Source organism: Tissierella pigra (assembly GCF_018917845.1).
Lineage (GTDB): Bacteria > Bacillota > Clostridia > Tissierellales > Tissierellaceae > Tissierella > Tissierella pigra.
Map to the genome: position 1 here is coordinate 2,361,847 of NZ_JAHLPJ010000001.1, position 115,343 is coordinate 2,477,189.

Consider the following 115,343-nt stretch of genomic DNA (forward strand, 5'->3'; position numbering starts at 1 on the left):
CAGGTACCGATTCTCCAGTTAAAGATGCTTCATCGATTTTCAAATTAGAGCTTTCCATTAATCTTATATCTGCTGGAACTATGTCCCCTGCTTCAATGACAATCAAATCACCAGGTACTAAATTCGATGCAGGAACTATATCTAAGTATCCATTTCTAATGACTTTTGCCGTTGGAGATGTGATTTTTTGGAGAGCTTCAAGAGCCCTTTCAGCCTTTCCTTCCTGATAAATCCCTAAAACAGCATTGACTATTACAATAGATAATATTACTATGGAGTCTTTAATCTCTCCAATAAAAATAGATACTATAGCAGCAGCAATTAAAATTAAAATTAAAAAATCGGAAAATTGAGCAAGAATTTTAGACATAAGCCCTGCCTTTGCCTTTTCTTTCAATTCATTTGTTCCATACTTTTCTAACCTTTTTTGAATTTCTAAATCTGTTAAGCCTTTCTCTATACTTGTTCCAAGATTTTTTACTACTTCATCTTTTCCTTGTTTATACCAATTCATCTTTCTCCTCCATTCTATTTATTTAATCTTTTCATTTGGTAATCTACTATATATTTATATAGTTTGTCCTTATGTTTTATGACATCTTTTTAAAATAAAATACTTATTAGAATTATATATAATTCTAATAAGTATTTTATAGTTTCCTAATTCTATCCTTCTAAATAAGCCTTTTTTAGTCTTTCATCTACTAGAATTTTCTTTGAGTTACCTTCCATTTCTATTTCACCATTTCTAATTATATATGCTCTATCTGCTACATTAAGAGCCATATTGGCATTTTGCTCTACTAAAAGAACCGTAGTTCCAGATTTATTTATATCTTTTATAATGGAAAATATCTCTTTAACTATAATTGGAGCAAGTCCCATAGAAGGTTCATCTAACAATATCAACTTAGGTCTTGACATTAAAGCTCTACCTATGGCAAGCATTTGTTGTTCTCCACCTGATAATGTACCTGCCATTTGACTTTTTCTTTCAAACAGCCTTGGAAACAAAGAAAATATATTTTCAAAATCCTTTTTAATATCTTCCTTATGATCTCTTATATATGCTCCCATTTCTAAGTTTTCCATTACACTCATTTTAGAAAATATTCTTCTTCCTTCTGGAACATGAGATATTCCCAATTTAACTATACTTGGAACATTTAGAGAATTTATATCCTCTCCGTTAAATTTTATTTCTCCACTTCTAAGCTTTTCCATTCCTGATATGGCTTTTAGAGTTGTACTTTTTCCTGCTCCATTTGCTCCTATTAAAGTAACTATTTCCCCTTCCTTTATTTTAAGGCTTATATTTTTAAGTGCATGAACTCCTCCATAATATACATTTATATTTGAAAGCTCTAACATTGTAAAGCCTCCTCACCTAAATATGCCTTGATTACCCTTTCATTTCTCTGTATTTCTAAAGGAGTTCCACTGGCAACTAAATGTCCATAGTCAAATACAAATATTCTTTCACAGATATTCATAACTAAAGACATATCATGCTCTATAAGGATTATAGTAAGGTCAAAGGTTTCTCTTATCCATTGAATTAGAAAGTTTAATTCCTTGGTTTCCTTAGGATTCATTCCTGCAGCAGGTTCATCTAGTAATAGTATCTTAGGTTTTGCAGCTAAAGCTCTTGCTATTTCTAGCCTTCTTTGATCTCCATAGGAAAGATTTTTAGCCAGCTCATTTTTCTTATCTAATAAATTAAACTTAATTAGAAGCTCTAAAGCTTCATCATAAGTACTTTTTTCAGTCTTATAATATGAAGGCAACCTAAAAAATGTAGAGACTATACTATATTTTAGTCCACTATGAAATCCCATAAGTACATTATCTAATACCGTCATATTTTGGAAAAGTCGTATATTTTGAAATGTCCTAGCAATCCCATAATGAGTTATTTTATGAGGCTTTAAATCTTTAGTATATGCTTTTTTATCTAAATCATAAATTATTTCCCCTGATGTGGGAGTATATATTCCAGTCAATAAGTTAAAAAGTGTAGTTTTTCCAGCACCATTAGGCCCTATCAAACCTATGATTTCACCTTTCTCTATATTTAAACTAACTTCAGTAACTGCCTTAATACCACCAAAGTTTTTTGATAGATTATTTACTTTCAATACTGACATTTCTCTCAGCTCCTTTTTTCCATAATTTAAATTCACCTTTACCTAAAAGTCCTGTTGGTCTATAAACCATTATTGCAAAAAGAACTACTGAATAAACAACCATTCTCAATTCAGGAATACCTTGAAGGAATAATGAAATTATGGATAATAAAATTGCTCCCAAAATTGAACCTTCTATACTTCCCATCCCACCAAATACAACGATTACTAATATATCAATGGATTTCATAAATCCAAAAGAGTCTGGCTTTATAAAGTAAAAATAGTTAGCATAAAGTGAACCTGCAATGCCTGCAAAGAATGCACCAATGGCAAAGGCTAAGACCTTATAAAACGTAGTGTTTATTCCCATGGCCTCAGCTGCAATTTCATCTTCTCTTATGGCTATACAGGCTCTTCCATGGTATGAATTAATAAAATGTTTAATTAAAAATACTGTAGCTACTGTCATCATAAATATCCAAGTCCAATTTGTATATTGAGGAATATCATTGAATCCAATAGCTCCACCTATATAATCTATATTTAAAGCTATAATCCTTACAATCTCACCAAATCCAAGAGTTGCTATAGCAAGATAATCTCCCTTTAATCTTAATGTTGGTATGCCAATAAAAATACCTGCAAAGGCGGCAATAACTCCTGATACCAATATGGCTACTATAAAAGATTGCCCAAGTTTTGCCGTAAATACTGCTGATGTATAAGCACCTATTGACATAAACGCTGCATGACCTAAGGAAAATTGACCAGTGAACCCTGTAATTAAATTTAATCCAACAGCTAATATAATATTGATTCCAATAAGAAATATATTTAATTGTAAATAAGAATCTATTATTCCTATATCTAGTAATATCTTTACTAGAAAATAAATTATAGTTAATATACTAAAACTTATAATATTCTTTTTCATGTCTCTACCCTCCTATACCTTTTCTTTTATAGTCTTTCCCAAAAGTCCATTAGGCTTAATTAGTAAAACTATAATTAATATTGAAAAGGCAACGGCATCTTTAAATACTGAACCACCATAAGCAGATACAAGAGTTTCTGTCATTCCTAAGAAAAATCCTCCAAATACTGCTCCAGGAATAATTCCAATTCCTCCTAATACTGCTGCAACAAAGGCCTTTAATCCTGGGACTACTCCCATTAGAGGATTTATAGTATTATAGTATACTCCTACAAGAACTCCAGCTGCCCCTGCTAAAGAAGAACCAATGGCAAAAGTATAAGATATAGTCTTGTTCACATCTACTCCCATAAGTTCTGCTGCATTTTTGTCTAATGATACTGCTCTCATGGCTTTTCCTACCTTAGTTTTATGAACTACATATTGAAGTCCTGCCATCAATAAAATAGTAATTAAAATAATATAAATATTCTTCAAATCTATTATAATTTTTCCATTAAATAATGTAAGTATTTTACTCTGCAATACCTCTGGAAATGTTCTTGTATCAGGCTTTACAAAGTATACCATAGTATATTCTAAAAATAATGATACTGATATAGCAGTAATAAGAGCTGCAATTCTTGTGGAATTTCTTATGGGCTTATATGCCACTTTTTCTATTATCATACCTAGAATACTGCAAACTAACATTGATATTAGCAATGATGGAAAAAATCCTAGTCCTAGAAAGGTAGTTAAAGCAAATCCCACATAGGCTCCTATCATATAAATATCTCCATGGGCAAAGTTAATTAAATTTATGATTCCATATACCATGGTGTACCCTAAAGCTATTAAAGCATATATGCTTCCAAGGGATATTCCATTTATTAATTGCTGTAATAATTGTTCCATTTTTTAACTTCCTTTCTATAAATTTTTATGAACAATGTCTTTAAAATAATGTTCTTAAAGACATTGTTCAATTTATATTATTTTGGATCCAATTTCTTTAAGAATGTTGGAACTCCATCTTTCATCTCTATTATGGTTACAGATTTTACTGGGTTATGGTTTTCATCTATTGAGACTGTTCCTGTTACACCTTTAAAATCTTTAGTTGAAGCAAAGGCATCTTTTAGTTTCTCAGAATTTACTTCTCCTGCTCTTTCTAAAGCATCTTTGAAGAAATAGCCTAAGTCATATCCTAAAGCGTTGAAAGCATCAGCTTCTTTACCATATCTTGCCTTAAAATCTTCTTTAAATTTAACTACTTCTTCTGCATCATCCATTGGAGAGTAGTGGCTTGAATAATATACATCATTTAAAACACCTTTTCCTGCAATTTCAGTTAATTTTGGAGACTCATATCCATCAGCACCAAGGATTGGTACATCTAATCCTAATTCTCTTGCCTGCCTAACAATTAGACCAACTTCTTCATAGTATCCAGGAACAAATAGCACTTCTGGATTCAGCCCTTTAAGGCTTGTTAATACTGCTTTAAAATCTGTATCTTTGGCTTGGTAGGCTTCTTCCGATAAAATTTTTCCTCCTTGACTTGTAAAAGTTTCTTTAAAAGCCTTTGAAAGTCCTTTGGCATAATCAGATGTACTGTCAGCTAATATTGCTGCATTTTTAAAGTTTAAATCATTTAAAGCAAATTCTGCCATCATAACTCCTTGGAAGGAATCACTAAAACAAGTTTTAAATATATATTCTCTCACATTTCCATTGCTATCAACAGTGACATCATCTGCTGTAGCTGAAGCAGATACTAGAGGGATTTTATTTTGTGTAGCCGCTGGTATGGCAGCTTTTGTATTTCCTGATGTGGCAGGTCCAAGTAATGCAACAACCTTATCTCTAGTTGCTAATCTTGTGGAAACATTAGCTGATTCTGTGTCTTCTGATTTATTGTCAACTTTTATAGGTTGTATTTGTTTTCCAAATACTCCTCCATTTTTATTTATTTCTTCAATGGCTAATAATACTCCATCACTTAAACTTTGACCATAGGTAGCAACATCTCCTGATAGTTCATAGTTTACTCCAACTTTTATTGTATCTCCATTATCTTGATTTCCTGTAGTTTTTGCTGTGCATCCTGATATAAGACTTAATATAAGCACTAATGATAATGCTCCTAATAATTTTTTATTCATTTAAGACACCTCTCCAATATTATTTTTTATAAAAATGATCCTAAAAAAGCCTCTACATGTATATCAAATACACGTAGAGGCCATTAAGCGTTACCACTCCACTTTATAATTATCTCACGATAATTAACTTATTAGGTTCTATCAAACCCTGATTTTATAACGGAATCTCCCGATAAGACCTACTTTATTTTCAGTCTTATAACTCTAAAGTGATTGTTCCCTATTTTACCAATACTGGTTCTCAGCTAGTCCAGTTCTCTGTAATCAGTTTCTTAAATAGTTCACTCTTTATCTTAGTCTTTATATTTAATTAAATTACTCGATTGCAATCGAAATTATATTTAAAAACTACTATAGCACCATAAAGCAACAGTGTCAATAGTTTTTTTGAAAATGTTTTTTAACAAGGCTTCAATTAACTAAATTTTCAGCCTTATTTTCAAACCTTGATATTTTATTTTTTATTTGATATTATTAAATAAAAGAATACCCTTAGGAGGTTTGTTTATGAAGGAAAAAGTTCTTAGTGTATTATCGATTTTCACGGCTTTTGGTGCAGCCTTTTGCTGAAGTGGTGGATTAATATTAGCCTCCTTAGGTCTAGGGACAATAAGTACAGCATATTTATCCAACCTTACGAAATATAAACCTGCTTTAGTAATAACAACTGCAACTTTAATATATTGGTCCTATAGCATAATTGAAAAAAGAAATTCTAGCAAAGGAACCAAAATATTATTTTGGATTTCTGCTATAATTTCAATTTTAATTTTATATTATCCTGTAATTTTAAGATTTTTTTAAATTATTAAAAACTTAAAATCTCTTTATAATACCTATAACTATACTATACTCAAATACAGTTACTATAATACAAAGCATAATAAAAAATCCTAATTTAATCTCTCCGCCTCTATCTTTCCAATATTCTCCCCTAAATAAAGATATAATATCTGGAGTAAGTGAGTATCCCACAGATTTATTAAAATCATCTTTATCTATAAAAATAAGATTAAATAAGAACTTGTAAATTGTAAAAATATTTATTATTATTAAAGCTATTATAACAATGGTCTCCATGCTCTCCCTCCTTTTATTTATATTCCAATCTCTTTATAAGAATATATCTTTTTCTATATAGTTAATATATTCCATATAAAAGTTCTAAATCCTTTTTTAATATAAAAAAGAAAACACTCTTAATTGTACCTCATTCATACAATTAAGAGTGCTTTGTACATGACCAATTACTCTTCCTCTACCATTTTCCAGTTATGGTATACTTCTTGAACATCGTCGTTATCTTCAAGCATATCTATTAATTTTTCCATATTTTTTATATCATCTGTACTAGTTAATTCTATTGTATTTTGTGGAATGTAAGTAAGTTCTGCCATGGCGAAAGTATATCCTTTTTCAGATAAACCGTCCCTTACACCATTAAAATCTTCTGGAGCTGTTATTATTTCAAATCCTTCATCTTCTGCTGCAAAATCTTCAGCACCTAAATCTATTGCAAGCATAGTTAGCTCATCTTCATCTATGGAGTCAGTTCTTTCTATGGCAATCATTCCTTTTCTGTCGAACATAAATGTAACGCACCCTGATTGACCCATATTTCCACCACATTTGTCAAAAGCATGGCGTACATCTGGTGCAGTTCTATTTCTATTGTCTGTTAAGCAAGTTGCAAATACTGCTATCCCTCCTGGACCATATCCTTCATAGATAATTTCTTCAAAGTTATCTGCTCCTAGTTCACCTGAACCTTTTTTAATAGCTCTTTCTATATTATCATTTGGCATATTTTCTGCCTTTGCTTTTTCTATAGCCGCTTTTAATGCTGGGTTATAGTCTGGGTCAGCTCCACCTTCTTTTGCTGCAACCATAATATATCTACCTAATTTTGTAAAGACTTTAGCTCTTTTAGCATCTTCTTTACCTTTTTTATTTTTAATATTATTCCACTTTGAATGTCCTGCCATTCATTTTCACTCCCTTTATAGTATTGCCTTATTTATTTTAGCATAATATTATATTTATTGCATTACATTTGTTTAAATTTAAATATTGGTGGATAAATCCTTTTATGTTCACTAATAGCATTCATTCTTTCTATCTTTTCTACTATTTCTTTAGGTCCTTCACCAGTCTTTATATAATTATCTAGTACATCATAGGAAAATCCCATTTCCTTCTCATCTGTCTGATCTTCCCATAGTCCTGCTGTAGGTGGTTTTTCTATTATTATATCAGGGATGTCTAGACTTCTAGCCAACTCTCTGATTTCTGATTTTACAAAGGAAGCTAATGGAAGTAAGTCTACTCCACTATCCCCATGTTTAGTAAAGTATCCTACTGTATACTCAGATTTATTACTTGAACCTATTACTAAATAATTATTATTTTGGGCAAAGTAATATAGAGTAGTCATTCTAAGTCTTGGTTTTAAATTAGATATGGCCATTTTGTTCTTATTTTCTACCTTTATAGAATCTGTTAATACATCAAAAGAATTAGATAAATCTACTTTTTCAGTGTGTAAATTTAATTTTTCTGCTACTAATATACCATGTTCTTCATCTATTGGGTCACTATGGCATGGCATAATAACTCCTAGAGAATTATTGGGAAATGCCTTTTTAGCAAGACCTGCCATTACTGCTGAATCTATTCCACCACTTAAACCAAAAACTAATCCCTCTGCCTTTGCTTCTTGAACCTTTTCTTGTAACCATCTTACTATTTCATCTACAACTAAGTTTACATTTTCCATATTTCCCCTCCAACTTTTTTCACTTTTGTTTATATGTATATCTTCTCTATAATTGGTAAGATTAATCATAATGATTATAACATAAAGGAGTATTTTATGGAAAAAAATAAAGTTAAATTATTATCCATAGGTTTAATTACTGGATTAGTTAATGGTTTATTTGGCTCAGGAGGCGGAACTTTAGTTGTACCTTTTTTAGTATTTTTGCTACATATAGATGACCATAAAGCCCATGCTACAGCAATATCTATAATTTTGCCTTTATCCATTATAAGTACCATTATATATTTTGTGAAAGGTTCTATAAATTTTAAAGTTGCTCTTCCTGTAGTTTTGGGAGGAGTAATAGGTTCTTATATTGGAGCAAAAGTTTTAAATAAAATCCCCGTTAATATACTTAGAAAAATATTCGGTAGTGTTATTATATATACTGCCATAAGGATGATTTGGAAATGATTCTAACTTTAATTGGCTTTTTATCTGGAATAATCAGTGGAATGGGTATAGGTGGAGGTACTATTCTTATTCCTTCTTTAGTAATATTTTATGGCATTAAGCAACAAGAAGCTCAAGGCGTAAATTTAATGGTTTTTATTCCTGTGGCTACAGTGGCTTTAATAACTCATTATAAAAAAGGAAATCTAGATTTTTCTATTGCAAAATTGATTATAGTTGGAGGAATAGTTGGTGCTATTATAGGCTCTTTCATAGCTGTTAAAATTGACCCTCTTAAGTTAAGAAAATATTTTGGTATATTCTTACTCCTTATAGGTTTTTATGAATTAATAAAAAAGAAAGAATAGGCAATATTTACCCATTCTTTCTTAACTCTTTGTACACACAATCATCATATAATATTTTAAATCCTAATTCCTTAGCCTTTTCTATAACTTCATCGTTATACGTTCCAGGCTGAAACCATATATATTCAATATCTGCTTCTTTCGCTTCATCTAGTGTAGAAATAGCAATCTTCGGAGGTACAACCATATCAAGAACTTCTATTTTCTTTGGTAAATCTTTAACTGAATGGTATATCTTATCTCCTTCTATTTCATCATAATTCGGATTTATTCCATAGGTTTCATAATTATTTTCTTTCAATATCTTCCATATTTTATAACCAAATTTATCTTTCTTTGCTGTAACACCTGCTACTGCCCAAGTTTTCTTTTGCAGCATTTCTTCTTTATTTTTTAACATGTTTTCCACATTATCACCTCTGTATAATTATACCCTGATTATCTTTTATTAACTCAGTTTAGTTTAACTTTTTACCATCTTTAATAGGAATATATTCTTTGTCTAATTCTTCGAATATAGCAGTACCATTTGTTAAATCTGTTATTATATTATAAAAGTTTTCTTTATCCGTGTCTTCTATGTAGACAAATATATTGACACCATCATCAAAATCAGAACCATCAACTATATGACCTTCATTCATAAGGTAGTTTTCCATTTTTCCATATAGAGTATAGTCAATTCTTATTTTTATCTTAGTATAAAGAACCATATCAACTATTATCCCAGCATCAAGTCCGATTTTAGCCCCCTTTGTATATGCTCTAATCAGACCTCCTGCTCCCAGTTTAATACCACCAAAATATCTAGTCACTACTACTACTACATTTCTTAAATCTTCCTTCTTTATTACTTCTAAAACTGGTATACCGGCAGTTCCTGATGGCTCCCCATCATCACTAAATCTTTGAATATTACTATCCTTTCCTAGAACATAAGCATATACATTGTGAGTTGCATCTCTGTGTTTTGTTCTTATTTTTTCTATGAAGTCCAGTGCTTCTTCTTCAGTTTCTATAGGCGTAGCATATCCAATAAATCTTGATTTATTAATTATAGTTTCATCTTCACCATAATTATTTATAGTCTTGTAAGTATTATTCATACAACCTCCTTTTATCTAAATGATATACCCCTTATATTTCTCTCTATCAATTTGATTAATAGTTAGTTCTAATTTTGTCCCATCTTCAATATATTCCAAATTATCAATTTCATAATTTTGACAAAAATAATTTACTATCCCTTGCTTATCATATGGTATTTTTAAAGTCACTTTTTTATATTGCTGAGGTAATGAGTCTTCAATATTCTTCAGTAGGTTTTCTATATTCTCTCCAGTTTTGGCTGAGATAAATATTTTTTCATTAACATAGTTTCTATCATAAAATAAATTGTGTATATCTGTTTTATCCATTTTATTAAACACAGTTATCATGGGTTTATCCAATGCTTCTAAATCCTTCAATATATTATAAGTAGTTTGAATTTGTATGTCTAAGTCTTTATTTGAAGCATCTACAACATGAAGCAACAAATCTGCATATTTAACTTCTTCTAAGGTACCTTTAAAAGCTTCTATTAATCTCGTAGGAAGTTTTGATACAAATCCTACTGTATCTGTTAGTAAAAATACCTGCCCATTAGGCAATTTCCCACGTCTTAAGGATGTATCTAATGTAGCAAATAACATATCCTTTACAAATACTTCCTTAGACTCCGTATATTCATCATTGAATTCTATTAATTTATTCAATAAAGTTGACTTACCAGCATTAGTATAACCTACTAATGCAACTATTGGAAGGCTGGAGCCTTCTCTTTTCTTTCTTTTTATATCCCTATTTTTTTCTACTTCCTTTAGTTGTTTCTCTATATTGTCAACTTCTCTTAATATATGTCTTCTATCTGTCTCTAATTTTTGTTCTCCCGGTCCTCTAGTTCCAATACCTCCCCCTTCTCTAGACAAATAGTCCCTAAATCCTATTAATCTAGGGAGTCTATATTTTAATTGAGCTAGTTTTACTTGTAGCTTTCCTTCTTTAGAGTTTGCCCTATTTGCAAATATATCCAATATTAAATTGGTTCTATCTACAATTTTTTTATCTATAATCTTTTCCAAGTTTCTTAATTGTGCTCCTGACAATTCATCATTAAAAACAACAGTTGAAATATCCAATTCCTCACAATAATTTTTAATTTCTTCTGCCTTTCCTTTTCCTATAAAATAGGCAGGATTTATACTTTCCTTTCTTTGTATTACTCTAGTAACTACTACTCCATCTGCGGCCTTCACTAATTCTTCTAATTCATCTAAAGATGTTTCTATGTCTATTTCATCTTTATCTAGCTCTACACCAATTATCAAAACTCTTTCCATATTTGTTGTTTCTTGATTCAATTTATCAACTCCCACCATGAATCTTAAATACTTTTTAATATTATTATACCATTATTTTGAAAACTTATCTAATTATCTCTAAAGAATCTTCCTTTGGAATAGAGATATATTGCTCTGGTACATCTCCTACTATAACTGTTTCTGCAATAGGTATATTTGTAGTTATCCTCAAAGTCTCTGAAGTCAATGGAATAATCATTCTTATATCTGTCATTACAATTAAATATATCCTATGACGAGTTTGATTTATTCCTGCTTCTTCAAATTCTGTAGCGAAATCTACATTAACAGAGCCTTGAGGCTGTATTTCTAATTTTATACTTGGAAGACGTATCATTTGCCTATTGAAGGCATTTCTGATGGGAACATCTACTTTACTTGTAGATAGTTTTCCTAATTGTTCTTGAACCTCCAATGCCACATCTGCAGCTATGGTATTCATCATCATCATATTCGCTTGAACCAATGTTGCTCTCCCATTATTATCGTATTTTATAATTATTAGGTCATCATAGGCAATATTATTCTTTATTCTTGATTTTATTGTATCGTTTATTGTCTTTGTAGTTACTGCTTTTGCCTGTACTTCTGATAATGCTATTAATGTAGGCTTAATATTATTGTCTATATAAAAGTACATATATACTATTAATAGAACAAAAGCAATCAGAAAAATTATAAGTTTCTTTTCTTTCCATCTATGTATGGTTCTCCCCATTATTCTTTTCATTCATATCACCCCTTATAATAATATATGACTTGAATTAATATTGTTGTTACTTTCGTCACCATATTGTAATAATTATTTAAACCATAGAAATATTAACATTATTATATTTCTATGGTATAATTAATTAGTTCAAGCCTTTTCTTAACTAAGGAGGTAATTTAATGGATAATAATGATAAACAAAAGAAAAAATCATCCACTAAAAAAACTATTTTTAAATCTTTAAAGATATTTTTAATTGTACTTATAGCCTTAACAGTTATAGCTGGTGGTGCTGTCATAGGGGTAGTACTTTCTATTTTAAAAGACGCACCAGATATAGACCCAACGAAGATTAATGCTTCGTTAGATCTTACCTCAACTATTTATGATTCTTCCGGCAATCTTATAGAAAAAATTCAAGCACCAGAGTTTAGAACTATAGTAAAAGTAAATCAAATGCCTGAATATCTTAAAGATGCCTTTATCTCAATAGAAGATGAAAGATTTATAAAGCATGTTGGTGTAGACCCTAAGGGTATAATTTCTGCTGTCATGGATAATTTAAAGGCTGGCTCAACTGTAAGAGGCGCTAGTACTATTACTCAGCAGTTAGCTAGAAATGTTTACTTGACTTTAGAAAAATCTTGGGACAGAAAAATTAAAGAGGCTTATCTTGCTCTACAAATTGAAAAGGTTTTAACAAAAGATCAAATACTTGAAGCATATTTAAATAGAGTAAATTTAGGTCAAGGTGCTTATGGAGTTCAAGAAGCTTCACAAACATATTTCTCTAAAAATGTAGAAGACCTTACTCTTGCAGAATCCGCTTTATTTGCAGGTATTGTAAAATCTCCAACTAGGTATGCTCCTTATCACACCATAAGACCTGAAAACTTTGATCCAAATAAACATCACGAAGTTGGAAGAGTTGAAATACTAGGAGAAAAGTATATAACAGTTTATAATGAAGAGGCAGTTAAAAGACAAAAGATTATACTTAAAAAAATGTTGGAATTAGAAAAAATTAGTGAATCTGAATATCAAAGTGCTTTAAATGAGAATATTAAAGAAAACTTGAAACCTGGACAAAAGAAAATAGAAGGTATTTCTTCTTATTTTACAGACTATGTAAAAACACAAACTGTAAATGCACTTATGGAAAGATTCGGATACACTAAGGAACAAGCTCAAGATCAACTATTTACAGGTGGATTAAAAATTTATGCTACTATAGATGTAAAACTTCAAAGAGAGCTTGAAAGCATTTATAATAATTTTACTGAAATTCTAGTAGGAAATCCTAGTAAAATCAAAGGACCTATATTAGTTGACTGGAGATTAAATAAAGCAAAAGATGTTATTGATGATAAAGGAAATATAATCTTTTATCAGCAAAACAACTTGTTTAATGAAGGATTTGAATTAATATTAGAAAAGGGAACATACGAACTAAGAGATAATAATTTATATATTAAAAATAAGAAACTTACTCCTTATCAAAAACATATAGATATATCTGATTACTATACTATAGATGACAGGAAAAACTTAGTAACTCATACAGTCGGTTCTATTATCATACCTGAAGGTCAGTTTAGTATATCTGACAATAAAGAAGTAAAAATAAGTCAAACTTATTTAAATGATACTAAAGATTTTTATAGAATTGATGATAAGGGAAATTTATTGATTAGTGAAAAATACTTTTTCAGATCTAAAGATGGAATTGTACAGCCTCAAGCCGCTACTGTTCTCCTTGACTATAGAACAGGACATATTAAAGCCCTTGTAGGTGGTAGAGATGTTAAAGGTACTAGTATATTAAATAGAGCCACTGCTTCTCAAAGGCAGCCTGGTTCCGCTATGAAGCCTATAGCTGCTTATTTACCAGCATTGGACAATGGCTATACAGCTGCATCCCCTATAGACGACATTCCTTTTTACGCTAATGGAAAATTATGGCCTAGAAACTGGAATCGAGTATATAAAGGCATTAATACCTTGAGATATTCTGTAGAGCAATCAGTAAACGTAAGCTCTGTTAAAACTGTGGAATATATTGGAATTCAAACTTCCATGTCTTATTTGGAAAAGCTGGGTATTATAAGTAAAACTCACCCAGAAAGTGATAGCTTTGTTACAGCTAAAGAGAATAGTGCTACTAATGATGAAAACTTATCTGCCTTAGGATTAGGTGGTATGACTAAGGGTGTAACTCCTCTAGAACTTACTGCAGCCTATGGAGCCATAGCAAATGATGGTGTTTATATAGAACCCATAGCCTTCACTAAAATAGAAGATAAAAACGGAAATATATTAATTGACAATACACCAAAGGAAAATGTAGTTGTTTCTCCTCAAATTGCATATATAATGGGAGATATACTAAGAACAACTGTATCTAATGGTATAGCTGGAAGAGCAAAATTATCTAATATGGCTGTAGCTGGTAAAACAGGTACAACAACAGATCAAGCTGATATTTGGTTTGTTGGATATACTCCCTACTATGTTTCAGCTACATGGATAGGAAACGATTCTCCTAAAATTACTCTTACACAAAGCAGTCGTGCCGCTACACAATTATGGCAGCATATAATGACAAAAATGCACGAAGGTTTAGAAGGTAAAACTTCTTTTAATAAGCCTAATAATATAGTTAGTGTCAATGTATGTACAATATCTGGAAAACTTCCTACAGAGCTTTGTACCCGTGACCCAAGGGGTAGTACTGTTAGAAGTGAAATCTTTGCCAAAGGTACCGAACCTACTGAGTACTGTAATGCACATGTGGAATTAACTATAGATAGTTCTACTGGCAAGATTGCTAATGTATATTGCCCAGAGGAAAATCAAGTTACTAAAGTGTTTGTTGAACGTATGCCACCATATTCTCCAGCACAACATAACGGAATAGTTCCATCTGATTATCAATATACTGCACCAACAGAAGTTTGTGATGAACATGATTTGAATAGTGTAATAGAATCACCTCCCGAGGAAGATGATGCTCTTCCGCCATTCCCAGGATGGGGAGATGAGGATGATCAAGATAATGAAGATGATTATGAAGATGAAGATGATTATAATGACGAAAACTAAGGTTAATCCTTAGTTTTTCGTTTTTGGCTTAAATACTAATGCCATTATATAACCAAACAATATGGCAGCAGCTATTCCACCTGCTGCAGCAGTTATTCCTCCTGTAAAGGCACCTATTATTCCATTTTTCTTTACACCTTCTATTGCTCCTTCTGCTAAAGCATTTCCAAATCCAACTATGGGAACAGTAGCTCCTGCTCCAGCGAATTTAACAATAGGTTTGTATAATCCCAAACCACCTAATATAACTCCTGCCGTTACAAATGATACCAATATATGTGCTGGAGTTAATTTTGTATTATCTAATATAATCTGCCCTACTACACATATTAAACCACCTACTATAAACGCTTTAATATATTCCATTTAATCACTCCTAGTCTTTATTTACATCTATAGTAATTGCATGAGCTATTCCTGGAATAGACTCACCTTGTTGATTCATAGTGGGAGAATGAAGTGCCCCTGTTGCCATAACAAGTACTCGGCTAAACTTACCTTTCATCATTTCCTTATAAATATATCCATTTAATACAACTGCTGCACACCCACATCCAGATCCTCCTGCATGAGTATCTTGTTGAATGTCAAATACTTCTACCCCACAATCTGTATATATATCTGTTAAATCATATCCTTCTTTCTTCATCAATTCCAGAACTATTGCCTTTCCTACTTTACCCAAGTCTCCAGACACTATTAAATCATAATCCTTTGGTGAATATCCCGTATCTTTAAAATGAGTAAGTAAAGTATCTATAGCTGCTGGTGCCATGGCAGCCCCCATGTTATCTGCTTCCTTTACACCCATATCAATGATTTTTCCTGTAGTAGCATAAGTTATATAGGGTCCATTACCATTTGCCGATAATACCGTGGCACCAGAACCTGTTACTGTCCACTGTGCTGAGAATTTTCTCTGATTTCCATACTCTAAAGGAAATCTAAATTGTCTCTCTGCTGAACTAAAATGGCTAGATGTGGCACATACTAAATTGTCAGCAAAACCACCGTCTATTAGCATTGCTCCAAGAGATAAAGATTCAGTCATAGTGGAACAAGCCCCAAATAACCCATAATACGGTATGCTTAAAGACCTAGCAGAATATGTGGATGATACTATTTGATTTAATAAATCTCCAGCTAACAAATAATCCATATCCTGATTTGTCAATTTCCCATTTGAAATAGCAGCCTTTATAGCTTCTTCTTGTATTTTTGCTTCAGATTTTTCAAATGATTCCTGTCCCCACATATCATCTTCTAAAATCATGTCAAAATAATCTTTGAGCGGTCCTTCACCTTCTTTTGGTCCTACTATTGTATAGGTACTTATTATTGAAGGTGGATTTTGAAATTTTACTGTTTGTGAACCAATTCTTTTTATTGCCATAAGTTATCTTCCCCTCGTAAATAATAAATGTAGTATTCCAACTACTATAGAACTTCCTACTCCATAAACTAATACTGGTCCTGCTATTGTAAACAGCTTTGCTGCTACACCAAATATTAAACCCTCTGTTTTAAACTCCATAGCAGGAGATACTATTGCATTGGCAAATCCTGTAATGGGAACTGCCGCTCCCGCTCCTCCAACTTTTCCAATTTTATCATATACTCCAAGCCCTGTTAAAAATGAACCTATGAAAACCATTATAATAGCTGTTCCCGAAGCAACAGATTTTTCATCTAATCCATTTTTAGTTAACCACGCTCGCACCATCTGTCCCACTGTACATATTGCTCCTCCTACTAAAAAAGCTAATATTATATTTTTAAGATAAGTTGGTTTCGGTATCTTTTTTTCTGCATACTTTTGATAATCTTTTTTGTTCATATTTTCCATTTAATTCATCTCCTATTTAAGAAATAACCAAAATATTAAGGCTCCTACTACCTTTCCACCTAATAAGGCCCATACTGTATATTTCAAATTATCTTTTATTTTGATTTTTTTAGACAATACTGGAATTACATTCAGCACTTCTGCTAAAGAAGAGGATAATAGTCCAATGAATATTCCGTATACTAGTCCAATTGGTGCAACTACAAATTTAGGTAAGCTTAAATTGAAATTTGAGAAATAGATTATTATAGATCCAATAAATGAAACTATAATTATATTTTGATATAGATTAATCCGTTTCCACGTTTCTGTAATTTGCACTAATCTAGGTACAATTTTCAGTATAGTAAGAAAAGCTGTTATTGCACCACCAACTGTTATTCCGCCACCAAAGGCAATTAATATCAAGGCTAATAATCTAAAAAACATATTACACCTCTTTTGCTAACTCTTTTTTTTCTTTACATTGTTCAATATATCCTTTTCTAAATCTTCATCATATAATAATAATTCAATTTCCATAGGCCCAGGCTCCTGTTGCCTTCTTTTACTAGAGCTAAAAACTCTAGAAAAAAATGTAATTACTCCAATTCCAATACCAAAACAATAGGGAATTACCATTAGTAAAGGATTATCCTTTTCTTCTCCAGTAAAAGTATAGTATAATTCTTTCATGGATTTTCTAGTATTTACATCTTCATGGAAGTTAATTATGGCTAGACTAGCTCCAAAAAATAAAACAATACATACTGCGACCACTTTAATAAATTCCCAAAAAGGTCTTTCTTTACCCCTAGATTTATATTCTATTAAGGTCTCTACTTCACCTAATAAATCTAGGTCAATATTGGGATATTTACTTAATACCTTTTCTACTACATCTTTAGCAGTTATGTAATCCCAATCTTCTTCCACGTTCTTTTTCTTTAATCTAAGAATTTCAATATCTTTTTTTATACTAGTATTTTCGCTATATACCTCTGCTATATCTTCTAATAATAAATCTTTCTCTGGATCAATAGTTGCTTTTTTACTGATAATTATATATACTTTTTCTTTATCCATTTACTTCACCTAATTCTATTATATTTAGTACAAAATTAGCTCTTTTAGGTGCTTCCTTATTAGCTGTTTGTTCTTTATACCAAATAACTCCTCCTATGATTACTAATACTATCATTAACAAAGTAATGAACTTTTTATAGGTAAATCTATACATTAATATAATCACCTCACTGAAATTATTATTTACCATATTTGTTTTTTCATACAGAAACTTATTTAGTAGGAAAAATTTACAAATTCTTAATTTATATGAACTAATGAATGAAAGGCAAAAACATATAAAAAAGTTGCTCTTATAAGAGCAACTTTTTTATACAAAAAATCATATATCATGCCTTTGCCAAATTTTTTCTCATTTCCTCTATGATTTTTTTCTCTATTCTTGAAACTTGTACTTGAGATATACCTAATTGGTTTGCTACCTCAGTTTGAGTTTGATCTTTAAAATATCTCAAGATAATGACTTGTCTATCTCTAGGTTTTAGTCTTTCTAGCATTTCCTTTAAAACTATATTATCTACTATATCTCTATTTTCCTCTGGTTCATTGCTAATTTTATCAATTAAATATAATGGAGAGCCATCATTTTGATGTACAACATCATAAAGATAGTCCGGATGATATGATGCTTCCAATGCCATTACTATATCTTCCTTAGGTATTTGAATTTCATCGGAAATCTCTTGGATTGTAGGTTCCCTTCCTAACTCCATAAGTAACTTTTCTTCTGCACTTTTTGCCCTTGCTGCTGTTTGCTTTAAAGATCTGCTTACTTTTACCAATCCATCATCTCTTAAAAATCTTTTTATTTCCCCCATTATCATTGGTACTGCATAGGTGGAGAATCTAACATCAAAGGAAATATCAAACTTATCAATAGCTTTTAGGAGTCCAATACTTCCTATTTGAAACAAATCATCTACATCATATCCCCTGTTCATAAAACCCCTTAATACAGACCTAATCAATCCTAAATTATAGGATACTAATGTATCCTTAGCTTCCATACTACCTTCTTGAGCTTTCTTAATGAGCTCCATGGTTTCTTCATGGGATAATAAGGCCTTAGTTTCACCACTAGTATTCATAGTATCTACTCCTTATCTGGAAGGATTTGAAATCTCTTAGTCATCTTTACTTTTGTTCCTTGTCCTTTGATACTTTCTACTTGAAGGCTATCCATAAAAGTTTCCATAACTGTAAATCCCATACCTGATCTTTCCATATTAGGTTTAGATGTATAAAAAGGTTCCCTTGCCTTAACTATATCTGGTATTCCCATTCCTTTATCTTCAACTATTATCTCTATTTCGTTATCTTCAATTTTTGATTCAACTATTACTAATCCTTGTCCATATTCATATCCATGTATAATAGCATTTGTTACAGCCTCAGATACAGCAGTCTTAATGTCTGATAATTCTTCTAATGTAGGATCTAATTGAGATGCAAAAGCTGCCACTACAACCCTTGCAAATGATTCATTATTAGATTTACTTAGAAACTCCAATTTCATATAATTCTTTTCCACTTTCTTCATCTCCTTTATAAGTTTTCAGCAGCTTTTTCAATTGTTGGATAAACATTAATTATTTTAAGGAGTCCAGACATTTTCAACATCTTTTCTACATAGGAATTATCACTTACTATTGCCATACCTCCAGCCTTTTCTATACAGTTTCTATATCTTCCCATAATAAGTCCGATTCCTGAGCTGTCCATAAAAGTCAACCCTCTTAAATCCAATATTATATTTTTAAGCCTTAGATCATTATACTTTTGGTCTATTTTTTCCCTTACACTTTCTGTGGTGTGATGATCCAATTCCCCTTTAAACTGTACCAATAAATTATTGTTATGTTCTTCTACTGATAGATACAAAATACCCCCTCCTGTCTTTTCTTCTGTATTTATATATATTCTATATAGGCATTCAAATCTCCTTCAAAGAATATTGACTATTTTTGTATTAAAATGAAAAAAAGAGTCAATATTGACTCTTTTTTTTCGATTTATATCTACATTTTTTTACAAGCATCAACTACATGGGATAATAATATAGATGTAGTCACCGAACCAACACCACCTGGAACTGGTGTTATCATAGATACCATTTCAGATACCTCTGGATAATTAATATCTCCACTTAGTTTTCCTTCACTATCTAAACTAACTCCAACATCTATACATACTGATTTTTCATTAAAATATTTCTTATCAAAGAATTTTGCCTTTCCTAAAGCAGTTACTACTATATCTGCCTTACTTGTTATTTCATGTAAGTCTTTAGTTCTAGAATGACAAATAGTTACAGTTGCATTTTTTTCAAGTAACATCATTACTAAAGGTTTACCAAGTACCATAGATCTATTAACTACTACCACATTTTTTCCTTCCAATGGAACTTCATTATATAATAACACTTCCAAAGCCGCTTTTGCAGTACAAGGTCCAAACCCTGTCATGTCTCCTTCAAATATCTTTGCTAAATTTATTGGGTGCATACAGTCCACATCTTTAGCAGGTGACAAAGCTTCTCTTATCTTTGTCTCATCAATATGTTTAGGTAGAGGTCTAAATAAAAGAACTCCAGATACGGAATTATCTTTATTTAGCTCTTCCATTAAAGCTACTAATTCTTCAGTTGTCATATCAGTATTTCTTTCAAAAACTTTAGATTGTATACCTATGGTATCACAATTTTTGATTATACTTTTTTCATAGGAAATATCATCTGGATTATTTCCTAATCTTACAATACCTAGTGTAGGCACTTTACCTATCTTAGCCAGTTCTTCAATGTCTTTTTTCATCTTTTCCTTGATTCCAGCTGCAACAACGTTACCTTTTAAAATCTCTGCCACTTCACAACACCTCTTTCATCTATTATCTATAAAAATTGTAGTAATAATTCAAATTATAACATATCAGGTTTTAAATTCAAGAATACCTTCAAAAATGACTTAAGTTTTAAATGCTTTTCATTAATTTATCTTCATTTTTTTATATTTCTTTTTAACTTTACATCTGGTTCGGCTGGAATACCAAACAATGGTATAAATCTATCCCAGCCAGTTAAAGTTAATAATAATATTGAACCTACGGCTACAAATGCCATAAAGTTATATTTAATTAAGTCAAACTCCATAAATTCATGAATCGGATATATGGCTGAAGCAATTCCTGTAAAAAATGCAATATATACGTGCCATGGAATAAGCTGTGAACCAAATACCCCTAAGGCATCAGAGAAAGTAGCATTTCTTAGGCGAAGTTTATACATATCCTCTTCGCTTGCTTCCACATTTTCATCAGTCAATTCTTTTATAATAGGTCCAATAGTTACTATTTGAGCCATTTCATCTGCTAAAGCTGCATTACCTAATATGGATAAAATGCCATTTGCAAACATTAATTGTCTTACATTCCTTACTAGCCTTGAAACTAAATCTGATATAGGTTTAAATGCATTCATCTTGTTCATTATTCCACCAAAAGCTCCTACCCACATCATCATAACTATTACCCATGAACCCGCTTCTGCAAATCCTGATTCCAACATTCCTAAGAATTGGGTAGTATTTTCAACTGTACCTGCAGCCATACCAAATATATAGGAAGAAATCAGTCCCAGTCCTAAGCAAGCCAAAGTAGGAATCCCCTTTATGGCAGCTATTAAAACAAGTACTAGAGGTACAACCATATAAAATGGTACTCCTTCTTTTACTTGATTAAGCAAATCTACTGCCGCTGGGTTTTCTTCAGATAATGCAGTCCATACACTTTCTGGAATTTGATTTATTGCATCGACTGCACTACCAACTTCACCTGGTAATCCTAAACTTGCCACAACAAATAAAATTGCTGCTACAATTAAACATAGACCAGACCAGACACCTTGATGCCTAATTCTATGGATAACTTCTACTTCTTGAATTCCTGAACTAACTACAGTAGTATCTGATATAAGTCCTATATTATCTCCAAAACAAGCTCCACCTGCTATTGCTCCAACAGTGATAATCACATCTCCCTGTACTATATGGCTTAGCCATAAGAAAATAGGTGCGCAAGCTGCAAAAGTTCCCCATGATGTTCCAGTTGCAATTGATAGTATTGCTGAAACAATAAATGCTATTACTGCAACAGTCTTTCCTGTAATTCCTAATCCTAATGCCATATTAATAATTGCTGCTCCAACTCCAGTTGACATAAATGCTTCTGCCATGGCATAGGCAAGCATAAGAATAAAAAAGACCAACTGCATTTCCTTAACATTATCCACTGCTGCATCTACGATTTCATTTAGTTTGTATTTTTCTGTTACGGCAGCAATTATCGCTGCATAAACAGTTGCAATAGGTGCTATAACCAAAATGTCTAAACTAATCCCTAAAAAATCTAACACCTCAATATTGCTCACCATCATAAGTCCAGCTAGTAAAAATATTGGCGAAAACTTTAGCAATGCAATCATTTTTCCATCCCCTTTTAAAATATTTTATTAAAATTTAACTAGAGTATAACATATCAACCTACTGTAAACAAGAATATTCTAACAATTCCCTTCATAAGTTCAGTTAATAAAAAAATACATCAAAAATCACTACAATTTTCAATGTATTTTTTTCAATTAATTATTTATAATTCTTCTAGCCGTTACATACCTTTGCTTATAATAAGCTTCATCTAAAGATGATACCATAACTTCTCTTCTGCCAGAAGATGCGTGTATCATATTGTTATCCCCAATATATACTCCTACATGACCTATTCCTTTTCCAGATGTTCTAAAGAATACTAAATCACCTGGTACAAGCTCTTCTCGCTTTATTTCCACCCCATCAGATACTTGAGAACTAGAAGATCTATTAAGTTTTATTCCTAATGTATTTAAATAAATAGAATATGTAAGCCCAGAACAGTCATATCCTCTTTTCCCAGTGTCTCCTGCTACATAAGGTTTTCCTAATTCTGCATAAGCAGCTTGAACTATTTTAGTGACAGAAGATCCTCTTCTGGATATATTTCCTCTTGTTGCTCTTTCTTTTTGTCTTCTCAAGTCAATATAGCTCTCTTTAGCCTTAAACTCATTTCCTTCTTCATCTACAATAGTATAAATATTATCTTTAAAATCTTTTATAGCAACTGTTTCGCCTTTTATCAAAGTATAAAATAAATCATTATCTGTTAGTACCTTATCTACTTTTGAAACTCCGTAAGAAGTATTTTCCTCTACAATTGCCTCTAAATCTGATAATTTTACATAACCATCAATGCCATCCTCTGTATTAAATAATCCATAGTAGTCATCCTCAAATTTAAGAATTTGCAGAATCTCTTCTTCTCTCAAAACTCTAATAGGCTTTGCTTCTGGCTTGTCCAGAATGTATGTATCAACTTTCACTCTATACTTCTGTGAAGTTTTATTAGTTCTTATTGTTTCATTCCTTGCTATTTCATATATTTCATCTTCTTTTTCTCCAATAATAGTTACTTTTTCTTCATTAAATGCAACTTGAGTAGCGTCATCTATACTAATATATTCCTTAACAAATATCCCAGTATCTTTAAATCCAATTAAACCAATGAGACATATCCCTGCAATTGTTACTGGTAGCTTGTGTTTTCTATTATTCAATATGAACACTCCCTATATTAGATTTCAAATATAAGATTATTATATTATATTATATTAGATGATGCAACTCAATTATTACAAAATTATTACAATTTTTCTTAATTTATTTAAACGGCTCAATATGAACCATACAATGTTTAATATCAGCAATATCTTTTTCTAATTTGTCATGAACTTTTTCAGAAATTTCATGGCCTTTTTCAACAGTAATATTAGAGTCCACAAAAATTTCTATATCAACATAAATTTTATTTCCAAACATTCTAGTTTTTAATTCTTTCACTCCTCTAACACCCTCTGTGGATTCGGTCTTTTTCTTAATAGTTTCTATGATTTCCTCACTGGCAGATTCGTCTACTAACTCTTTAATAGATTTTATATATAAATCAATTCCTACTTTTATTACAAAGCAAGATACTATTATTCCTGCAATAGGGTCTAAAGCTGGAAAACCTAATCTAGCTCCAAGTACACCTGCAAATGTACCAACGGAAGAAAAAGCATCTGATCTATGATGCCAAGCATCAGCCTCCATAGATATACTTTTTATTTTCTTAGCTACTTTAATAGTATACCAATACATACCTTCTTTAACTATAATAGATAAAAAAGCAACTATAAGTGCAATTATCTTTGGAGTCCTAATTTCACCACTAATTAAAATTTTAATAGATTCATAGCCTATAAATACACCTGTTAATAATAGTAATATACTTAAAAGTTTTGCAAATACAGATTCATATTTCTCATGTCCGTAGGGATGACCTTTATCAGCTTCCTTAGAAGATATTTTTAACCCTAACAAAACTACAAAAGTAGTCAAAATATCAGATAAAGTATGTACTCCATCTGCAATCATAGCACTACTAACTCCTGCTATCCCTGCTATAATTTTAAAAACTGCCAAAATAATATTAACTATAATTGTTATCCAAGAAGTTTTGACACCTAGTTTATAATTTTCCATATGCTTCATACCTTTCATATTTTATTATTGATAATGATAATACCATTGTACACATATTCCTTAGGTATTTCAATAGGTTTTCGAAGATAGAACTTATTATCAACTGATAATAAATTCAAATAGAACATATAACTCTTACTATTACTTATTTTATTCATGAACCAGGATTTTATTTCTAAACTGTATAATTTAAAATAATTTATTTTTTACTTGCAATTATTAAAATTATATGCTAATATAATAATTGTAAGAAAACTTAATAAGCGAATGAAGATTATTGGAAATATCTAATTAGATAACCGTAGGAGCAAAGAATAATTATATCACTAAACTTATTCTGAAACTCTCAGGTTCTTAACAATAGTCAGACGCGTTCCCTGGAGAGACTTGTTAAATCAAGCATCGAAGAAGCAATTCATATATGTATATTATGAGGAAACTTTCAGATACAAGGACAGGGAGATAATGTGATATGTTTTATATATGTCATTTTATCTCTCTGTCTTTTTATCTTTTTTGTAAATAGCTTATTTTCTCCTTATTGAGGAGTTGTTAAGTATATATTAATTTTATGACACGCACACACAAATGAAGCCATGATAATATCATGGCTTCATTTGTGTGTTATTTATTATTCTATGGTCTTCTTCATTAAATTCAAAGTATTTTCCTATAATTTTGTCTATATCTTTTTCTAAATCCCATATCTTCTCTTGAGTTTCCATATTATCTTTGCTTTTTAGTTTCATTATTTCTTTGACCTTTATACTTATATCTTCTATTATTTCCTCGGTAATTATTTTTAAATCCATTATGGAGTTAGGATAATAATCATAAATTCCTTTTCCCATTTTTTTTGCAAATAATTTAAAATAAAATTCATATATATTAGAATTAAGTAATCCAACTAAATACTCAAGAGTTATTTTATTTTTATATTCATCTTTAATAATTAAAGAGTATATATCTGCACTATAATATAGATTATTATAGTCTATAGCAAATCTATTGTTTCTAGATTTATATGGAAATATTATCTTAGGCTGTTCAAATAAATTACTATCTCTACCCCATTGTAATTCATACCATTTTCTGTTTCCGGTTTTATATTCCCTTCTATTTTTCAATCTTTCTTTATGGACTTTAATAAATTCTATACTATTAGGATAAGTCTTTTCTTTCTTTATTAAATCAGAGTAAATTAAAAACAGGTCATTATCTAAAATATTATATCTCTCTATATTACTATTTTTTATCCATTTTTTAAGTAAGTCTTTTTCTATATTATTTAATAGTACCTCTTCCCTATTTAACACAAATGCTTTATCACATCCAGTTATGATCCCTTGAAAAGAAGTTGCTATATCTCCCAATCTATATCTAGTCTTTCTTTCTATTTTTTTATATATATTTAAGCTTTCTCTAGATACCAACATCCATCTATTTAATTCCAAATTATCCTGTTCTACTTGAAAGCTATTAAATAAATTTGAATCTATTTCTAATCTCAAATTCTTTAAATCACTAAATTTATATTTATCATCAATTAATTTATGTACTGTTATGTTATTACCTATGGATTTATATTTTTCAAATAAATATATGGCAGTTGCAACTTTAATATCTTTAAAAATTTCAGCTCCATAGAAATCTACTATTTCAACAATATTTGCATTTTCCCTTAAATATAATCTTAGCTCTCTCCCTGTAGGACTTTCCATAAAATATCTAGAAGTTATTATTCCAGATATTCCTGTGGAACTTAAAATTTCTAGTATTCTCTGAAAAAAACAAAAGGAAATATCTGATTTATCTTTAAATACATCCTTATATTCTTCTAATAACCATTTTTTATATCCTACACTTAACTGCTTATGTCCAATATATGGTGGATTACCTATGGAAATATCATATTTTTTACTCCAGAATTCCTTTAGTTTGTTATAATCCTCTGAATCCATAACATTGTTTTCCCACCTTACTAAGCTATCACATTCTACAATATTTAAATCTATTTTATAATTTACCTTTTCTTTAGATAGCAAAGCCAATTTAGTTAAATAAACAGCTACCTTATCTTTATCAGCGCCATAGATACAGTGTTTTAGTATATGATAGTGGATGTTTTCTTTCTTCCAATAGTCTATTCCTCTTATTTTTATCCTTTTCTCATCTTTCTCTATGATATAGTTATGATTTCCATACTTATGCCTTATTTTCTCTAGATTTAATAAAAATTTCTCTTTTAAAATATCATAGGATGCAGTCAAAAAATATCCTGCACCACAAGAAATATCAATTATTCTAGTATATGGGTTGTCTATCACATTTACTTTACCAATTGTATTTTCCAATATATATTTAATAATAAAATTAGGTGTATAATATTGCCCTATTGATTTTCTAATTTCGTTATCTGTATTTTGTTGATAAATTTCACCTAATATGTTATCTTCCATATTCCACCTCGAGATCTAATCAAATATATTTTCATTAATACCATATTACCATATATTTAGATAAGTTTCATATAATAAAAGCATCCATATGGATGCTTTTATTATATGACTAGTTTTCCATCTAATATAACATTTTTAATATTTATATCTCTGCCAAAAATAATTAAATCTGCTTTTTTACCTATTTCTATACTTCCTAATTTATCATCTAATTTTACAGTTTTTGCAGCGTTTAAACTAGCCATTTTTACTACTTCATAAATAGGAATGTTTAAAAAATTTACCATATTGTATACAGCCTTTTGCATATTAAGAGTAGATCCTGCTAAGCTTCCTGATTCTAGCCTTGCTGCTCCTTTTGAAACATTAACCTTTTGCCCGCCTAGTTCGTATTCTCCATCTTCAAGTCCAGCTGCCCTCATGGCATCTGAAACCAATACTATTTTATCATACCCTTTCATTTTTAAAGCAATATTTACAGCTCCATCGTGTAAATGGATTCTGTCATAGATTATCTCACAATATACTCTATCATCTTCAAGGGAAGCTCCTATGACTCCAGGCTCCCTATGATTAAAAGTTCTCATGCCATTGTATAAATGAGTAGCCACAGTTACTCCACAGGCTATGCCCTTTTTAGTCTCTTCAAAGGTTGCATTTGTATGAGCCATGGCTATTGTTATATTTCTTGCTTTTAAATATTTTATTATATCTAATGCACCTTCCAACTCTGGAGCTATAGATACCATTTTCATTTTATCCTTTGCCATATCTACTATGGATTTTATCTTATCTAAATCTGGAGTTTTAATATGTTCCTCTGGTTGAGCACCTTTTTTTCCTAAATCAAAAAATGGCCCTTCTAAGTGCACACCTATAATCCGGGATATATTATGTTTATTTTTATAATTATTTATATTTTCTATTGCATTCATTATATTATCATAGGAGGAAGTAATTACAGTACCTAAATAAGATGTTACGCCATTAGAAATATGATATTTCCCAATTTCATCTAAGGCTTCCTCACTACTATCCATTATATCAAAGCCTTTGTTTCCATGGTTATGAATATCTATAAATCCTGGACTAAGATAATTTCCATCTCCATCAATTGTTTCATATTCTCCCATCCTAAACTTTTCTTCCAAATCTATATCTACTATTTGTCCATTTTCTACTAAAACTCCATATCCCTTTAAAACTTCATAAGGAGTAATAATATCTACGTTTTTTATTAACATAAACTCGCCTCCATATAATCCTAAATAATTACCTCTAATATAACTCTTTACCTCTTTTATCTAAACTTAATCATATATCTATGTAAATTTAGATAAAAAATGCCTATAACCAATTTAGCCATAAGCATTTTAACTTGTATTTTGTATAATTATATTTTTATTTTTTCAATTTTTATCATATTGATTAACTTATCCACATTATCTAAGTCTACTTTACCAGTTTCCAACTCCATGGCATTTGCAGTTCCACAAGCAGAAGATAATCTTAACATACTTTCGAAATCATATCCTCTTAATAAGGATACTGCAAATCCTGCAACCATAGAATCTCCAGAGCCTACAGTATTCATAACCGCCACCTTGGGAATATCTACTCTATACATATATTCATTATTAAATACCAATGCTCCCTTATCTCCTAATGATATACATATTACTTCTATGCCATTTTCAATAAAACCCTTTACACCTCTAATAATATCTTCTTCAGAGTTTATATTTCTGCCTATGAGTTTACTTAGCTCTTCTTTATTAGGTTTTATCAAATATGGTCTTTCGATTATACCTTTTGTTAAAGGCTTACCACTGGTATCTAAAATAAACTTTTTCTCTTTTTTATTGGCTCTTTTTATTAGTTCATTATATATATCTACTGGTAATCCATCAGGCAAACTTCCAGATGCACATATTATATTACATTTATCCAATAGACTATCATATAGCTGGTAGAACTTATTTAATTCTTCTTCATCTATAGTGGGACCAGATTCAAGTATTTCTGTATTACTTCCATCACTTGATGCTATATTAATACAAGACCTAGTCTCTCCATTAATAAATATAAAATCATTTTCTATATTCATTTTAGCCAGTTTATCTATTATATATGTTCCATTTCTGCCACCTAAAAATCCTGTAGCTAAAACTGGATCTCCAAAGGTATTTATTACCTTAGTCACATTGATACCTTTTCCACCAGCTGTATATTGATATTCATTAGTTCTAAATATCTTTCCTTTTTCAAAATCTTTTACATCATATCTTCTATCAATAGAAGGATTTAAAGTAATAGTTAAAATCAACTATATTCCTCCTTATAAGTTTTAATATCTATTTGCACTTCCACAGACTTTTATTTTTTCCATGGCTATTTTCTTTACCATATCCTTAGCCGGAGTTAAATAATATCTTGGATCATTTGCAGATGGATTTTCTTTAAAATATTCCTTAATGGCTTCAGCAAATGGTATTTTTAGTTCTGTCGCTATATTTACTTTACTAATTCCATTTTCTACTGCCTTTATTACACTTTCGTGAGGTACACCAGATGCACCATGTAGTACAAGAGGTATGCTTACCATACTATTAATTTTACTTAATCTTTCAAAATCTAATTTAGGTTCAGATTTATAGACTCCATGAGCAGTTCCTATGGCAACAGCTAAGGAATCTACATTTGTCCTTTGTATAAAATCTAAGGCGATATGTGGATCTGTAAGAGTAGTATCCTTTTCATCTATATCTCTATCATCTTCTTGTCCACCTACTAGTCCTAATTCTGCCTCTACACTAACTTCATATCTATGGGAATACTTAACTACTTCCCTTGTAATACTTATATTTTCTTCATAGGACTTTAGAGAAGCATCTATCATTACTGATTTATATCCTGCTTGAATACATTGTTTTAATAATTCTACATCTGTACAGTGATCTAAATGTAGTGCTATGGGAATATCATATTTTTTCGCTGCCGCTCTAGCCATGGCAACTAAAAATTCTAATCCAGCATATTTTACAGTTCCTGGAGTTGTAGCAATTATCAGAGGAGACTTAAGTTCATAAGCTGCTTCTATTACTCCTTTCATAGTTTCTAGATTGTGAATATTAAAAGCAGGAACAGCATATTTGTTTTTTCTCGCTTCTATTAACATTTCTCTATTTGATACAATATCCATGGATTTACATCTCCCAGTTATTAATTTATTTTATTGCTAATTCCGTATCTTTATCAAAAAAGTGTAGCTTTATTTCGTCAAAGTATATTTTTATATCTTTATGATTTTCTATATTTATATCTGAATCTATTATTGAAATCAATTGATATTTTCCTAATTTAATATATACATATTTCTCAGAGCCTAACATTTCAATTAATTCTACAAAACCATTTAATTCTATTTGAGTTTTTCTTGTTTCGTTATAAATATGTTCAGGTCTTATACCTATGATTATAGCCTTATTTAAATATCCTTTATCAGCTAATCCTTTACCTACTTCTTTGGAAATATTAAGTCTAATATCATCTATTTTAATACTATAGTTATCCCCTTCAGAGATTAATACTCCTTCCATAAAATTCATTTGAGGACTTCCTATAAACCCAGCTACAAAAACATTTGCTGGATTTTGATATACGTTTTGTGGTATATCTACCTGTTGTATTACACCATCTTTCATTATTACAATTCTATCTCCCATGGTCATGGCTTCTATCTGGTCATGAGTTACATATATAAAAGTAGTCTCTAATCTTTCGTGGAGCTTTATTATTTCTGCCCTAGTTTGGACTCTAAGCTTTGCATCTAAATTAGATAAAGGCTCGTCCATAAGAAATACTTGTGGATCTCTTACAATTGCTCTTCCAAGAGCTACCCTTTGTTTTTGTCCTCCAGAAAGTGCCTTAGGCTTTCTATCTAAATATTCTTCAATTCCTAGTATCTTCGCTGCCTCTGTAATTCTAGTATTGATTTCATCTTTAGGATATTTTTTTAATTTAAGGGCGAAGGCCATATTATCATAAACTGTCATATGAGGATAAAGGGCATAGTTTTGAAATACCATAGCAATATCTCTATCTTTCGGGGGAACATCATTAACTAAAGTATCTCCAATATATATTTCTCCCTTTGAAATTTCCTCAAGTCCTGCAAGCATTCTTAAAGTTGTAGATTTACCACATCCTGAAGGTCCTACGAATACTACAAATTCCTTATCTTTAACTTCTAAGTTAAATTCCTTAACAGCTTCTACATCTCCTGGATATATCTTATATACATTTTTAAAAACTAATCCTGCCATTCTTATCCACCCTTCTCAATATCTTAGGTTAAATCTTCCATTTTATTTCTTCTTCTTTTAAGGTAAGTACTACAGATTCTTCATACTTATTTGAATCTATTATCTTTGCATATAATGCTGCACCAGTTATTGGCTGTAAAATAGGTTTCATTAATTTAACCTTTCCATGTTCCTCTAAATATTTTTTTAAAGGTTCTAATACAAAACTATCTGCATTAAATACACCACCTGAATAGGAAATAAGTATTTCCTCATCCTGTAGATTTAACTGATTGATTACAGATTTTATAGTAAGGTAGTGTTCAAAAGCTGCTTCTTCAAAAACCTTAATAGCTTCAGTATCATTTTCTAAGGCAGCTTTATATATTATCTTTGAAAGTTTTGCAATTTCATCTCTTTTCATAGATAGCTTAGTAATGACAATATCTATTAGGTCAAAATCATTTTCTATATCTAATTCTTCTCTTAATATATTGTAAAGGAGAGTCTTACTAATTCTCCCATCAGATTCCTTGCTAAATATTTCTATGGCTTTTTTTCCTATCCAATAAGCCGATCCCTCATCACCACAGAAATGTCCCCATCCACCTGCTCTAGTAAAATGTCCTTCTTTATTCATTCCAAATGCAATAGTACCTGTACCTGCGACCATATTTATTCCAGCCTTGCAAGCCAATGATCCTGCCCAAGCAGCAACTGCATCATTGTCACAAGTAAATGGAACATCATTTAATATCTCTTTTAAAATATTTGATATTAGAGGAATGTCTTTTTTAGTCTCTCCAAAACCAGGAATTCCTAAAAACACATAATTAATTTCCTCTATAGATATTTTAGCTTCATTACAAATATCTTTTATCCCTTGTCTTATTACATTTTCAAAGTTTTTAAGTGATGATTGTTTATAGTGGCAAGTTGGCTTTATATTATAGGCTAATATCTTGCCTTTACCATTTATTAAGACAAATGCAGTTTTAGTTCCTCCCCCATCAACTCCTAAATATAACAAGTCCAAACCCCCAATTAAAATCCATTAGTATAATCTTTTGTATTTATTACTTTCTTAGTTTTTCTAGCTTCTTCTGCTGCAAAGGCCATCATATGACTTTGTACTGAAATGCTGGCAGAAGTTAAACCTGTTTCTGAATTTGCATCAGATTTTACCAGTGATATAAAGTCTTCCATAATACCAGTATCTCCACCACCATGACCACCTGATACTACTTTTGGTGTTATGACTTTCTTTTCATTTGAAGTAAATAATTGTACTTCAATTTCATTTTTAACATCATCGCCTATGATTTCTCCCATAGTACCCATTATCTTAATATTTCTATGAACTTTATTTGTAAATGCAGAAAGATTGAATACAACAGTTACTCCGTTTTCAAAATTTAATACAGTTCCTTGATGATCAACTACATTGTTATCACAGCCTCCAAAAACACATCTGCCATAAGGTCCTTCCTCTAAAGCCTTATCAACATTTTCCTTAGTTTGAATTTCTGTTATTACAGAAGTCGGCCATCTACCAATGTTATCATAATATAGTTTTAACGCTGAATAAGGACATTCATTCTCAACCTTACAAGTTACGCAACGATCAGATGCACCTTCTGGTCTATTTTCCAGTGTAAAATGACTTAATTCTCCAAAGGATGCTATATCTGTACAATCACTATTAACTAGCCATAAAAGTATATCCATATCATGACAGCTCTTTTGTAATATTAAAGGACTTGATTCATCACTATTTCTCCAGTTTCCTCTAACAAAACTGTGTGCAAAATGATAATACCCTATATTTTCATTATGTTGAATAGATATAACTTTACCAATTACTCCACTATTAATCAGTTCCTTAAGTTTAGAATAAAAAGGAGTATATCTTAAAACATGGCATATCATAAATACTTTACTATTTTGTTTAGCAAGTTTTCCAAGTTCTGCAACTGTTTATGATATCCTAAAAGTACCCCAAATAATAATTGAAAATTCCTCTAGAGGAAATATATAATATCCCTATGACAATTCATAGGGGGTTAGGGGATGATAAGTTTAATGGATAAACAAGGAATAATAATAGACGGATTTTTAAAAGGAAATTCTCAATGGGAAATTCATAGAAATACAGGATTTGATAGAAAGACAATTAGAAAATATATTAGGGAATATGAAGAAAGTAGATCTAAATTATTGAGTGGGGAAGGTGATAAATTAATGCTAACTGAGGAAATAGTAGAGTCACCAAAATATGATTCAAGCAACAGAACTAAGATAAAGTTAACTGAAGTAATAATGGATAAGATAGATTTCTATCTAGAGGAAAACCGGGAAAAAAGAAGTACGGGTAAGGGTAAACAACAAAAGAAAAATATAGATATACATAGTTGTTTAATTGATGAAGGACATAATATTAGTTATTCAACGGTTTGTAACTATATCAGAAATAAGTTAAATGAAAAAAAGGAAGCATACATCAGACAAGAATATGAATTAGGTCATGTGGTTGAATTTGACTGGGGTCATGTTAAATTAGAAATAGATGGTGAAGATAAAAACATACAAATGGCTGTAATGGTAACAGCTAAAGGTAATTACAGGTTTGCATACCTTTATCAAAATCAAAAAATGGAAAGTTTTCTAGACTCTCATGTTAGGTTTTTTAACCATATAGGAGGTGTTCACAAGGAAATAGTTTATGACAATATGAAAGTGGCAGTTAAAAGATTTGTAACAAAAACTGAAAAAGAACCAACAGAAGAACTTTTAAAATTATCTATGTACTATGGCTTTAACTATAGATTTTGTAATGCTAGACGTGGAAATGAAAAGGGACATGTTGAAAGATCAGTAGAGTATGTAAGAAGAAAAGCATTTAGTAAAAAAGATAAATTTGAAACATTAGAGGAGGCCAATAAATATCTGGAAGAAGAATTAATTAAATTAAATTCAAAAGAACAAAAATATAATGAAAACAAAACAGCAAAAGATATATTAATAGAGGAAGTCCCCTACTTAATAAAACTTATGCCTACTTATGATATTTCAAGATTAATAGAATTAAGAGTAAATAAATACTCAGTAATAACAATAGATGAAAATAAATACTCAGTACCAGACTATCTAGTGGGAAAGTTTGTAATGACAAAGGTATATCCAAACAAGATAATAATCTACCATGAAAATAATAAGGTAGCAGAACATAAAAGAAGTTTTGGATTAAGTACATGGGATATAGAAATAAAACATTATTTAAATACATTAAAAAAGAAGCCTGGGGCAATTCATAACAGCACAGCCATGCGTCAAATGAATTCCAAGCTTCAAAACATCTATAATAAATATTATACACAAAATCCAAGAGATTTCATAGACCTAATTGAATTAATTTCAAAAGAAGATTTAGAGAAAATAGAAAAGATTATAAAAGAATTAGAAAAAATAAGTCCTTTAAATATAGATACAGAAAAAATAAAACTTTTATGTTATAGAAAAAATGAAGCCATGGAGGAAAATAAATATAAAAATACAGAAATAGAAAAGCAATCAAAGCTAATTCTAAGTGATTATGGAAAACTATTAAACAATTCAAGTATAGAATTTGATAAAGGAGCTTTGATAATATGAAAAAGAATATGGCTAAAGAAAATATTAAAAATCTAGCAAAGGAGCTAAAGCTTCCATATATAAATAGAAGTGTAGAAGAAGAAATTAATGAAGCAAATATAAGAAATTTAACATATGAAGATTTTCTTTTATCAATACTTGAAAATGAGTACGACTTAAGAAAAACTAATGGGATAAAAAGTAGAATTAGACAAGCAAGATTTCCATATAAAAAATATCTAGAAGATTTAAGTCTAGAGGACTTACCACAAGACGCAAGGGATAAAGTAAAGGTATTTTCATCCTTAGACTTTATAAAAACAGGGCAAAATATAATATTAGCTGGTAATCCTGGAACAGGAAAAACACATATGGCTATAGGAATAGGTATTAAAGCCTGTACAAAGGGTTACAAGGTATTATTTACAACAATCCCTTTACTTGTAAATGAATTAAAAGAAAGCAGATCAGAGAAAACACTTAGGGCCTTTGAAAAACGTTTTGAAAAGTATGATTTAATAATAGCAGATGAATTAGGATATATCTCCTTTGATAAAGAGGCTTCAGAATTATTATTTACTTATCTCTCATTAAGAGCAGGAAGGAAGTCAACAATAATTACAACTAATTTATCATTTGAAAGATGGGATGAAATATTTAAAGACCCAGTAATGACAGCTGCTATGATAGATAGGCTTACACATAAATCATATATAGTTAATATGAATGGAAATTCTTATAGATTTAAAGAAACACAGCTTTGGTTAGAAGAGCAATAATTTTTTTATCCAACTAGAGGAATTTTGGAGTAAAATATGGGGGAAATTTCGGTTGACAAATACAGCAACTTCTTCTGGTCTATTTGACATTGGTTTCTCAAGTAATATATGATATTGTTTTTCTAAGGCTAATTTTGCTGGTACAAAATGAGTATTGTCTGGTGTAGCAATTATTACTGCATCACAAAATTTGTCCTTACTAAAAAGTTCCTCATATGATTCAAAAGCCCATTCATCACTTATATTATGTTTTTTACAAAATTCTTCTCTTTTTAATTTATTGGGTTCTGCAACTGCTACAAACTCTATATTTTCTGGATGTAAAAGAGCGTAATTTCCATATATATCCTTTCCACGTTGACCTGCACCTATTAAAGCTACTCTTATCTTTGACATATTTTTTCTTCCTCCTAACATATATTAAACTCTTAACCTTTCGAACCGGTAGATGCCATTCCTTCAACAAAGTGTTTTTGGAAGATAGCGAATAATACTATCATAGGCCATACTGCCAGTACAGTACCTGCCATTGCAACAGGGAAGTTTGTTCCGTGCTGACCACTTAAAGTTGATAATCCTGCTGATAATGTCATTTTATCTATAGATGTATTTACTATTAAAGGCCACATCAATGAGTTCCAACAATATAAACAAGCTGTAATAGCAAGGGCTGCTATTCCTGGCTTCACCAATGGAGTCATTATTTTCCAAAATATTGTAAAATGATTACATCCATCTAAACGAGCTGCCTCTTCCAATTCTTTTGGAATTCCCATATAAAATTGTCTCATAAGAAAAGTTCCATAGGCACTAAATAGACCTGGAAGCACTAGTGCAGTAATAGAGTTTAGTAATCCTAGCTTTTTCATAATCATAAACTGTGGTATTAAAAATATTTGTCCTGGTACCATTAATACAGACAAAATCAATACAAATATAAAGTTCTTACCTTTAAAATCAATTCTTGCAAAGGCATATCCTGCCATGGAACAAAATACAATTTGTCCTATAGTTGTCAGCATTGTATAAACAATAGTATTGAAATAAAACTTTCCATAAGGTAAAGTTCTCATAGCCTCCTTATAGTTTTTGATATGAGACAATACATTTGTGACAAGTAAATATGAAAAAAGGAAAGACCTCTGATATAATGTTGTTTACCATAACAAACAAAAATCGGAGGGATCTTTCCTTATGAAAACAATTATAACAGAAGAGATGAGATTTCGTCAAAGGGTAGTTAAATATGCAATTAAACATGATAATAATGCTAAGGCAGCTAGAAAATACCATACCAGCCGTCAGCAAGTTCAACGCTGGAGAAAAAGATATGATGGTGATGTAAAATCCTTGGCCAATAGAAGTACAAGACCAAAGTCACATCCTAATCAACATACTCAAGAAGAGTTAGATTTAATAAGATATAAGCATCGATACCATCAGCATGAAGGTTATGCACAGATATATCGTAAGTTAAGAGATGCAGGGTATAAAAGAACCTATGATTCTATGTGTAGACAGATAAGAAAAATGAAATTAAATGTAGCAAAGAAAAGAGTGAGCTATCCTAAATCTAACTATCATAAAAACCTTGCTACTTATCCAGGGGAAAGAGTACAAATAGATGTAAAGTATGTTCCAAATGAATGTATTGGCTTTGCAAGTAATCATAGCAGATACTACCAAATAACAGCTATTGATGAATATTCAAGAAAGAGATATTTAGAATTAGTTAATGAACTTAGCACATATAGTACATCTAACTTTTTAACACGATTAGAAGATAAATTAGGATTTAAAGTTGAATTGGTTCAAACTGATAATGGAATCGAATTTGTTAATGATCAAGATATTACAAATAAGAAAACTAGATTTGAAAAGTATTTAGAAAAGCTAGATATAAAACACAAACGTATTCGTCCATATTCACCATGGCAAAATGGTATAGTAGAGCGTAGTCATAGGATAGATAATGAATTATTCTACAGCAGAAGACGGTTTAGTAGCTATAAAGAAATGGAGAAGTCATTTAGAAGATATAGTAACAAATACAATAACATAGCAAGGAAAATTCTTAACTTTAAGACGCCAAATGAAATAGTTGAGGAGTACTTCTCTAAAAATGCTGCTTAAGATGGTATTACTAATAATTATTTAATCAAGGATCGCTATCGCTTTCCTCCTTGACAAAATAATTACTAGCAATTTAAGAAAACCACAGCATTATTCAGAGAAAATTTTTCAGAGGTCTGTGTCACATATGTTTGACTTCTCTAGAGTTCTCATAGCCTCCTTATAGTTTTCCCATTGCATTTGTTTGGGAAATATTGTAGGAGGAATAATTGTTGATTCACCTAAAGTTTTAAATGATGTTAAAATCATCCAAACAAATGGTATTATAGTTATAATCGCACCTAAAATAAGTAACAGATGTATAATTATTTTGTTGATTTGCATTCTTTTTTTATTAGATGAAATTTCCTTCATATTCCTACTCCCTTCACTTCTAGTAGTTTACCCATTTTTTCTGTAGCCTTAATTGAATTGCAGTAATAACCAAGATTATCATAAATAATACAATTGATATGGCAGAAGCATATCCTTTTTCTTGGAATTCAAAGGCATATTTATAAAATAAATATACTATTGACATGGTACTATCTACGGCTAAACTAGTTTTACTAATCATTAAAAATATTAAATCAAACATTTGAAGTGCACCAATTAGTGAAGTTATCATTACAAAGAATATAGTTGGTGTTAAAGAAGGAAGTGTTATGGAAAAAAATTGTTTAATAGGACCTGCTCCATCTATGGTTGCTGCCTCGTAATATGCCTTAGGTATGCCTTGTAATCCAGCTAGGAAATATATAATCTTCATTCCTAATGAACTCCATATTCCTACAACAATTAAAGCTCCCATGGCAAATTTAGGGTCTGCAATCCAAGCCTGTCCTTCAATTCCCACTTTAGCTAGCAACTGATTAAGTAATCCATACTGTCCGTTATATAACCATTTCCACATCATGGCAATGGCTGCTGGCATAGTAACAGCTGGTAAAAAGTATAAAGTTCTATACAATGATAGTCCCTTTATTTTTGAATTTAATAATGTAGCTATAAATAAAGATATGATAATACTAATAGGTACACTAATAACTGTAAACTTAACAGTATTTATTAGAGCCTGTGGTACCTTAGGGTCAGAAAACACATTTATATAGTTTTCCATTCCAACCCACTTATATTTACCAAAGGCCCCTAGGTTTGTAAAACTATAGTATAAGTTTTGAAAAAATGCAGCTATATAAAATACTGCAAGTCCCAGCACTGTTGGTAAAATTAATAAATATCCCCAAAAAAGATCATTAAGCTTTCTTTTTCCAGATGCCTTTAAGGCCTTATTGTTCTGGTTGTTTTTAATATCAGTATTAGCTTTCATGTGATCCTCCTTCTATAATAAGCCCCTCGCAGAATATAGTTCAAGTTGGTAAGGGCTTTTACAATCTAAGAATCAATTAGCCCTGTTTATTACAAGGCTAATCGACAAAATTTAAACTATTATTGTTCTTTAGTTAAAGCCTCATTCATTAACTCAGCTATTTTCTTTAATCCTTCTTCTACAGTTATACCCCTATTCCACATTTGCTTAATATACTCAGTTTCTACATCATTCCATTTTGAAGTATTCATTGAAACTGGATACATAACTGCATAATCTAGTTCATCAACAAAAGCTTTTAAGTTAATATCTGGATACGAAGATTCCCAGATATCTAGTACCTCTTTATGAGCTGGAATTACTGCTCCAGACTTAGCCCATACTTCATTTGCTTCTTTACTTCCTAAGAATTTTACAAAGTCCCATGCCTCATCCTTATGTTTAGAATTAGCTGCTATGGCATTTGATAATCCATGAATAGTGGCAGCACGTTCTTTTATTAAAGGCATTACAGTTAAATCTATATGGTCTTTAATGATTTCATTTTCCATAAATACTGGCACATTCCATGATGCAGCATATACCATAGCTACTTTTTCACCTTTGAATAATTCTATAGCGTTTGTATCAGCTTGTTCTTCAAGAGTTGGTGACAATCCTTCTTCCAAAAGATCTATCCAAATTTTCGTTCCTTCTAAAGCTTCTTTTGTATCATATCCTGAAGTTTTTCTATCTTCAGAAATTATATATCCTCCTGCTTGAGGAATTGTATCATATATACCTTCTTGTGTATCAGGTCTTGAAGCTATACCATAAATTCCTTTTTCCTTATCTGTTAATTTTCTTGCCGCTTCAACCATATCATCCCAAGTCCAATTTTCATTTGGATATTCTACGCCCTTTTCATCGAAAAGTTTCTTATTATACCAAAGTGCTGTAAGATCCCAATCCTTTGGTATACCGTATAGTTTACCCTCTACAGTATAAAGGTCTATTAATCCTTCTGGATATACACTAAGATCAATATTATTAGACTCAACTAATTCATCTAATGGAACTAGCATATCATTTGCAGCATATTTAACTATATTAGGTCCATTAATCCAAAATATATCTGGAAGTACTTCTCCAGTTGCAGCTGTCTCAAGCTTTGTCCAATATTGTCCATATGGAGTTAATTGTATATCAATTTTTATATTTTCGTTTTTAGCTTCATACATATCTGCCAATTCTCTCATAATTGGCTCTTGATATTTATCCCATAGACCAAAAGTCAATGTTACCTTGCCATCTGTTGAATTACCTGCATCATTTTTTGAACATCCTGCTACTACAGTAATAAGCATCATCACTACTAATAAAATTGACAAACTTCTTTTAATTTTCATTTTTCTCCCCCTAACATTTTTTTAATAAGGTTGTTTAAATTTATTAGTATTTATATATTGTAACCCCCTTTACTACTCTATTTACTAATCCACTTGGATTAGGATTATCTGGTTCTACTTCTGATTTCACAGAATAAAATAAAGAAAATACTTGAGCATATATTGCATACAGTAATGATATAAGTCCTATATTTTCTATTTCACTTTTATCCTTAGTTAAATATAAATATTTATCTGTAATATCTTCTATTTCCTCATAATAATTATTTGATATTGCTATTAACTTGTGATTGCCTACGTCATAATAAATTTCTTTTAATATATCTATTTCATATTTACGTGTATAGTCATTATCAGATATATAAACTATAATAACAGACTTATCATTTACTATAGACTTAGGTCCATGCCTGAACCCTAATACAGTTTCACTTTGAGAAACAATTTGACCCCTAGTTAACTCTAAAAGCTTTAATGCACTTTCCTTTGTCAATCCTCTAAAATTACTAGAACTTAAATATATAATCCTATTATAATCATCACTAATAATTGGTTGTATTCCTTTATAGCCTTCATCTAGTATGATTTCACCAATGGATATTAATTTCATAACTTGTTTTTCATTTTTTTTAAAGTTTTCCAAATCGAATATCAATAGTGATGCTAAAGTCATACATGAAAAACTGCTTGTCATAGCAAACCCTTTATCATTTGATTCTTCTGGCATAGTTAATAATAGAATATTTTCCTTACCAGTAGATATTTTCGCAAGTTTTCCTTCATTATTGCAAGTTATGAAAATATGAGATATATCTGATACTAACTCATTAGCAAGATTATATGCTGCAACACTTTCTGGACTATTTCCTGATCTAGCAAATGATACCAATATTGTAGGTATATCCTTCTTTAAATAAAGCTCTGGATTATCTACTATATCAGTTGTAGCTATGGACTCATAAATACTTTTTTTTCCTTCATTTAATTTAGCAGCCACTATTTCACCGACATAGGCTGAAGTACCAGCTCCTGTTAAGATTACTCTAATATCTTTTTTATTTAATCTCTTCTCTAAATAATTTCCTATTTCTTCTATATTTGACTTTACTATTTCTATTACTTCACCCCATAGTCTAGGTTGTTGATATATTTCACTGGCTGTATTCAGTCCATTTATCTGAGTCCAGTTTTCCTTAGTATATCCAAACATTTAATCATTCCTTTCATACATATCCACTCGTAATGACGTTCTGATGTTATGACGTCATTACCAGTTGATTTAAAATTTTTTTATTTATTTAATACTACTTGATACCTAAATTTATCCCCTCTAGCAACCCCCTTTGTATATTCTATTATAAAATCATTTTCATAAGTAACTCTTTCAATCATCATACTAGGAAGTCCAGTTTGATATTCTAAAAGATCGGCTTCTAATTCTCTAGTTAAGACTGCTTGAAATATCTCTTCTGCTTTTGTAAAATTAGCATTATATTTTTTCATAAATATATCATACATTGGAGTGGATTCTAGTTCTTCTTTAGTTAAGTTAGGGAATCTATCACATGGTACAAAACTTGTTTCTAACATCATTGGTTTAAGATCTGCTAACCTTAATCTTGTAAAAACATATACCTTATCTTCTTGATTTAACTTCATTTTTCTAGACAATTTTTCATCACAACTTATTATATCGAAAGACAATACTTTAGAACTAGGTGTTTTTCCTAGTTTTTTCATTTCCTCTGTAAAACTATAAATCTTCAATAGGCTTTGCTTAAAAATTTCTGGAGATATAAACGTTCCTTTTCCATGAACTCTATAAATATACCCTTCATTCTCTAATTCCTGAATTGCCTGTCTTACAGTAGATCTACTAATATTATAAGTGTTACATAATTCCCTTTCCGATGGCAACTGGTCATGGGCTTGTAAATTACCTTTTTCAATCATTTTAATTATTTCATCCATTAATTGATAATATAAAGGTATTATGCCACTTCTATCCATTGTCTGTTCCCTCCATAAGTTTCCCTAGTTATCTTTATTGTTTAAATATCTGGTTGTTACCACTTTAGAATATAATATAATAGTACAGATTAAATGTCAATAATATTCTAAAAATATATAATATATTTCTTATTATATATTTTATGGTTTTCTAAATGTTAAACAATACATCATACCTTTACAAATCTCTTTATAGTTTATATCTAACATCTCCTTTGGAATTAACCCTATAGATGACGATATATCATGTTCTTCATTGTAATATTTTTTAGTTGTTGGAGTTTTTTTAAAGGTTCCATTGACTCATTTTTCAGTTTCAGCTACTATTATAATCTTAGTTTAACGGGTCTCTCTTCATTATTTGCAACAAAATCCGAAGTGTACTTAGTACCTTTTCTTTCTTAGACTTACTTCAATTTTTCTATTTTCTATTATCTAAGATTTCTTTTTTCTTCCAAGTGTTCATATCAATAGTGAATATTTTAAAGACTTCATCAGTATATCGCTTCATGGTATATGCTTTATCTTTATATAGGATAAGCTTACCGTAAGTTCCATATACATCTGAATAGGAGTAATGTACTTGTTGAATTAAAGGAGTTTCACTATCTAATTTCATTCTGTAATAGCCATCATTGGCATAATAAAGCCAAGGATATTGAATATTAACTATACCACTATTTTTAATAACTAATTGAACCTCCTTTGTATTTTTATTGATTTTAATCAAATCCTTACATGAAATATAGAGCCATTCATCTAATTGAATTAAATTAGCAATATAATCATACTTTCCATATTCCATTAATTTTCCGTTAGGCTTTATTCCTATTAATGTTACAGGGTTCGATGTATCATTTATTAAATAATTACCATATACGCTATCATCGTTTCCAACTGTAATAACATTTATTCCATCTTTATTATAGTATACGGATTCCCATTTTGAAGAACCTAATTTTTCAATAGGTATAGAATATAAAGTTCGAAATTCTTTTAATTTATATATATAATTTTTCCCTAAATAATAGACTATTCCCCCTCTGTAATCATTCACTGTTTCCTTAGAATCAACTGATCTATCTTCCATAGTTTTAACATTAACAGATCTTAATTCTAATTTGTGTACCCCTGTATAAATCCCAGAATTATAGATTTCATCAGAACTTTGGACATAGTATATATAATCCTTTCTTTTCCCAAGAATATTATATACACCCTTTTTATCAACTAAAATTCTCGTTTTCCCTGTTTTAGTATTTCTCTCCTTTATTCTTAAATAATCTATATTGTAGTCCGCTGTTACATAATATATGTAGTCGCCCTCTATTATCATTTGTGGTATAGAGTTATCAATTCCATATTCTGCTGTATTTCCTTCTTCATAGGATTTTATCTCTGGATTCATATTAATCTTATCTTTATTATATTTATAGTATTCTCTCTCGGATACTATCTCATATCTAAGTCCCCTTTCTTTTAAATAATAAGAGTTAAGAAGATCTTTTTCAGCTAACTGTTCTGCTAAAATAATATTTTGTTCTCCTTTGGGAACTAGTAGAAAAGCATTATATATTAAATAAAGAGCATCCTTAATCCTAAATTCCTTTAATTCTTTTAAATTTTCAACCTCTTCAAAATCTAAAAGATAGATATCTTGGGCTAAAGTATATATATCTTTACCATTTGTATCATGACCTAACTCCTTAATCAAAAATTCTAAGAAAAGCTCTTTAGAAATGTGATTTGCTGCTCCAAAATTATTCTTATCAATATCCTGAATTAAATCATTTTTTATACAAAAGTCAACATATGGATTCGCCCAAGTTGGAACATCCTTATATGTTTGTCCACTCATATACATTCCCTTAGTATAATAATGAGGTTGGTGAAAACCAGAGATTAGGAAAGCATAATCTACTCTAGTAAGTGGTTTCTCAGCTTCATCTACATATGTGCTTGGTATGTATTCTAAAACAACTAGGTTTTTAATTCTATCATCATATCCCAATGGTGATAATGCAAAGCTTGGAACAACAGATGATAAAAGCATTATAATAATTGTTACTAATAGAACTATTTTTTTCAATGTCTCATCTCCTCTATTATTAATTTAAATGGTTTTCTAATTATAGCATAGATATATGGAAATTAATAGAATATATGAATGATTAAACAGTGAATAGTCCATAAAGTCAATTGATGCGAAAAGTATAGAGATACTCTTTTTCAAAAATCAACCAATAAAAAAACACCAGCTGAAAAGCTGATGTTTTGATTATGTATACGAGTAAGTCTATAAGCCGTGTTCTGTTTAAATGGTCATCTATCTAAGACCTATTGTCACCAATAGGTTCATGCGACCTACCTCTGGAATGGCAGCGGGCAACCGCCTTTTATATTCCTTTTTGGTCTTGCTTCAGATGGGGTTTACATAGCCATTTAGTCACCTAAATGCTGGTGAGCTCTTACCTCGCCTTTCCACCCTTACCAGATAGCCCCATCTTTCAGTTATTTCATCGGCTATTTCACTGCAAACCCAGTAGTAATCGTTATTATGAACTGAGAAAGAGTTCTGGCGGTATATCTCTGTTGCACTATCCTTAGGGTCACCCCCACTGGACGTTATCCAGCATCCTGCCCTACGAAGCACGGACTTTCCTCATGTGTTACCACACGCGACCACTCAACTTACTCATAATGTAGATATATAATATACCATAAATCGTCAAAATTTGCAAAGGATATATTTTCTATAATTTACATAATATATATCTTTCATCTTTATCTTATCCTTTAAATAATTAAATATTCCTTTAATATATCTTATAAAATGGACTTGGATTATTATATATTTCTATATATAAACTTTCCTTAGATTTGCTTTCTAAGTATGTTTTTATAACTGGCAATATAATCTTTTCAGTATGATAGTGTCCTGCATCAATTATTGTTAAACCTAGTTCATCTGCCATTTGAGCTTCGTGATATTTTATATCTCCCGTTATATAAATATCTGCATTTTCCCTATAGGCATCATATATAAACTCAGCTCCACTACCACCACAAACCGCAATCCTTTTTATAAGTTTTTCCTGATTTCCATATACTATTACATTTTCAGTATCTAATTGTTCTTTTATCACCTTTATATAATCATTTAAACTTATTTCTTCTATATCTCCTACTCTACCATATCCAAAAGATTTTTCAAAGTTTAAATGCAGAGGCTTACCTTCTTTTAAACCAAGAAGTTTTCCTAGTTGGTGACTTACTCCTCCTTCTGCCCTGTCTAAATTTGTATGAGCATTATACACTACAATCTCATTTCTAATTAAATTATATACAAGTTTTTCCTTATAGTTAGATGTAGTTATACTATTTATAGGCTTAAATATAAGTGGATGGTGAGTTATTATAATATGAAAGTTTTCTTCAATTGCTTTTTGGCAGATCTTATCATTTAAATCTAAAGCAAGTAATATTCTACTTACATCTTTATTGTCATCACCTATTTGAAAACCAGTATTATCCCAGTCATCAATTAACTCTGGCAATGCCCAACTATTCATTAAATCCATTATCGCTTTAGCCTTCAACCTCCTTTAATACCTCCTCATAATCCTTTAAAGAATTTTTTAATTCTAAATATCTTTCCTGAGATTTTTCTGAACCTATATCTTTTATTTCTTCCATTATCTTTTTAGTTGATGTTATTTTTTCTTCTATAAATTCCTTCAATAAAGGATGTCTTTCTTTAATTAAGAATTGGCTTATTTCATAATATATATCTTTTTTAATAAAAGATAATCCTTTTTTAGCATAAATTATTTCATAATATTTATCTTCCTCTTTCACCAATTCCTCTTTTATAATTTCAAATTTATTTTCTATTAAATATTGTCTTAATTCTTTTGAAGCTACCATGGGCTGAAATATAAAATTGATTATGGAATCTGTAACTTTCTTATGATTCTCAAGTATATCCCGAATCAATAATCCACCCATACCTGCGATAATTACTGTATCTATTTCATAGGGTTTTATTACTTCTAGTCCATCACCTAATCTAGTGTCTACCCTATGTTCGATTCCTAATTCTCTTATATAGTCAATTATTTTCTCCAAAGATCCTTTTGATATATCTGTCCCTATAACTCTTTTAGATATATTGTTTTGAATTAAATAAGCTGGTATATATCCATGATCTGTACCTATATCTGCTACTATAGAATTATTAGGTACAAAGTTTCCTATAGCCTGTAGTCTTTGAGATAGTTTCATTATTTTCTCCCTTTCTAAATTATAGATATAATCTCTATTACACTTATATTAAATGTAATAAAGATTCGCCTTAGGCGAACCTCTATTATTCTAAGAAGTCTTTTAATTTTTTAGATCTGCTTGGGTGACGTAATTTTCTTAAAGCTTTAGCCTCTATTTGTCTGATTCTTTCCCTTGTAACTTCAAATTCTTTTCCTACTTCTTCTAATGTTCTTGCTCTACCATCATCTAATCCAAATCTTAGTCTTAGAACTTTTTGTTCTCTAGGAGTTAAAGTATCTAATACATCTATTAATTGCTCCCTAAGCATAGTAAATGTTGCTGCTTCTGCTGGAGCTAGTACTTCATCATCAGGTATAAAGTCACCTAAATGACTATCTTCTTCTTCACCAATTGGAGTTTCTAAAGAAACTGGCTCTTGAGCTATCTTCATGATTTCTCTAACTCTTTCAACTTCCATACCCATTTCCTTACCTATTTCCTCTGGACTAGGATCTCTTCCTAACTCTTGAACTAATTGTCTTTGAACTCTAACCAATTTATTTATTGTCTCAACCATATGAACTGGAATTCTTATGGTTCTAGCTTGATCAGCTATGGCTCTTGTAATGGCTTGACGTATCCACCATGTAGCATAGGTACTAAACTTAAATCCTTTTTCATAGTCAAACTTTTCTACTGCTTTCATAAGTCCTAAGTTACCTTCTTGAATTAAATCTAAGAAAAGCATACCCCTACCTACATATCTTTTAGCAATGCTTACTACTAATCTAAGGTTAGCCTCTGCAAGTTTCTTCTTTGCTTCTTCATCTCCATCTTGCATTCTCTTAGCTAGTTTAATTTCCTCATCACCAGTTAATAGGGGTATCTTTCCTATTTCTTTTAAGTACATTCTAACAGGGTCATCTACATTAATTCCCTTAGGTACTGATAAATCTTCTTTTATATCCACTTCTTCTAATTCATCTTTATCTATATTATCATCTATATCATCTTTTTCCAATAATAGCTCTTCTTTATCTCCAATTACTTCAATTCCCATAGCTTCTAAGCTTTGATAAATCTCGTCTATTTGGTCTGCATCTATACTAATATCCTCCAGTACTTCTATTACCTCACTATATGTTAACATTCCTTCTTTTTTTCCCTTGTCTATTAGCTTCTTTACAGCCTCCATTTTAGCAGTATTTATTTTTGCTTTGTCTTTATCCTTATTTTGTTGATCCAACTGGCTTACCTCCCATCCTCATGTATCATGAGGTTTAGTTCTTTATTCAAATTAGTTAGTTCTATACATAGTAAAAGAAATTGTTCTTCTTCATTTGAGTCCATCTCAGATTTATTCTCTAACTTTTCTATTTTTTCTTTTACCACATCTCTTTTATTTCTTAGTTTATTTACCTTAATTGTATTAATTAAGTCTTTTATCATCTGCTCCACATCTTCTGGTGAAAAATTTATTCTTTTCTCAAATACTAAATGGAGTAGTTCTTCACTTATATTAGGTATTTCCTTTGCCTTTTTATATAGTAGTTCTTCATCTAAATATTCATCTTCTTTATATAAATCCATTATTATTTTAAGAATTTGCTTACACTCTAAGTTCATATATTCATCCAAAGAAACCTCTTTAATTAGCATATCAAAATAAATTTTATCGAAAATCATTAATTTTATCAAATCGATTTCAGCTGTAAGACTGGCTGAAGGCAATATGGTTTTAACTGGAGCTATATTTTCTTTTTTATATTTATCATCACCTTTAGTTTTATTCCTAAAAGTGCTATTTGCTATATGTTTTATAGTATTCCCAAATACTTCCTTTTCTATTGCTTCTTTTGATATATTCATTTCTTTAGAAATCTTTTCTATATAAACATCCTTTTCTATAGGAGATTTTAATCTTTTTATTATCTTTGCTATTTCAATTGTAAACTTTATTTTTCCCTCTGCTTCATCTATATTATATTTCTTCTTATTAATATGAATTCTATAATCTATATGATTAAAGGATTCATTTATTGTTTTTTCAAATTGATCTACAGAGTTTTCTTTTAAAAAATCATCCGGATCTTTATAGTCCCCAAGATTTATTATTTTGGGTTCAATCTCTTCCTTTAGTAGGACTTCTATGGCTCTGTCAGTAGCATTTATACCAGCTTGATCTGAGTCGTAGCAAATATATACATTCTCTCCATATCTTTTAAGTAGCTTTGCTTGTCTTTCAGTTAAAGCTGTTCCAAGGCTTGCTACTCCACAGTTTATCCCTTTACTAAATAATGCAATTACATCCATATAGCCTTCTACTAATATTATTCTTTTTTTATCAGAGAATTTGTTTACTAAATTTAGTCCATAGAGATGTTCTCCTTTATTAAATACAGGGGTTTCTTGGGAATTTAAATATTTAGGCATGGAATTATCTAAAACTCTTCCACCAAAACCGATAACTCTACCTTTTGTATCGATTATGGGAAACATAATTCTATTTCGGAATTTATCGTAATATCCGTCATTACTTGACTTTTTACCTATTAATCCTAGTTTTTGGGCATCTGCTTCTTTATATCCTCTAAATTTAAGATATTTATATAAATCATCCCATTTGTTCAAAGAATATCCTAGGCCGAATTGTTTTATAGTCTTATTATTTATTTTTCTATTATATAAATAATTTAATCCTGATTCATTTTTAGTTAAATTACTAAAGAAAAACCTTGCTGTTTCCTTATTAATCTCATAAAATTTATTTTTTTCATCTATTAGCTTTTGATTTTTAGGACTTGTTTCCTCTATGGCAATACCTAGTTTATCTCCTAAGAATTTAACTGCCTCTGGAAATTCTAAATTCTCCATTTTCATTATAAAAGCTAAAGCATCTCCACCTTCTCCGCATCCAAAGCAATGAAAAAATTGCTTAGTGTCTGATACTGAAAAAGAAGGAGTTTTCTCGTTATGAAAAGGACATAGCCCTACATAGTTTCCACCTGTTTTTTTCAGTTGAATATAATCTGAAATAATACTAACTATATCAGCAGATTCTCTTACCTTTTCAATTGTTTCATCATTTATATAACTTGTCATAATATCACCTAAATACCTCACCTACCATCAATCTTTTCTAATAATTTTACTTCATAAGATTATATTCGACATAAAATCCAAAAATCCTTCTTTTTTTTCAATATTTTTGCCATGGTTTAGGTAGAAAGATATTATTAAATAAATTTACTATATATCTATCTGTTGTTCCCGCTATATAATCACATATAATATCTTCTATATCACAGTCTATATTCTTATAAATGTTTAAATGTTCTTGTGGTAATGCTTCTATATTGTTTAAATAATATTTGTAAAGTTGTTCTATAACGTATTCCGCTTTATATTCTTCAGATTTTGCGTTGTTGTTAAGATATACATTCTCAAACATATACTCTCTTAATATATTAGTTGCCGCTCCTACACTATCACTCATTTTTATTTTATCATTTTTCATACTATTCTTAATTATATCTAAAATCATGGTATTTATTCTCTCACCATGGCTTTTTCCTAAGATTTCTACAGATTTTTTTGGTAAGCTTTCTTTTTTAATAACACCTGCCCTTATGGCATCATCTATGTCATGATTAATGTAGGCTATTCTATCTGCGTATTTCACTAATTGTCCTTCTAAAGTTTCAGAAATCTTCTCTCCAGAATGGTTCAATATACCTTCTCTTACTTCATAAGTTAAATTTAATCCTATTTTTTCATCTTTATGCTCTAATATATCTACAACTCGTATAGATTGTTCATTATGATGAAATCCATTAGGATGCAGTTTATTCAATACTCTTTCACCAGTATGCCCAAAGGGTGTATGACCCAAATCGTGACCTAGTGCTATGGCTTCTACAAGGTCTTCATTTAATCTTAAAGCCCTTGCTAAAGTTCTTCCTATTTGTGCCACCTCAAGGGTATGAGTTAGTCTTGTCCTAAAATGGTCTCCTTCTGGTGCTATAAATACTTGAGTCTTATGTTTTAGTCTGCGGAAAGATTTGGAATGAATTATTCTATCCCTATCTCTTTGAAAATCAGTTCTCATAGTACATTTTCCTTCAAAGTTTTTTCTTCCCTTTGAATTTTGGCTAAGCATGGCATATTGAGATAAATTGTTTTTTTCTATTTCTTCTATTCTTAATCTTATATTCATTATTTACCCCTCTAACACATAATTTATCCATACTATTATATATACAACATAAGTTTCAATAATCCTTCTTTTTTGAATGAAATAATTTTTATTTTTTAAATAAAATAGAAGTGTTTTTAAAACACTTCTATTGGAAGACCTTTTCTCCAAAATTTCTCTTCATATGCTCTATTATAAGACCTGCTGTTTCTTCAATAGCTTTATAAGACACATCTATTACTATACAACCAAGTTTATCCATTATTTCTCTAGAATATTCTAATTCTAAGTTTATTCTATCTATATTTGCATAATTAGCATTGTTTCCTAAGCCTAAAGCTTTTAGCCTTTCCTGTCTAATTTCATTTAGTTTGGCTGAATTGGCAATAAGGCCAATGATCCTTTTATTATCTTTTTGAAATAATTCATTTGGGGCTGGTACCTCTGGAACTAAAGGTACATTTGCTACCTTAAAGTTTTTATGTGCTAGATACATGCTTAAAGGTGTCTTAGATGTTCTAGATATACCTACTAACACAACATCTGATTTCTTTATTCCTCTCGGGTCTTTTCCATCATCGTATTTTACAGCAAATTCAACTGCTTCAACTTTTCTAAAATAATTTTCATCTAGCCTTCTAATCAATCCTGATTCACGCTTTGGCTGGTAATCAAGAACAGATTCAATTGCATTTAAAGCTGGAGTCATTAGATCTACTGTTGGAATATTAAATTCATGACCTTTAAATGTTATAAAATTTTTTAACTTCTCTATCACTATTGTATAGATTATAACACTAGGTTCATTTTTAGCTTCTTCAAATATTTCCATGATTTGTTCTTCTGCTGTAATAAAGGGGAACCTTCTAACTTCATATCTTCCTGAGTTAAATTGACTTAAAGCTGCACGAGATAATAATTCCCCAGTCTCCCCTATGGAGTCTGATAGTACATAAATTGTTAGGCTTTTGTCCATAAATCTGCCCCCTTAATCATTTTTACCTAATTCTACAAACAGTCCTGTTATAGTTGTCTTCGTTATTCTGCCTAATACTTTATAACCTTTTGCTTCTTTATCTTCTTCTATTACAGGTAAGCTGTCTATTTCATGGTCTATTAATTTTATTGCTGCATCTAAAATACTATCCTCTGGTTCTACATAGACTATATTAGGCATTCTTGTCATTATCATACCTATAGGCATTTTATTTAAATCTATACCACCTATGGCGTTTCTAAGGAAGTCTTTTCTTGATACTACACCTGACAATAGACCTTTGGATGTAACATAAATAGAACCTACATCTTCTATAAACATTAATACTATAGCATCATAAATACTAATAGCTTCATCTACTACTACTGGTACAGACTTTATGTCCGAAACCTTTATCTTTTTTATCTTTTCAGAAATATATGAAAGGCTAGTTTTTCCAGTATAAAAATAACCTACTTTTGGTCTTGCATCTAATATTCCAGACATAGTCAAAATAGCCAAGTCTGGTCTTAAAGTTGATCTAGTAAGTTTAAGCATACTGGCAATTGCTTCAGAAGTAATAGGTTGATTTTCCTTGACTATGTCAATTATCTTTTCTTGTCTTTCACTTAATTGCATAATAGTATCCCCCCATATTTTTATTATCTAAAAATATAAATAAGGGTTATTTATTTACTATCTTTGATAGATCACAGATTTTAACCATTATATCATATATTTTCTTTAATAAGCCTAGTCTGTTATTTCTTAGTCTTTCATCTTCTACCATTACCATAACTTTATCAAAGAAATTATCTATAGGCTCTTTTAGTACTACTAATTGATCTAATGCTTTATCATATTCTTTTTTAAGAAGTAAATTATTCACTTTTTCTTCTATACTATTAAACTTATCATATAACTCTATCTCATCTTCAGTAAGTAAGCTTCTTTGCACTTCATCTGAAACTGCCTTTTCAGCTAAATTAGACACTCTATTAAATGCAGATAAAATTTCTGATAATCCTTCTTTCTTCAACCATTCATTTAATTTATTTGCTCTTATTTTCATATCATAAACATCATCTATATTGGTTCCGATTATTGCATCTACAATATCGTATCTGATACCAATATCTATAAACATATTTCTTATTCTTCCATTTAAGAATTCTATAATCTCTTGTTTTACTTTTTCATAATCAAAAGCCAATCCATTTATATCAACATAAAAATAAAGAGCTGTTTCTACTAATTCATTAATAGATATACTTAGTTTTTTATCTAGTATTATATTTATAATCCCAAGTGCTTGACGTCTCAAACCAAATGGATCTTGAGAGCCTGTTGGGTGAATTCCTATGGCAAATAGTCCAGATATAGTATCTATTTTATCTGCAATACTTAATACAGCACCCGCTGTAGTAGTTGGAAGTTCATCTCCTGCAAATCTAGGTAAGTATTGTTCAAATATGGCTAAACTCACTATTTCATTTTCCCCTGAGGTTTTAGCATATTCCATACCCATTTTTCCTTGGAGTTCTGTAAACTCAGTTACCATCTTTGTAACTAAATCTGCTTTAGATAAATATCCTGCTCTTTCTATATTTTTTTCAGTTTCTTCTCCAACCTCTAGGTACTCTCCTACTTTTACACCTAAGCTTTGAATTCTCTTAGTTTTATCATATAATGTTCCTAATTTATCTTGGAAGGTTATTTTTTTAAGTTCTTCCACATAGGATTCTAATGGATTTTTAATATCATCCATATAGAAAAACTTAGCATCTTCTAACCTAGCTCCTAATACCTTTTCATTTCCTTTTATAACTGTTTCTATATGTTCTTCATTTCCATTTCTTACAGTGATAAAATAAGGTAATAGTCTATTTTTATCATCTAATACAGGAAAAAATCTTAATTGTTCCTTCATAGGAGTTATTATTACATCTTTAGGCAGAGAAAGATATTCTTCCTTTATCCTTCCTATTATCGGAGTAGGATACTCTACTATATTAGTTACTTCATCTAAAAGACTTTCATCTTTCGGTAAATTCCCACCCTTTTCTTTCACCAATTTTTCCGAACCATATTTAATAATATCTTTTCTTTCTTTTTGGTCTAATATTACAAAGTTTTTCTTTAAAATCTCCATATACTCATCTACACTAGGCACTTCTATTTTGCTATTTCCTAGGAATCTATGACCTTTTGTAACATTAGATACTGCAATTCCTTCTAGATCAAAGGAGATTATTTTATCATCTAATAATGAAACTAGCCATCTAATAGGTCTAGCAAATCTAATATTTTTACCTCCCCATCTCATGGATTTAGGGAAATTAATCATCTTTATTAGATTAGGTATATTTAAACTTAAAATTTCTTCTATAGTCTTACCAGTTTTCACTACATCTGCATAGATATACTCTACACCATTATACTCCTCTGTATATATTGCACTTATATCTATATTTTGACCTCTCATAAATCCTAATAACGCCTTACTTGGATTATCATTTTCATCAAAAGCTATTTTCTTTGTAGGTCCTTTGACTTTTTCTTTTAAATCTTCTTGTCTTTCATCTAATCCTTCCACTATTAGGCTTAATCTTCTAGGAGTACTATATACATTGATATTGTTATAATTTATTCGCTCATCTTTAAGCAAATTTTCCGCATTATTTTTTAATTGTTCTAAAGCATCCCCAACTAACCTTGCTGGTAATTCTTCTACACCTATTTCCAGTAAATATTTTTTACTCATTACTATGCCCCTCCTTTTTCAGTAGAGGATATTCCATTTCTTTTCTTTGTTCGATGTATTTCGCTGCAACTTTTCTTGCTAAATTTCTTACTCTTCCGATATAACTTGTTCTTTCAGATACAGATATGGCTCCCCTTGCATCTAATACATTAAAAGTGTGGGAACATTTAAGAACATAATCATAACTTGGCAAAACAAGCCCTTCATCTAGTACTTTCTGCACTTCGATTTCATAGGTATTAAATAGTCCTTTTAATGTGTCAATATCCGCTTTTTCAAAACTATAAACAGAATGCTCATATTCAGCTTTATTGAATATATCTCCATAAGTGTAGTGTTCATTCCATTTTATATCAAATATATTATCTACATCTTGTAAATACATAGCGATTCTTTCTAGTCCATAAGTCAATTCAGCTGACTCTAATTCACAATTAATACTTCCTACTTGTTGGAAATATGTAAACTGTGTAATCTCCATACCGTCTAACCATACTTCCCATCCTAACCCCCATGCTCCTAAAGTTGGGGCTTCCCAGTTATCCTCTACAAATCTAATATCATGTTTGAGAGGATCAATTCCTATGGCTCTTAAACTATCTAAATACATTTCTTGTACTTCTTCAGGAGATGGTTTAAGAATTACCTGAAGCTGATGATGTTGATATACTCTATGTGGATTTTCTCCATACCTGGCATCAGCAGGCCTTCTTGAAGGCTCAACATATACAACCTTCCATGGCTCTGGTCCAAGGGCCCTTAAAAAAGTATGAGGACTCATTGTTCCTGCTCCTTTTTCTACGTCATATGGTTCCAATATTATACATCCTTTATTTCCCCAATAATTTAGTAATTTCAGCATTAAATCCTGAAAATACATACAAAACCCTCCTTAGTTTAACAATTTATGAAAACAAAAAAACCCAACATCCCCATAGGGACGAAAGGTCTACTTCCGCGGTTCCACCCTATTTAATACTCCTAAGGAGTATCCACTTTATAAAAGCATACTCAGAAGTGCCTTATTCAATATTAATTATATCTAGCTTACACCATCCCAGACTCGCTTAAATAATATCTATTGTTCTTTCTTCATCATCGTATATAAATTTTATATGATTAATAATTTAGCAAAATTTGTTTTTTTTGTCAAGTCTCTGTCATTTAAATAAATTCTTTATCTAAAGAATTTATCAAACTTAGAGAGTTAAATTTCTGTCTATCTATATTATACAATATATATTGTACCATAATTTCGTGTAATTTATAAAGAGATTCCTTTGAAATAATAACTTTATTTACATCTTCCAGAGGACTATATAAGAGAGAATTCATACCCTCAAGTATTTCCTTATCTATATTGATACTTGAAGAATTAAATGAAAAGCAACTGTTACAAATTATACCTCCCTCTGATATGCTAAATTTTAGATTATTTATATTAGTTTTTCCACATAATACACATTTGTTTAGATATGGTTTATAGCCTAAAAAAGATATAAATTTAAGTTCATATGCTGTTATAAATTTAAAATATCCTTTATCTAACTCAGATAAAATAGTTAATCCCTTTATTAAAAGATCGAATATCTTATTATTTTCTTGCTCTTCTGGCATGGATTTATCAATTAATTCAAGGAGATAATATCCAAAACTCACTCTTTCTATTTTTTCTCTTATGGAATAAAATGATTCTATTATATCAGCTTGATTTAGGTAAAAAAAACTTTTTCCTCTATGAAGCTGATATTCATTATAAGAAAAAGCTTGAGTATTGGCTATAATTTGAGACTTAGGTCTATAAGCACCTCTAGCCATTACACCTATTTTACCATATTTCCTAGTATATACACTAAGTATTTTAGATGTATCTTTATATCTAATTTCTTTTAAAACTATACCTTCTGTTCTTATCATGTTTTTTCCTAACTATTTATATCCAAAGTATTTTACTTTATTTTCTCTTTCTCTCCAATTCTTTTCTACTTTAACCCAAATTTGAAGATTTACCTTGCTTCCCAAGAGAGACTCTATATCCATTCTTGCATTTTGTCCTATTTCCTTTAATTTGGTCCCTTTTTTACCTATTACTATACCCTTATGGGAATCTTTTTCACAGTATATATTAGCAAAAACATCTATTAAATCTTTACCTTCTCTTTCCTTTACTCCATCTATAGAAACATAAATTCCATGGGGAACTTCTTCCTCTAAACTAAGTAATGCTTTTTCTCTTATGATTTCAGCTATAACAAATCTTTCTGGCTGATCTGTTATCATATCTTCTGGAAAATACTGTGGACCTTCTGGTAATTTACTTTTTAATACTTCTATATATCTTTCTATATTATTATTATTTAATGCAGATATGGGTATTATTTCTTCAAACATATTCATTTTACCATATTTATCTATTAATTGTAATACTTCTTCCTCTGTTAATTTATCTGTTTTATTGATTAGTAAAACTATTGGGGTAGATATTTTCTTTAAATCCTCTATTATTAGATTATCCATAGTACCAATTTCCATACTATTATCAACCATAAAAGTAACTACGTCTACTTCCTCTAAGGTGCTTTTTGAAATCTTTAACATATATTCCCCTAGTTTATTTTTAGGCATCTGAATACCTGGTGTATCAAGAAAAACTATTTGACTGTTTTCCTCTGTATATACTAGTTGTATTTTATTTCTTGTGGTTTGAGGTTTATCCGATATTATGGATATTTTCTCCCCTATTACCTGATTTAACAAAGTTGATTTCCCAACATTTGGTCTTCCTATTACAGTTACAAATCCTGATTTATACATTATTTTCACTCCTGTTTTTTGCTTCCTCTAAATCCTCTGGACCGAAACTATGAGGTAATAGTTCCTCCAATGTATATTCTCTATAGTCATCTTCAGATTTGGCTATGATTATTTTAGCATTATTTCCAAATTCTCTAATTACTTGTCTACAAATTCCACAGGGATAAGTAAAATCTGTATCTCCTACAACAACTATTGCCTTTATGTTTTTATGTCCTTCAGATATTGCCTTAAATATGGCAGTTCTTTCTGCACATAATGTAGCTGAATATGATGCAATTTCTATATTACATCCTGTAAAAATTTCATCATCTTCAGTCAGTAAAGCTGCACCAACATGAAATTTTGAATATGGAACATATGCTTTTTGTTGGGCCTCTAAAGCTTTTCTTATTAATCCTTTTATATCCAATGAAATACCTCCTCTTTTTTTGGATTTATTTTACTCTATTGTAATCTCTGTTTTTGGTTCAACAACTTGAATCCATGTTATTCCTGGATTTAGAGTTATTTCTTCTCCTTCTAAATTTGTATATATGGTTTTATCATTTCTCGATGTCTTTGCCCATTTTATATCTATTATTTTGCCATTGGTTATATATTTTCCTTCTCCTGCTCCCATTAATTGAACATCTAATCTGCCTTCATTGTCAAGTACTTTTGTTTTTGCCTCTTGAATTATTATATTTTTAGCTACAATAGGAGTCTCATCTGATTCATCTATATGTAGTTTATCATCTTTCTTTCTAGTATAAACCTTATTTTCAGTATCATAATTATATTCAGTAGTATTATTCTTCCTATACTTAATAATAATATTATTGGCAATATCCCCTTCAATATCCGTATCATCTTCATAAAATTTAAAAGGTTTATATTCTCCATCTAACCTGTATTTTCTTTCCTCTTGAGTTGCTCTTAAAATTTCCATACTTGAATATAGATTATGAGGCATCTTTTTATGAGACTTCCTCCAAAACACTTTGTTGGAACTACTTAATCCATCTATATCTGCTACTTTTAAGGATTTAATGTCTGACTTCGCCTGTGCGCTTCCACCTACATGAACGTAAACAGCATCATACTCTAAAGCAGATGTTATAAAATAAGGTCTAGCTGATCTAATTGGTCCAATGGAGTCTGGGTCGTTTATTAGATATATACCCATATATCTAGTATAAGGAGCCTCAACTAAAGCTTCATATACTATTTCTGCATCCTTTAAACCAGATTGCCATCTAGCACCATGATGATTATCAAACATAATTGCCACAGGTCTTCTATTTACCTTTGATTCTTCTACATATATTCCACTTAAAGGTGAAGGCACACCCACTTTTTCTGGTTCTTTTGTTTCTTCTAAAGTTTCTTCTCCTTCTTCTGAATTTTCTATTACTGCTGGTTCTTCTACTTTTGACTTCTTACATCCAGTTAGCATTAAAGCTACACAAGCTGCTAATAAAATAATTCTTATTCTTAATTTCATTTTGGTCCCCCTTATCCTATGATTTGAAACACTAAGACTCCTACTAATATTCCTAGTATTCCACCAAATATAACTTCCATAAGGCTATGTATTTTTCCTTCGATTCTACTTTCACCTACTAGAATAGCCAGGGAAAAAGTCAATGTGGTAACTAACATATTTTGTGCTAAAAAAGCTATTATTGTAGCTACACAAAATGATACTGCAGAGTGACCACTTACTGTCCCCCCTTGAAAATGTGTACCCCGCCCTCTATAAAACTTGGCTTTAAGCCCTATGGTTAAAAGTATAACTATTAATAGTGCCACAAAAGTAAGATGAACGGATGATCCTCTTATTTTAAATAATAATAAATTTGTATACTCACTTAATCTATCGAAAAAAAGTAAATATCCTACTATTATAGAGTTAATAGCTGCAATTAAAACTGCACCTGCTGCCACATCCTTTACTAAACGTGCTAATGGGTGATAGTCCTGTGTGATTAAGTCTATTACTCTTTCTAATGCAGTATTTACCATTTCAGCTACAACTACTAATGTTATTGAAAACAATAATAAAAGAAATTCTACCCTGGAGAAATCAAAAAAAAGACTTAAAATTATAACTCCAAGGGCAATTATATAGTGTATTTTCATATTTTTTTCAGTCTTTAATGCTATGATGATTCCAGAAACTGCAAAATTAAAACTATCGATTATGGATTTCCTTTTCATATTTTAATCCCCTTTGTTTTCTTTGAATATCCCTAATCTTTTCATTATCTCTTTTTCTTTTGTTCTCATTATATCCTTCTCATCTTCTTCCATATGATCATAACCCAATAAGTGAAGCATAGAGTGGGCTGTTAAATACGCAATTTCTCTATCTAGAGAATGTCCAAAATCTTCAGATTGTTCCAATGCCTTTTCCAAGGAAATAATTATATCTCCTAATAAGGTAGGTCCTTCTAGGAAAAAGTCATCTTCCATTGGAAAAGACAATACATCTGTTTCCTTATCCATGGATCTATACTCTCTATTTAACTCTCTTATTTCTGTATTATCTACAAATGACACACTGACCTCGCAATCTAGGGATTCTTCTTCTAAGTTTAAAACTTCTTTTACTACATTTTCAATTATCCTTTCAATATCATATTCTAACTTTATTTTATCCTGCCTATTATCTATATATATTTCCATGGCATATGCCTCCGATTTTCTGTATTGATATTAATTTTACTTATTGATTTCATTCTATTAAAAGTTAAAAAAAGAATTGCCGTAAAAAATCACAAGCAATAACCAAGTAAACTCTTCTATTTTCATTGCCTAAAATCTTTATTATCTATATTTTACTTATCTTTAGTATCTTCATATCTTTCATAAGCATCTATTATCCTTTGAACTAAAGGATGTCTAACTATATCATGCTTTGTAAGATATATAAAGTCTATTCCTCTAACATCATTTAATATATTTGTAATACCTTTAAGACCTGATTCCTTTCCTTTAGCCAAATCAATTTGAGTTATATCTCCCGTAATAATAGCCTTTGAACCAAATCCAAGTCTGGTTAAAAACATTTTCATCTGTTCATTTGTAGTGTTTTGTGCCTCATCTAATATAACATATGATGAATCAAGAGTCCTGCCTCTCATATAAGCTAAAGGAGCTACTTCAATTACACCTTTTTCAATATATCTACCGTAGGATTCTGCCCCTAATATGTCAAATAAGGCATCATAGATAGGTCTTAAATATGGGTCAACTTTTTCTTGTAAATCTCCAGGTAAGAATCCTAAGCTTTCCCCTGCTTCAACTGCTGGTCTTGTAAGAATTATTCTATTCACTTCCTTATTTTTAAAAGCTTGAACTGCCATTGCCATAGCTAAATATGTCTTTCCTGTTCCTGCAGGTCCAATTCCAAATACTATATCATTGGATTTAATTGCATTTAAATATTTTTTTTGTCCTAAGGTTTTAGGTTTGATACTTTTTCCTGAAGCTGTAACACAAATTACTTCATTTAATAATTCTTTTACATATTCTCCTTGTCCATCCAGCAAAAGTTTAATGGAGTATCTAAGTTCTTGCTTATCAAGTTTTCCATGTTTTTTAATTATATCAATTAAATTATAAATCAAACTTTCTCCCAAGTCTATAGATACTCTATTTCCATATAATTTTATTTCATTTTCTCTAGTTGCTATGTTGATTCCTAATTCTTCTTTTATTATATTAATATTTTCATCTAAATCTCCAAATAATTCTCTTAAAGTTTCATTGTTTTCTATTACAATACTATTTTCTTCTATATTGTTTGTCAAACTTATTCCTCCTTGTTCCCTATAATTTGCTTTCTTCCTATGTCTTCTAGTACTTCTACTATTACTTGGGTAGTTAATATATTTCCATCTATTTGATGTCTAGTATTCTTTGATTGTATTTCTACATTTTCAGGTAATTGACTATTTATTTCTTTTGTAGCTTTAATTTGAGAATCTCTCTTTAAAAAATCTATATTTTGTTTAATTTCCTTTAGCTCTACTTCTCTATATTCGTAATTCACTGTTTTAATTGGAAAACTTATATTATATTTTTGAAGATTTATTAAATCTTTTTTTGTTTCCATTTCTTTGTAATTAGTAAAAGGAATATTTCCTTTCATAAAAATAATACCTTTATCTCCAAATTTAATTCCTTTTTCCTTGTATACTTTTCCTGTTTCCCTTTCTTCATTTTTTACTATAGGTTCTTTTATAATGCTGCTATATCTAGTTAATGCCATTACTTCTCCCTCTGCATGAACTAATATCTGTTCTTCCCTATTTTCATTAGTTAGTATACCCGCTATAAGGATTTCTCCTTCATTAATTACTTCACCTTTTTCTACAATTGCTCTGCCATTTCTAGGTACAACTTTAACTATAACTCCTTTTTTCTTTGCTACTATATGGCATGGATATGACTTATCTACTTTTTCAGGTGGCAAATCTTGTTCTTTTACTTCTATAGTCATTTTTGTTCCCTTTATATTTACAGAGACAAAGGAGAAATAATCATAATTATCTATTAACATATACTTAATATTATCTTTATCCATATTAAATTTTAATTTGCCTATATTTATATTGTTATCTTTAAGTAAAGAAATTATCTCTTCCTTTGGTGTTTGCTCATTTCCTATTATTTCTATATTCCAGATAGTAGATGTTAGCCATATGGTTATTATACAAAACATCAAAAAACCTACAACTAACATTTTTCTTTCTTTTAGCTTCAGTATACTAAATGGAAGTCCTATTTTGTCTTTTATTTCTACCCGGCATCCTACTTTTTTGACGATTTCTCTTAGTTCCTTAAATCCTCTAGTTGTGGATTTCATCTCTAATACAAGATTGTTTTTTCTTTTTATATCCCAAAGATATATATCATGTGTTGCTGCTAAATTTAATAATCTTTCCAGTGTTAATCCTTCAACCCTAATAATAACATATCCTTTAAAATAATTCCATATTTTTATAGCTAGCATATCAACACTCCCTAGCTTATGATTTCTATATTTTCAATATTTCCCATAATAATAATCTCTTCAGATAGTATAGTTTTTATTTCCAAATCTTCTCCTGTTATTTTAAATATCCCTGATTTTGTATTTATTCTTATGATCTTTTCAGTATATTCTATTATTCCTTTGTGATTTAATAATGAGGCTTCAACATTACCTATTACTGTTAGTCTTGGTAAGTCCATCATAATATCTATAGGCAGTTCTAAAGCTTCTGAAATATTATACTTTATGTTTTCTAATGGTCTTTTCATATTAATCCCTCCGATTAATTCTATGCCTTTTGTGAAAAGACTATTCCACATAAAAAAGAAGCCTATGGCTTTATAGGCTTCTTTTTTGATTTTGTACACTTTTAGGAGGAGCTAAGATTTCAGAAAATATTATTCCTCTTAAAATATCTTTTTGTATTTCTTCTTTTTTGTATTCAATATTTTTTTCACTTAATGATTCCATAGATTTAACAGTTTTCACAGTATCCACATTATTTGTTTCTTTATAGTATTTTTTTCTTTCTAAGTCTACCTTTGTAATCTTGTGTTCTTTCTTGTTGTTAGCTTGAATACTTTTTTTATCTATGGTTTTATCTTCTTTTTTAGATAATTCTTTTTGAAGTTCTTCCTGTAAAATCTTTCTTAATTCTCCCAGTGTTCTAGTTTCTTTAGGTACTTTATTTATTTCTGGAATTCTCTGATTTTTTACTTCTTCTATTTTTTGCTTATCTTTTACAGATTTTAAAATTAAGTCTATTACAATAATGAGTACAAAGAATAGTATAGGACCGGGCATAGTAATCCCTCCTTATTTCTGCTTCTTATCGTCTTCAGCTATTTTAGATATTGATGAACGCATATCTGTATCTGCCAACACATTTCTCATATTATAATAGTCCATAACTCCTAAATTACCTGATTTTAAAGCTGTTGCTAAAGCCAATGGCACTTCTGCTTCCGCTTCTACTACTTTAGCTCTCATGGCCTGTACTTCTGCCCTCATTTCCTGTTCCTTAGCTACTGCCATTGCCCTTCTTTCTTCAGCCTTAGCTTCTGCAATTTTCTTATCTGCTTCTGCTTGATCCATTTGAAGTGTAGCTCCTATATTTCTACCTACATCTACATCTGCTATATCTATGGAAAGTATTTCAAAAGCAGTTCCTGAGTCTAGTCCTTTATCAAGTACAGTCTTAGATATGCTATCTGGATTTTCCAATACATCTTTATGAGAGTTTGAACTACCTACAGTAGTTACAATTCCCTCTCCTACTCTGGCTATAATAGTTTCTTCTCCTGCTCCTCCTACTAACCTTTCAATATTAGCTCTTACAGTTACTCTCGCTTTAACTACTACCTCTATACCATCTTTAGCTACTGCAGCTATTTGTGGAGTTTCTATTACCTTAGGATTAACTGATACTTGAACAGCTTCTAATACATTTCTACCTGCTAAATCTATAGCAGCGGCTCTTTCAAATTCCAATGGAATATTAGCTCTTTGTGCTGCAATCAAGGCATCTACTAAAGTATTTACATTTCCTCCTGCTAAATAATGAGCCTCTAATTCGTTAATTTTAATAACTAATCCTGCTTTTGTAGCTTTAATCATTGGATTTACTAATCGAGATGGTGATACTCTCCTAAGTCTCATACCTATAAGTGTAGACATGGATATTTTAACTCCTGAGAAAAATGCCGTAATCCAAAGTCCAACTGGCACAAATGAAAAGAAAAGCATTACAACAATTATAATAAATAATGCAAAACCTATTGGGAAAAATGCTGAACCCATATTAACCCCTCCTAACAAATATTTTTGAACCTTCTACCCTTGACACTTTTATGGTTACATTTTTAGGAATAAAATTTCCATCTGATAAAGCGTCTAATTTCACTCCATCTATTTCTATAAACCCAGCTGGGCGAAGTTCCGTTATACTAGTTCCTTCCTTGTCAACATATTGATTCATAGAATCCACTGATAAATATCCTTTTTCATCTTTATTTTCTGTATCTAATACAATTTTATTAAGAGCATTACTTTTAAAACCCATTTTAATTAAAATTACAGTTACAATAGAAGTAATTATTATAGCAATGCTCAAAGATACTAAAGCCACAGCAAAAGAATCCATAGCAAGAATTATCCCTAGGCTTACTAATATTATTCCACTAATACCTGGAAGTCCAAATCCTGGTACTGTTACCTCTATCACTAAAAGTATTAGTCCTATGACAAATAAAAGTAATGAAAACCAATTTGAGTTTCCCGCAAGTGAGTTTCCTCCAAAATATAGCCCAAAACCAATTATACTGATTACACCACCAATGCCAAAGCCTGGTGTCAAGATTTCAATTACCAATCCAACGAGTCCTATTGTTAATAATAAACTACTAATGTAAGGATTAGAAATGTACTCAGCCCACTTTACTTGAGTATTGCCATCTGCATATGCAATGTTTGATAAAATTAAGATTATCATTAGTATAGATATAGCCGTCCATCTTTTTTTCATTATAACACCCCCATTATATCTTCTAAATCCGACCTTCTATATACTATTACCCAGAAATTTATAAAATAACTATTAAATTAAATAGTTATTTAAATATTATATCATAAAATAGTTTATATGTTTCATAAAATAGTTTATATGTTAAAACCTGGGTAAAATACCCAGGTCAATTAAGAATTTTCTTTATTATTTTATTTACAATAGTGCCATCAGTTCTACCTTTTACCTTTGGCATTACAGTTTTCATTATTAAACCTATGTCTTTCATAGAAGTAGCATTTACTTCCTTTATGGTTTCAGCTACTATTTCTTCAACTTCCTCTTCTGAAAGCTGTTTAGGTAAGTATTCTAAAAGAATATCCATTTCTTTTTCTGTCAACTCTACTAAATCTTCACGTTGTCCTTTTTTAAATTCTTCAATAGCCATTCTCTTTTCTTTTAATTGCTTAGATATGATTTCTAGTATGGCCTCTTCAGATACATCTATTCTTTCATCTACTTCTTTTTGCTTTATAGCTGCCCTTATCATAGTAATAGTATTCTTTTTAATTGTATCTTTATTTCTCATGGAGTCTTTTAAATCCTCCATTAGTTTTTCTTTAAGGGACATTACTTCACCTTCTCAATTAAAATTTAGAGTGTTTTTTCCTTCTGGCTTCTTCGGATTTCTTTTTACGTTTAACGCTTGGTTTTTCATAGTGCTCTCTTTTTCTAGCTTCACCTAAAATGCCAGCACGTGCACATTGTCTTTTAAATCTTTTTAACGCATTATCAAGAGATTCGTTTTCTCCAACTTTAATTTCTGACATCGACTTCTCCCTCCTCTCTCTACTGCAAGAGTACTTTCATACTATAACTATTGGGCTACACACTAGATTATTATACATTAAAATTTCAAATATTTCAACTAGTATTTAGCCCGGTGGCCATAACATTTTTCTCTCACCTAATACATGGAAATGTATATGTTCTACAGTTTGTCCACCGTTTATACCACAGTTATTTACTATTCTATAGCCTTCTTCTAATCCTCTACTTTTTGCTATTTTAGACACTACAAATAATATATGACCCATAAGATTTTTATTATTTTCATCTATGTAGGCTGCTGATTCTATATGTTCTTTAGGTATTACAAGAAAATGTACTGGTGCTTGAGGATTAATATCTTCAAATGCTATAACCCTTTCATCTTCATATATTAGATTACTTGGTATCTTGCCTTTAATTATATTGCAAAACAAACAATCCGTCAATTAATTCACCTCCCAATCGTAATATAATTTTACTCCCCTATTAGAAAATCATCTTTAGCTTCCTTTATCTTTATATCATTAATACTGCCTATATTGTTAATTTCTTGTTTAGATTTCACTCTAATATAGTTTGTAGTATATCCCTCTATAAAATTCTTTTCTCTTTTACTTTCTTCTTCAAATAATACAGATAATGTTTTTCCTACAAAAGTAGAGTTAAATTCAAACATTAATTTTTCTCCTAAAGCCATTAGCTTTTCTGATCTACTATTTTTAATATTTCCATCTATCTGATTTTTATATTCTGCTGCAGGAGTACCTTTCCTTGGAGAATATTTAAATACATGAATCTTAGAAAATCTAATATCTTTTACAAACTCTAAAGTTTGGTTAAATTCTTCTTCTGTTTCCTCCGGAAATCCTACTATTATATCTGTTGTAATTCCTGCATTTGGCATATGTTTTCTTATTAAATTTACAATATCTTTATACTGAGAAGTAGTATACTTTCTGTTCATTCTTTTAAGAACAGTATCAGAACCTGATTGTAAAGATAAATGAAAATGGTCACAAACCTTTCCTATATTAACTATGGTCTTCATAAATTCTTCATCTATTAAAGTAGGCTCTAGAGAACTAAGCCTAATCCTTTCTATTCCATCTACCTTAGCCACTGCCTTTAGTACATCTGTTAAAGGTGTTTTATCTATATCTTTACCATATGATGCCACATGAATTCCAGCTAAAACTATTTCTTTAAATCCGACTTTAGCTAATTTTTCAGTTTCTCCAATTATTTCTTCTAGCCTTCTGCTTCTTATTGGACCTCTTGCATATGGTATTATGCAATAAGAACAAAATTGATTACACCCATCTTGAATCTTTATATAAGCTCTAGTTTTAGATTTTATTTCATCTATATTTATAGGTTCAAATTGTTTTTGTGTATTTACATTTTTAACTATGTTTATTTTCTCACTTTTTTTCTTTGCTTCTTTACATAGTTCTAATATTCTATGTCTCTCAGTAGTACCAATAATAACATCTACCCCTTCAATCTTTGATACTTCTTCTGGAGACACTTGGGAGTAACATCCTACTACTGCAATTACAGCATCTTGATTTAACTTTTTAGCTCTAGATATGAATTGCCTTGACTTTCTATCAGATAAATTTGTCACTGTACAGGTATTTATTACATATATATCAGCTATATCTTCGCTATTTACAACTATATATCCATCTTTTTCAAATATTTCTTCCATAGCTTCTGTCTCGTATTGATTTACTTTACACCCTAAAGTGAATATACTTACGGTCTTTTTTCTTCCATAGCGATGGAAAAATTCTTCACCACTAAGTGTTATATCTATATTATTCATTTTATCCCTCTCTATTTTTTTGCATGATGTATAAATATATAACTTTTTTTATTATCCCTAATAACGTATTTAATTATATACATAAACAAAAATCTTTTCAAATACTTTTTTCTTTCTTGTATCTTTTAATTATAACATTGATTTTAATATAATGTATATATTTAAACAAGATAAAGCTTATATTCCTACTAAAATAATCATAAACATTCGATATAGTCTTTTAAAGCGTGTATAAGCCCTAAGAAAAGTATTTGTTTACATGGCATGTAATTATATTAATCCCTACGGAAAAATTGATTCTAGACCAAAATGTTAAGTCACTTTTTCTAAGAACAATATTCAAATCCTCCAAAATCAAAAAAGACCCTAGATTACTCTAGAATCTTATCATATCTGTGATAATATAATATTGCAATAAATCTTTCTAGTATAGTCAATTAACACCATATCTCTCAAAACTCTATACTATCATTCTTTCCTGTTCTAATTCTACTAATGATACATCTATAACTTTTTTCAATACACTAGTTATGTAGTTTCTTTCATCTTCTGTAAATTTCATAGTTTCCAAAGAACATAATAAATCCTTAGATATAAGTAGCCAATTCTCTAACATAACTTATCACCCCTCATATAGATTTACTTATATATTTCTACATAAGTTTTAAAACTCCTTCAAAAAATAAAAAAAGACCAGAATTAATTTTCTGGTCTAATAACTCTTAATTCTCTAGGAAGATTTTCTTTTCTCTCAATAAATCCTTTTAATTCTAAATTCTTTAAATATATATGAAAGATGCTACTAAATTTTAATCCCATTAATTTCCTCGAAAAAAGAAACTAAGACACTCAAAATCTTAAAAATATATGATTTAATATCTAAAATTTATTCTTCTTAAACATCATTTTTTATTAGAAATATCTCATCTTTCTCACAATAATAGGTTATTATTCCATTCCTATTTTTTTCTAAATCAATACCTTTTACAAAAGCTTGTAAAAATACTCCTTTATCTTTTTCATCAGGGATCCATTTTAATTTATATCTATCCCCATGAATTATACCTTTTTTCATATCTTTATTACAATATGGACATATCATTTTCTCAATCCTTTTTATAAATTAATAATAAAGTGTTTTTATAAAAACACTTTATTATTAATAAAATTATACCTATCTATAACTTACAGCCACAAGTACCTCTGTAGCATAATTACTATCAATTAAACTTAAATCAATATATCGCCCTCCCCAATACTCAGCTGTATGAAAAGTTCCATAATTAGTTTCTATACATCTCCACATAACATCATATCCTCTATCAGTTTGAGTTCTTATTTTTTTAGCTAAATCGGCATCTCTTGCAGAGGTGAAAAATCCTGTAACTGTAATGACGGGACCCACTGTAGGAATAAATCCACTTAACAACCAAATAAATTGACTTCTTAAATCAAAATCTAATGTTCCTGCTAATTCTTTACCTGTATCGTTTGTTAAATAATGGTCTGTAGTCTTTTGATTAAGATTAGGCGCTCCTAAATGTTTTACTACAACAGCTTCAGTATATCCTGATGGAATATAATCTGAGACAGAAGACTGTACATTTGTTTTTACTTCATCAAGGTTTATGTCTATTTTTTTTAAGCTTTTATTTGAATTTTTAATTTCTATTATTCTACTTTCTTTAATTTCCCCTGTTTTAACAACTATATCTTTTTTTTGAATAGGTTGTCCATCATAATAAGCAACTATCTCATTATCATCAGCCTTATAAAATAAGCTGGTAAGTCTTGGATTATAATTATTATCATTTATATGTGCATAACTAGGTATGCAGGTAACCATAACCATTACAATTGCTAATAAAGATAAAGCTATTTTCTTAGATTTCAAAGATCTCCCTCCTTATTATTATAACACCTCTTATTTTTTTTAAAAACACCTCTTATTTTTCTAAAATCACCTCCTTTTATCTTTCTAAAATCACCTCCTTTTATTCTGTTAATTATAATATACTACAAGGAAGATGATAATCCCTTCATTTCTTCATAAGAAAATTCCTACAAACTATACTATAATCAATTCAGTTTTTACAATATAATATTTTTTTAGATTATAAATATAATTAAATGTCATAAAAAAATATAAAATATAGTATTTTTCCGTCGATTTTTCAAGTTTAAAATCTATTATAAATTCTTTCAAAAAATAAAAAAAGACCAGGATTAATTTTCTGGTCTAATAACTCTTAATGCTCTAGGAAGGTTTTCTCTTCTCTCAATAAATCCTTTTAATCCTAAATTCTTTGAATAGATTGTGAAATAAAACTTCAATTTGCGAGTCCACTTCAAAATTTTTACAAAGTTTATCAAAAATACATTTTATATCATCTTCAAAATTATTATTAAAACTTAAATCAGTAATTTTTAATGAAATAAGACTCTCTTTAATTTCTTCTAATAAATCATATGCACTGTCAGTTTTATTAGATAGATACTTTATAGTTCCCCTATGTAATAACCTTAATACCTTATACCATTCTGGTCTATTAGGTATGTAATTAAATTCTAGTTGTTTTCTTATAATTTCTTTATTATCTATGATAAAGTTTGTATCATCTTTCAAAAGAACTATACTGTTTTGCAAATCTTGTTGTGAAATTGTTTCCCTTATGTCCAAATCGACAGAAATGTTATCCTGATAGACCAAGATTAATATACCTTTAGGGTTTTCAGTAAAATTTATCATTACGGGATTACCATAGAGTGAAATAATTTCATCAACTCTATGACTATCAATGTTGCCTAAAATTATTAAGTCTATGTCAGAAAATTTTGTTGCTGCGCCTCTTGCTAAAGAACCCTTTAAAATCATTGAAAATCCATTATTTTTACAAAATTCATAAACAGATTCAATATAACTTTTATAATTTGATGAAGGATAATCTATTTCAAAATTAAGCATAATAGCCTCCTTTCTAATCAAAGACAATACTAGCTCATTTACATTCTAATATAGTTCTATTAAATTTAATTTTTTTTTGATTCCTTCATCTAGCATTTCATTTACATTCTAATATAGTTCTATTAAATAGGAATTTCTGATAGATCTGTAGGCTATTATGAAAAATTTACATTCTAATATAGTTCTATTAAATTAAATAATGACGGAACTACAGAAGTAGTAGATGTAAATTTACATTCTAATATAGTTCTATTAAATTGTGTCAATATCTTTATTCTTTTTTGCTTCTTCTTTATTTACATTCTAATATAGTTCTATTAAATACGAATCTTTTGGTTGCTTGGTTTTACTGGGCTGTATGGGTAATTTTTGTCGACCTAGCAATTTATTTGTAATATCATCTTATTTTACTACTTGTTATTATATCTAAACATATCATACACATCTATTTATAATGATTTGTCAATCTACTATAATATTTACACTATTATAGATAGACAATATACATTCTAAAAAAATTAGATATTTTATCATGAACTATTCCTAAAAAATCTTTTTCTACTTATCTTTCATTTTCACTTGGAAATATTAGTTAAGAATATCATATACAAGTATTATATATCAAATAAGGTTAAAAATAAATTAATTTGATATTATTTTATATTAAATTAATTTAAACGGTAATTTATAAGAAGTTTATATTTTTCATCATAGTATTATTTCAACTTATCCATATCCTCTAAAGTATATTTGTTTTTATAAAATTTCTAATTTAAGTAAATATTTTATTGTAACACTAAAAGTTATAATAACCCCTAGTGTAAATTCTATTACTTCCACTAAAAGCAGTATAGACACATTTTTCTAGTTAATTCTCTACCGCCTATATAGTTACCCCCTAGAAATATATTCTATATTTATTTAAAAATTTTTTTAAAAATAAAAAAGAACCTAGATTTTGATATGATACTTCTAAAGTAGACAGTTTAATTAATTAAAATTAGATTATCTACTTGGAGGTATTTTTTATGGGAAAAAAATCGAAGTATAGTAAAGAGTTTAAGTTGTCAGCAATAAAGGAATATACTTTAGGCAAATATTCAATGGCAAATTTAGCTACTAAATATATAAAGATGTAGCTGATAAGTATTCAATTACTTACGCACTGGTATACAAATGGACAAGGACATATATAGACAAGAGGTCAGAAGTACTAAAGTATCAAAAGCGTGGACCAAAGGCAAAGTCTGAAATTGATGAAAGCAATTTAACAGAAATAGAGAAGTTAAAGCTAGAGCTTGAAAAAGAAAAATCATTAAGAAAAAGAAGAAAATTTGAACTTGAAGTTCTTAAAAAAGAGAGGAATTCGAAAAGAAACTTCGCTCTCGAAAGTAAGGCAGGAAGCAGAATACGAAACAATAGATTTTTTTAAAGATAAAGCTTATCTAGTAATCAAACTGTGTGAAGTTCTAGGAATTTCAAGAAGTGGATACTACAAATATAAGGATAGGATTACATCCGAAAAAGAAAATCAAGATAAACTATTATGTTTACTAATTACTGAATATCATTCAACCTTTGATGGAATTTTAGGGTATGGAAGAATGACTATGTTCATTAACAAACTAAATCATAAATCATTTTCATAAGGATATATTCATAGACTTATGAATATTTTAGGTATTACAGCCAGAATTAGAAAAAAGAAAGTTAATCGTAAGAAAATAAAAACAGAACATACAAAAGAGAATATTTTATCAAGAGATTTTACCACTAAGACTCCTAATGAGATATGGAAAAAAGTTTAAAACACTTGAAGAATTCAGAGACAAAATAGTTGAATATATTAAATCTTACAATGAAAAAAGATTTCAAAAAAAACTAAGATGCATGGCTCCTTTAGAATATCGAAACCATGCATCCACATGTGTATAATATTTAAATTAAATTATTTGTCTACTTGACATTAGTCAGTTCATTTTACTTTAGAGCCTTATCATATTTATAAAATATTGTTATCACCCTTTCTAATATAGCAGACTTTAGAATTAGTCACTTATGATAAGTCCTCATCTTCTATCCCACTAGGTTTTCGGTAATAAGTTTTCTCATATTCATTGAATACATTAATGACTGTTTTATATAATTCTACTACTGATACAATTGCATTAGCATATAGTTAATGCCCCTTTATATTAAGTATATAGAGAGTATGTTTATGTTGGTTTACAACATCTCAAATTTTATTATTTTTTTATTTTAAGATAATTAAAGCATTCTATAAAAAAGTTAACTAAAGAATAGAACAAAATAAAACTTCCAACAATACTGATTAACGCTAATAACCTAAACATAATTAAATCTAGCCAATAAGGAGGATTACCAAACAAATCAAAAAATGGTGAAATACCTCCATCTAACAATTGAAAACTACGACAAAATATTAATATTAAGGAACAAAGAGACATCTTGAAAAACATATTAATCCTTTCCAAAACATATATACCCCCTTTTCAATTATATCTAATTTTCTATTGACAATCTATTATGACATACTTCAAATTATTCCCTATCTCATATACGCTAGTTTAAAACTTAACCCAATTATACCATAACAAATATATACCAACAAATAAAAAACCTAGATTTTACTCCATGGTCTTAAGGATTATTTATATTCTATTGTTACTTTTCCGTCTTTATATCCTAATTCTTCTAAGAAAGAAAGGAACTTATTAATTATGCTAAGTACGTTTTAGGGATTGATGACTTTGAAGTATTTTCTGACGCAGGTTACTCCGGAAAAAATATGGACAGGCCAGCCTTTCAAGATATGATGAACCGTATTAGGCAAGGCGAATTTACTCATCTTATCGTCTGGAAAATAGATAGAATATCAAGAAATTTATTAGATTTTGCTAAAATGTATGAAGAATTAAAGAAAAATAATGTGGCATTTATATCTAAAAATGAACAATTTGATACATCTTCAGCTATGGGAGAAGCTATGCTTAAAATAATACTTGTTTTTGCTGAACTTGAAAGAAAGCTTACAGGTGAGCGTGTATATTCTATTATGCTATCTAGAGCTGAAAAAGGACTGTGGAATGGTGCAACTGTACCTTTAGGATATAAATGGTCAGACGAGATTAAGTTTCCCGTTATAGATGAAAATGAGGCTTCCACAGTAAAATATATTTATAATCTATACGAAAATAACCAATCAACTCCCAAGACAGCTCGTCAATTAAACCTAGAAGAAGTAAAAACCAAACGTGGAGGCAAATGGACAGCTAAAACCGTTGGCGATATACTTAGAAATCCTTTCTACATAGGAACCTATCGTTATAATGTAAAAACTAGTCCTAACAGAAGATGGAAAGATGAAAAGGAATGGGTAGTAATCGAAAATAATCATCCAGGTATTATTTCTTCTGAACAATTTAAAAAAGTAAACAAAATGTTAACTAATAACTATAGAGGGGTCAGTATCAGAGATCAAATATAAACACTCATATCCTCTCTGGAATGGTTTATTGTGGGAATTGTGATACTGCTTGTCATGCTGGACTTGATAGTCCTAGAAAAGACGGATATAGACCTTCTAGATATACATGTTCAACAAGACAGTTCAATGAGGAACAATGTACTAATTTTATAAGTGATATAACTCTACTACCTTTCATACTAAATTATATTTCTAACTTTATAAAACTCCAAAATTCAATAGTCAAGAAGCACTCATTAAAAGATATTGAAAAAATATTACTCAAAGGAAAATCTTTTATCGACGTTGCTGGAATTGATAGAGAAGGACTTGTACAAACTTACTCTATATTTGTATATGGGTTTGAGAATCAGAAATATGACAAACCAGAAGTTGTCAATGAATCTACTACAAACTTAGAACTGGAAAATCTCAAAAAAGAAAAACAAAAATATGAAAAAGCTATGGAAAGATTAGAAAGCTATTAGATACTGTCTCCATAGATTTAATAAAAGACTTTGTTCAAACTGTAATAGAAAAAGTAGTTGTAAATGACAAGAAGGTCATGTCAATAACCTTTGTAAATGGTATTGTTCATAAATTTGCTTACAAAGAAATTGCTCAACAAAAAATCAGGACCAGAGAAAAGTTTTTATATTTGTCATTTGAACCTATGTTATTAGAATACCTAGAGGAACATCAATCTATTACCCGGAAAGATGTGGAAAAACTAACAGGCTTGAGAGATCTGGTGCCCATTCTATTTTGCAAGAATTTATGGATAGAGGGATCATAGAAAGAAAAGGTGAATCTATATCGATTAGATGTTTTTTAAAGGAATAAATAGGACCACTTTTAATACAAAGTGGTCTTTTGTTTACTAAATTTATTTTTATTGTACTGGTGTCTTTGCAAGGATTACAAAAGAATTAAAAATAGCCATATTTAGGTTTACTTCCTCACACGTAGTGTATAAAAAGCTACTTTGTTCATTAAACCACTCCTAAGTCTCCAAGTTCATAAAGTGTTATTGTTGCTGATACAATTCCAGCTGTTTCTGTTCTAAGTATGCGAGGCCCTAAGGTTACTATTTTTGCTCCTATTTCCTTTAATCTTTGTATTTCATCAGGTTCAAATCCACCTTCAGGACCTATTATTAAATGTATATCATTTCCTTCCATACTTTTTAATGCTTTTCTTATGGTTTCTTGTTTTTCATCTTCATAGGGTACAAGTATATTTTCTTTGTCCTTTAATAAAAGAATCATTTCATCAAATGTAAGAATTTCTTTTACTATTGGAAGAATGTCTCTCTTGCTCTGTTTCGCTGCTTCATCTGCTATGGTATTCCATCGTTCTACTTTAGATTGCTCTTTTTTAATATCTTTTATTTTTACTACTGATCTATGACTTGCCAATGGATAAAATTCCTTTACTCCTATTTCTGTACATTTTTGTATGATTAAATCCATTTTACTCCCTTTGGCCAATCCTTGATATAATGTAATATTTATATTTGATTCGTTAGAACCTTGATTTTTATCTATTATCTTTGAAATTACTTTACTTTTATCCATATACTCTATTTCACAAATATAAGTCATGCCCTCTGAGGCAATCTCAATTTTTTCACTTGCTTTTATTCTTAAAACATCTTTTATATGCTTTATATCGGTCCCTATTATTTCTATAGTATCGTTTTGTATCTGTTCCTTTTCAACGAAAAATCTGTGCATATTCTCACCTAATTATTAGTAGCTATAATACAAGCCCAACTATTTTGTTTCTTAATTTCTAGAATTTTAAATCCATTTTCTATTAATGCCTTTTCTACTAAATCAATTTTTTCTATAATAATACCTGATGTAATAAATATTCCACTATCTTTTAGATATGCTTTTAGATCCTTTGTCATTTTTGCAATTATTTCTGCTATTATATTGGATACTATTATATTAGCCTTACCTTCGACTACATCTAGTAAATTACCATTTTTAATTTCTACAATATCACTTACATTATTTAACTGTATATTTTCATTAGATACTTTTACACATACTTCATCTAAGTCCACCCCTACTACTTTTTTCGCTCCAAGTTTTGCTGCCACTATACTAAGTATGCCACTACCACAGCCAATATCATATACTGTATCGCCTTGTTTTACATACTCTTCTAAAGCTTCAGTACACATAATAGTAGTTTCATGGGTTCCTGTACCAAAAGCCATGCCTGGGTCTAATTCTATTAATATATCATCTTCTTCCAATGTGCATTCTTCCCAAGAAGGTTTAATTAATATTTTCTTTCCTATTCTAAGAGGTTTATAATATTTTTTCCATGAATCTGCAAAGTCCTCATCATTTATAACTGCTATATTGATTTCATTTGACCCTAAGGCTATGGTAGAATTGGCTTTCATTCTAATTTTTATTTCTTCTATTATTTCTTCTACATTTTCTTCTTCTGAAAAATAAGCTTTAATAGATATTTCGTCTGATTCTATATTTATTAAATCAGGGTCTACAAAATCCCAATTTTCCTTATACTTAGATAGTTCAAGAATATCTCTTGGATCTTCTATAGCAAGTCCCGTAGCTCCTGCATCATATAAAATGCTTGATACTAAGTCCTCTAATTCGGCAGTAGTTTTTATTTTAACTTCCGTCCAATTCATAAACACACATCCTTTTTAGTTTAAAATAATTATAACCTAAGCATAATATAAAAGTCACTATGATTTTAAAAACAATCACTGTATAGTGATTGTTAATTAAAGGCATCTTTAACCTTGCCAAAAAATCCTTTTTTATGTTCTTTAATATCTTCTCCAGTTTCTTTCGCAAAATCCCTTAATAATTCTTTTTGCTTCTCTGATAATTTAGTAGGCACTGCTACTTCTACAGTAAAAAATAAATCTCCTCTTCCATGTCCTCTAAGATATGGAACTCCCATACCTTTAAGTCTATATTCAGTTCCTGTCTGTGTTCCTTCTGGAATAGTATAATTTGTTATCCCTTCTAAAGTCGGTACTTGTATTTCTGCTCCCAATGCTGCTTCTGTAAATGTAATAGGTATAGTTAGATATATATTATTTCCAGTACGTTTAAATATTGGGTCTTCAGCTACATTTATATAAATATATAAATCTCCGCTAGGTCCGCCTTTATCTCCAGATTCACCTTCTCCTCTCATGGATATAATAGACTCATTATCCACACCTGCAGGAATTTTAACTTTAATCTTTTTAGTCTTCATTTCTTTGCCTGAACCATTACAACTATTACATTTTTCTTTAATGATTTCACCTGTTCCATTACAAGTATCACAAGTAGAAGTCCTTACAAATTGTCCAAGAGGAGTTTGCTGAGCATATCTTACTTCTCCTCTACCATTACAGGTCCTACAAGTTTCCTTTGATGTTCCTGGTTTGGCTCCCGTCCCGCTACAAGAACTGCAATTTTCTGTTCTTCTAATTTGTATTTCTTTTTCTGTGCCAAATATGGATTCCTTAAACTCTAGATTTAAATCATACCTTAAATCATTACCCCTAGTTGGTCCATTTCGTCTTGAACCCCTACTAAATCCACCACCAAACATATCAAATATATCTTCAAAAATATCACCAAATCCTCCAAAGCCTTCACCATATCCACCTGCTTGAGGATCTACTCCTGCGTGTCCAAATCTATCATATCTAGATTTTTTCTCTGGATCACTTAATATTTCATAAGCCTGATTCGCTTCTTTAAATTTTGCTTCAGCTTCTTCATTATTTGGATTTAAATCAGGATGATATTTCTTTGCTAAAGTTCTATAGGCCCTCTTTATCTCATCTTCTGATGCATCTTTACCTATACCCAAGATTTCATAGTAATCCCTCATCATTTCACCAACCTTTAAATTTCCTCATACAATTATATCAAATATATGAGCTAAATCAAATGATTTAGCTCATATATTTTTCTTTTTTTATTCTTCATCTACTACTTCGTAGTCTGCATCTACTACATCATCATTTGCTTCTTGACTGCCTTCTTGGTTATTAGCATTTTCATACATTTTTTGAGATATAGAATAAAATGCTTCAGTTAATTCTTCAGTTTTTTGCTTAATTTCATCATAGTCGTCTCCCTCTAACGCTTTCTTTAACTCTTCTAGCTTGGATTCAACTTGTGCTTTTTCATCTGCCCCAATTTTGTCTTCTACTTCTTTTAAAGTCTTTTCAGTTTGATAAACTAGATTATCTCCATTATTTCTTATTTCGATAGTTTCTTTTCTCTTTTTATCTTCTTCTGCAAATCTCTCTGCTTCTTTTACTTTTCTTTCTATTTCATCATCTGAAAGCTTAGTAGAAGCAGTTATGGTTATTCTCTGTTCTTTTCCTGTTCCTAAGTCTTTTGCACTTACATTTACAATACCATTGGCATCTATATCAAAAGTTACTTCTATTTGCGGAACTCCTCTTTGTGCTGGAGGTAATCCTGTTAATTGGAATCTTCCCAATGTAGTATTGTCTGCAGACATTTGACGTTCACCTTGTAGAACATGAATATCTACTGATGTTTGGTTATCTGCTGCTGTAGTAAATATTTGACTCTTTTTAGTTGGTATAGTTGTATTTCTTTCAATCAATCTAGTAGTTACTCCACCTAAAGTCTCAATACCTAAAGAAAGTGGTGTAACGTCTAATAAAAGTATATCCTTAACTTCTCCAGCAAGAACCCCACCTTGTATTGCTGCGCCTAATGCAACACATTCATCTGGGTTAATATCTTTTTGAGGTTCTCTTCCGATTAACTTCTTAACTGCATCTTGAACAGCTGGAATTCTAGTTGAACCACCAACTAAAAGCACTTTTTCTATATCAGAAGCTTGTAAACCAGCATCTTTTAATGCTTCTCTAACTGGCTCCAATGTTTTATCAACTAAGCTAGAAGTCAATTCATTGAATTTCGCTCTTGTAATATCCATATTTAAATGTAATGGACCTGATTGAGTAGCAGTAATAAATGGAAGATTGATATTTGTTGACATAGTTGAAGACAATTCTTTTTTAGCCTTTTCCGCAGCTTCTTTCAGTCTTTGTAAACTCATTTTATCTTGTTTTAAATCTATTCCATTTTCTTTTTTAAATTGTTCAGCTATATAGTTTACTACGGCTTCATCAAAGTCGTCTCCCCCTAGATTATTGTTTCCGCGAGTAGCTAATACTTCAAATACTCCATCTCCAAGTTCTAGTATAGATACGTCAAAAGTACCTCCACCTAAGTCGAATACCATAATCTTATGCTGTCCTTCTTCTTTATCCATTCCATAAGCAAGAGCTGCTGCTGTTGGTTCATTTATAATCCTTTTTACTTCTAATCCTGCTATTTTTCCAGCATCTTTTGTTGCTTGTCTTTGACTATCTGTGAAATACGCTGGCACTGTAATTACTGCCTCAGTAACAGTTTCACCTAAATAGCTTTCTACATCTGCCTTGATTTTTTGTAAAATCATAGCTGATATTTCTTCTGGTGAATAGTCTTTACTATCTATATTTACTTTATGGTCTGAACCCATTTTTCTTTTTATTGAAGCTACTGTTCTATCTGGATTTGTTATGGCTTGCCTTTTTGCTGTTTCACCAACAAGTCTTTCTCCATCCTTTGTAAATGCTACTATAGATGGTGTTGTTCTATTTCCTTCTATATTAGCTATTATAGTAGGCTCTCCACCCTCCATTACTGCAACACATGAGTTTGTAGTACCTAAGTCAATTCCAATTATTTTTCCCATATATAACTCCTCCTAAATAAATGTTATTTTGCAACTTTAACCATTGATGGTCTAATAACTTTGTCTTTTAATATATACCCTGTCTGTAACACTTCAGATATTTTTCCTTCATCATATTCTGTATTTTCTTCCATAAGTATTGCATGATGGAAATTAGGATTGAAATCTTCTCCTAAGGATTTTATTTCTTCAATTCCATTGTCATTAAGGGTTTTTATTAACTGTTGGTATATCATTTCTATACCTTTATAAAAACCGCTTTCCTTATCTTCTTCCGATTCCATTGCTCTTTGAAAATTATCTATTATAGGCAATAAATCGCATACAAAAGATTCTAAAGCATAAGCAATTGTACTTTCCTTATCTTTTTCAGCTCTTTTTCTAAAATTAATAAAATCAGCTTGAAGTCTTAATAATTTATTGTTTAGCTCTTCTACTTGTTTTGATTCCTCAGTTTCTTCCAAATCTTCATTAGAACTATCAGAAATAACTTCTTCTGTTAACTCCTCATCTTCTTTAGGGTTTTCATTTTCTTTTTTCATTACATCACCTCTTAAATATTATAGTTATCTTGAGATATGTTTGCCCATGAGCATATCTATAATTTCTGTAATGTTTACAGAAAATAACTGCAATGTATTTATTAAATTCAAGTAATCCATTCTTGTAGGGCCTATAATACCTATTTTTCCTATGGTTTTATCCCCTAGTTTATAGGTTGTTGTAATTAAGCTACAATCTTTTATAGATTCATGAATATTTTCATTTCCAATTATTATTTCCATATCTTGAGATATAGAGTTATTTAATAAAAGATCTACAACTAAATCTTTATCTTCTATAAAGGATATAAAAGATTTAGCTTTTTCTAAGTCCTTATACTCTGGAAAATTTAGTATTTTAGTTATACCATCTGAATATAAATCAACATTATCTATATCTTCCATAGATTGGTTTATAATAGGTATAATTTTATCTATAGTGGTCTTATATTCATATATTTCCTTCATTATACCCTCTGATAATTCCTCACCAATTTCTTCTATTGATAAACCTTTTAGTTTGTGAGTTAAATAATTAGATATTATATTAATCTGTTCTTCTGGTATCTCCTGATTCAATCTAAAAATAGAATTTTTAACTGTTCCAGTATTGCTTATTAAAACCATCAATACCTGTTTTTCATCAATTGGTATTAACTGAATATGTTTTATTTTAGATCCTTTCATGTTTGGAGATAGTGCAAGGGCTGTATAGCTGGTTATAGCAGATAATACTTTTGCAGAGTTTTGTAATAGCTGCTCTATTTCTCTTGATTCACTAATTAAGATTTTTTTAATCTTGCCCTTCTTTTCTAAATCTATTTTATAATTTTGATTTTTTAAGATTTCATTTACATATAATCTATATGCCTTATCTGACGGAACTCTTCCTGACGAAGAATGAGGTTTGTTTAGATATCCTAATTCTTCTAAATCAGACATTTCATTTCTTATGGTAGCAGAGCTTACTCCTAAATCATATTGTTTAGTTATTGTTCGTGAACCTATAGGTTCTGCACTCATTATATAAGAATTTATAATGGCATAAAGAACTTTAAGCTTTCTATTATCTAGCATACTCTATCACCTCAGTATTTTAAATACTAGACTTGTTATTAGCACTCTATGTTATTGAGTGCTAATGCTTACGATTTAAAGTTACCACTACTAATAAATTTTGTCAATAGTTTTTGATAAAAATGTTAAATTATTTTAGAAAATCTACTTCTACTAAGTTGGATAAATCTAACCCTTTCTTTGTTAATTTAACAAAGCCTTTTTCATTTACTATTAATCCATTATTTATATGCTTATTTATTATATCCTCATATCGATTTTCTATTTCTTCGTCAAATCTTCTCTTAAATTCTAGTTTATTTATTCCTTTTATTTTTCTTAGTCCTAATATACAAAATTCCTCTATTTCTGTTTCCAAATTAATTATTTCTTCTCCATCTATTGGCAAATCCTTTTCCTTTAACTTTTTTATATAATTATTTATATTAGATACGTTAAAAAACCTTTTATTTTCCATATAAGAATGACTACTTAATCCTAATCCTAAATACGGTTCTAAGTCCCAATAGACTAAATTATGTTTACATTCATATCCTGCCAAACTATAGTTGGAAATTTCATAGTGATTATATCCATAATTAATAAGATATTCTGTAACCTTATGATACATTTCTCTTTCAATATCCTCATTAGGAAGTGTTATACTTCCTTTCCTATATAAATTATACAGCTTTGTATTTTCTTCTAATATAAGTCCATAATAAGATATGTGTTTTACTCCAATTTGAATTATCTTATCTAGTGAATCTATTACATTTTCAATAGTTTGGTTAGGCAGTCCAAAGATTAAATCTACATTGATATTTTCTATATTTGCTCCCTTTAGCAATTCATAACTTCTATAAAAATCTTCCGAGGTATGAATTCTTCCTATGGATTTTAATAAATTATTATCTAGAGTTTGTACTCCCATACTGACTCTATTGATTCCGGCTTCTTTGTATAACCTTACTTTTTCTTTATCTATGGTTCCTGGATTTGCTTCTATAGTTATTTCTGTTAAACCAGTAGTATTGAAATTTTCATATATAAACTTAAGGAGTTTATATATATATTTTCCATCTATAGATGATGGAGTTCCACCGCCTATAAATATGGTTTTTATAGTATAATCTTTTAGTTTTTCCTTATACAGTTCCATTTCAATTAGGAGACTACCTATATAATCATGAATTCTATGATTTTCATGGGAAAATGACGTAAAATCACAATAATAACATTTGCTTATACAGAATGGTATATGAATATATAAAGAGATTTCTTTCATTTTTTCCTCCTAAAATTAATTTAGGAACGGTAGAAACCGTTCCATAGATTATTTTTCATCATATTTTAGAACAGTTAAAAATGCTTCCTGAGGAACTTCAACTGAACCAATTTGTCTCATACGCTTTTTACCTTCTTTTTGTTTCTCTAGTAATTTCTTCTTCCTCGATATATCTCCACCATAACATTTAGCAAGTACATCTTTTCTAAGGGCCCTTATGGTCTCTCTTGCTATTATTTTTGAACCTATGGTAGCTTGAATAGGTACTGCAAACTGATGCCTTGGTATAACATCTACTAATCTTTCTGCTATATTTCTTCCTCTTTCATATGCCTTTTCCTCATGAACTATTAAGGAGAAGGCATCTACTAATTCTCCATTAATAAGAATATCCATTTTCACAAGTTTCGATTGCTGGTATCCTTTTAAATCATAATCTAAAGAAGCATATCCTCTAGTCTTTGATTTAAGTGCATCAAAGAAATCGTAGATTACCTCGTTTAAAGGTAGTTCATAATGAAGTACAACCCTTTTTTCTTCTAAATACTCCATATTTAAGAAAGTTCCTCTTTTGTTTTGACAAAGCTCCATTATTGCACCTACATAGTCTGTAGGAGTCATTATATTAGCTGTTACAATAGGTTCTTCCATATATTCTATTTCTGTCAATGGAGGAAGATTAGATGGATTTTGTATTTCCACAACTTCTCCTGTAGTTTTTGTTATTTTGTATATAACTGAAGGTGCAGTAGTTATTATGTTTAAGTCGAATTCTCTTTCCAATCTTTCCTGAATTATTTCCATGTGTAAGAGCCCTAAGAAGCCACATCTAAAGCCAAATCCTAAAGCAACAGATGTTTCAGGTTCAAAATCCAATGCTGCATCATTTACCTGTAGTTTTTCAAGAGCTTCTCTAACTGTGTTAAAATCTTCTCCCTCTGCAGGATATATTCCACAATAAACCATTGGTATAACTTTCTTATAACCTGGCAGAGGCTCATTAGTTGGATTGTCTGCACCTGTTATAGTATCTCCTACTGTAGCATCCTTTACATTTTTTATACTTGCCGTTACAAAACCTACATCTCCTGGTTCTAGTTTATCTAAAGTTATATGTCTTGATGTATTTACACCTACTTCTACTACTTCATAGGATTTTCCTGTTGACATCATTTTTATTTCCATACCAGGCTTTATAGTACCTTCATATACTCTTATATAACAAATAACACCCTTATAACTATCATAATAGGAGTCAAATATAAGTGCCTTTAATGGTGCATTGACATCTCCCTTTGGTGCAGGTACATATTTTACTATGCTCTCTAATACATCTTCAATGTTTAGTCCTTCTTTTGCAGATATAAGTGGTGCTTCTTCACAATCTATCCCTATAATATCTTCTACTTCTTTTTTTACTTCCTCTGGTCTTGCACTTGGCAAGTCTATTTTATTTACGACTGGTAAAATTTCCAAGTCTTGATCTAGTGCTAAATATACATTAGCTAAAGTTTGAGCTTCAATTCCTTGAGTAGCGTCCACTACTAGTACAGCACCTTCACAAGCAGCTAAAGACCTTGAGACTTCATAGGTAAAGTCCACATGGCCAGGGGTATCTATTAGATTTAGTATATATTCTTCTCCATCTTTAGCATTATAAACTAGTCTTACTGCTTTTAACTTTATGGTTATACCTCTTTCCCTTTCTAGGTCCATATTGTCTAAAACTTGGCTTTGCATTTCTCTTGAAGTCAGCATTCCAGTTTTTTCTATTAATCTATCTGCCAAAGTAGATTTTCCATGGTCTATATGGGCAATAATCGAAAAATTTCTTATATTTTGTTGTTTCCTTTTTTCCATACTTTTCCTCCTTATGAAGTTTCAAGATAACTCTAAACAATTATAGCAAATATTCTCTATTATGTAAAACTAAAAGACCAGAAACTGGTCTTTTAGTAAATTTATTAAATAATTAAAATCAATTGTATAAGATTTCCCAAAGAAATCTAAAGTTTTTGTTTCTACAGAGAATCTAAAGATATTGGGATTTTCTAGACAATTAAGTTCTACAATATTTTGGTTTACTATTTCTATTCCCAATACTAAAAATATAAGTAAAATCAATATATATATTCTTTTTACTCTTTCTATACGCCTTTGTTTTTTATATCTTTTATTTCTCTCTAATCTCGTTTCCATATTATCACCAAGATTAGATTATCCATTTTTTGTATATATTATACTATTATTTTATCTTGCCAAATCTGCTATCAACAGGAAAATATCTAAATCCTGTTATACCTTTAATACTTTTAATAGATATACATCCAAAATAACGGCTATCTTTAGAAGCTCCTTCGTCTCTGTTATCTCCTAGTACAAATACTGACCCCTCCGGCACTTCCCAAATGCTTTCTTCATATATATGGGTATAGGCTTCACTACTTATATAGTTTTCCTCTAACATAGTTTCATTTACATATACCTTACCATCTTTTATCTCAACTATATCTCCTGCTATACCTATTACTCTTTTTATATAATCTTTATCTGGTGCATCTGGAGCCTTTAACACGATTACATCGCCCCTTGATGGCCCATGAAAATATAATGAAACTTTATTTGCAAATAGTCTGTCCTTTTCGTGTAATGTAGGGTACATGGAGTTACCCAATACATAAGTAGTATTAAAAACAAAAGTTTTAATTAATAAAGCAATAATAACTGCAGTGACAATACTTTTTATCCATTCTATAGTTTCGTTTTTTACTTCTTTATTATTTTCTTCCATATTGTATAACCTCCTGATTTCCAATAAAATATATTATATCAGACTTTGAAAATTTAGGAAAGTCTATTCTTCTACTATACTATTTAAAACTACAGAAAGAATATTTCCTATTAACTTAGCACCTTCAGTAGCTTCCTCCAAAGTATTAATATTATATCCTACTTCTATTAGAGCTGAATAATCTGATAGATATTGGTTATATTTGCCATATTTCTTTATTATTATACCTTTACATAAGCCTGGATATAAATTGTCTGATACTGCCTTAACGTATTTTGCGAAACTAAGAACTTGTTCTTTATTTTCAGAATCTGGTCCTACTACTAAAGAAAATGTTGCTACAGACTTACCATCTATTTCAATTCTAGATTTTTCTCTCACACTTTCTATATTAGCAATCTTATCTACATCAATACCATCTCTGTGTACATCTAATAATATTTTCAAATTATCAGATTCAGCTTTTTTATTCACAATAGTTTTTAAACTTCTAGAATAAGATTGATTATAAGATGGAAGGTCATGGGATGTTTCTACATGATCTACTTTATGACCATTGGCTTCTAAAACAGTAGATATTATACTTCCCACTCCTACTATATTATTCTTTTTATCTGTACTTCTATAATTACCTGCCTTGGCTAAACTATAGCTTTCAGTAGCATGAGTATGATAAATTAAAATATATGGCTTTTCCTTATTAACTTTAACCTTATTTATCATTAAAGGCTCTGGAATATTTTCTACCATATGAATACCTGATGAATCCTTAACTATTATTAAGGATTCGTATTCATCTAAATTTTCTATAATCGTATCATGAGAAGTATCATGTTCTTCATTTACATCTTCTCCTATTTCTTCAGACTCTAAAGGGATAATTCCTGTTTCTAAAGAATCCTTATGTTTATTTAATCTATTTCCCATTGAAAATAAAGAATTCATCGCCTTTTTTACTGATTCAAAGGACATATTGGACATATTAATTATATTAGATAGTTTGAATTTCTCTTGACTTAAATTATTAGGCTCCTTTGATGAATATAATCCAAGGATTATAGCACCAAGATTCAGAACTATCAAGCATGTCAATGCCAAAATAATATAATCTAACTTATTTGTTCTTCTCATATCAACACTCCCTAATATACTTTCAATACAAGCATTATATTCTTAAAGGGAGTCAAATATTCTAAATCTTATTTACCTAATATATCTGTTTACATCTTTTAAGTCTATACCTGGATGCAATGCCATATTTAAACCATTGGCAACTATTATGGACAAATCATCAACTACAGCGTCTATGTCAGTAGGGGTTACTATGACATTTTTCATATAAGGATTTAATACTTCTTGAATTAAAGAATATTTTTCTTCTGATGATATTTGAGACAATAAATCATAAAAGTCGGAACCTACTTCTGCCTCTTTCTTTAAAGACTCTATTATTAAATCTAGAGTATCATTTACAATAGTAGCTGCATCTACCACTGTTGGTATTCCTATGGCAATAACTGGTACTCCCAAGGTCCTTTCATTCAGCTCCATTCTATTATTTCCAACACCCGCTCCTGGATTTATACCTGTATCAGAAAGTTGGATTGTAGTAGAAACCCTATCCATCTTTCTTGATGCTAGTGCATCTATGGCTATTACTAAATCGGGTCTTACTTTTTCAACTACTCCTTTTATTATCTCTCCAGTTTCTATTCCTGTTATGCCCATTACTCCAGGGGACAAAGCTGCCACATTAGCTACAGTTTCATCTATTTCTTTGTTATAATTAACAAAAAATTGTCTAGTGACTAAAACTCTTTCTACTACTTTTGGTCCCAAGGCATCAGGAGTAATATTCCAATTTCCTAATCCTACAATTAAGATCTTTGTATCCTCTTTAGTTTTTGCTATTCCCTTTATCTCCTTTGCTAATGCCTGTGAAATCTCATCTTTTAAATCTTCATCTGTTTTATTTAGCTTTGGTACATCTAATGTTATATAAGTTCCTACGGGTTTTTTTATATTTAAGCTGCCTTCTTTATTTAAAACCTTTATTCTTGTAACTGTATAGGAATCATTTTCCTCTTTTTCTATACTAATTCCTTCTTCTTGACTTTTTTCTTCTTGTTTATATAATTCTCTATTTTCCACTGCTAAATCAGTTCTAATCTGGAACAATTCAATTCTCCTCTCTAATATTCTTTTTTATCCTATTTTATATTTTTGTCCATTATAATGCTAAATATCCTTGCAATTTATACTTCTTCGTGATAAAATATTTTTTGTTAGATATGAGGAGGTGAAACTATTGGCAAATATTAAATCTGCTAAGAAAAGAATTCTTATTACGGAAAAAAGAACAGCTATGAATAAGTCTAAAAAATCTGAAATTAAAACATATATTAAGAAATTTGATACAGCTATTGATAATGGAAATTTTGATGAGGCAAAAACATTACTTAAAGCCATTGATAAAAAATTAAAGAGAGCTGCTCATAAGGACATTATTCATATGAATAGTGCATCTAGAAAAGTTAGTCGCTTAACGAAGAAATTAAATAATGCAATGTAGATAAAACTTCGGTGAGCCGAAGTTTTTTCATTTGTATCTACATTTTATAAGATAAGTTAACAATAAGCATTTCAATGGCTAGTTTTTCATCATGAGAGCTAGTCTTTTGTTTTATGTCCAACTCTAGTATATAACTTAAAGCTTTATTTAACTGTTCTTCAGTAAAATTACTGGATTCCCTTCCTATTTTTTTTAACTCAAAGGCTTTAATCCCTAATTTTTCTCCAATCTCCCCATCCACATATCCTTTTTCTCTATATAGCTTATAACCTAAAGTTAGCCTTACTTGTCTAATAATCATTGACAAGATTTTTTGAACAGGTTCACCTGATATATACATTTCATTAAATATTTTTAAGGATTCTTCGCTGTTTTTCTTACTTATATTTCCTAGCAGATTAAATATATTTGTGTCTAAAGTTTGAGTTAGAACAGTATCAATAGCATCTCTATTTATTTCATCACCAGATGTATAATCAACTACTTTCATTAGTTCATTTTCTAAATCATAAAGTGTCTTTGTGCTATTATAATCACTATAACTGGATTGCTGAATGAAATAACTTACATTTGAAGTAGATATTTTTTTGTTATTCTTTTTAAATCTATCCTCTATCCATGTATTTAATTCTTTACCTTTTAAGCTATTAAATTCAACTACTCCACCTAATTTGTTGATTGTCTTATATAGTTTCGTAGTTCTTTTAAAATTATTAGATCTATCCATTATTATTAGACAAAGGTAGGAATCTAAGTTTTCAACATAGGAGCTTAATACTTTATCCAATCCATTTAAGTCATTTTCCATAATCTCACTAATATCCTTTATGACTACTAATTTCTTTTCTGACATAAATGGTAGTGTTTCACAAGCATTTAATATATCATCAAAGGTTTTTTCTTTTCTGTCTATAATTACATAGTTCAAAGTTTCAAAGGATTTATCAATATATTTATCCTTTAAGGATTCTACTGCTTCTTTCATTAGATATTCTTCACTTCCACTAAAGAAATACACAGGAAGAATATTTTCTTTCTTTATACAATTCATAAATTCATTATAATTCATTGGTTTTTAGCTCTCCTTCTAAATATAAATAAAATTTTATTAAAATATAAGATAATAAATAATATATTATATAAAAAATAATATAAAAGAAATTCGTATTTAAAAAATCTATTGAATCTGGTTTTTCTTTTATAAAGGATTCTATTTTTATATCACCTTTATTTAAAACTACCTTAATTCTTCCCATGGTATCAGTTCTATATATTTCAGTTCCATAACTTATATATCGTTCTAATACTTCATTTCTTGGATGACCATAGAGGTTGTTTCTCCCCACAGAAATAATAGCTGTAGAAGGCTGTATTACTTCTAAAAATTCATCTGTTGAAGAAGTATTGCTTCCATGATGTGGAACTTTTATTATATCTATATTATCTTCTATTTTAGAAAATAATTCCAATTCCACTTCCTTTTCTATATCACCAGTAAAAAGTATGTTTTTATTATAATTAGAAAGTATAAATACCAAGGATTTATTATTTTCAGTAAATCCATTTCTAATTATGCTTTCATTAGGACTTAAAACCTTTATATATGTATTATTGTCTAAATAAATCAAATCATTTTCTTTTAGTATTTTTATTGGAATATTTTTATTTTTTATTTCATCATATGTTTTATTTCCATGATTTTCATAAGATAAAAGAATATTTTTTATTTTGATATTTTCCATTAGTAATGGTAAGGATTTACAATGATCTTCATCAAAATGTGTTATAAAAACTCCCTTAATCTTATTTACCCCTATTTTCTCTAAATATGGTAAAGTAATATTCTTTCCTATATCAAAAGAATCCATTATATTACCACCTGTATCCACTAAATAATTATCCCTATTAGTTTGAATAAGAATTCCATCTCCCTGCCCCACATCTATGAAATGGATGTTTACGGATTTATCATTTAACAGTATTATAAAATTAAATACTAGAAAAAATACTAAATAATATATAATAATCCTCTGTAAATTAAAACTTATTTTATTTACCTTAATCACCTTAAATAAAATAAGTATAAAAATATAATATAAAATAAATTCTCCTATACTTGGTGAATGATACTTTATTATTCCAAAAGGAAATTTATAAAGTATATCTATTAATCTAAATTGTATGGATAAAATTAAGTTCAGTATTTTTCCTAAGAATGGAATAAAAATATCTAGTGAATAAGATAGCCCCACCATAACGGCTCCTATAATTAAAGAAAATGATAATATAGGTGCAATAATTAGGTTTGCCAATATACCCATAATGGATATTTTGTTGAAATAATAAGCTTGTACTGGAAATAATCCTATTTGTACTGCTAATAGTCCTGATAATGTATAGGTCAGCTTATTTTTATATAAATAAAATATATGTTTAATTTTAGGTGTAAAATAGATTATAGAAAAACTTGCTAAGAAAGACAACTGAAATCCAAGGTTAAATATCCACATCGGATTTATAATAAGTAAAATAAGCATAGCAAAAAACAAGCTGTTAATTGAATCATATGGTTCAGCCATTGCTTGGCCAATAAATATTATACTAAACATTATATTTGCTCTAAGTAAAGATGGGGGAAAGCCTATAAGGTATCCATAAAACCAAATAATTATAAGAGTCATGAATATATTTATTTTTCTTTTTATACCTAAGTGAGAAAATATATAGACTAAAAAACTAGATATGATTCCTATATGTAATCCTGACACTGCCAATATATGTGCTAGTCCTAAATCTCTATATTTTGATATATTCTTTTCATCTAAATAATTATATTCTCCAAGGACTATACTTTTCATTAAGGAACTATTTTCCTCACTTAAATTACTGTTAAATAGGTTTTCTATTCTTTCCTTGAATTTAAGTTTCATCTTATACTTTAGTGGTATATCATTTCTTTCTATTTCTAATATAGAATAATCATTAATATTTATTGTTGTGTATAGCTTATTTGATAATAAGCTTCTCTTATAGTTAAATAGCATAGGATTAGTGTTTTCCAAAGGTACATTTATTTTCCCTTTAAATATTAACTTATCTCCCAATGAAACCTGTTTATCTCCTCTTATTTTTAATACTGTTTTTTCTTTTATATTAAAATTTCCTACTCTATTAATTTCGACTATATATTTTCCTTCTCCCTCTTCTTTCCAAACAACATCATCTACTATTCCCCTTAGTAAAAATTCTTCTCCTTCTTTTGATATTAAAAAGCTATTATTTAAATTATATTTAGCCAAAATTATTCCAAATGTAAATAATATTAATAGGAGAAATATGTTGTTGGACTTATCTTTTGAAAAATTTATTATATATAAAATTAAAATAAAGAAAAGGAATATAAGTATTGTTATAAGTCTTATTTCAATGTAATAAGAGAATACTATCCCCAATATAAATGGAATTGTTATAAACACAAAAGGTCTTTTCATAAAAGCCTCCAGCTTATTTTTTTCTATGTATTCTATTTAAACTCCAAATCATAAGCATTACTCCTAAAAGCACTAACATACTACCATCTGGCATAATATCACTCCCATTCTTTTATATGATTATAACATAATTAGCCAATATTTTATTATGATTTTATTTTTTTTATGTTATTATATTATATATAATGTTGAAGGGAATGATTGTTAATTGACTTATAAACTTTATTTAGATAATCCTTATTTAAGAGAAATAGACGCTAGAATAGTTGATAAAATCTATAAAGATGGCAAATATTATATAAAACTTAATAGAACTATTTTTTATCCTCACCTTTCTGGTGGACAGCCAAAGGATAAAGGAACCATAAATGGTGTTGATGTAGTGGATGTATATGAAGATAATTTAGATATAATCCATGTAACTAAGGATAATATTCATAGTGATAAAGTCATACTTACTATAGATTGGGAAAATAGGTTAGATAATATGCAGCAACATACTGGTCAACACCTTTTGTCTGCTGCTTTTTATAAATTATATAATGGTGAAACTGTAGGATTTCATATAGGGCAAGATTATGTATATATAGATGTTACTTTACCAGAATTAACAGATTATGAGACAGAAAAAATTGAGATTTATACCAATAGAGTAATAGCTTCAAATTTTGAAATTAAATCTTACTATATAGAAAAAACTGATATAGAAAAAATTCCAGTAAGAAAGCAACCTGTTGTAAATTCTAATATTCGTATTGTTGAAATCGATAATATAGATTTTTCCCCCTGTGCTGGTACTCATTTAAGGAGTACTGGAGAAATAGGAATTATAAAAATAAGAAAATGGGAAAAATATAAGGGAAATATCAGAATTGAATTTGTATGTGGTAACAGAGCCTTATATGATTATAGATGGAAAAATAAAATGATAAATGATATTGGACTATTTTTATCTTCTAAAGATTTAGATGTATTGGAAAAAGTAAAGATATTATATGCCCAAAAAGAAGACCTTGAAAAAACTAATAAATCCTTACGTGAAGATATTTGTATTTATAAAGGTGAAGATTTGTTGAGACATTCATTTAAAATCAATAATACTTCTTTCATTTCTAAAATATTTGATAATATGGACCTTAAAGAAATAAGCCTTATATCCAATTACTTAAGCAATTCTAATACACTTATTCAACTTTATGGTTCTATTTATGAAGAAAAAGGACAATTCCTAATAAATATACCTAAAGAATTTGACATAAACCTTAAAAATATATTGAAAGATGTATCTGAAGAATTCAACATCAAAGGTGGAGGAAGCCCTCAAACAATTCAAGGTGGTTGTTCTCTTGAAGATTTAGAGAATTTACTTAATAGCTTTTTTGTTAAAATTAAAGAATGTATATAGTAAAAGTATCTATCTATATATTTAAAATTTTAGGGTAGCTTTTGTTGAAACTCATTGATATATAGTTCTAAAGTAAATAAAGATAAAAGTAGCACTTTACTATTGGTTATAATAAAAGGTGGCATTTTGCCACCTTTTATTATATATAGGTCAATATTTCATTATATATTTCTTCTCTAATTCTATTTATACAGCTAAAATCAACAGATGGCTTATAGGCCTTTTCTAGTATAAAATGGTTTTCCTTAGCACCGTTTAAATCTATTGTTCCTTTTTCTACTAGTAAATTAAACATATTCATATCTTCTTTGTTTATATTGTTACTGTCTAGATATTTGTTTAAATCTATTATTGTATTTCCTTTAGTTTTTCCATGTTTATTAGATGTTATTATGGTATCTAACTCTTTAATATATAAGCTTTCGATTTTCTCTGGTATTAAAGCATTATAATATATTTCTACTTCATAATTTCTAATTCTGCTTTCCACCAATAGTCTATCTAATAACATAGACCTGCCTGTTCCTATTTCTCCATTGATATAGTATATATCTGTTATCCATTCTAATATGGTATCTGTATAATCTACAAATCCTTCTGGTGTATAGGCAGTAGAGAACAAACGTCTCTCTTTAAATCCATTTGAATTTATTTCTATAGGCTCCTTACTAAATACTCTATCTATTAAATTTATAGTCTCATTATTTAACCCTTTTATATCTATCATTCTTTTATTATCATCTACTATACCCTCATGAATAATCTTTGCAGCTTTAAAATAATTGAATGCTCTTTTATAGGCTATTTTATTATTTTTCTTAGCCTCCACTATATCATCCTTTTTTTTCAATATTTTACTCTTATCTATGAATTGTGCTAAATCTATTATCTTATCTGTTATTCCGGGATATTTAGGGTCTATGCTGTGTGGATCTGTTCCGTCTAATAAGCATATCTTTAATTCATCTATGACTATGGCATCAATTGAACTTGGGTCTGACGGACAATGATGATATTCAATACTATATCCTTTTTCAATCATTCTTTCTGCCATATCTTTCATTAAAGATGATTTTCCTCCACCTGGCATACCTTTAAATATATATAATTGGTTTCTATCTTCAGATATTATATTATCATGAAAAGAGCAGAATCCGTTAGCCGTATTCCCTCCTGGAAAAATTCTTCTAATTTTAGACATAATATCACTCCCTATTTAGTTTTCCTGTATGTATATAATATATTCTCAAAAATATTTATTGTGATAGGGATAACCATATTTACAAAGCCAGATACTTCTACCTATAAGTGTATATTAGCCTAAAAACTGTTTTTTAGTCTTTCTTTACATAAATTATTTTGCCAAAGCTTCAGCAACAGTTGATTTTCCAGAAGCCATAACACTAGTAATTACATATATTACTTTCTTCATACCAACCCTCCACAATGTTTTTAAATTTAACTTTTAAATACTAATTTAGAATAATCATATATAACTTTCCTGTCTTTTACTACCCTATACTTTTGTTAAATATAGCAGGATAATTAGATCATTTTTCTATCTAAATAACGAAAGACCATAATTAATTTTCTGATTTAATAATTCTCAATGCCCTAGGAAAATTCTCTTTTCTTTCAATGAATCCTTTTAATTCTAAATTCTTTAAATATTTATGTACAGTAGAGCTTGATTTAAGTCCCATCATACTCCCTATTTCTCTAACACTAGGACCATAACCATTTTCCTTAATGTAGTTATCTACTATATTTAATACCTGTGATTCTCTTTCAGTTAACATATAAAATTCCCCCTTTACTAAATTATATCAGAACATCCGTTCCTCGTAAAGTGAGATTTGTCAATTTATGTAGAAAAATATAATAAATCCCTATATAAAAATAAACTTTTTTAATATAATTTATCACCTTTTATATAAGATTTAATTATATATTTCTACATTTATTTTAAACTACTTTAAAAAATAAAAAAACACCTCCAAGTAGATAATCTAATTTTGATTAATTAAACTGTCTACTTTGGAAGTATCATATCATTACTCTAGAGCCTACTATGCCTATATAATATTGTAATAAATCTTTCTAATGAAATAGGTTCTTTTGGATTAGTTCCATCAGTTAGACCTAATTTCATTGCCCACTCCATAGCATCTACAGCCCATGGGCTACAATCCAGTTCTTTAGTTTTTTCAATATATTTAATTCCTGAGTAATTGAAAATTCCTTTTGCTACTGCTAATGCTAATTCTTCTTGCTTATCTTTTAAGATTTTAGCATCATCAGCATTAGTAATAAAAGCTAACTCTACTAAGGCAGACGGCATATTACTTTGTCTTAGCACTGCAAAATTAGCTGTTTTTATTCCTCTGTCTAGTGTATAAACTTTACTTTGTAATATGCTGTCCTGAATACATTTTGCTAAAACAATACCTTTAGAACTATTAGGATAACTAAATGTTTCTACACCTTTACCGTTTATGTTTCCAGCAGCATTACAATGTATAGATATAAACATATCTACATTAGCTTTATTTGCTAAATTAGTACGTTCTGATAGTTCTAAGAATACATCTGTAGTCCTTGAATATAGCACTTCTATATTATGTCTTTTAAGTATTTCTCCTATTTTTAATGTTACTGATAATGCTATATCTTTTTCTTTAAGACTATTACCTAATGCTCCGGGATCTTTACCTCCATGTCCTGCATCTAAAAATACTTTCATTACAAAATCGCTCCTTATCTTTCTAATGTGTTTTTAGTTCCTGAGTATAGTCCTACTGCTGATAATCCCATGAATATACCTTGTACTAATCCAGTTTTCATGTCCCCATTTCCAAATAATCCTATGCCTATTCCTACTCCAAGTACTACTGATACTACAGGTATATATCTTTCATTTAAGCCTACTTTCTTAAACACCTCTAAAATACCTATTAATAAAGGTATTATTGCTATTCCTCCATATTCCATTATTAAATCCCCTTTCTATTTAAATAATATTTGTTGAACTGCATAAAAAAAGAAGCTTACAAAAGCTCCTGCGAATAGCCCTATAAACCACCTCATGGTGGTTGTAAGTCCTTGAATTGTCTCACAAAGATGTTTTATCTGTATTTTAAATTCAGCATTTTCTCTATCATTCTTATCTAATCTTTTATCTAGTTCTAATAATTTTTCATCATGTTCATTGATTTTCATCTCTATAACTTCATAATTCATATCACACCTCCAAAATTCCATAAAAAAAGAAAAAGCCACGAAATAACGTGGCTCTCTCTCATTATAATTCTATATTAGCTATATTCTTTCCGTCTTGAACTGCTTGGACATTAACTTTTTTGTCTTTATATTTTTCCTTTAACTTCTCAGCATATTTTTGAGCTATTTCTTTTCCTTTTTCTTCTGGAACTCCATCTTCAATACTTATTGCTCCTATTACCCAATCATCCTGAAAATAAATTTGCCCATCATAAACTTCTTCTTCCTTTACTAATTCATCAGTTAGATTCTCATCTCGTTTTTTATTAGGCTTCACTTTTCCCTGATTTTCATTATGTTGTACTTCCTCTTTATTTTCATTGTTTCCTACTTCCTCTTTGCTATTTAAGTTTGAACAAGAAATTAAAGATATGGATAATATAGAAATAACAATAATACTAATAAACTTTTTTAATTTCATATACATATTACCTCCCTGTAAGTAGTATATCTTAAGAAAAAGCCTGTTTCAACTTACTTAATATACCAGTATATGAATTAATATCCTAGATTTCTAGTTAATAAGAAAGGGAATAAAAAAAGCCTATCGTCTAGTCTATTGATCTTTCAGTTATTTAGTTTATATAAAATCTTATTGCTCAATAAGCTTTTCTACTTTTTCTATCCAAGTTGCTGGTACTTGCTCTAATGTTCTTAACCTTTTATAGATACATACCCCTTCACACCTTTTAGGTTTCTAGATGTAGATACAATTTCTATACATACGTTATCTTCTTTTGATTTTTCATAATAGTTTAATTTCATTTTATCCTTCCTTATTAAATTTATACTAGAGCACTATAACAGCCTTCAAAATATACCCTAACATCATCACTAGTTCCCCAATCTTGATCACTCATATGATCTTCCGAGTAAAATCTTAGGGTACCTCCAGATGTAAATTCTATCCAGCGTTTGCCATACTGATTATCCATTAGGGTCACTTTACTTCCTTTCTGAATGAAATACGTGGTCCGGCGCTGAACTCCAGAGCTATAATCCTCCAGTATTACAAACACAGAATCAGATTGAATACCAGTTACTATCGTTGTAGTTGTCCCTTTACTGCCACCTCTAAGTGTGGCAGATCCTGTAAATCTTTTTAACTGCATACCTTGCTCGTAATTCCCAGCAACCCCTCCAATATTTACACCCTTCTTAATATTTCCTGCAACCAAATTAGCGAACTGTGCCTTAACACTACCCCCACTATAGTAACCTGCAGGTATATTATACTGTCCTCCTTGGGTAGTTATTGTCTGTGCTGGCGCTCCTCTGTTTGGCATAGTTCCAGCAGCTCCTGCTATTGTAGTTCCTGTTAATACATTTGCCACTGGTACTGGAACTTTTAGCACCTTTCCTGCTCCATTGTGGAATCCATTTACTATTGTTTGGTCTGCTTGACTAGGTGTAATATTTACTGCACCACGATTTGGCATTGTTCCAGATATTATTCCATCTTCTGTACCTATTGTCTTTCCAGTTAGTACATCACTTGCTAAGGCTGTTCCATACTCACCCCCTTCACCCTGTAATTGAAAATTTACGCCATCATGTACTAGTGAATAAATTCCTCCTGCTTTTAAGTTTGGGCTTCTACCACCAGGCTTTATTATATTTATAGCACCAAATTCATTGATATTTAATGTACTTGCCCCATTACTAGCTTGATGGAATTTTACAGTTACTTTTAAACCAGGTATTAAATTTAATAATCCTGCAATAGTTACAGAATAGGCATTTGCTACACCTGTTGTAGTTGGTAATGCTGTTAAAACATTAATCTTATCAATTTCTTCTTTTAACTCTTGTCCTAGTTCCTGTCTAGTTATTAATCCATTACTCATAAAATCACTCCTTATATATTTTATCTTTTATCCTGCATAATAATTTGGTTTCTTTTTTATCATTCCTTTCTATGTTGTAGATATTATTCGAATATAGTGTTCTATTCTTGCAGAATCACTCCCCCCATCTTTTAGTTTAGTGCTTTTAATAGTAGCAGTATTATTTATCACCTCAAATCTAACTCGATATTCATCACCATCCACGTTAAAATCTCTACTAAATGGGAGTTCGGTAGCATTACAATGAAATACATATGTCGTAGATCTTTTTCCCCCACTACTTGGCCAATATGAAGTTTCAAAAGCCATAACAACAGCTAGTAATTTCCCAGGAAAAATTACACTGCTTCCAGCTAAAGGTGTAAACCCATTCATCTCTGTTACAACTATATTACCTAACGGTTCTAATATCCCGACCACGCCTCCAGCATTAACGCCTTTCTTAATATTATCAGCAATCAAATTAGTAAATTGTGCCTTAATACTACCACCACTATAATATCCAGCAGGTATATTATAGTGCCCACCTTGAGTAGTTAATGTCTGTGCTAGTGCTCCTCGATTAGGCATTGTTCCAGCAGCTCCTGCTATTGTAGTTCCTGTTAATACATTTGCTACTGGTACTGGGACCTTTAGCACTTTTCCTGCTCCATTGTGATAACCATTTGCTATAACTTGGTCTGATTGACTAGGTGTAATATTTACTGCACCACGATTGGGCATGACTCCTAATATACCAGTATCATCATCATTGCTGAATATTTTTCCTGCTAGTACATTTTCAGCAACTGCATCACCCTCTGCACTAGCTAACAGAAAAAAACAATTATCACTTTCATTATAAAATATTTCATATACTTTATTTGCTTTGATTGATACATCTTCAAGAGTTATTTTTTTTAAAGGTACTTGCCCTTTATCATCTATATTTATAGATACCGCTCCTGTACTATCTTTAGCCGCTTGGAACATTAGTCTATTTCCTTGTATATATTGAAAATCTCCATCGGTAGTTATTTCTATATCATTTTCTGTACCTTTAGCAACTTGCACTAAATATTCTGATTGAAATTTAGTTGTTTTCTCACTCAAATCAACTAACCCATGAACTCTATTCTGAGGCAGAGAATCAGGTGCTATGACTATGCCTGAGACAGACCCTTCTTGACCTATCGGAACATTCTTCCATACTTCCAGCGTAATTTTTGATACTTGCTGCAATCCTTGATTCAAAATAATTTTATTATCTATAATATTAAAGAAGTCACTATCTCTAGGAATAGCATTTATATATAATTTTACTGTATCTGTAGCCTTATCGAATGTTTCAAGGGGAATTTGTATTTCAGTAGTTCCTATTTCAATATTATCAAATATATATTCATATACATTTAGCTTTGGGATACCTGTTTCAGTTACTAGAGTGATTTGGCTATCAGTATAATCTCTAACATAATCTTTACTTGCCTTGCTTTTTTCTAACTCATTTATTGCACCTGCTAAAGTCTTATTTTCTGTTTGTAAGTCTTCTATTGTAGTAGAGCCTTGTTTTAATTCCGCTATGTCACTTTTATTCTTTAATATATCGATTTCATTCTTGGTAATCCTATTACTTAAAATATCTATATCTTTTTTAGTTGCTAATATAATAGAAGGATCTACTTTTAGATTAACTACAGATGTATTTGCTACTTCCAAAATCATTCTAATATATAAATCCTTAGCACTTCCATTTTCAAGTAATGGTTTGTATGTTTCAGGATATTTACCTATTGCTAATAGATTACCTTCATCATCAAATACTCCTGCTTCACGAATAGTAAAACCACCTACGTCAGCAGGTATAATAGTTTCTAATACTATCCAACTTGGGTTATTTTCATCTACTACAATTTGCCCTATGTTTCCTCTCCAGACCTCTTTTTTCAATGCTGTTTGAGTTTCCGTAGGATTATAGTAACCTCCATTACCATCACCTAACGCAAAATGTGTAAAGTTTATTTTATTACCTAATGCACTAGCATTTGCTATTTTTGCTTTACCTACTTGGGTAGTTATCGTATAAAATTGTTCTACCATTTAAATCACTTCCTTTCTAGGATATATTATTACTTTCTCTAATCCTGTGTTGCTTCCTGTTGCAATGTAAATATTACCTTTTGATAATAGTTCTTTAGGTGAATAAGGATATACTGTTATTTCTTCACCTGCAATTAAAGCACTTGCTATATAGATTTCACTCAATTTCTGTTTATAGTTTAAAGTAATATCATAATCTAAATGAGCAGGTTTTATTTCTTCAATTGCATTAAACATATCACTTATATTTAATGTTATAGTCCCTTCATTAGTAAATTTAATATTAATTCTTCCGTCAAATATTATGTCTGCTGTGCTTCTTGTATAGGCTTCAATTATAGATTTAATCATTGCTAAATCTACTTTCCCCATACCTCTCATTTTGGACTTTATAAGACTTCTTCGCTCTTCTAAAATCTTTTTAGGTCTAATAGGCAGCTTCAATTCTTTCTCATATATAGCAAGCCCCCAAGTGGCAGTATCTATAAAAAACTGTTTCTCCAAATCTTCTATATTCAGCCCTAATCTATCAAACTCCATTTGTTCAGAATTTAATATCTCTTGAAATACTATGGAGGATCTTTCATAAATCGGTAGATATTCTAATAATCTACTCATTTAACATCACCTCACCTAGTATAGCTACTTCTTCATTGTTTATTATGATATTTTCTAATCCTTCATTAACTCTTAAATCCATATAGTCTAATACTCCATCTACATTTAATATTAAAGAACCTATTTGGGCATAAGATACTAAGTTCTTTTTAAATGCTATTTCTTTTAAATAATTAGTTATATTTTCTTCTATATTAGATTTTATCTGTTCTAGAAGATAACTTTCATCTTTAGTTATTGTAGCAGATATATTAATATCTTTACTTGCGGCAGATATTGCAGTACAAAATGCACCTATGGGAGCCTGTCCTGCTCCTGTCCCCCAAGTTGCCCATCTATTATTTATATATTCACCCTTAGGGTCTATATATTCTTGCACTCTACTAATCAGATCCTCACTAGCAGGTTTTTTATTACTATCTATTACTATTACCTTTACTGTGTTATCCCCATTCCAAAGAGGAATAACTCTAGCATCACCTACACCCACCACTTCTTTTGCCCAATTTAGGTAATGATATTTATTTCCTGATGTTGCAGGAATACGTATTCTTTCGTAGTATCTTTGTCTTAAGTCAAAATCACTTTCTGCATCATAACCATTTTTTACTGATTCAAGGTTAGTCACATTTGTTAATCCTGCAATACTAATGGGAAAGTATTTTATTGCTCTTGCAGGAACATTACCTATGGTGCCGGGTACTTCACATTCTACCAACACTGTCATTTGCCCCATATCATCAATTGTTTTATCCTCTGTAGATATAAAGTTTACTGTATCGGATCCTACAAAATCATCTTTAGAAATTCTTGCACCTTCTTGACCTGATATTGTTACCATAGTTTTTGCTTTTGTTGCTAGTTTTCTAGTTATTCCTGTACGTTGATGTATAAATCTTTCCAATTCCTCCCTTGATAGATTTTCTATGTCTAGCTTATTTGCGACTTCCTGTATTCCTCTATTTTTATTTTCAAATTCTATAGCTGTAGCTTTAGAGAAATCGTAAGGGAATAATCCTTCTGATTTATCGTATTTATCTGGAATATGGCTTAATATTCTTTTTAGTATTTCTTCTCTATTTTCCAATTAAAAATTCACCTCCTGGTTGAAGGTTTCTCCATTTTTTAATATTATTGTGAAATATATTCTAAGGGTGGCTACTTCTTGCTCTGTCCTAAGGTCTTTTATTCTGTCAATTTCACTATGTCTCTTTAATACTTCCTCTATCTCTCTCTTTAGTTCAGATTGTAGAAAGAATTGTGGTACTTTTTTTCCTTGAATTAATTTCTTTATAGTTGTACCGTACTCGTTAATATTCTCATCTGCTTTGTATACTTCAAACTTGAATTTTTCAGTTCTTAGTATTTTTTCTATCCAAATTTTTATAGCTTCTTTTCCTTCTACCTCTACAAGTCTGCCATCCTTAATTACAAAATCTCCTTTTTCAAAATCAAATAAAAATGTTTTACCTTCATTCTTTTTTTCTTCAAATTGTAATTCTTCTACAATATTGTCTAAATCCAATTTGGGAAACACTTAATCACCTACCTTTTGGATCTTATCTACTATAAAAAATACCTGCTGGTTTTCGGCAGGTATAATTAACACTTCATCACCTTGTTTTAATTCAAAGTATAGTGTCAATTTGGTTTTTTCTTTCTCACTTATGTTGAATGAAATTAGAGGATTAGAGGGTTTAGAGGTAATGGCAATATCCCCTATATCTCCATCAGCATTTAACTCTAATTTATATTCTCTTTTTGCTAAGCTTTGACAGATATATAGATGCTCTTCTTGGAGAATTACTTGCCCATCTAGTATTGAAACTTTTAAAGGCTTTACTCCTACAATTTTACCTACACAGGGACCTATATTAATCTTATTTTCCCTCTCCTTAAACATTTGAGCCAATCCTACGTCCCACATATTAAATCACCCTCTCTAATGTTAAGTCCATAGTATGGATTCTATTTTGATACGTATGTGTACAATCTTTAATTAAATATTGTCCTTTTAGTTTAAACGTATCATTATCTACTTCTAATATCCTTCCTGCCCTGACATTATCATCCCCTAATAGTTTAATAGATATATCCTCTTTTATCTTATTCAACTCTTTAAGTTTATTTTGAGCAATTACCTTAGCTTTGGCTATATCCTTATCATCTACGGATTCTATTTCCTGTAGTAGCCCAAATTTAGATATACTTTTTTCATCTTTAGCTGTTGCAATTACTCGACTGCTTTTTTCATCATTACTTGAAATTAATATACTGTTCCTCATATCTGCTATAGACTCGCTTTTACTTATACTTCCTATAGTCTTTAAAGGATTTAAAGAAGCTACATTAGAGGCAGGTTTAAACCTTGGCGTTATGATCAAATCAGTATATTTTTCTATATATAATTTGCCTTCTCTCATTTCTAGCCTATAGTTTGTCCCCAATTCATTTGTAGCCTGTTCTAATATATCCCTTATAATTTCTGCTATAGTATTATCTTTATATATTTTAGTAATAGCTGTAGATATAGATACTATATTACCCATAGGAACATTAAATTTACTACATAACTGTTTGATAGCTTCATCTGCATTTACTTTATTAAATTGAATAATAGTCATAGATTGATTTAGATAAAAAGCGTAATCAAAGGCTGTTATAGATTTTGAATATCTGTTAATTCCTAAGTCTACTATAATCCCTCTAAATAATTCTTTGTTATTATTAAGTAAGATTATCTTATCTCCAACTTCAATTAAATCATAGCCTTTCATATACTTATCATCTATATTCCTAACTGCCTCTACATTTAATTCCATACCTAGAGTATCTATACTATCCTTCCATGAGAGATTTCCACAAAAATTAGTTATATCTGAACTCCAACCATTATTTTTTATTAGGGTTATTATATAATTATCCATTTAATTACCTCCAACAAATCTATATTCAGATAAATCTAATGTATATTCCACATCTCCATTTTTTCTAACCTTATAAGAGAAATTATCTATCAATACTGCCATGTTAAACCATTCTGTTCCATCTCTTTTGCTTGTAATGACTCTAAATGGTACTTTCTTTGCTCTCCATTTATTAAAGAAATCTACATACTTAAAAGGTTCTGCTACGCTTCCAGGCTTCAGCCATCTATACTTTTGAGAAGGCAGTATGGATGTAATAGAAAATGTTCTAATCACCTCATCACCTACTAAGTTTATAGTTCCATTGTTTATAGTTTCGAATTGTTCATTATTTTGAGATTTATTAATTTCTATTTCTGGCACCACAGGTAATATCATTACCTCTTCATTGTTATTTGCACTAAATATTATATTGCCTCCCATTTTCTATCACCCCCTAGATATTATCTAATGCTAATTTAACCTTTCTATATACTTCCTCTCCCACTTCATTGGCAAATTGCTTATTACCTATTACATTGCCTGCTATGGTTACATCTACTTTTACATCTTGTCCGATACCTTTACCTCTAAGAAGTCTTTCAGATTTATCAGCAGGTATAATAGTTTCTCCTGATGATAGTTTTCTTATTTCTCCACCTTCTTCATGGATTCTTGCCCACCCAGATGGAGAATAGCTTGTTCCTTTTGAAAATGTTGGATCTTCAGATAGTGAAGTATTAGTAGCTATATCATATTCTTTATTTTTCTTGAATAACTCTATAGTTCCTCTGACTGGATTTTTTAAGAATTCCATTAACCCCTTCCAAGCTTTTTTTATCTTTTCGATTACTCCTATAAACCACTCCATTATAGCTTCCCAGTTTCTCCATACAAGATACCCAGCTGCAACTACTGCACCTATTGCTAAGACTAACCATCCTAGGGTAGGCATCGTTAAAGCCCCATTTAATACCGTACTAATCTCTTTCCAAGCTCCCATAACTGAAACTACTACTCCTATAACTTTTATAACTGCGTACATAGTACTTATAAATACTAGTATAGTGGTTATAAGCTTTTCATGTTCTTTTACAAAGCTTAATACATTTTTTATAAAATCAACTACCTTAGTAACTCCATCGCCTATGGATTGTACCCAGCCTTGAATCTTTTCTTCATTGTTTGTAAACCATGTCTCTATCTTATCTATATATTCACCTATGAGTCCTGATTGAGTATTCATCATAGAAGTAAATATATTATTAGACGTATTTTTAAGTTTATCTAACTTAAAACCTATAGTATTAGTCATAGCTTCAAAAGCTTCATCTGTCATACCTGCACTATCTATTACTTCTCCAAGGATATTATTAAAATCATTAAATCCACTTTCACTAGTTAAAGATATTGCAGCATTTAAGGCATTTACATCACCAAATAACTGATCCATAGCATCAGTGCTGCCACCAGTTTTTACTTTTATTTCTTCTAACCACTTAGCAAATCCTTTACTTTTTATAGCACTAACACTAAAATCTATTCCTAATTTCTTAGCCATATCTTTTGCTTGTTCAGTGGGTTCAATTACATTAGACATTATCCCCTCTAGTCCTGCCATTGCTTTAGATGTAGACTGTCCACTTTTTGTAAGAGAACCAACAGCACCTAATACCTCATCTAAACTTATACCTGCTGATTTTGCTATTGGAGTAACAGATCCTAGGGAACTGGCTAGTTCACCGATTGATGTGCCACCAAGATTTTGAGTTACTAGCATTTTATCACTTATACTTTTCATAGCTTCAGTTCCAGTAAGCCCATATACGTCCATTGTACTAGTCATAAGCTTTAACGCGCTATTGGTATCTGTAAATCCAGATACAGCAAGTTTACTTGATAATACTGCTGCATCCATGCTTTCTGCTGCCTTTACACCAGAAGAAATAGCAGCATACTGAGCATCTGCTAATTCATTGACTGCTACACCGGTTTTAGTAGAATTTTTTAATAACTCACTCTGTATATTGTTTAATTCTAAAGAACTTCCTGCTATAGATTTAACCTTTACACTAGCATTTTCTAGCTCAATCATGCCTTTAAATCCTGTATCCACTGCTAAATCTCCAAAGGCCTTTGCTTTCGCCTTAGCCATTTTAGCTGATTTCTTGATTACATTATCTATAGCCTTTACACTTTTATCTTTCCATTTTTCTATTAGAGTTTGTGATTTCTTAGTTTCTTCTTTGACTTTATCTACATTTTTGGTAATTCTCACCAAAGCCTGTGACATCCCATCTTTTAAAGAGAGCATAACTATTATTTCCTCTTTTACCAATTTCTCACCTACTTTCCTAACATGGCTCTATATTTTTGTCTTTCATCTTCATAATATCTATTTATACTTTCCATATAAAATAGCTTTTCAAAGTATCCTAGATTAAGTAAATATTCTAGCTCATGTCCTCTAACTACCAGGAAGGATACACATTGCAGCCATCCATCCTGGTCTATTAGTTTTTTACTTCGTCATCTTTTATCTTATCTAGACCATAGAAACTATTTATTACTTCGATAATGTCTTTTATCTCATTTAACTGATCCTCTAATACAACACTGGGTAAATCAATTGGTTCAGCAACTCCATAGGCTTCCATAGCTTCTTGAGTATTAGTTTTAAAAATTGGACAACATTCATAGATTATTTCATTCATAGTATCAATGGTATTAATATTATCTTCTGCCAATCTTTCACTTAATTCCATATATCTCTGTAAAGGAATTTTCCTTATTTCTATTTCAGTGTCTAAAACTTCACTTTTATAGTATTTAACCTGCATTTTATCATTTTTAGATTGATTTCTCTTTGTTATTATATCAGCTAAAGTCACTGTTCTATTATTCATATAAATTCTCCTTTTTTATAAAATAGTTAACGCCTTAGATTCAATCTAAGGCGTTTTAAATTTATTGTAATATCTCTACTTCACTAGCCTTGAAAGGCATTTCTACTTCCCCAACAGACTTTTCTTCCCATGATTGTAAAGCAAGTTCATCGAAAGTTATATTTGTTACCTTAATTCTTTGAGTTTTTCCAGTTGCTCTATTAAAAGCCTTGCCAATTATGGTAACATCTGGGACTCTACCTGCTACGTACTCAGCAAACAACAAATCTATTGCCTTGTTATAGTTTTTATCGGATTTCCTATAACTAAAACTTCCTTCATAACCATAGCCTAGTAAAACCCTATCTGTAGTCATTCCATTTGGTACATCTTCCCACTCTATGACCATTTTAACCTCAAAACTCTTTACTTTATCCCATTCAGAGTCATTGACCCAGATATTGCCATTAGAACCATTCCAATATTGATTTCCTTTACTCATTATCTACCACTTCCTTTCTACATATCTATTTTAAATTTAAAATCTTCCATAGCATTTAATATTTTTATATTTCCATCTAAGAATACATTAGTACCTACTGTCATTTCCATAACCTTATCATCATCCCAAGTACTTACTTCTTCCTCTCCATATTTAGAAATATTTGCTAACCTTTGTTGCTCTATATCTATCATAGCTTTATTTGAGAAGTTAGGATCTAGTAGGAGCTCATTTGCAATTTCTTTAAAATAACTATTAATGGCTCCTATTAATAACATTTGGTTGTCTAGATAATTTTTATATTTACCTTTATAAAAATTCTTCCAAGTAGTGTAAATATCTGTATAAATCATATCCATAACTTCAACTATTAATATAAACTTCATGTCATCAGTAATTCCTTGCCCTGTAGTTATAAGTGATGTAATACCTCTCGCAACTCTAACTTCACCTTCATCATTGTAAAGAATGAACTCACCCTTATTTATAGCTTCATCTAAATCTTCTGGTTCTTCTACAGCTTCAAACTTCTGCAGTGGTTTAGCAATGGCACTCATATCTAAGGATAAACCTGCAAGATAACCTAATAACCATGGAGAAGCCTTACCTCCATCTTGTTCTCCTCTGTTATCTTTGAAAATCACCTTTTCATTAGTGAAATTCACTATGTGCATATCATTAGATGAAGCAGCTTTATATACTAACCCTTTATATCTTTTTTTATCATTTTTAACACTGGCTTTTATAAAACTTACTAGGTCATTGGTTTCCTCTGCTGTTGCATCTGCCATACCAATCCAGCAATTCATTTCCACCTTACCTTTTACAACTTTTAATAAGTCTGCTAAAACTCCATCATTATCCATTCTTGCTATTACTAGTTTCTTAGGTGATCCTTCTAAGACATCTTTAATATATGTTATATTTTCTCCTGTATATCTTAGCAACTCTTCTGATGTCAAGTCTTCTATGCTTCTATATTCTTTAAATGTAAATGTCTTATCGGTATCATCTTTAATGATTAATACTGCTATCCCTTTACTTCCTCTTTGAACTGCACTTACTCCTAATCCTTTAAATATGATTTCTATTTTGGGCATTCCTAAATCTGCCATATCCTCACTCCTTTATATTTAATTCTTCCATTAGTTCTTTATCCTCAAAATCAACACCAATACCTGATTTATCACGTGGATAACTTTCAGATATTCTAATGTCAAAATAACAATGTAGAACCTTATCAATTACATTAATTTCTAGCTCATTAATTTCAAATTTTACATATTCATCTACAGTAATTAAATTATTTTCTAAAAATAGTTCTACTAAGTCATCATACATATTCAGTAATTCAATCCCATTTTCATCTGCTGTAGATGAAAAGTAATAAATCCTTGCAGTCAAATAAGTGTCTCTTGCTTCTCTCATAAAGTCACTAATTTTTATGTTATTCAACTCAATAAAAAAAGAAGGTCTTACTACATCCTTCTCAACATCTGTACTAAAGACTATATTTGGAAATTTAGTCTTTATCCTTTTTACAATAGCCTTGTATATATCAGTATATTTTACAATTTTTATCACCTCCTAAAGTGAATAGTTGCCTCATAAAACATCCTACTTTCTTATTTCCTTTTCAACTTAATCACCTCCTCTCTAATATTTGGATAATTTATCTAATGTAGATAATGTTACCTACCATATGGTCAATATAAAAATAACTTATAACAATTAAATCGCTTAGATGTAATAAAAAAATCCCACAGAGGAACCCGTGAGATTTTTATAATCTTTATTTTTTCTGACATATGATCTGTGACAACTTTCCATGATACTATAATAGCATGCCTAAATTCATTTGTCAGTATAGTCTAAGTATACTCTTTCGGATTCCTTGCAGAAATTTTCTTTATGTATATTTCAGAGTATCCTAACTCGTCTGCAATTTCCTTCAAGGGCTTCCCTTGGATTTCTCTCATATATACTACCTTTTTATCTAATCCATCTAGTCGTCCTATTCTCTCTTCCATTTCCTTTTTTAATTCTTCCATTTCATCTATAGTGCTTTGGTGCATAGATATATGTTCCTCAAGCTGGTGTAATCTAAATAAGGCCTCTTCAAATCCTATTTGATTAGATTCTTGTACTCTTGGCTTAGTGTAATCTATTCCTTTTACATCGCCTGGCCCATATAATCTAGCTAACTTTTTTATAGCTCTGATTTCTGCTTCATAAGTTTCTACCCTTAGCTCCCATATCTTTATCTCTTTACACAAATCTTTATATGATTTAATTATATCCATGTATTTCTCCCCTTTAATTTCTTCTTTAATTTGTTTTATAACTATATCTACATTAAGTTTGGCACTATATATAGTTTCAGCCATATCTCTTTGGCTAATGTTCTCTTCTCTTTCTTTCTTTTACATCTTCTAGCTGGTCAGCTATATATTTATCTGTCCTTCTCTCAAAGTTGTGTAATCTAGTCTTTTTAACCTTATTTTTATTCCTTTGGGTTTCTTAAATTCAGTTCAATCATTTTGAACCTTGGAGGTAAAAAAATATACTTGAATCTCTTCCTGTGGGATGCCTAGAAGTTCAGTAGCTAAAGCAATCTCATCTTGGGTAAAATATATTTTCCCATTAAGCTTTAAAGATAGGGTTCTTTCCGATACTCTCATAACTCTAGAAAAAGCTAATTGAGTACTAAATTTCTCAATAATTTTTCTCCTTAATTTATTGTAATTAAATGTCATTGAATAAATCCTCCCTTCTCTAAGTTCAATCTAATTGAATTGACTTAAATATATCATTAGAATTTTTCTTTGTCAACACATAAATTCAATTTATTTTAACTTTTGTATTTCATTATTGAACCTTAGTCTAAAATATGATATATTTAATTTTAGAACGATAGGAGGGAAAATTTTGAAGAAATTAACTACATCTGATAGACTTAAAGAAATTATGAATAAACGTAGACTAAGACAGATTGATATATTAGAAATGACAAAGCCATATTCCGAAAAATACAATATAAAGATGAATAAATCTGATATAAGCCAGTATGTATCCGGACTTGTTGAACCTAGGCAAGAAAAGCTCTCCATATTAGGAATGGCTTTGAATGTTAGTGAAGCTTGGTTAATGGGTTATGATGTACCTATGGATAGAGATTATATTCATACAACGAATATGGGAGTAGTTTCACTAAGAGAAGTGAAATTAATGAACAACCTTCGCAAGTTAAATGAAGTTGGCCAACAAGAAGCCATAAAAAGAGTTGAAGAACTTACTTATATAGATAAATATACAATACAAAAAGATTCTCATCTATTACCCAATGCTGCACACGAAATTGATGGAGCTTCCCAAAAAGATAAAGCCCATGATGATGCTATAATGGATGACGAAGATTTTTAGGAAGTTGACAGGGGGACTGATTAAATGACTTATGAAGAATTATTAGAAGAAGCAGAAATACATGAATTAATTGTAAAAGAAAAACCGCTTAGAGCCTACAAGGGAAGAATTAAAGGAAATAGAATTGCTATAAAAAAAGATCTTAGCAATACAGACAAGAAATGTACATTGGCTGAAGAAATAGGACACTACCATACTACAGCAGGAAATATATTAGATCAATCGGATGTTAGCAATCGGAAACAAGAAAGATATGCTAGAGCTTGGGGGTATAGAAAATTAGTAGGAGTCACAAAATTAATCGATGCTTATAAGCACGGTGTTAGAAATAGATTTGAGTTAGCTGAATACTTAGGTGTTACTGAGGAGTATATAGAAGAAGTTTTAATTTATTATAAACAAAAATATGGATTACAATATCAAATAGATAATTATTTGGTTTGTTTTGAACCATTATCAGTATTAGAAATATGGGAATAAAAATCTACTACGGTGCTATCAACACTATGGTGGACAAACCAAGGTTAATGATATAACTACAAACTCTGAACAACTTAGTTATATCATTAATCTCCTTATAATATAATTTTGTATTAGCAGAAGCAAATTTAGATGAATCCTTAAGAAGATGTTCAACACCTATTAAAACTGATTTAAAAGATAGTAATTTAGATAGATTCTTAAGGTATACAAAACTTGATTTTGAGACTGAAGTGTTGGATAATCCAATAACTTATAAGGATATGGCTTTTAAGTCGTTTTCCAACTATAAAGTAGTGATTAGATATAAAACTAACAAATCAGACTAAAGAATCTTATATGTATAATCTTAAATATATTGGTAATAAAATTTTATCTGACTAGTGCATTTACAACGACAAATATTTATGTTCATGCTATAACTATAATAAATTGTGATACATCTAATGTTTTTCCAATAATATGAAAGCCATCAAATAAATCTTAAAATAAAAAAAGCCAACTAAGTGGCTAATTTACAATAATGGGAATATATGAGAATCGAACTTACCCAATAGAACTCTATTCTCTAGCAAATGATGCAAACCATTGAAATAGGAATCTTTTTGGGTTCTTATTTTTTTGATTCGGCATGGTAATTAAACTTCTTGTATGGTAAGCCAAAAGTCAATTAACACAATAATTCCCAAAACTCTATACTCCAATTCTGCCCTGTTATAATTATATTAACGATACATCTATAATTTTTTCAATACACTAGTTACATAGTTTCTTTCATACTCTGTAAATTTCACGACCTTCAAAGAATATTATAAATCATTATATATAAATAATAAACCTTCTAATATAATTTATCATCTCTTATATGAAATTTACCTATAGATTTATTCCCGTCATTTCTTTTATAAGTATCCGTTAAATATAGCCACCTATAAAAGAATCTATAAAAAGTTTTATATGCTCTTATTTTATCTTTTAAATAATCCTGTTGTGTAATAATGATAATTAGTTTTTCTAGTATTGGTTATTGGAGTAAAGGTCACTAGGGAAAATTCTTTATTATATCTATATAGGTGTCCATTTCCTAATATAATAATATCATCTCCATCCAGATGCAGATGCTCTATATTATGATTAAATTCAATTAACTCACTACTTGCATCATCAATATTAAATATACTGATTATACCGCCTGTAACTCCTACTGGATCAAAATGAGTTATTAATAGATTATCTCCATACCCTAGTATCTGAAACGGAAAATTTTCCTTTAAACTATATGTCTTGATTTCTCCACTTTCCCCATTATACTCCAATAGTTTATTTGTAGGCTGGTTCTCTATACTATCTATTGAATAGGAGGCTGTAAAATACAATTTATTGTCCTTTATTACTGTATCATATTGTCCAAACCCTATATGAGAAATATCTATTTCTTTTTGGATATCCAGAGTATTAGTATCTATTATATAAAGGGATGATTTCATTTTTCCTAGATCTTCACTTTCACCAAAGGCAAATAACTCATTTTCATAGACTTCAATATAGCTAATATAGGTATCAGGTATTTGAATTTTAGACAATTCCTTTGTTTTTCTATTACATTTTACAATATTAGAAGTAAAATCCATGGTATTTACACCAAAGATAAAATCATTATTTACAGCTATACTATTCATATTCTGTAATTCAGTATCCCACTTCTCTATTTCAAATCCATCTAAATCGTATTCCATAATAAAAGTAAGCTCTTTTTGATTATATATTCCCTTTGGAACAATAAACATGCTCTTATCAAAAACTATAGGCAATGCAAATCCATCTCCCATAGAGCCATATTTAATTTTTTCCTCCCCTACCTTTTCCAAGTTATCATTATAAAAAGATAGATAGGACATATTTTCTTGGCCTGTTGTTTCAATGACTCCATATCTATAATCAATATTTTTCATATTAAAACTATTATTGCTACATCCTAATAATATTAATAAAAAAGCCATTGTCATAAGAATCAAGATTCTTCTCAACATTTGTTTCCCTCCTAAGCTATAATAGTGGATATACTAAATGTATATCCACTATTGGTTAAAATTATAATCAATAAAACTAGCTCTCGTATATTTTTGATGTTCTACTGGTATTTACCAACTCCATTGGATGAACAGCTGCTCCATATGAACTAGTATTTAAATCTATTCCATATAAGTCTTTGAATGCTGCCCAAACTAAATGAGAACAATAAAAAGAGCTTCTAGTTGAAACATTCAGATAGTTCCAGTTATAGCTTTTACCTCTTTGATTATAACACCAATTAGCAGCATTGCTATCTTGAGTTGTGGTTGTTCCACTTACAGTTACTCCATAGGTTTTTGATCTGACCTTGTTCCAATTATTAGCTCCCGTAGTTACTCCACCAGATAGGGATTCAACAACTGTAGTGTTATTGTAGATAATTGCTGCATGCCCTGTAGGTATTATGCCTTTTAATTTGTCAGGAGTGACTAAAATAACTCCCTTTCTTGTTGGATATGTTCCAGTAGCCATGGGAGTTATTCCCTTAGATCCCTCCACTGTTTTATCACTCACTACAGGTACCTTAGCAGCCTTTTCCCAATCTGCTTCAACTTGTTTCATATCAATGGTATAATCATCCTTAGCCTGAGCAAAAGCTGGAGAGATATTGGTCAATAATAAGACCATCATTAAAAGAATACAGCCTAATAAATTCTTCTTTCTCATTTTCACTTACATATTACCCCCTTAAATTTATTTTGTGTATATTTACTATATGTAGTACTAGAGTACAATATGATTTTAAAATTAATTTATAAATTAAACTATCGAAGGGTTATAATATGAACTGAATTCTATTTAATATAGAATTCAGTTCATATTATAAGTCAAATTTAAGCTGTATGTGTTTCAGATATGTCTTTAAGATTATTTATGACAATTATCATTTATATTTTACCTATTTCTTATATATCAAATAATGCTTTTAGCACAGAAATATGTGTAATCAATATAGGTAAAGCTCCAATTTTAGAATCTGAAAAATATATAAAATAATCATCAATGCCAGAAATTGTTAAACCAAAAGCTTTATCAATTCCAATTCTATCATTTAAGTATAATACAAAATTAAAAAATTCTTTTTTGTATTTAAGATCCTTATGTATTAATTCTTCAACTAATAATGTAAATCTCTGTCCATTATTCATAATTTTCTTCTTTTAACATATTTATCTTTTCTTTTAATACTTGTAATTAAGGCGTGTTTATTATCTTTATTCTTCTTCTCTACATCCTTTCACTATAGATATTCAACGTCAATTTAAAAACTCTTTAAAAAATAAAAAAAGCCACATAAGTGGCTAATTTACTCTGGTGGGAGTATATGAGAATCGAACTTACCCAAGAGAATTCTATTCCCTCGCTCTGGTTTTGAAAAATTAATATATACTTTTTGTGTCTTTGTTTATGTTGTGATAACGTTGAAAAATAGCCATTATTTATTGTGCTAAATTGTGTATATTTGGGTCCAATTTGCTGTATTTACAATAAATGGCACAGGGATTAATAATATAAATCATTGAAATAAGAATCTTTTTAGGTTCTAGTGTTGCATCAAAATAAAAAATACCAGTTGACATGGTAAAATTTGATTAATGAAAAAAAGAGCCTCATTTGGTTTAATGGAATTATCGAGAAACCATACACCAAGGAGGTTCTTTTTCATGTATATAAATAATAATAAAATATTTTTTGATAAAATAACACAAGTAATTAATGGTAATATACTAAATATGCTTGTCAAAAAATATAATACAGATTACAGGACGCAGCATTTTGATACTTCTTCACACCTACTTGCAATGCTTTTCTTTCAGTTAAAGGGTTTAAATAGTTTGAGGGAACTGCAAACTAATATCTCAAATAATAATAAATTAAGAAAAATGATTAATGTACCAAGTGTTTCCCAATTTTCAAGAAAGAATGCTAACAGGGATTATAGGGTTTTCGAGGAACTTTACTATCATATAGTAAACAAGGCTACAAAAATGTTTGGTCTTCAGCGTATCAATAAGGATCTTCCAATAATTAAAATTATAGACTCTACTATGATAGATTTGCCTTTCAATTTTGTTAAAGAATTTCGTTATGATAATAAACAGAAACGTTCGGCAGTTAAAGTAAGTACTCTTTTTAAT

Annotated in this window: 123 protein-coding genes, 1 other RNA gene, 1 pseudogene, 1 CRISPR repeat array and 1 riboswitch (2 of these 127 only partly in view); of the genes and pseudogenes, 16 read left to right on the forward strand and 109 right to left on the reverse strand. The window is 29.9% G+C overall.

Features of this window, described 5'->3' with window-relative positions; genetic code table 11:
* The 9 genes from KQI41_RS11525 to nadE all read right to left on the reverse strand — a co-directional run.
* Positions 1-514, reverse strand: the 5' end (the start) of a protein-coding gene (locus KQI41_RS11525) for a calcium-translocating P-type ATPase, SERCA-type (protein ID WP_154442599.1). It extends 2,216 nt beyond the left edge of the window; 514 of the gene's 2,730 nt are visible here — the first part of the coding sequence; its start codon is at positions 512-514; its stop codon lies beyond the left edge, outside the window.
* 152 nt (positions 515-666) lie between these two features.
* On the reverse strand, positions 667-1,371 hold the full coding sequence (locus KQI41_RS11530; RefSeq protein WP_154442597.1) for an ABC transporter ATP-binding protein: 705 nt from the start codon (positions 1,369-1,371) through the stop codon (positions 667-669).
* The gene (locus KQI41_RS11535) at positions 1,365-2,147 is read right to left on the reverse strand and encodes an ABC transporter ATP-binding protein (RefSeq protein WP_154442595.1); all 783 of its coding nucleotides are present in this window, start codon (positions 2,145-2,147) and stop codon (positions 1,365-1,367) included. The genes KQI41_RS11530 and KQI41_RS11535 overlap by 7 nt, the downstream gene beginning before the upstream one ends.
* A complete protein-coding gene (locus KQI41_RS11540; protein ID WP_154442593.1) occupies positions 2,125-3,063 on the reverse strand; it encodes a branched-chain amino acid ABC transporter permease in 939 nt (312 codons plus the stop codon). Before KQI41_RS11540 ends, KQI41_RS11535 begins: the two co-directional genes overlap by 23 nt.
* Before the next feature lie 12 nt (positions 3,064-3,075).
* A complete protein-coding gene (locus KQI41_RS11545; protein ID WP_154442591.1) occupies positions 3,076-3,960 on the reverse strand; it encodes a branched-chain amino acid ABC transporter permease in 885 nt (294 codons plus the stop codon).
* 77 nt (positions 3,961-4,037) lie between these two features.
* Positions 4,038-5,210 (reverse strand): ABC transporter substrate-binding protein, encoded by a 1,173-nt coding sequence (locus tag KQI41_RS11550; protein ID WP_154442589.1) that lies wholly within the window; start codon positions 5,208-5,210, stop codon positions 4,038-4,040.
* An 816-nt stretch (positions 5,211-6,026) separates the two neighbouring features.
* The gene (locus tag KQI41_RS11555) at positions 6,027-6,290 is read right to left on the reverse strand and encodes a hypothetical protein (RefSeq protein ID WP_154442587.1); all 264 of its coding nucleotides are present in this window, start codon (positions 6,288-6,290) and stop codon (positions 6,027-6,029) included.
* A 167-nt stretch (positions 6,291-6,457) separates the two neighbouring features.
* Positions 6,458-7,195: a YebC/PmpR family DNA-binding transcriptional regulator gene (locus KQI41_RS11560; RefSeq protein WP_216585336.1), complete on the reverse strand. Its 738-nt coding sequence runs from the start codon at positions 7,193-7,195 to the stop codon at positions 6,458-6,460.
* Positions 7,196-7,257: 62 nt separating this feature from the next.
* Complete coding sequence (nadE, locus tag KQI41_RS11565) at positions 7,258-7,986, reverse strand: NAD(+) synthase (protein ID WP_154440202.1); 729 nt, start codon at positions 7,984-7,986, stop codon at positions 7,258-7,260.
* 33 nt (positions 7,987-8,019) lie between these two features.
* Between nadE and KQI41_RS11570 the strand changes: the two genes are divergently transcribed.
* Complete coding sequence (locus KQI41_RS11570) at positions 8,020-8,442, forward strand: sulfite exporter TauE/SafE family protein (RefSeq protein WP_216585337.1); 423 nt, start codon at positions 8,020-8,022, stop codon at positions 8,440-8,442.
* Positions 8,439-8,789 (forward strand): sulfite exporter TauE/SafE family protein, encoded by a 351-nt coding sequence (locus tag KQI41_RS11575; protein ID WP_154440198.1) that lies wholly within the window; start codon positions 8,439-8,441, stop codon positions 8,787-8,789. Before KQI41_RS11570 ends, KQI41_RS11575 begins: the two co-directional genes overlap by 4 nt.
* 7 nt (positions 8,790-8,796) lie before the next feature.
* Here KQI41_RS11575 and KQI41_RS11580 read toward each other — a convergent pair whose 3' ends face one another.
* From KQI41_RS11580 to yunB, 4 genes are all read right to left on the reverse strand, one after another.
* Positions 8,797-9,189 (reverse strand): CoA-binding protein, encoded by a 393-nt coding sequence (locus tag KQI41_RS11580; protein WP_154440246.1) that lies wholly within the window; start codon positions 9,187-9,189, stop codon positions 8,797-8,799.
* A gap of 58 nt (positions 9,190-9,247) precedes the next feature.
* Positions 9,248-9,895, reverse strand: a complete 648-nt coding sequence (locus KQI41_RS11585) for a YigZ family protein (protein WP_154440196.1) — start codon at positions 9,893-9,895, stop codon at positions 9,248-9,250.
* Between the two features lie 15 nt (positions 9,896-9,910).
* Positions 9,911-11,170: a GTPase HflX gene (hflX, locus tag KQI41_RS11590; RefSeq protein ID WP_412034782.1), complete on the reverse strand. Its 1,260-nt coding sequence runs from the start codon at positions 11,168-11,170 to the stop codon at positions 9,911-9,913.
* A gap of 85 nt (positions 11,171-11,255) precedes the next feature.
* Complete coding sequence (yunB, locus tag KQI41_RS11595; protein WP_229768560.1) at positions 11,256-11,921, reverse strand: sporulation protein YunB; 666 nt, start codon at positions 11,919-11,921, stop codon at positions 11,256-11,258.
* A gap of 161 nt (positions 11,922-12,082) precedes the next feature.
* Between yunB and KQI41_RS11600 the strand changes: the two genes are divergently transcribed.
* The gene (locus KQI41_RS11600; protein WP_154440192.1) at positions 12,083-15,004 is read left to right on the forward strand and encodes a penicillin-binding protein 1A; all 2,922 of its coding nucleotides are present in this window, start codon (positions 12,083-12,085) and stop codon (positions 15,002-15,004) included.
* A 9-nt stretch (positions 15,005-15,013) separates the two neighbouring features.
* Here KQI41_RS11600 and spoVAE read toward each other — a convergent pair whose 3' ends face one another.
* From spoVAE to KQI41_RS11700, 20 genes are all read right to left on the reverse strand, one after another.
* The gene (gene spoVAE / locus KQI41_RS11605; protein ID WP_154440190.1) at positions 15,014-15,370 is read right to left on the reverse strand and encodes a stage V sporulation protein AE; all 357 of its coding nucleotides are present in this window, start codon (positions 15,368-15,370) and stop codon (positions 15,014-15,016) included.
* A 10-nt stretch (positions 15,371-15,380) separates the two neighbouring features.
* Positions 15,381-16,397 carry a stage V sporulation protein AD gene (spoVAD, locus tag KQI41_RS11610; RefSeq protein WP_154440189.1) on the reverse strand — a complete coding sequence of 339 codons (1,017 nt, stop codon included), beginning with the start codon at positions 16,395-16,397 and terminating at the stop codon, positions 15,381-15,383.
* A 3-nt stretch (positions 16,398-16,400) separates the two neighbouring features.
* Positions 16,401-16,850 (reverse strand): stage V sporulation protein AC, encoded by a 450-nt coding sequence (gene spoVAC, locus KQI41_RS11615; RefSeq protein ID WP_154440188.1) that lies wholly within the window; start codon positions 16,848-16,850, stop codon positions 16,401-16,403.
* A gap of 12 nt (positions 16,851-16,862) precedes the next feature.
* A complete protein-coding gene (locus KQI41_RS11620; protein ID WP_154440187.1) occupies positions 16,863-17,279 on the reverse strand; it encodes a stage V sporulation protein AB in 417 nt (138 codons plus the stop codon).
* A 15-nt stretch (positions 17,280-17,294) separates the two neighbouring features.
* On the reverse strand, positions 17,295-17,915 hold the full coding sequence (locus KQI41_RS11625) for a stage V sporulation protein AA (RefSeq protein WP_154440186.1): 621 nt from the start codon (positions 17,913-17,915) through the stop codon (positions 17,295-17,297).
* The gene (locus KQI41_RS11630; RefSeq protein WP_154440185.1) at positions 17,908-18,069 is read right to left on the reverse strand and encodes a hypothetical protein; all 162 of its coding nucleotides are present in this window, start codon (positions 18,067-18,069) and stop codon (positions 17,908-17,910) included. Before KQI41_RS11630 ends, KQI41_RS11625 begins: the two co-directional genes overlap by 8 nt.
* 175 nt (positions 18,070-18,244) lie before the next feature.
* Positions 18,245-19,003 (reverse strand): RNA polymerase sporulation sigma factor SigF, encoded by a 759-nt coding sequence (sigF, locus tag KQI41_RS11635; RefSeq protein WP_154440184.1) that lies wholly within the window; start codon positions 19,001-19,003, stop codon positions 18,245-18,247.
* Between the two features lie 5 nt (positions 19,004-19,008).
* Entirely contained in the window at positions 19,009-19,446 is a 438-nt protein-coding gene (spoIIAB, locus tag KQI41_RS11640; RefSeq protein ID WP_342366195.1) for an anti-sigma F factor, read from the reverse strand.
* A 14-nt stretch (positions 19,447-19,460) separates the two neighbouring features.
* A complete protein-coding gene (gene spoIIAA / locus KQI41_RS11645) occupies positions 19,461-19,796 on the reverse strand; it encodes an anti-sigma F factor antagonist (RefSeq protein WP_154440182.1) in 336 nt (111 codons plus the stop codon).
* 137 nt (positions 19,797-19,933) lie between these two features.
* Complete coding sequence (locus tag KQI41_RS19305) at positions 19,934-20,779, reverse strand: bifunctional 5,10-methylenetetrahydrofolate dehydrogenase/5,10-methenyltetrahydrofolate cyclohydrolase (RefSeq protein ID WP_216585338.1); 846 nt, start codon at positions 20,777-20,779, stop codon at positions 19,934-19,936.
* 131 nt (positions 20,780-20,910) lie between these two features.
* Positions 20,911-22,392, reverse strand: coding sequence for a Na+/H+ antiporter NhaC family protein (locus KQI41_RS11655; RefSeq protein WP_216585339.1), 1,482 nt, complete (start codon positions 22,390-22,392; stop codon positions 20,911-20,913).
* A gap of 156 nt (positions 22,393-22,548) precedes the next feature.
* Positions 22,549-23,556 carry a C40 family peptidase gene (locus KQI41_RS11660; RefSeq protein ID WP_216585340.1) on the reverse strand — a complete coding sequence of 336 codons (1,008 nt, stop codon included), beginning with the start codon at positions 23,554-23,556 and terminating at the stop codon, positions 22,549-22,551.
* A 103-nt stretch (positions 23,557-23,659) separates the two neighbouring features.
* Complete coding sequence (locus tag KQI41_RS11665; protein ID WP_216585341.1) at positions 23,660-24,523, reverse strand: cation diffusion facilitator family transporter; 864 nt, start codon at positions 24,521-24,523, stop codon at positions 23,660-23,662.
* 367 nt (positions 24,524-24,890) lie between these two features.
* Positions 24,891-24,991, forward strand: a riboswitch (glycine riboswitch).
* Positions 24,992-25,128: 137 nt separating this feature from the next.
* Positions 25,129-26,982: an Eco57I restriction-modification methylase domain-containing protein gene (locus KQI41_RS11670; RefSeq protein ID WP_216585342.1), complete on the reverse strand. Its 1,854-nt coding sequence runs from the start codon at positions 26,980-26,982 to the stop codon at positions 25,129-25,131.
* 101 nt (positions 26,983-27,083) lie between these two features.
* Entirely contained in the window at positions 27,084-28,226 is a 1,143-nt protein-coding gene (gene nagA / locus KQI41_RS11675; protein ID WP_216585343.1) for an N-acetylglucosamine-6-phosphate deacetylase, read from the reverse strand.
* 149 nt (positions 28,227-28,375) lie between these two features.
* Entirely contained in the window at positions 28,376-29,308 is a 933-nt protein-coding gene (gene pfkB / locus KQI41_RS11680; protein ID WP_216585344.1) for a 1-phosphofructokinase, read from the reverse strand.
* Positions 29,309-29,329: 21 nt separating this feature from the next.
* Positions 29,330-30,184: a class II fructose-1,6-bisphosphate aldolase gene (gene fba, locus KQI41_RS11685; RefSeq protein ID WP_216585345.1), complete on the reverse strand. Its 855-nt coding sequence runs from the start codon at positions 30,182-30,184 to the stop codon at positions 29,330-29,332.
* A 25-nt stretch (positions 30,185-30,209) separates the two neighbouring features.
* Complete coding sequence (locus KQI41_RS11690) at positions 30,210-31,307, reverse strand: ABC transporter ATP-binding protein (RefSeq protein ID WP_216585346.1); 1,098 nt, start codon at positions 31,305-31,307, stop codon at positions 30,210-30,212.
* A gap of 28 nt (positions 31,308-31,335) precedes the next feature.
* Complete coding sequence (locus KQI41_RS11695; protein WP_216585347.1) at positions 31,336-32,316, reverse strand: ROK family protein; 981 nt, start codon at positions 32,314-32,316, stop codon at positions 31,336-31,338.
* Between the two features lie 14 nt (positions 32,317-32,330).
* Complete coding sequence (locus tag KQI41_RS11700; RefSeq protein WP_216585348.1) at positions 32,331-33,215, reverse strand: Gfo/Idh/MocA family oxidoreductase; 885 nt, start codon at positions 33,213-33,215, stop codon at positions 32,331-32,333.
* A 141-nt stretch (positions 33,216-33,356) separates the two neighbouring features.
* On the opposite strand from KQI41_RS11700, the gene istA reads away from it, so the two are divergent.
* Both istA and istB read left to right on the forward strand, forming a co-directional pair.
* On the forward strand, positions 33,357-34,937 hold the full coding sequence (gene istA / locus KQI41_RS11705; RefSeq protein ID WP_154440364.1) for an IS21 family transposase: 1,581 nt from the start codon (positions 33,357-33,359) through the stop codon (positions 34,935-34,937).
* Positions 34,934-35,695 (forward strand): IS21-like element helper ATPase IstB, encoded by a 762-nt coding sequence (gene istB, locus KQI41_RS11710; RefSeq protein WP_154440362.1) that lies wholly within the window; start codon positions 34,934-34,936, stop codon positions 35,693-35,695. Before istA ends, istB begins: the two co-directional genes overlap by 4 nt.
* Here istB and KQI41_RS11715 read toward each other — a convergent pair.
* A complete protein-coding gene (locus KQI41_RS11715; RefSeq protein ID WP_216585349.1) occupies positions 35,681-36,091 on the reverse strand; it encodes a Gfo/Idh/MocA family protein in 411 nt (136 codons plus the stop codon). The genes istB and KQI41_RS11715 overlap by 15 nt on opposite strands.
* 32 nt (positions 36,092-36,123) lie before the next feature.
* Positions 36,124-36,768 carry a carbohydrate ABC transporter permease gene (locus KQI41_RS11720; protein WP_216585350.1) on the reverse strand — a complete coding sequence of 215 codons (645 nt, stop codon included), beginning with the start codon at positions 36,766-36,768 and terminating at the stop codon, positions 36,124-36,126.
* A gap of 121 nt (positions 36,769-36,889) precedes the next feature.
* Between KQI41_RS11720 and KQI41_RS11725 the strand changes: the two genes are divergently transcribed.
* A complete protein-coding gene (locus tag KQI41_RS11725; protein WP_216584566.1) occupies positions 36,890-37,828 on the forward strand; it encodes a DDE-type integrase/transposase/recombinase in 939 nt (312 codons plus the stop codon).
* Positions 37,829-37,936: 108 nt separating this feature from the next.
* Here the strand turns inward: KQI41_RS11725 and KQI41_RS11730 are convergent, their stop codons facing one another.
* From KQI41_RS11730 to KQI41_RS11905, 36 genes are all read right to left on the reverse strand, one after another.
* Positions 37,937-38,182 (reverse strand): hypothetical protein, encoded by a 246-nt coding sequence (locus KQI41_RS11730; protein WP_216585351.1) that lies wholly within the window; start codon positions 38,180-38,182, stop codon positions 37,937-37,939.
* Positions 38,183-38,201: 19 nt separating this feature from the next.
* The gene (locus KQI41_RS11735; protein ID WP_216585352.1) at positions 38,202-39,137 is read right to left on the reverse strand and encodes a carbohydrate ABC transporter permease; all 936 of its coding nucleotides are present in this window, start codon (positions 39,135-39,137) and stop codon (positions 38,202-38,204) included.
* Between the two features lie 119 nt (positions 39,138-39,256).
* Entirely contained in the window at positions 39,257-40,525 is a 1,269-nt protein-coding gene (locus KQI41_RS11740) for an ABC transporter substrate-binding protein (RefSeq protein ID WP_154440169.1), read from the reverse strand.
* Positions 40,526-40,568: 43 nt separating this feature from the next.
* Positions 40,569-41,735, reverse strand: coding sequence for an SIS domain-containing protein (locus KQI41_RS11745; protein WP_154440168.1), 1,167 nt, complete (start codon positions 41,733-41,735; stop codon positions 40,569-40,571).
* A gap of 80 nt (positions 41,736-41,815) precedes the next feature.
* Entirely contained in the window at positions 41,816-42,535 is a 720-nt protein-coding gene (locus tag KQI41_RS11750; RefSeq protein WP_154440167.1) for a GntR family transcriptional regulator, read from the reverse strand.
* Between the two features lie 421 nt (positions 42,536-42,956).
* Complete coding sequence (locus tag KQI41_RS11755) at positions 42,957-44,624, reverse strand: hypothetical protein (RefSeq protein WP_154440166.1); 1,668 nt, start codon at positions 44,622-44,624, stop codon at positions 42,957-42,959.
* Between the two features lie 194 nt (positions 44,625-44,818).
* Positions 44,819-45,233, reverse strand: an RNA gene (gene rnpB, locus KQI41_RS11760) — RNase P RNA component class A.
* A gap of 118 nt (positions 45,234-45,351) precedes the next feature.
* Positions 45,352-46,134, reverse strand: coding sequence for a Nif3-like dinuclear metal center hexameric protein (locus KQI41_RS11765; RefSeq protein WP_154440165.1), 783 nt, complete (start codon positions 46,132-46,134; stop codon positions 45,352-45,354).
* Entirely contained in the window at positions 46,124-46,819 is a 696-nt protein-coding gene (locus tag KQI41_RS11770; protein ID WP_154440164.1) for a tRNA (adenine(22)-N(1))-methyltransferase, read from the reverse strand. The genes KQI41_RS11765 and KQI41_RS11770 overlap by 11 nt, the downstream gene beginning before the upstream one ends.
* Positions 46,820-46,904: 85 nt before the next feature.
* Entirely contained in the window at positions 46,905-48,047 is a 1,143-nt protein-coding gene (rpoD, locus tag KQI41_RS11775; protein WP_154440163.1) for an RNA polymerase sigma factor RpoD, read from the reverse strand.
* A gap of 5 nt (positions 48,048-48,052) precedes the next feature.
* Entirely contained in the window at positions 48,053-49,903 is a 1,851-nt protein-coding gene (gene dnaG / locus KQI41_RS11780) for a DNA primase (RefSeq protein ID WP_154440162.1), read from the reverse strand.
* Positions 49,904-50,000: 97 nt separating this feature from the next.
* Positions 50,001-51,017, reverse strand: a complete 1,017-nt coding sequence (locus KQI41_RS11785; protein ID WP_154440161.1) for a deoxyguanosinetriphosphate triphosphohydrolase — start codon at positions 51,015-51,017, stop codon at positions 50,001-50,003.
* A 127-nt stretch (positions 51,018-51,144) separates the two neighbouring features.
* The gene (locus tag KQI41_RS11790; protein ID WP_154440160.1) at positions 51,145-51,972 is read right to left on the reverse strand and encodes a pyruvate, water dikinase regulatory protein; all 828 of its coding nucleotides are present in this window, start codon (positions 51,970-51,972) and stop codon (positions 51,145-51,147) included.
* 12 nt (positions 51,973-51,984) lie between these two features.
* A complete protein-coding gene (gene ccpN, locus KQI41_RS11795; RefSeq protein ID WP_154440159.1) occupies positions 51,985-52,611 on the reverse strand; it encodes a transcriptional regulator CcpN in 627 nt (208 codons plus the stop codon).
* A gap of 46 nt (positions 52,612-52,657) precedes the next feature.
* Complete coding sequence (gene glyS / locus KQI41_RS11800; protein WP_154440158.1) at positions 52,658-54,736, reverse strand: glycine--tRNA ligase subunit beta; 2,079 nt, start codon at positions 54,734-54,736, stop codon at positions 52,658-52,660.
* Positions 54,729-55,616 (reverse strand): glycine--tRNA ligase subunit alpha, encoded by an 888-nt coding sequence (glyQ, locus tag KQI41_RS11805; RefSeq protein WP_154440157.1) that lies wholly within the window; start codon positions 55,614-55,616, stop codon positions 54,729-54,731. Before glyQ ends, glyS begins: the two co-directional genes overlap by 8 nt.
* A 284-nt stretch (positions 55,617-55,900) precedes the next feature.
* Entirely contained in the window at positions 55,901-56,653 is a 753-nt protein-coding gene (gene recO, locus KQI41_RS11810; RefSeq protein ID WP_154440156.1) for a DNA repair protein RecO, read from the reverse strand.
* A gap of 12 nt (positions 56,654-56,665) precedes the next feature.
* A complete protein-coding gene (era, locus tag KQI41_RS11815) occupies positions 56,666-57,550 on the reverse strand; it encodes a GTPase Era (protein ID WP_154440155.1) in 885 nt (294 codons plus the stop codon).
* Positions 57,543-57,962, reverse strand: coding sequence for a cytidine deaminase (locus tag KQI41_RS11820; protein ID WP_154440154.1), 420 nt, complete (start codon positions 57,960-57,962; stop codon positions 57,543-57,545). Before KQI41_RS11820 ends, era begins: the two co-directional genes overlap by 8 nt.
* A gap of 30 nt (positions 57,963-57,992) precedes the next feature.
* Entirely contained in the window at positions 57,993-59,036 is a 1,044-nt protein-coding gene (locus tag KQI41_RS11825; protein ID WP_154440153.1) for a DUF3048 domain-containing protein, read from the reverse strand.
* Positions 59,037-59,047: 11 nt separating this feature from the next.
* On the reverse strand, positions 59,048-59,752 hold the full coding sequence (locus KQI41_RS11830) for a diacylglycerol kinase (RefSeq protein ID WP_154440152.1): 705 nt from the start codon (positions 59,750-59,752) through the stop codon (positions 59,048-59,050).
* A 3-nt stretch (positions 59,753-59,755) separates the two neighbouring features.
* Positions 59,756-60,220, reverse strand: a complete 465-nt coding sequence (gene ybeY / locus KQI41_RS11835; protein WP_154440151.1) for an rRNA maturation RNase YbeY — start codon at positions 60,218-60,220, stop codon at positions 59,756-59,758.
* A gap of 152 nt (positions 60,221-60,372) precedes the next feature.
* On the reverse strand, positions 60,373-61,347 hold the full coding sequence (locus KQI41_RS11840) for a PhoH family protein (protein ID WP_154440150.1): 975 nt from the start codon (positions 61,345-61,347) through the stop codon (positions 60,373-60,375).
* Between the two features lie 2 nt (positions 61,348-61,349).
* On the reverse strand, positions 61,350-62,552 hold the full coding sequence (gene yqfD, locus KQI41_RS11845; protein ID WP_154440149.1) for a sporulation protein YqfD: 1,203 nt from the start codon (positions 62,550-62,552) through the stop codon (positions 61,350-61,352).
* Positions 62,553-62,563: 11 nt separating this feature from the next.
* On the reverse strand, positions 62,564-62,842 hold the full coding sequence (gene yqfC / locus KQI41_RS11850; protein WP_154440148.1) for a sporulation protein YqfC: 279 nt from the start codon (positions 62,840-62,842) through the stop codon (positions 62,564-62,566).
* Positions 62,843-62,912: 70 nt separating this feature from the next.
* Entirely contained in the window at positions 62,913-63,377 is a 465-nt protein-coding gene (locus KQI41_RS11855; RefSeq protein WP_154442152.1) for a hypothetical protein, read from the reverse strand.
* Between the two features lie 12 nt (positions 63,378-63,389).
* Complete coding sequence (gene floA, locus KQI41_RS11860; protein ID WP_154442154.1) at positions 63,390-64,373, reverse strand: flotillin-like protein FloA; 984 nt, start codon at positions 64,371-64,373, stop codon at positions 63,390-63,392.
* 1 nt (position 64,374) lies between these two features.
* Positions 64,375-65,097 (reverse strand): NfeD family protein, encoded by a 723-nt coding sequence (locus KQI41_RS11865; RefSeq protein ID WP_154442156.1) that lies wholly within the window; start codon positions 65,095-65,097, stop codon positions 64,375-64,377.
* 166 nt (positions 65,098-65,263) lie between these two features.
* On the reverse strand, positions 65,264-65,707 hold the full coding sequence (locus tag KQI41_RS11870; protein WP_154442158.1) for a GatB/YqeY domain-containing protein: 444 nt from the start codon (positions 65,705-65,707) through the stop codon (positions 65,264-65,266).
* Between the two features lie 16 nt (positions 65,708-65,723).
* Positions 65,724-65,906 carry a 30S ribosomal protein S21 gene (gene rpsU, locus KQI41_RS11875; RefSeq protein ID WP_154442160.1) on the reverse strand — a complete coding sequence of 61 codons (183 nt, stop codon included), beginning with the start codon at positions 65,904-65,906 and terminating at the stop codon, positions 65,724-65,726.
* A 105-nt stretch (positions 65,907-66,011) separates the two neighbouring features.
* A complete protein-coding gene (locus tag KQI41_RS11880; RefSeq protein WP_154442162.1) occupies positions 66,012-66,353 on the reverse strand; it encodes a histidine triad nucleotide-binding protein in 342 nt (113 codons plus the stop codon).
* 29 nt (positions 66,354-66,382) lie between these two features.
* Complete coding sequence (mtaB, locus tag KQI41_RS11885) at positions 66,383-67,735, reverse strand: tRNA (N(6)-L-threonylcarbamoyladenosine(37)-C(2))-methylthiotransferase MtaB (protein ID WP_154442164.1); 1,353 nt, start codon at positions 67,733-67,735, stop codon at positions 66,383-66,385.
* Between the two features lie 460 nt (positions 67,736-68,195).
* The gene (locus tag KQI41_RS11890) at positions 68,196-68,351 is read right to left on the reverse strand and encodes a hypothetical protein (protein WP_154442166.1); all 156 of its coding nucleotides are present in this window, start codon (positions 68,349-68,351) and stop codon (positions 68,196-68,198) included.
* 279 nt (positions 68,352-68,630) lie between these two features.
* Positions 68,631-68,837, reverse strand: coding sequence for a PF20097 family protein (locus KQI41_RS11895; RefSeq protein WP_154442168.1), 207 nt, complete (start codon positions 68,835-68,837; stop codon positions 68,631-68,633).
* A gap of 72 nt (positions 68,838-68,909) precedes the next feature.
* Positions 68,910-69,629: a hypothetical protein gene (locus KQI41_RS11900; protein WP_154442170.1), complete on the reverse strand. Its 720-nt coding sequence runs from the start codon at positions 69,627-69,629 to the stop codon at positions 68,910-68,912.
* A gap of 384 nt (positions 69,630-70,013) precedes the next feature.
* Positions 70,014-70,700: a nucleotidyltransferase domain-containing protein gene (locus tag KQI41_RS11905; protein WP_154442172.1), complete on the reverse strand. Its 687-nt coding sequence runs from the start codon at positions 70,698-70,700 to the stop codon at positions 70,014-70,016.
* Between the two features lie 36 nt (positions 70,701-70,736).
* Positions 70,737-71,023: a CRISPR direct-repeat array (repeat unit 29 nt; unit sequence ATTTACATTCTAATATAGTTCTATTAAAT).
* A gap of 705 nt (positions 71,024-71,728) precedes the next feature.
* Between KQI41_RS11905 and KQI41_RS11910 the strand changes: the two genes are divergently transcribed.
* The 5 genes from KQI41_RS11910 (at position 71,729) to KQI41_RS11930 (ending at position 74,675) form a co-directional block, all read left to right on the forward strand.
* Complete coding sequence (locus tag KQI41_RS11910; RefSeq protein WP_216585353.1) at positions 71,729-71,839, forward strand: transposase; 111 nt, start codon at positions 71,729-71,731, stop codon at positions 71,837-71,839.
* Between the two features lie 201 nt (positions 71,840-72,040).
* Complete coding sequence (locus tag KQI41_RS11915; RefSeq protein ID WP_154442174.1) at positions 72,041-72,349, forward strand: hypothetical protein; 309 nt, start codon at positions 72,041-72,043, stop codon at positions 72,347-72,349.
* 136 nt (positions 72,350-72,485) lie between these two features.
* Positions 72,486-72,635: an IS3 family transposase gene (locus tag KQI41_RS19400; protein WP_154442176.1), complete on the forward strand. Its 150-nt coding sequence runs from the start codon at positions 72,486-72,488 to the stop codon at positions 72,633-72,635.
* 826 nt (positions 72,636-73,461) lie between these two features.
* Positions 73,462-74,208 carry a recombinase family protein gene (locus tag KQI41_RS19310; protein WP_326828358.1) on the forward strand — a complete coding sequence of 249 codons (747 nt, stop codon included), beginning with the start codon at positions 73,462-73,464 and terminating at the stop codon, positions 74,206-74,208.
* A gap of 20 nt (positions 74,209-74,228) precedes the next feature.
* Positions 74,229-74,675, forward strand: coding sequence for a hypothetical protein (locus KQI41_RS11930; protein ID WP_154442180.1), 447 nt, complete (start codon positions 74,229-74,231; stop codon positions 74,673-74,675).
* 504 nt (positions 74,676-75,179) lie between these two features.
* On the opposite strand, the gene KQI41_RS11935 is transcribed toward KQI41_RS11930, so the two are convergent.
* The 12 genes from KQI41_RS11935 to gpr all read right to left on the reverse strand — a co-directional run bounded on the left by KQI41_RS11935 (position 75,180) and on the right by gpr (position 87,823).
* Positions 75,180-75,923 (reverse strand): RsmE family RNA methyltransferase, encoded by a 744-nt coding sequence (locus KQI41_RS11935; RefSeq protein ID WP_154442182.1) that lies wholly within the window; start codon positions 75,921-75,923, stop codon positions 75,180-75,182.
* 8 nt (positions 75,924-75,931) lie between these two features.
* A complete protein-coding gene (gene prmA, locus KQI41_RS11940; protein WP_154442184.1) occupies positions 75,932-76,864 on the reverse strand; it encodes a 50S ribosomal protein L11 methyltransferase in 933 nt (310 codons plus the stop codon).
* Positions 76,865-76,956: 92 nt separating this feature from the next.
* Positions 76,957-78,075, reverse strand: a complete 1,119-nt coding sequence (gene dnaJ / locus KQI41_RS11945; protein WP_326828357.1) for a molecular chaperone DnaJ — start codon at positions 78,073-78,075, stop codon at positions 76,957-76,959.
* 84 nt (positions 78,076-78,159) lie between these two features.
* A complete protein-coding gene (dnaK, locus tag KQI41_RS11950) occupies positions 78,160-79,968 on the reverse strand; it encodes a molecular chaperone DnaK (RefSeq protein ID WP_154442186.1) in 1,809 nt (602 codons plus the stop codon).
* A 23-nt stretch (positions 79,969-79,991) separates the two neighbouring features.
* On the reverse strand, positions 79,992-80,510 hold the full coding sequence (grpE, locus tag KQI41_RS11955; protein WP_216585354.1) for a nucleotide exchange factor GrpE: 519 nt from the start codon (positions 80,508-80,510) through the stop codon (positions 79,992-79,994).
* A gap of 24 nt (positions 80,511-80,534) precedes the next feature.
* The gene (gene hrcA, locus KQI41_RS11960) at positions 80,535-81,587 is read right to left on the reverse strand and encodes a heat-inducible transcriptional repressor HrcA (protein WP_216585355.1); all 1,053 of its coding nucleotides are present in this window, start codon (positions 81,585-81,587) and stop codon (positions 80,535-80,537) included.
* Positions 81,588-81,717: 130 nt separating this feature from the next.
* Positions 81,718-82,854, reverse strand: coding sequence for a radical SAM family heme chaperone HemW (gene hemW / locus KQI41_RS11965; protein WP_216585356.1), 1,137 nt, complete (start codon positions 82,852-82,854; stop codon positions 81,718-81,720).
* A 48-nt stretch (positions 82,855-82,902) separates the two neighbouring features.
* Positions 82,903-84,714: a translation elongation factor 4 gene (gene lepA / locus KQI41_RS11970; protein WP_216585357.1), complete on the reverse strand. Its 1,812-nt coding sequence runs from the start codon at positions 84,712-84,714 to the stop codon at positions 82,903-82,905.
* A gap of 69 nt (positions 84,715-84,783) precedes the next feature.
* Positions 84,784-85,053, reverse strand: coding sequence for a hypothetical protein (locus tag KQI41_RS11975; RefSeq protein ID WP_216585358.1), 270 nt, complete (start codon positions 85,051-85,053; stop codon positions 84,784-84,786).
* A 46-nt stretch (positions 85,054-85,099) separates the two neighbouring features.
* Positions 85,100-85,645 (reverse strand): signal peptidase I, encoded by a 546-nt coding sequence (lepB, locus tag KQI41_RS11980; RefSeq protein WP_216585359.1) that lies wholly within the window; start codon positions 85,643-85,645, stop codon positions 85,100-85,102.
* 63 nt (positions 85,646-85,708) lie between these two features.
* On the reverse strand, positions 85,709-86,776 hold the full coding sequence (gene spoIIP, locus KQI41_RS11985) for a stage II sporulation protein P (protein ID WP_216585360.1): 1,068 nt from the start codon (positions 86,774-86,776) through the stop codon (positions 85,709-85,711).
* Between the two features lie 72 nt (positions 86,777-86,848).
* Positions 86,849-87,823: a GPR endopeptidase gene (gpr, locus tag KQI41_RS11990; protein ID WP_216585361.1), complete on the reverse strand. Its 975-nt coding sequence runs from the start codon at positions 87,821-87,823 to the stop codon at positions 86,849-86,851.
* 130 nt (positions 87,824-87,953) lie between these two features.
* Here gpr and rpsT point away from each other — a divergent pair, with 130 nt between their 5' ends.
* Entirely contained in the window at positions 87,954-88,217 is a 264-nt protein-coding gene (gene rpsT, locus KQI41_RS11995; protein WP_154442204.1) for a 30S ribosomal protein S20, read from the forward strand.
* 37 nt (positions 88,218-88,254) lie between these two features.
* Here rpsT and holA read toward each other — a convergent pair whose 3' ends face one another.
* Together holA and KQI41_RS12005 are read right to left on the reverse strand one after the other, a co-directional pair.
* On the reverse strand, positions 88,255-89,286 hold the full coding sequence (holA, locus tag KQI41_RS12000; RefSeq protein WP_216585362.1) for a DNA polymerase III subunit delta: 1,032 nt from the start codon (positions 89,284-89,286) through the stop codon (positions 88,255-88,257).
* The gene (locus KQI41_RS12005; protein WP_216585363.1) at positions 89,276-91,708 is read right to left on the reverse strand and encodes a DNA internalization-related competence protein ComEC/Rec2; all 2,433 of its coding nucleotides are present in this window, start codon (positions 91,706-91,708) and stop codon (positions 89,276-89,278) included. Before KQI41_RS12005 ends, holA begins: the two co-directional genes overlap by 11 nt.
* Positions 91,709-91,916: 208 nt before the next feature.
* Here KQI41_RS12005 and KQI41_RS12010 point away from each other — a divergent pair, with 208 nt between their 5' ends.
* Positions 91,917-93,113 carry an alanyl-tRNA editing protein gene (locus tag KQI41_RS12010; protein ID WP_154442210.1) on the forward strand — a complete coding sequence of 399 codons (1,197 nt, stop codon included), beginning with the start codon at positions 91,917-91,919 and terminating at the stop codon, positions 93,111-93,113.
* A 139-nt stretch (positions 93,114-93,252) separates the two neighbouring features.
* Here KQI41_RS12010 and KQI41_RS12015 read toward each other — a convergent pair whose 3' ends face one another.
* The 21 genes and pseudogenes from KQI41_RS12015 to KQI41_RS12115 form a co-directional block, all read right to left on the reverse strand.
* Positions 93,253-94,314: an ATP-binding protein gene (locus KQI41_RS12015; RefSeq protein WP_216585364.1), complete on the reverse strand. Its 1,062-nt coding sequence runs from the start codon at positions 94,312-94,314 to the stop codon at positions 93,253-93,255.
* A 382-nt stretch (positions 94,315-94,696) separates the two neighbouring features.
* Complete coding sequence (locus KQI41_RS12020) at positions 94,697-94,912, reverse strand: LexA family protein (RefSeq protein WP_216585365.1); 216 nt, start codon at positions 94,910-94,912, stop codon at positions 94,697-94,699.
* A gap of 260 nt (positions 94,913-95,172) precedes the next feature.
* Positions 95,173-95,856, reverse strand: coding sequence for an N-acetylmuramoyl-L-alanine amidase family protein (locus KQI41_RS12025; protein ID WP_216585366.1), 684 nt, complete (start codon positions 95,854-95,856; stop codon positions 95,173-95,175).
* A gap of 14 nt (positions 95,857-95,870) precedes the next feature.
* A complete protein-coding gene (locus tag KQI41_RS12030) occupies positions 95,871-96,104 on the reverse strand; it encodes a phage holin family protein (RefSeq protein ID WP_216585367.1) in 234 nt (77 codons plus the stop codon).
* A 15-nt stretch (positions 96,105-96,119) separates the two neighbouring features.
* Complete coding sequence (locus KQI41_RS12035; RefSeq protein ID WP_216585368.1) at positions 96,120-96,353, reverse strand: hemolysin XhlA family protein; 234 nt, start codon at positions 96,351-96,353, stop codon at positions 96,120-96,122.
* Positions 96,354-96,414: 61 nt separating this feature from the next.
* On the reverse strand, positions 96,415-96,813 hold the full coding sequence (locus KQI41_RS12040) for a hypothetical protein (protein WP_216585369.1): 399 nt from the start codon (positions 96,811-96,813) through the stop codon (positions 96,415-96,417).
* A gap of 364 nt (positions 96,814-97,177) precedes the next feature.
* Positions 97,178-98,239, reverse strand: coding sequence for a hypothetical protein (locus KQI41_RS12045; RefSeq protein ID WP_216585370.1), 1,062 nt, complete (start codon positions 98,237-98,239; stop codon positions 97,178-97,180).
* A gap of 1,641 nt (positions 98,240-99,880) precedes the next feature.
* Positions 99,881-100,318 (reverse strand): annotated as a pseudogene (locus KQI41_RS19405) (phage tail protein); the annotation flags it as partial.
* Positions 100,319-100,936, reverse strand: coding sequence for a putative phage tail protein (locus tag KQI41_RS12055; protein ID WP_216585372.1), 618 nt, complete (start codon positions 100,934-100,936; stop codon positions 100,319-100,321).
* The gene (locus KQI41_RS12060; RefSeq protein ID WP_216585373.1) at positions 100,929-102,023 is read right to left on the reverse strand and encodes a baseplate J/gp47 family protein; all 1,095 of its coding nucleotides are present in this window, start codon (positions 102,021-102,023) and stop codon (positions 100,929-100,931) included. The genes KQI41_RS12055 and KQI41_RS12060 overlap by 8 nt, the downstream gene beginning before the upstream one ends.
* Entirely contained in the window at positions 102,024-102,473 is a 450-nt protein-coding gene (locus tag KQI41_RS12065; RefSeq protein ID WP_216585374.1) for a contractile injection system sheath initiator, read from the reverse strand.
* The gene (locus KQI41_RS12070) at positions 102,474-102,839 is read right to left on the reverse strand and encodes a DUF2577 family protein (protein ID WP_216585375.1); all 366 of its coding nucleotides are present in this window, start codon (positions 102,837-102,839) and stop codon (positions 102,474-102,476) included. It abuts the gene before it with no gap.
* Positions 102,840-102,864: 25 nt separating this feature from the next.
* Positions 102,865-103,863, reverse strand: a complete 999-nt coding sequence (locus KQI41_RS12075; RefSeq protein ID WP_216585376.1) for an XkdQ/YqbQ family protein — start codon at positions 103,861-103,863, stop codon at positions 102,865-102,867.
* Positions 103,864-104,286, reverse strand: coding sequence for a phage baseplate protein (locus KQI41_RS12080; protein WP_154442776.1), 423 nt, complete (start codon positions 104,284-104,286; stop codon positions 103,864-103,866). It abuts the gene before it with no gap.
* 13 nt (positions 104,287-104,299) lie between these two features.
* A complete protein-coding gene (locus tag KQI41_RS12085; RefSeq protein WP_216585377.1) occupies positions 104,300-106,180 on the reverse strand; it encodes a phage tail tape measure protein in 1,881 nt (626 codons plus the stop codon).
* A 175-nt stretch (positions 106,181-106,355) separates the two neighbouring features.
* Positions 106,356-106,748 (reverse strand): hypothetical protein, encoded by a 393-nt coding sequence (locus KQI41_RS12090; protein WP_216585378.1) that lies wholly within the window; start codon positions 106,746-106,748, stop codon positions 106,356-106,358.
* A gap of 61 nt (positions 106,749-106,809) precedes the next feature.
* Entirely contained in the window at positions 106,810-107,229 is a 420-nt protein-coding gene (locus tag KQI41_RS12095; RefSeq protein ID WP_154442779.1) for a phage tail tube protein, read from the reverse strand.
* Positions 107,230-107,246: 17 nt separating this feature from the next.
* Positions 107,247-108,344, reverse strand: coding sequence for a phage tail sheath C-terminal domain-containing protein (locus KQI41_RS12100; RefSeq protein WP_216585379.1), 1,098 nt, complete (start codon positions 108,342-108,344; stop codon positions 107,247-107,249).
* Between the two features lie 4 nt (positions 108,345-108,348).
* Positions 108,349-108,813 (reverse strand): phage tail terminator family protein, encoded by a 465-nt coding sequence (locus KQI41_RS12105; protein ID WP_216585380.1) that lies wholly within the window; start codon positions 108,811-108,813, stop codon positions 108,349-108,351.
* 287 nt (positions 108,814-109,100) lie between these two features.
* Positions 109,101-109,616 (reverse strand): sigma factor-like helix-turn-helix DNA-binding protein, encoded by a 516-nt coding sequence (locus tag KQI41_RS12110; protein WP_216585381.1) that lies wholly within the window; start codon positions 109,614-109,616, stop codon positions 109,101-109,103.
* Between the two features lie 144 nt (positions 109,617-109,760).
* Positions 109,761-109,985, reverse strand: a complete 225-nt coding sequence (locus KQI41_RS12115; protein WP_216585382.1) for a DUF739 family protein — start codon at positions 109,983-109,985, stop codon at positions 109,761-109,763.
* A gap of 172 nt (positions 109,986-110,157) precedes the next feature.
* Here KQI41_RS12115 and KQI41_RS12120 point away from each other — a divergent pair, with 172 nt between their 5' ends.
* Both KQI41_RS12120 and KQI41_RS12125 read left to right on the forward strand, forming a co-directional pair.
* Complete coding sequence (locus KQI41_RS12120) at positions 110,158-110,652, forward strand: DNA-binding protein (RefSeq protein WP_154442785.1); 495 nt, start codon at positions 110,158-110,160, stop codon at positions 110,650-110,652.
* Positions 110,653-110,676: 24 nt separating this feature from the next.
* Entirely contained in the window at positions 110,677-111,132 is a 456-nt protein-coding gene (locus KQI41_RS12125; RefSeq protein ID WP_216585383.1) for an ImmA/IrrE family metallo-endopeptidase, read from the forward strand.
* A gap of 968 nt (positions 111,133-112,100) precedes the next feature.
* Here the strand turns inward: KQI41_RS12125 and KQI41_RS12130 are convergent.
* The 3 genes from KQI41_RS12130 to KQI41_RS12140 all read right to left on the reverse strand — a co-directional run bounded on the left by KQI41_RS12130 (position 112,101) and on the right by KQI41_RS12140 (position 114,353).
* Positions 112,101-113,162, reverse strand: coding sequence for a hypothetical protein (locus KQI41_RS12130; protein WP_154442787.1), 1,062 nt, complete (start codon positions 113,160-113,162; stop codon positions 112,101-112,103).
* A 76-nt stretch (positions 113,163-113,238) separates the two neighbouring features.
* Complete coding sequence (locus KQI41_RS12135; RefSeq protein WP_244971160.1) at positions 113,239-113,871, reverse strand: YiiX/YebB-like N1pC/P60 family cysteine hydrolase; 633 nt, start codon at positions 113,869-113,871, stop codon at positions 113,239-113,241.
* Between the two features lie 239 nt (positions 113,872-114,110).
* Complete coding sequence (locus tag KQI41_RS12140) at positions 114,111-114,353, reverse strand: hypothetical protein (protein ID WP_216585385.1); 243 nt, start codon at positions 114,351-114,353, stop codon at positions 114,111-114,113.
* 516 nt (positions 114,354-114,869) lie between these two features.
* On the opposite strand from KQI41_RS12140, the gene KQI41_RS12145 reads away from it, so the two are divergent.
* Positions 114,870-115,343 carry the beginning of an IS4 family transposase gene (locus KQI41_RS12145; RefSeq protein WP_195838079.1) on the forward strand. 630 nt of this gene lie beyond the right edge of the window, so 474 of the gene's 1,104 nt are visible here — the first part of the coding sequence; the start codon lies at positions 114,870-114,872; the stop codon falls past the right edge of the window.

Coding starts and splice junctions, on each gene's coding strand:
- KQI41_RS11530 (WP_154442597.1), bottom strand. CDS start 1,371: ATGTTAGAGCTTTCAAATATAAATGTATATTATGGAGGAGTTCATGCA.
- KQI41_RS11535 (WP_154442595.1), bottom strand. CDS start 2,147: ATGTCAGTATTGAAAGTAAATAATCTATCAAAAAACTTTGGTGGTATT.
- KQI41_RS11540 (WP_154442593.1), bottom strand. CDS start 3,063: ATGAAAAAGAATATTATAAGTTTTAGTATATTAACTATAATTTATTTT.
- KQI41_RS11545 (WP_154442591.1), bottom strand. CDS start 3,960: ATGGAACAATTATTACAGCAATTAATAAATGGAATATCCCTTGGAAGC.
- KQI41_RS11550 (WP_154442589.1), bottom strand. CDS start 5,210: ATGAATAAAAAATTATTAGGAGCATTATCATTAGTGCTTATATTAAGT.
- KQI41_RS11555 (WP_154442587.1), bottom strand. CDS start 6,290: ATGGAGACCATTGTTATAATAGCTTTAATAATAATAAATATTTTTACA.
- KQI41_RS11560 (WP_216585336.1), bottom strand. CDS start 7,195: ATGGCAGGACATTCAAAGTGGAATAATATTAAAAATAAAAAAGGTAAA.
- nadE (WP_154440202.1), bottom strand. CDS start 7,986: ATGGAAAATGTAAACTTAGTTGTAGATGAAATAGTAAGATGGTTACAA.
- KQI41_RS11570 (WP_216585337.1), top strand. CDS start 8,020: ATGTATATCTTCTCTATAATTGGTAAGATTAATCATAATGATTATAAC.
- KQI41_RS11575 (WP_154440198.1), top strand. CDS start 8,439: ATGATTCTAACTTTAATTGGCTTTTTATCTGGAATAATCAGTGGAATG.
- KQI41_RS11580 (WP_154440246.1), bottom strand. CDS start 9,189: ATGTTAAAAAATAAAGAAGAAATGCTGCAAAAGAAAACTTGGGCAGTA.
- KQI41_RS11585 (WP_154440196.1), bottom strand. CDS start 9,895: ATGAATAATACTTACAAGACTATAAATAATTATGGTGAAGATGAAACT.
- hflX (WP_412034782.1), bottom strand. CDS start 11,170: ATGGAAAGAGTTTTGATAATTGGTGTAGAGCTAGATAAAGATGAAATA.
- yunB (WP_229768560.1), bottom strand. CDS start 11,921: ATGAAAAGAATAATGGGGAGAACCATACATAGATGGAAAGAAAAGAAA.
- KQI41_RS11600 (WP_154440192.1), top strand. CDS start 12,083: ATGGATAATAATGATAAACAAAAGAAAAAATCATCCACTAAAAAAACT.
- spoVAE (WP_154440190.1), bottom strand. CDS start 15,370: ATGGAATATATTAAAGCGTTTATAGTAGGTGGTTTAATATGTGTAGTA.
- spoVAD (WP_154440189.1), bottom strand. CDS start 16,397: ATGGCAATAAAAAGAATTGGTTCACAAACAGTAAAATTTCAAAATCCA.
- spoVAC (WP_154440188.1), bottom strand. CDS start 16,850: ATGGAAAATATGAACAAAAAAGATTATCAAAAGTATGCAGAAAAAAAG.
- KQI41_RS11620 (WP_154440187.1), bottom strand. CDS start 17,279: ATGTTTTTTAGATTATTAGCCTTGATATTAATTGCCTTTGGTGGCGGA.
- KQI41_RS11625 (WP_154440186.1), bottom strand. CDS start 17,915: ATGGATAAAGAAAAAGTATATATAATTATCAGTAAAAAAGCAACTATT.
- KQI41_RS11630 (WP_154440185.1), bottom strand. CDS start 18,069: ATGTATAGATTTACCTATAAAAAGTTCATTACTTTGTTAATGATAGTA.
- sigF (WP_154440184.1), bottom strand. CDS start 19,003: ATGAATACTAGTGGTGAAACTAAGGCCTTATTATCCCATGAAGAAACC.
- KQI41_RS11655 (WP_216585339.1), bottom strand. CDS start 22,392: ATGATTGCATTGCTAAAGTTTTCGCCAATATTTTTACTAGCTGGACTT.
- KQI41_RS11665 (WP_216585341.1), bottom strand. CDS start 24,523: ATGGAAAATTATAAACTAGGTGTCAAAACTTCTTGGATAACAATTATA.
- KQI41_RS11670 (WP_216585342.1), bottom strand. CDS start 26,982: ATGGAAGATAACATATTAGGTGAAATTTATCAACAAAATACAGATAAC.
- nagA (WP_216585343.1), bottom strand. CDS start 28,226: ATGTTAATAAAAAACGTAGATATTATTACTCCTTATGAAGTTTTAAAG.
- fba (WP_216585345.1), bottom strand. CDS start 30,184: ATGGATATTGTATCAAATAGAGAAATGTTAATAGAAGCGAGAAAAAAC.
- KQI41_RS11690 (WP_216585346.1), bottom strand. CDS start 31,307: ATGGCAGGATTAGTTTTTAAAAATGTATATAAGATATATCCAGGAGAT.
- KQI41_RS11700 (WP_216585348.1), bottom strand. CDS start 33,215: ATGATATGCCATGTTTTAAGATATACTCCTTTTTATTCTAAACTTAAG.
- istA (WP_154440364.1), top strand. CDS start 33,357: ATGATAAGTTTAATGGATAAACAAGGAATAATAATAGACGGATTTTTA.
- istB (WP_154440362.1), top strand. CDS start 34,934: ATGAAAAAGAATATGGCTAAAGAAAATATTAAAAATCTAGCAAAGGAG.
- KQI41_RS11715 (WP_216585349.1), bottom strand. CDS start 36,091: ATGTCAAAGATAAGAGTAGCTTTAATAGGTGCAGGTCAACGTGGAAAG.
- KQI41_RS11720 (WP_216585350.1), bottom strand. CDS start 36,768: ATGAGAACTTTACCTTATGGAAAGTTTTATTTCAATACTATTGTTTAT.
- KQI41_RS11725 (WP_216584566.1), top strand. CDS start 36,890: ATGAAAACAATTATAACAGAAGAGATGAGATTTCGTCAAAGGGTAGTT.
- KQI41_RS11730 (WP_216585351.1), bottom strand. CDS start 38,182: ATGAAGGAAATTTCATCTAATAAAAAAAGAATGCAAATCAACAAAATA.
- KQI41_RS11735 (WP_216585352.1), bottom strand. CDS start 39,137: ATGAAAGCTAATACTGATATTAAAAACAACCAGAACAATAAGGCCTTA.
- KQI41_RS11740 (WP_154440169.1), bottom strand. CDS start 40,525: ATGAAAATTAAAAGAAGTTTGTCAATTTTATTAGTAGTGATGATGCTT.
- KQI41_RS11745 (WP_154440168.1), bottom strand. CDS start 41,735: ATGTTTGGATATACTAAGGAAAACTGGACTCAGATAAATGGACTGAAT.
- KQI41_RS11750 (WP_154440167.1), bottom strand. CDS start 42,535: ATGGATAGAAGTGGCATAATACCTTTATATTATCAATTAATGGATGAA.
- KQI41_RS11770 (WP_154440164.1), bottom strand. CDS start 46,819: ATGAAACTATCTCAAAGACTACAGGCTATAGGAAACTTTGTACCTAAT.
- dnaG (WP_154440162.1), bottom strand. CDS start 49,903: ATGACAAGTTATATAAATGATGAAACAATTGAAAAGGTAAGAGAATCT.
- KQI41_RS11785 (WP_154440161.1), bottom strand. CDS start 51,017: ATGAATATAAGATTAAGAATAGAAGAAATAGAAAAAAACAATTTATCT.
- KQI41_RS11790 (WP_154440160.1), bottom strand. CDS start 51,972: ATGGACAAAAGCCTAACAATTTATGTACTATCAGACTCCATAGGGGAG.
- ccpN (WP_154440159.1), bottom strand. CDS start 52,611: ATGCAATTAAGTGAAAGACAAGAAAAGATAATTGACATAGTCAAGGAA.
- glyS (WP_154440158.1), bottom strand. CDS start 54,736: ATGAGTAAAAAATATTTACTGGAAATAGGTGTAGAAGAATTACCAGCA.
- glyQ (WP_154440157.1), bottom strand. CDS start 55,616: ATGTATTTTCAGGATTTAATGCTGAAATTACTAAATTATTGGGGAAAT.
- recO (WP_154440156.1), bottom strand. CDS start 56,653: ATGATAAGAACAGAAGGTATAGTTTTAAAAGAAATTAGATATAAAGAT.
- era (WP_154440155.1), bottom strand. CDS start 57,550: ATGTATAAATCAGGATTTGTAACTGTAATAGGAAGACCAAATGTTGGG.
- KQI41_RS11825 (WP_154440153.1), bottom strand. CDS start 59,036: ATGAAATTAAGAATAAGAATTATTTTATTAGCAGCTTGTGTAGCTTTA.
- KQI41_RS11830 (WP_154440152.1), bottom strand. CDS start 59,752: ATGAAAAGGAAATCCATAATCGATAGTTTTAATTTTGCAGTTTCTGGA.
- ybeY (WP_154440151.1), bottom strand. CDS start 60,220: ATGGAAATATATATAGATAATAGGCAGGATAAAATAAAGTTAGAATAT.
- yqfD (WP_154440149.1), bottom strand. CDS start 62,552: ATGCTAGCTATAAAAATATGGAATTATTTTAAAGGATATGTTATTATT.
- yqfC (WP_154440148.1), bottom strand. CDS start 62,842: ATGAAAAGACCATTAGAAAACATAAAGTATAATATTTCAGAAGCTTTA.
- KQI41_RS11855 (WP_154442152.1), bottom strand. CDS start 63,377: ATGCCCGGTCCTATACTATTCTTTGTACTCATTATTGTAATAGACTTA.
- floA (WP_154442154.1), bottom strand. CDS start 64,373: ATGGGTTCAGCATTTTTCCCAATAGGTTTTGCATTATTTATTATAATT.
- KQI41_RS11865 (WP_154442156.1), bottom strand. CDS start 65,097: ATGAAAAAAAGATGGACGGCTATATCTATACTAATGATAATCTTAATT.
- KQI41_RS11870 (WP_154442158.1), bottom strand. CDS start 65,707: ATGTCCCTTAAAGAAAAACTAATGGAGGATTTAAAAGACTCCATGAGA.
- rpsU (WP_154442160.1), bottom strand. CDS start 65,906: ATGTCAGAAATTAAAGTTGGAGAAAACGAATCTCTTGATAATGCGTTA.
- mtaB (WP_154442164.1), bottom strand. CDS start 67,735: ATGAATAATATAGATATAACACTTAGTGGTGAAGAATTTTTCCATCGC.
- KQI41_RS11890 (WP_154442166.1), bottom strand. CDS start 68,351: ATGTTAGAGAATTGGCTACTTATATCTAAGGATTTATTATGTTCTTTG.
- KQI41_RS11895 (WP_154442168.1), bottom strand. CDS start 68,837: ATGATATGTCCATATTGTAATAAAGATATGAAAAAAGGTATAATTCAT.
- KQI41_RS11905 (WP_154442172.1), bottom strand. CDS start 70,700: ATGCTTAATTTTGAAATAGATTATCCTTCATCAAATTATAAAAGTTAT.
- KQI41_RS11910 (WP_216585353.1), top strand. CDS start 71,729: ATGGGAAAAAAATCGAAGTATAGTAAAGAGTTTAAGTTGTCAGCAATA.
- KQI41_RS19400 (WP_154442176.1), top strand. CDS start 72,486: ATGAGATATGGAAAAAAGTTTAAAACACTTGAAGAATTCAGAGACAAA.
- KQI41_RS11930 (WP_154442180.1), top strand. CDS start 74,229: ATGGTTTATTGTGGGAATTGTGATACTGCTTGTCATGCTGGACTTGAT.
- KQI41_RS11935 (WP_154442182.1), bottom strand. CDS start 75,923: ATGCACAGATTTTTCGTTGAAAAGGAACAGATACAAAACGATACTATA.
- prmA (WP_154442184.1), bottom strand. CDS start 76,864: ATGAATTGGACGGAAGTTAAAATAAAAACTACTGCCGAATTAGAGGAC.
- dnaJ (WP_326828357.1), bottom strand. CDS start 78,075: ATGATGAGGGATTACTATGAAATCTTGGGTATAGGTAAAGATGCATCA.
- dnaK (WP_154442186.1), bottom strand. CDS start 79,968: ATGGGAAAAATAATTGGAATTGACTTAGGTACTACAAACTCATGTGTT.
- grpE (WP_216585354.1), bottom strand. CDS start 80,510: ATGAAAAAAGAAAATGAAAACCCTAAAGAAGATGAGGAGTTAACAGAA.
- hrcA (WP_216585355.1), bottom strand. CDS start 81,587: ATGCTAGATAATAGAAAGCTTAAAGTTCTTTATGCCATTATAAATTCT.
- hemW (WP_216585356.1), bottom strand. CDS start 82,854: ATGAAAGAAATCTCTTTATATATTCATATACCATTCTGTATAAGCAAA.
- lepA (WP_216585357.1), bottom strand. CDS start 84,714: ATGGAAAAAAGGAAACAACAAAATATAAGAAATTTTTCGATTATTGCC.
- KQI41_RS11975 (WP_216585358.1), bottom strand. CDS start 85,053: ATGGAAACGAGATTAGAGAGAAATAAAAGATATAAAAAACAAAGGCGT.
- lepB (WP_216585359.1), bottom strand. CDS start 85,645: ATGGAAGAAAATAATAAAGAAGTAAAAAACGAAACTATAGAATGGATA.
- spoIIP (WP_216585360.1), bottom strand. CDS start 86,776: ATGAGAAGAACAAATAAGTTAGATTATATTATTTTGGCATTGACATGC.
- holA (WP_216585362.1), bottom strand. CDS start 89,286: ATGAATTATAATGAATTTATGAATTGTATAAAGAAAGAAAATATTCTT.
- KQI41_RS12005 (WP_216585363.1), bottom strand. CDS start 91,708: ATGAAAAGACCTTTTGTGTTTATAACAATTCCATTTATATTGGGGATA.
- KQI41_RS12015 (WP_216585364.1), bottom strand. CDS start 94,314: ATGTCTAAAATTAGAAGAATTTTTCCAGGAGGGAATACGGCTAACGGA.
- KQI41_RS12020 (WP_216585365.1), bottom strand. CDS start 94,912: ATGTTAACTGAAAGAGAATCACAGGTATTAAATATAGTAGATAACTAC.
- KQI41_RS12025 (WP_216585366.1), bottom strand. CDS start 95,856: ATGAAAGTATTTTTAGATGCAGGACATGGAGGTAAAGATCCCGGAGCA.
- KQI41_RS12030 (WP_216585367.1), bottom strand. CDS start 96,104: ATGGAATATGGAGGAATAGCAATAATACCTTTATTAATAGGTATTTTA.
- KQI41_RS12035 (WP_216585368.1), bottom strand. CDS start 96,353: ATGAATTATGAAGTTATAGAGATGAAAATCAATGAACATGATGAAAAA.
- KQI41_RS12040 (WP_216585369.1), bottom strand. CDS start 96,813: ATGAAATTAAAAAAGTTTATTAGTATTATTGTTATTTCTATATTATCC.
- KQI41_RS12045 (WP_216585370.1), bottom strand. CDS start 98,239: ATGAGTAATGGATTAATAACTAGACAGGAACTAGGACAAGAGTTAAAA.
- KQI41_RS12055 (WP_216585372.1), bottom strand. CDS start 100,936: ATGAGTAGATTATTAGAATATCTACCGATTTATGAAAGATCCTCCATA.
- KQI41_RS12070 (WP_216585375.1), bottom strand. CDS start 102,839: ATGTTTAAGGAGAGGGAAAATAAGATTAATATAGGTCCCTGTGTAGGT.
- KQI41_RS12075 (WP_216585376.1), bottom strand. CDS start 103,863: ATGGATAATTATATAATAACCCTAATAAAAAATAATGGTTGGAGTTCA.
- KQI41_RS12080 (WP_154442776.1), bottom strand. CDS start 104,286: ATGGGAGGCAATATAATATTTAGTGCAAATAACAATGAAGAGGTAATG.
- KQI41_RS12090 (WP_216585378.1), bottom strand. CDS start 106,748: ATGAATAATAGAACAGTGACTTTAGCTGATATAATAACAAAGAGAAAT.
- KQI41_RS12095 (WP_154442779.1), bottom strand. CDS start 107,229: ATGAGTAAAGGAAATCAATATTGGAATGGTTCTAATGGCAATATCTGG.
- KQI41_RS12100 (WP_216585379.1), bottom strand. CDS start 108,344: ATGGCAGATTTAGGAATGCCCAAAATAGAAATCATATTTAAAGGATTA.
- KQI41_RS12110 (WP_216585381.1), bottom strand. CDS start 109,616: ATGGCTGAAACTATATATAGTGCCAAACTTAATGTAGATATAGTTATA.
- KQI41_RS12115 (WP_216585382.1), bottom strand. CDS start 109,985: ATGACATTTAATTACAATAAATTAAGGAGAAAAATTATTGAGAAATTT.
- KQI41_RS12125 (WP_216585383.1), top strand. CDS start 110,677: ATGACTTATGAAGAATTATTAGAAGAAGCAGAAATACATGAATTAATT.
- KQI41_RS12130 (WP_154442787.1), bottom strand. CDS start 113,162: ATGTTGAGAAGAATCTTGATTCTTATGACAATGGCTTTTTTATTAATA.
- KQI41_RS12135 (WP_244971160.1), bottom strand. CDS start 113,871: ATGAGAAAGAAGAATTTATTAGGCTGTATTCTTTTAATGATGGTCTTA.
- KQI41_RS12140 (WP_216585385.1), bottom strand. CDS start 114,353: ATGAATAATGGACAGAGATTTACATTATTAGTTGAAGAATTAATACAT.